This is a genomic window from Flavobacterium sp. 38, from assembly GCF_057799715.1.
Genome location: NZ_JBYNWZ010000004.1, coordinates 115156 through 230498, shown reverse-complemented (window position 1 = coordinate 230498; position 115343 = coordinate 115156). Strand labels below are relative to the sequence as shown.

General features: G+C 31.4%; 107 protein-coding genes and 2 tRNA genes (2 of these 109 only partly in view). 27 read left to right on the top strand and 82 right to left on the bottom strand.

Translation table 11 applies throughout. The annotated features are described in order from the left end of the window. The 3 genes from AC3E9W_RS12355 to argS all read right to left on the bottom strand — a co-directional run. Window positions 1-211, bottom strand: partial view of a RagB/SusD family nutrient uptake outer membrane protein gene (locus AC3E9W_RS12355; RefSeq protein WP_488768568.1) — the beginning only. Its footprint begins 1262 nt before the window's first position; the window shows 211 of its 1473 coding nt (coding positions 1-211); the start codon lies at window positions 209-211; the stop codon falls past the left edge of the window. Window positions 212-215: 4 nt separating this feature from the next. After that, entirely contained in the window at window positions 216-3383 is a 3168-nt protein-coding gene (locus AC3E9W_RS12350) for a SusC/RagA family TonB-linked outer membrane protein (protein WP_488768567.1), read from the bottom strand. Window positions 3384-3812: 429 nt separating this feature from the next. After that, a complete protein-coding gene (argS, locus tag AC3E9W_RS12345) occupies window positions 3813-5591 on the bottom strand; it encodes an arginine--tRNA ligase (RefSeq protein WP_488768566.1) in 1779 nt (592 codons plus the stop codon). A 333-nt stretch (window positions 5592-5924) separates the two neighbouring features. On the opposite strand from argS, the gene AC3E9W_RS12340 reads away from it, so the two are divergent. Continuing rightward, window positions 5925-8345 carry a TonB-dependent receptor gene (locus tag AC3E9W_RS12340; protein WP_488768565.1) on the top strand — a complete coding sequence of 807 codons (2421 nt, stop codon included), beginning with the start codon at window positions 5925-5927 and terminating at the stop codon, window positions 8343-8345. An 89-nt stretch (window positions 8346-8434) separates the two neighbouring features. Here the strand turns inward: AC3E9W_RS12340 and AC3E9W_RS12335 are convergent, their stop codons facing one another. The 3 genes from AC3E9W_RS12335 to AC3E9W_RS12325 form a co-directional block, all read right to left on the bottom strand. After that, window positions 8435-9106, bottom strand: coding sequence for a copper homeostasis protein CutC (locus tag AC3E9W_RS12335; RefSeq protein WP_306159310.1), 672 nt, complete (start codon window positions 9104-9106; stop codon window positions 8435-8437). Window positions 9107-9136: 30 nt separating this feature from the next. Further along, the gene (locus AC3E9W_RS12330; RefSeq protein WP_488768564.1) at window positions 9137-9493 is read right to left on the bottom strand and encodes a GIY-YIG nuclease family protein; all 357 of its coding nucleotides are present in this window, start codon (window positions 9491-9493) and stop codon (window positions 9137-9139) included. Between the two features lie 611 nt (window positions 9494-10104). Then, window positions 10105-11112: a 3-oxoacyl-ACP synthase III family protein gene (locus tag AC3E9W_RS12325; protein WP_111379936.1), complete on the bottom strand. Its 1008-nt coding sequence runs from the start codon at window positions 11110-11112 to the stop codon at window positions 10105-10107. 264 nt (window positions 11113-11376) lie between these two features. Between AC3E9W_RS12325 and AC3E9W_RS12320 the strand changes: the two genes are divergently transcribed. Beyond that, window positions 11377-13788, top strand: a complete 2412-nt coding sequence (locus tag AC3E9W_RS12320; RefSeq protein WP_488768563.1) for an alpha/beta hydrolase family protein — start codon at window positions 11377-11379, stop codon at window positions 13786-13788. A gap of 105 nt (window positions 13789-13893) precedes the next feature. On the opposite strand, the gene AC3E9W_RS12315 is transcribed toward AC3E9W_RS12320, so the two are convergent. Next, window positions 13894-14844, bottom strand: a complete 951-nt coding sequence (locus AC3E9W_RS12315; RefSeq protein ID WP_456895730.1) for an ABC transporter ATP-binding protein — start codon at window positions 14842-14844, stop codon at window positions 13894-13896. A gap of 220 nt (window positions 14845-15064) precedes the next feature. Here AC3E9W_RS12315 and AC3E9W_RS12310 point away from each other — a divergent pair, with 220 nt between their 5' ends. The 4 genes from AC3E9W_RS12310 to AC3E9W_RS12295 all read left to right on the top strand — a co-directional run bounded on the left by AC3E9W_RS12310 (window position 15065) and on the right by AC3E9W_RS12295 (window position 18816). Continuing rightward, the gene (locus AC3E9W_RS12310; RefSeq protein WP_488768562.1) at window positions 15065-16705 is read left to right on the top strand and encodes a hypothetical protein; all 1641 of its coding nucleotides are present in this window, start codon (window positions 15065-15067) and stop codon (window positions 16703-16705) included. Window positions 16706-16716: 11 nt separating this feature from the next. Beyond that, a complete protein-coding gene (locus tag AC3E9W_RS12305; protein ID WP_488768561.1) occupies window positions 16717-17181 on the top strand; it encodes a hypothetical protein in 465 nt (154 codons plus the stop codon). 228 nt (window positions 17182-17409) lie between these two features. Beyond that, window positions 17410-17778, top strand: coding sequence for a hypothetical protein (locus AC3E9W_RS12300; protein ID WP_488768560.1), 369 nt, complete (start codon window positions 17410-17412; stop codon window positions 17776-17778). 198 nt (window positions 17779-17976) lie between these two features. Beyond that, window positions 17977-18816: a thioredoxin family protein gene (locus tag AC3E9W_RS12295; RefSeq protein ID WP_488768559.1), complete on the top strand. Its 840-nt coding sequence runs from the start codon at window positions 17977-17979 to the stop codon at window positions 18814-18816. Window positions 18817-18885: 69 nt separating this feature from the next. Here the strand turns inward: AC3E9W_RS12295 and AC3E9W_RS12290 are convergent, their stop codons facing one another. Both AC3E9W_RS12290 and AC3E9W_RS12285 read right to left on the bottom strand, forming a co-directional pair. Beyond that, window positions 18886-19581, bottom strand: coding sequence for a YiaD family glycine zipper/OmpA-like lipoprotein (locus AC3E9W_RS12290; RefSeq protein WP_306159340.1), 696 nt, complete (start codon window positions 19579-19581; stop codon window positions 18886-18888). A gap of 20 nt (window positions 19582-19601) precedes the next feature. Beyond that, on the bottom strand, window positions 19602-20108 hold the full coding sequence (locus tag AC3E9W_RS12285) for a lipocalin family protein (RefSeq protein ID WP_306159342.1): 507 nt from the start codon (window positions 20106-20108) through the stop codon (window positions 19602-19604). A 202-nt stretch (window positions 20109-20310) separates the two neighbouring features. Here AC3E9W_RS12285 and htpG point away from each other — a divergent pair, with 202 nt between their 5' ends. The 5 genes from htpG (at window position 20311) to AC3E9W_RS12260 (ending at window position 27111) form a co-directional block, all read left to right on the top strand. Then, the gene (htpG, locus tag AC3E9W_RS12280) at window positions 20311-22194 is read left to right on the top strand and encodes a molecular chaperone HtpG (RefSeq protein ID WP_306159344.1); all 1884 of its coding nucleotides are present in this window, start codon (window positions 20311-20313) and stop codon (window positions 22192-22194) included. 163 nt (window positions 22195-22357) lie between these two features. Then, window positions 22358-23623: a patatin-like phospholipase family protein gene (locus tag AC3E9W_RS12275; protein ID WP_306159346.1), complete on the top strand. Its 1266-nt coding sequence runs from the start codon at window positions 22358-22360 to the stop codon at window positions 23621-23623. A 148-nt stretch (window positions 23624-23771) separates the two neighbouring features. Continuing rightward, a complete protein-coding gene (locus AC3E9W_RS12270; RefSeq protein WP_488768558.1) occupies window positions 23772-24611 on the top strand; it encodes a hypothetical protein in 840 nt (279 codons plus the stop codon). A gap of 133 nt (window positions 24612-24744) precedes the next feature. Next, on the top strand, window positions 24745-25515 hold the full coding sequence (locus tag AC3E9W_RS12265) for a DUF4369 domain-containing protein (protein WP_488768557.1): 771 nt from the start codon (window positions 24745-24747) through the stop codon (window positions 25513-25515). Between the two features lie 339 nt (window positions 25516-25854). Continuing rightward, a complete protein-coding gene (locus tag AC3E9W_RS12260; RefSeq protein WP_488768556.1) occupies window positions 25855-27111 on the top strand; it encodes a hydroxymethylglutaryl-CoA reductase in 1257 nt (418 codons plus the stop codon). A gap of 291 nt (window positions 27112-27402) precedes the next feature. On the opposite strand, the gene AC3E9W_RS12255 is transcribed toward AC3E9W_RS12260, so the two are convergent. From AC3E9W_RS12255 to idi, 7 genes are all read right to left on the bottom strand, one after another. Further along, window positions 27403-27476, bottom strand: a tRNA-Thr gene (locus tag AC3E9W_RS12255). Between the two features lie 111 nt (window positions 27477-27587). Next, a tRNA-Thr gene (locus tag AC3E9W_RS12250) sits at window positions 27588-27661 on the bottom strand. 76 nt (window positions 27662-27737) lie between these two features. Then, window positions 27738-28004, bottom strand: a complete 267-nt coding sequence (locus AC3E9W_RS12245; RefSeq protein WP_125722399.1) for a hypothetical protein — start codon at window positions 28002-28004, stop codon at window positions 27738-27740. 57 nt (window positions 28005-28061) lie between these two features. Beyond that, window positions 28062-29030, bottom strand: coding sequence for a type I phosphomannose isomerase catalytic subunit (locus AC3E9W_RS12240; RefSeq protein WP_488768555.1), 969 nt, complete (start codon window positions 29028-29030; stop codon window positions 28062-28064). Between the two features lie 56 nt (window positions 29031-29086). Next, a complete protein-coding gene (locus AC3E9W_RS12235; RefSeq protein WP_488768554.1) occupies window positions 29087-29545 on the bottom strand; it encodes a peroxiredoxin in 459 nt (152 codons plus the stop codon). Window positions 29546-29548: 3 nt separating this feature from the next. Beyond that, window positions 29549-29959, bottom strand: coding sequence for a 6-carboxytetrahydropterin synthase (locus AC3E9W_RS12230; protein ID WP_488768553.1), 411 nt, complete (start codon window positions 29957-29959; stop codon window positions 29549-29551). A 20-nt stretch (window positions 29960-29979) separates the two neighbouring features. Continuing rightward, window positions 29980-30507, bottom strand: a complete 528-nt coding sequence (idi, locus tag AC3E9W_RS12225) for an isopentenyl-diphosphate Delta-isomerase (RefSeq protein ID WP_177212124.1) — start codon at window positions 30505-30507, stop codon at window positions 29980-29982. 296 nt (window positions 30508-30803) lie between these two features. Here idi and msrB point away from each other — a divergent pair, with 296 nt between their 5' ends. The 5 genes from msrB (at window position 30804) to AC3E9W_RS12200 (ending at window position 34509) form a co-directional block, all read left to right on the top strand. Beyond that, the gene (gene msrB / locus AC3E9W_RS12220; protein WP_488768552.1) at window positions 30804-31358 is read left to right on the top strand and encodes a peptide-methionine (R)-S-oxide reductase MsrB; all 555 of its coding nucleotides are present in this window, start codon (window positions 30804-30806) and stop codon (window positions 31356-31358) included. Window positions 31359-31551: 193 nt separating this feature from the next. Further along, on the top strand, window positions 31552-32157 hold the full coding sequence (gene msrA / locus AC3E9W_RS12215) for a peptide-methionine (S)-S-oxide reductase MsrA (RefSeq protein WP_488768551.1): 606 nt from the start codon (window positions 31552-31554) through the stop codon (window positions 32155-32157). A gap of 173 nt (window positions 32158-32330) precedes the next feature. Then, a complete protein-coding gene (locus tag AC3E9W_RS12210; protein ID WP_456895711.1) occupies window positions 32331-32783 on the top strand; it encodes a carboxymuconolactone decarboxylase family protein in 453 nt (150 codons plus the stop codon). A gap of 83 nt (window positions 32784-32866) precedes the next feature. Continuing rightward, a complete protein-coding gene (locus AC3E9W_RS12205) occupies window positions 32867-33202 on the top strand; it encodes a YciI family protein (RefSeq protein ID WP_125722392.1) in 336 nt (111 codons plus the stop codon). A gap of 62 nt (window positions 33203-33264) precedes the next feature. Continuing rightward, window positions 33265-34509: an RNA polymerase sigma factor gene (locus tag AC3E9W_RS12200; RefSeq protein WP_488768768.1), complete on the top strand. Its 1245-nt coding sequence runs from the start codon at window positions 33265-33267 to the stop codon at window positions 34507-34509. A 54-nt stretch (window positions 34510-34563) separates the two neighbouring features. Here AC3E9W_RS12200 and AC3E9W_RS12195 read toward each other — a convergent pair whose 3' ends face one another. Next, window positions 34564-35001, bottom strand: coding sequence for an META domain-containing protein (locus AC3E9W_RS12195; protein ID WP_306157948.1), 438 nt, complete (start codon window positions 34999-35001; stop codon window positions 34564-34566). Between the two features lie 259 nt (window positions 35002-35260). Between AC3E9W_RS12195 and AC3E9W_RS12190 the strand changes: the two genes are divergently transcribed. From AC3E9W_RS12190 to AC3E9W_RS12180, 3 genes are all read left to right on the top strand, one after another. Continuing rightward, the gene (locus AC3E9W_RS12190; RefSeq protein ID WP_488768550.1) at window positions 35261-36673 is read left to right on the top strand and encodes an aminopeptidase P N-terminal domain-containing protein; all 1413 of its coding nucleotides are present in this window, start codon (window positions 35261-35263) and stop codon (window positions 36671-36673) included. A gap of 10 nt (window positions 36674-36683) precedes the next feature. Beyond that, window positions 36684-37559, top strand: a complete 876-nt coding sequence (locus AC3E9W_RS12185) for a hypothetical protein (protein WP_488768549.1) — start codon at window positions 36684-36686, stop codon at window positions 37557-37559. 84 nt (window positions 37560-37643) lie between these two features. Then, window positions 37644-38603, top strand: coding sequence for a quinone oxidoreductase family protein (locus AC3E9W_RS12180; protein ID WP_488768548.1), 960 nt, complete (start codon window positions 37644-37646; stop codon window positions 38601-38603). Window positions 38604-38695: 92 nt separating this feature from the next. Here the strand turns inward: AC3E9W_RS12180 and AC3E9W_RS12175 are convergent, their stop codons facing one another. The 3 genes from AC3E9W_RS12175 to AC3E9W_RS12165 all read right to left on the bottom strand — a co-directional run bounded on the left by AC3E9W_RS12175 (window position 38696) and on the right by AC3E9W_RS12165 (window position 42138). Beyond that, window positions 38696-39781: a DUF6630 family protein gene (locus AC3E9W_RS12175; RefSeq protein ID WP_488768547.1), complete on the bottom strand. Its 1086-nt coding sequence runs from the start codon at window positions 39779-39781 to the stop codon at window positions 38696-38698. A gap of 21 nt (window positions 39782-39802) precedes the next feature. Next, window positions 39803-40504, bottom strand: a complete 702-nt coding sequence (locus AC3E9W_RS12170) for an SMI1/KNR4 family protein (protein WP_488768546.1) — start codon at window positions 40502-40504, stop codon at window positions 39803-39805. A gap of 74 nt (window positions 40505-40578) precedes the next feature. Then, on the bottom strand, window positions 40579-42138 hold the full coding sequence (locus AC3E9W_RS12165; protein WP_488768545.1) for an NAD(P)/FAD-dependent oxidoreductase: 1560 nt from the start codon (window positions 42136-42138) through the stop codon (window positions 40579-40581). 505 nt (window positions 42139-42643) lie between these two features. Here AC3E9W_RS12165 and AC3E9W_RS12160 point away from each other — a divergent pair. Further along, the gene (locus AC3E9W_RS12160) at window positions 42644-42883 is read left to right on the top strand and encodes a hypothetical protein (protein ID WP_488768544.1); all 240 of its coding nucleotides are present in this window, start codon (window positions 42644-42646) and stop codon (window positions 42881-42883) included. Between the two features lie 215 nt (window positions 42884-43098). Here the strand turns inward: AC3E9W_RS12160 and AC3E9W_RS12155 are convergent, their stop codons facing one another. From AC3E9W_RS12155 to recQ, 3 genes are read right to left on the bottom strand one after another with little or no spacing between them, the layout of a single operon-like run. Further along, window positions 43099-43521, bottom strand: coding sequence for a hypothetical protein (locus AC3E9W_RS12155; protein ID WP_488768543.1), 423 nt, complete (start codon window positions 43519-43521; stop codon window positions 43099-43101). Between the two features lie 5 nt (window positions 43522-43526). Further along, a complete protein-coding gene (locus AC3E9W_RS12150; protein WP_488768542.1) occupies window positions 43527-44288 on the bottom strand; it encodes a hypothetical protein in 762 nt (253 codons plus the stop codon). A gap of 9 nt (window positions 44289-44297) precedes the next feature. After that, window positions 44298-46493, bottom strand: a complete 2196-nt coding sequence (gene recQ, locus AC3E9W_RS12145; protein ID WP_306157966.1) for a DNA helicase RecQ — start codon at window positions 46491-46493, stop codon at window positions 44298-44300. An 86-nt stretch (window positions 46494-46579) separates the two neighbouring features. On the opposite strand from recQ, the gene AC3E9W_RS12140 reads away from it, so the two are divergent. The 5 genes from AC3E9W_RS12140 (at window position 46580) to AC3E9W_RS12120 (ending at window position 49877) form a co-directional block, all read left to right on the top strand. Further along, a complete protein-coding gene (locus AC3E9W_RS12140; protein WP_456895693.1) occupies window positions 46580-47545 on the top strand; it encodes a KpsF/GutQ family sugar-phosphate isomerase in 966 nt (321 codons plus the stop codon). Then, entirely contained in the window at window positions 47545-48360 is an 816-nt protein-coding gene (gene tatC / locus AC3E9W_RS12135) for a twin-arginine translocase subunit TatC (protein ID WP_306157970.1), read from the top strand. The genes AC3E9W_RS12140 and tatC overlap by 1 nt, the downstream gene beginning before the upstream one ends. Next, on the top strand, window positions 48353-48706 hold the full coding sequence (locus AC3E9W_RS12130) for a carboxymuconolactone decarboxylase family protein (protein WP_306157973.1): 354 nt from the start codon (window positions 48353-48355) through the stop codon (window positions 48704-48706). Before tatC ends, AC3E9W_RS12130 begins: the two co-directional genes overlap by 8 nt. A gap of 138 nt (window positions 48707-48844) precedes the next feature. Beyond that, on the top strand, window positions 48845-49585 hold the full coding sequence (gene lptB, locus AC3E9W_RS12125; RefSeq protein ID WP_031455966.1) for an LPS export ABC transporter ATP-binding protein: 741 nt from the start codon (window positions 48845-48847) through the stop codon (window positions 49583-49585). A gap of 67 nt (window positions 49586-49652) precedes the next feature. After that, window positions 49653-49877 carry a DUF5808 domain-containing protein gene (locus AC3E9W_RS12120; RefSeq protein ID WP_488768541.1) on the top strand — a complete coding sequence of 75 codons (225 nt, stop codon included), beginning with the start codon at window positions 49653-49655 and terminating at the stop codon, window positions 49875-49877. A gap of 51 nt (window positions 49878-49928) precedes the next feature. Here the strand turns inward: AC3E9W_RS12120 and AC3E9W_RS12115 are convergent, their stop codons facing one another. Both AC3E9W_RS12115 and AC3E9W_RS12110 read right to left on the bottom strand, forming a co-directional pair. Then, the gene (locus AC3E9W_RS12115) at window positions 49929-50783 is read right to left on the bottom strand and encodes a glycoside hydrolase family 25 protein (RefSeq protein ID WP_488768540.1); all 855 of its coding nucleotides are present in this window, start codon (window positions 50781-50783) and stop codon (window positions 49929-49931) included. Window positions 50784-50792: 9 nt separating this feature from the next. Beyond that, window positions 50793-51503, bottom strand: coding sequence for a CDP-alcohol phosphatidyltransferase family protein (locus AC3E9W_RS12110; RefSeq protein WP_488768539.1), 711 nt, complete (start codon window positions 51501-51503; stop codon window positions 50793-50795). A gap of 192 nt (window positions 51504-51695) precedes the next feature. Between AC3E9W_RS12110 and AC3E9W_RS12105 the strand changes: the two genes are divergently transcribed. Further along, window positions 51696-52763, top strand: a complete 1068-nt coding sequence (locus tag AC3E9W_RS12105; protein ID WP_488768538.1) for a putative type IX sorting system protein PorV2 — start codon at window positions 51696-51698, stop codon at window positions 52761-52763. 36 nt (window positions 52764-52799) lie between these two features. Next, complete coding sequence (locus tag AC3E9W_RS12100) at window positions 52800-53936, top strand: lipoprotein N-acyltransferase Lnb domain-containing protein (RefSeq protein ID WP_488768537.1); 1137 nt, start codon at window positions 52800-52802, stop codon at window positions 53934-53936. 2 nt (window positions 53937-53938) lie between these two features. Here AC3E9W_RS12100 and AC3E9W_RS12095 read toward each other — a convergent pair whose 3' ends face one another. From AC3E9W_RS12095 to AC3E9W_RS11815, 57 genes are all read right to left on the bottom strand, one after another. Further along, the gene (locus AC3E9W_RS12095; RefSeq protein WP_488768536.1) at window positions 53939-55333 is read right to left on the bottom strand and encodes a sugar transferase; all 1395 of its coding nucleotides are present in this window, start codon (window positions 55331-55333) and stop codon (window positions 53939-53941) included. Between the two features lie 65 nt (window positions 55334-55398). After that, the gene (locus AC3E9W_RS12090; RefSeq protein WP_488768535.1) at window positions 55399-56739 is read right to left on the bottom strand and encodes an O-antigen ligase family protein; all 1341 of its coding nucleotides are present in this window, start codon (window positions 56737-56739) and stop codon (window positions 55399-55401) included. Between the two features lie 2 nt (window positions 56740-56741). Further along, window positions 56742-57836, bottom strand: a complete 1095-nt coding sequence (locus tag AC3E9W_RS12085; protein WP_488768534.1) for a glycosyltransferase — start codon at window positions 57834-57836, stop codon at window positions 56742-56744. Next, window positions 57814-58947, bottom strand: a complete 1134-nt coding sequence (locus AC3E9W_RS12080; protein WP_488768533.1) for a glycosyltransferase family 4 protein — start codon at window positions 58945-58947, stop codon at window positions 57814-57816. Before AC3E9W_RS12080 ends, AC3E9W_RS12085 begins: the two co-directional genes overlap by 23 nt. A gap of 121 nt (window positions 58948-59068) precedes the next feature. Further along, window positions 59069-60070, bottom strand: a complete 1002-nt coding sequence (locus AC3E9W_RS12075; RefSeq protein ID WP_488768532.1) for a glycosyltransferase family 2 protein — start codon at window positions 60068-60070, stop codon at window positions 59069-59071. Between the two features lie 7 nt (window positions 60071-60077). Next, window positions 60078-60818: a class I SAM-dependent methyltransferase gene (locus tag AC3E9W_RS12070; RefSeq protein WP_488768531.1), complete on the bottom strand. Its 741-nt coding sequence runs from the start codon at window positions 60816-60818 to the stop codon at window positions 60078-60080. Further along, window positions 60815-61885, bottom strand: a complete 1071-nt coding sequence (locus AC3E9W_RS12065) for a lipid II:glycine glycyltransferase FemX (protein ID WP_488768530.1) — start codon at window positions 61883-61885, stop codon at window positions 60815-60817. The genes AC3E9W_RS12070 and AC3E9W_RS12065 overlap by 4 nt, the downstream gene beginning before the upstream one ends. Continuing rightward, window positions 61885-63504 (bottom strand): hypothetical protein, encoded by a 1620-nt coding sequence (locus tag AC3E9W_RS12060; RefSeq protein ID WP_488768529.1) that lies wholly within the window; start codon window positions 63502-63504, stop codon window positions 61885-61887. Before AC3E9W_RS12060 ends, AC3E9W_RS12065 begins: the two co-directional genes overlap by 1 nt. Before the next feature lie 16 nt (window positions 63505-63520). Further along, a complete protein-coding gene (locus AC3E9W_RS12055) occupies window positions 63521-65059 on the bottom strand; it encodes a glycosyltransferase family 2 protein (protein WP_488768528.1) in 1539 nt (512 codons plus the stop codon). Continuing rightward, window positions 65059-66216: a glycosyltransferase family 4 protein gene (locus AC3E9W_RS12050; protein WP_488768527.1), complete on the bottom strand. Its 1158-nt coding sequence runs from the start codon at window positions 66214-66216 to the stop codon at window positions 65059-65061. Before AC3E9W_RS12050 ends, AC3E9W_RS12055 begins: the two co-directional genes overlap by 1 nt. Then, entirely contained in the window at window positions 66213-66887 is a 675-nt protein-coding gene (locus AC3E9W_RS12045) for a hypothetical protein (RefSeq protein ID WP_488768526.1), read from the bottom strand. Before AC3E9W_RS12045 ends, AC3E9W_RS12050 begins: the two co-directional genes overlap by 4 nt. Window positions 66888-67126: 239 nt before the next feature. Beyond that, complete coding sequence (locus AC3E9W_RS12040) at window positions 67127-68008, bottom strand: hypothetical protein (RefSeq protein WP_488768525.1); 882 nt, start codon at window positions 68006-68008, stop codon at window positions 67127-67129. Then, window positions 68008-69441: an MBOAT family O-acyltransferase gene (locus tag AC3E9W_RS12035; RefSeq protein ID WP_488768524.1), complete on the bottom strand. Its 1434-nt coding sequence runs from the start codon at window positions 69439-69441 to the stop codon at window positions 68008-68010. The genes AC3E9W_RS12040 and AC3E9W_RS12035 overlap by 1 nt, the downstream gene beginning before the upstream one ends. A 41-nt stretch (window positions 69442-69482) precedes the next feature. Beyond that, window positions 69483-70871 carry a UDP-glycosyltransferase gene (locus tag AC3E9W_RS12030; protein ID WP_488768523.1) on the bottom strand — a complete coding sequence of 463 codons (1389 nt, stop codon included), beginning with the start codon at window positions 70869-70871 and terminating at the stop codon, window positions 69483-69485. A 4-nt stretch (window positions 70872-70875) separates the two neighbouring features. Beyond that, on the bottom strand, window positions 70876-71781 hold the full coding sequence (locus tag AC3E9W_RS12025) for an alpha-1,2-fucosyltransferase (RefSeq protein WP_488768522.1): 906 nt from the start codon (window positions 71779-71781) through the stop codon (window positions 70876-70878). Further along, complete coding sequence (gene neuC / locus AC3E9W_RS12020; RefSeq protein ID WP_488768521.1) at window positions 71778-72908, bottom strand: UDP-N-acetylglucosamine 2-epimerase; 1131 nt, start codon at window positions 72906-72908, stop codon at window positions 71778-71780. Before neuC ends, AC3E9W_RS12025 begins: the two co-directional genes overlap by 4 nt. A 52-nt stretch (window positions 72909-72960) precedes the next feature. After that, window positions 72961-74070: an acyltransferase family protein gene (locus AC3E9W_RS12015; protein WP_488768520.1), complete on the bottom strand. Its 1110-nt coding sequence runs from the start codon at window positions 74068-74070 to the stop codon at window positions 72961-72963. A gap of 15 nt (window positions 74071-74085) precedes the next feature. Continuing rightward, a complete protein-coding gene (gene neuB, locus AC3E9W_RS12010; RefSeq protein WP_488768519.1) occupies window positions 74086-75126 on the bottom strand; it encodes an N-acetylneuraminate synthase in 1041 nt (346 codons plus the stop codon). 4 nt (window positions 75127-75130) lie between these two features. Next, a complete protein-coding gene (locus tag AC3E9W_RS12005) occupies window positions 75131-75805 on the bottom strand; it encodes an acylneuraminate cytidylyltransferase family protein (protein ID WP_488768518.1) in 675 nt (224 codons plus the stop codon). A 12-nt stretch (window positions 75806-75817) separates the two neighbouring features. Then, window positions 75818-76735, bottom strand: coding sequence for a glycosyltransferase family 2 protein (locus AC3E9W_RS12000; RefSeq protein ID WP_488768517.1), 918 nt, complete (start codon window positions 76733-76735; stop codon window positions 75818-75820). Between the two features lie 5 nt (window positions 76736-76740). Further along, window positions 76741-77748 (bottom strand): glycosyltransferase family A protein, encoded by a 1008-nt coding sequence (locus tag AC3E9W_RS11995; RefSeq protein WP_488768516.1) that lies wholly within the window; start codon window positions 77746-77748, stop codon window positions 76741-76743. A gap of 44 nt (window positions 77749-77792) precedes the next feature. Further along, window positions 77793-78644, bottom strand: a complete 852-nt coding sequence (locus tag AC3E9W_RS11990; protein ID WP_488768515.1) for a glycosyltransferase family 2 protein — start codon at window positions 78642-78644, stop codon at window positions 77793-77795. Continuing rightward, the gene (locus AC3E9W_RS11985) at window positions 78641-79600 is read right to left on the bottom strand and encodes a glycosyltransferase family 2 protein (RefSeq protein WP_488768514.1); all 960 of its coding nucleotides are present in this window, start codon (window positions 79598-79600) and stop codon (window positions 78641-78643) included. The genes AC3E9W_RS11990 and AC3E9W_RS11985 overlap by 4 nt, the downstream gene beginning before the upstream one ends. Continuing rightward, window positions 79597-80520 carry a glycosyltransferase family 2 protein gene (locus AC3E9W_RS11980; protein ID WP_488768513.1) on the bottom strand — a complete coding sequence of 308 codons (924 nt, stop codon included), beginning with the start codon at window positions 80518-80520 and terminating at the stop codon, window positions 79597-79599. Before AC3E9W_RS11980 ends, AC3E9W_RS11985 begins: the two co-directional genes overlap by 4 nt. 20 nt (window positions 80521-80540) lie before the next feature. After that, window positions 80541-81377 (bottom strand): glycosyltransferase, encoded by an 837-nt coding sequence (locus AC3E9W_RS11975; RefSeq protein WP_488768512.1) that lies wholly within the window; start codon window positions 81375-81377, stop codon window positions 80541-80543. A gap of 13 nt (window positions 81378-81390) precedes the next feature. Next, window positions 81391-82215: a glycosyltransferase family 2 protein gene (locus AC3E9W_RS11970; RefSeq protein ID WP_488768511.1), complete on the bottom strand. Its 825-nt coding sequence runs from the start codon at window positions 82213-82215 to the stop codon at window positions 81391-81393. A gap of 13 nt (window positions 82216-82228) precedes the next feature. Then, window positions 82229-83047 carry an FkbM family methyltransferase gene (locus tag AC3E9W_RS11965; protein ID WP_488768510.1) on the bottom strand — a complete coding sequence of 273 codons (819 nt, stop codon included), beginning with the start codon at window positions 83045-83047 and terminating at the stop codon, window positions 82229-82231. Window positions 83048-83060: 13 nt separating this feature from the next. Further along, window positions 83061-83780, bottom strand: a complete 720-nt coding sequence (locus tag AC3E9W_RS11960) for a class I SAM-dependent methyltransferase (protein WP_488768509.1) — start codon at window positions 83778-83780, stop codon at window positions 83061-83063. Then, window positions 83765-85024 (bottom strand): ABC transporter ATP-binding protein, encoded by a 1260-nt coding sequence (locus AC3E9W_RS11955; protein WP_488768508.1) that lies wholly within the window; start codon window positions 85022-85024, stop codon window positions 83765-83767. Before AC3E9W_RS11955 ends, AC3E9W_RS11960 begins: the two co-directional genes overlap by 16 nt. Continuing rightward, complete coding sequence (locus AC3E9W_RS11950; RefSeq protein WP_488768507.1) at window positions 85025-85888, bottom strand: ABC transporter permease; 864 nt, start codon at window positions 85886-85888, stop codon at window positions 85025-85027. A gap of 134 nt (window positions 85889-86022) precedes the next feature. Further along, window positions 86023-87990 carry a polysaccharide biosynthesis protein gene (locus tag AC3E9W_RS11945; protein WP_488768506.1) on the bottom strand — a complete coding sequence of 656 codons (1968 nt, stop codon included), beginning with the start codon at window positions 87988-87990 and terminating at the stop codon, window positions 86023-86025. Between the two features lie 84 nt (window positions 87991-88074). Then, entirely contained in the window at window positions 88075-88959 is an 885-nt protein-coding gene (gene rfbA / locus AC3E9W_RS11940; protein WP_488768505.1) for a glucose-1-phosphate thymidylyltransferase RfbA, read from the bottom strand. A 47-nt stretch (window positions 88960-89006) separates the two neighbouring features. Continuing rightward, window positions 89007-89852, bottom strand: a complete 846-nt coding sequence (rfbD, locus tag AC3E9W_RS11935) for a dTDP-4-dehydrorhamnose reductase (protein ID WP_488768504.1) — start codon at window positions 89850-89852, stop codon at window positions 89007-89009. Further along, the gene (gene rfbC, locus AC3E9W_RS11930) at window positions 89852-90400 is read right to left on the bottom strand and encodes a dTDP-4-dehydrorhamnose 3,5-epimerase (protein ID WP_488768503.1); all 549 of its coding nucleotides are present in this window, start codon (window positions 90398-90400) and stop codon (window positions 89852-89854) included. Before rfbC ends, rfbD begins: the two co-directional genes overlap by 1 nt. Window positions 90401-90408: 8 nt before the next feature. Further along, the gene (locus tag AC3E9W_RS11925) at window positions 90409-91557 is read right to left on the bottom strand and encodes a DegT/DnrJ/EryC1/StrS family aminotransferase (protein ID WP_488768502.1); all 1149 of its coding nucleotides are present in this window, start codon (window positions 91555-91557) and stop codon (window positions 90409-90411) included. After that, entirely contained in the window at window positions 91550-92170 is a 621-nt protein-coding gene (locus AC3E9W_RS11920) for an acetyltransferase (RefSeq protein WP_488768501.1), read from the bottom strand. Before AC3E9W_RS11920 ends, AC3E9W_RS11925 begins: the two co-directional genes overlap by 8 nt. Beyond that, window positions 92157-92762, bottom strand: a complete 606-nt coding sequence (locus AC3E9W_RS11915) for a sugar transferase (RefSeq protein ID WP_488768500.1) — start codon at window positions 92760-92762, stop codon at window positions 92157-92159. The genes AC3E9W_RS11920 and AC3E9W_RS11915 overlap by 14 nt, the downstream gene beginning before the upstream one ends. Continuing rightward, the gene (locus AC3E9W_RS11910; RefSeq protein ID WP_488768499.1) at window positions 92755-93957 is read right to left on the bottom strand and encodes a glycosyltransferase family 4 protein; all 1203 of its coding nucleotides are present in this window, start codon (window positions 93955-93957) and stop codon (window positions 92755-92757) included. The genes AC3E9W_RS11915 and AC3E9W_RS11910 overlap by 8 nt, the downstream gene beginning before the upstream one ends. Window positions 93958-93959: 2 nt before the next feature. Further along, entirely contained in the window at window positions 93960-95102 is a 1143-nt protein-coding gene (gene wecB / locus AC3E9W_RS11905; RefSeq protein ID WP_488768498.1) for a non-hydrolyzing UDP-N-acetylglucosamine 2-epimerase, read from the bottom strand. 24 nt (window positions 95103-95126) lie between these two features. Further along, entirely contained in the window at window positions 95127-96245 is a 1119-nt protein-coding gene (locus tag AC3E9W_RS11900) for a polysaccharide biosynthesis C-terminal domain-containing protein (RefSeq protein ID WP_488768497.1), read from the bottom strand. Window positions 96246-96253: 8 nt separating this feature from the next. Further along, a complete protein-coding gene (locus AC3E9W_RS11895) occupies window positions 96254-96670 on the bottom strand; it encodes a WxcM-like domain-containing protein (RefSeq protein WP_488768496.1) in 417 nt (138 codons plus the stop codon). Between the two features lie 7 nt (window positions 96671-96677). After that, complete coding sequence (locus AC3E9W_RS11890; RefSeq protein ID WP_488768495.1) at window positions 96678-97712, bottom strand: polysaccharide biosynthesis protein; 1035 nt, start codon at window positions 97710-97712, stop codon at window positions 96678-96680. Window positions 97713-97722: 10 nt separating this feature from the next. Further along, window positions 97723-98592, bottom strand: a complete 870-nt coding sequence (locus tag AC3E9W_RS11885; protein ID WP_488768494.1) for a glycosyltransferase family 2 protein — start codon at window positions 98590-98592, stop codon at window positions 97723-97725. A gap of 54 nt (window positions 98593-98646) precedes the next feature. Further along, on the bottom strand, window positions 98647-99756 hold the full coding sequence (locus AC3E9W_RS11880; protein ID WP_488768493.1) for a glycosyltransferase: 1110 nt from the start codon (window positions 99754-99756) through the stop codon (window positions 98647-98649). After that, window positions 99753-101693, bottom strand: coding sequence for an asparagine synthase (glutamine-hydrolyzing) (asnB, locus tag AC3E9W_RS11875; protein ID WP_488768492.1), 1941 nt, complete (start codon window positions 101691-101693; stop codon window positions 99753-99755). The genes AC3E9W_RS11880 and asnB overlap by 4 nt, the downstream gene beginning before the upstream one ends. A 76-nt stretch (window positions 101694-101769) precedes the next feature. After that, entirely contained in the window at window positions 101770-102774 is a 1005-nt protein-coding gene (locus tag AC3E9W_RS11870) for a hypothetical protein (protein WP_488768491.1), read from the bottom strand. 248 nt (window positions 102775-103022) lie between these two features. Further along, window positions 103023-103850, bottom strand: coding sequence for a glycosyltransferase family 2 protein (locus AC3E9W_RS11865; protein WP_488768490.1), 828 nt, complete (start codon window positions 103848-103850; stop codon window positions 103023-103025). Window positions 103851-103852: 2 nt separating this feature from the next. Beyond that, a complete protein-coding gene (locus AC3E9W_RS11860; protein ID WP_488768489.1) occupies window positions 103853-104491 on the bottom strand; it encodes an acetyltransferase in 639 nt (212 codons plus the stop codon). Then, window positions 104485-105561, bottom strand: coding sequence for a DegT/DnrJ/EryC1/StrS family aminotransferase (locus AC3E9W_RS11855; RefSeq protein ID WP_488768488.1), 1077 nt, complete (start codon window positions 105559-105561; stop codon window positions 104485-104487). Before AC3E9W_RS11855 ends, AC3E9W_RS11860 begins: the two co-directional genes overlap by 7 nt. Next, window positions 105558-107000, bottom strand: a complete 1443-nt coding sequence (locus AC3E9W_RS11850; protein ID WP_488768487.1) for a lipopolysaccharide biosynthesis protein — start codon at window positions 106998-107000, stop codon at window positions 105558-105560. The genes AC3E9W_RS11855 and AC3E9W_RS11850 overlap by 4 nt, the downstream gene beginning before the upstream one ends. A 10-nt stretch (window positions 107001-107010) precedes the next feature. Beyond that, the gene (locus tag AC3E9W_RS11845) at window positions 107011-108285 is read right to left on the bottom strand and encodes a nucleotide sugar dehydrogenase (protein WP_488768486.1); all 1275 of its coding nucleotides are present in this window, start codon (window positions 108283-108285) and stop codon (window positions 107011-107013) included. Window positions 108286-108321: 36 nt separating this feature from the next. Then, a complete protein-coding gene (locus tag AC3E9W_RS11840; RefSeq protein WP_488768485.1) occupies window positions 108322-109308 on the bottom strand; it encodes an SDR family oxidoreductase in 987 nt (328 codons plus the stop codon). Continuing rightward, the gene (locus AC3E9W_RS11835; RefSeq protein WP_488768484.1) at window positions 109305-110378 is read right to left on the bottom strand and encodes a Wzz/FepE/Etk N-terminal domain-containing protein; all 1074 of its coding nucleotides are present in this window, start codon (window positions 110376-110378) and stop codon (window positions 109305-109307) included. The genes AC3E9W_RS11840 and AC3E9W_RS11835 overlap by 4 nt, the downstream gene beginning before the upstream one ends. Before the next feature lie 8 nt (window positions 110379-110386). Next, complete coding sequence (locus AC3E9W_RS11830) at window positions 110387-112867, bottom strand: SLBB domain-containing protein (protein ID WP_488768483.1); 2481 nt, start codon at window positions 112865-112867, stop codon at window positions 110387-110389. Window positions 112868-112909: 42 nt separating this feature from the next. Continuing rightward, entirely contained in the window at window positions 112910-113956 is a 1047-nt protein-coding gene (gene rfbB, locus AC3E9W_RS11825; protein WP_488768482.1) for a dTDP-glucose 4,6-dehydratase, read from the bottom strand. 12 nt (window positions 113957-113968) lie between these two features. Further along, complete coding sequence (locus AC3E9W_RS11820) at window positions 113969-114976, bottom strand: mannose-1-phosphate guanylyltransferase (RefSeq protein WP_488768481.1); 1008 nt, start codon at window positions 114974-114976, stop codon at window positions 113969-113971. 31 nt (window positions 114977-115007) lie between these two features. Beyond that, on the bottom strand, window positions 115008-115343 hold the 3' portion of the coding sequence (locus tag AC3E9W_RS11815; protein ID WP_488768480.1) for a nucleotide sugar dehydrogenase. It continues 954 nt past the right edge of the window; 336 of the gene's 1290 nt are visible here — the last part of the coding sequence; the start codon falls outside the window, past its right edge; its stop codon occupies window positions 115008-115010.

Sequence of the window (115343 nt, the reverse complement as noted above, 5' to 3'; positions counted from 1 at the left end):
CTCCCAAGCCTCCCTGACTCTGATCTTCATAACTAATATATAAAGATCGATGAATCCCATTCAAAAGAGTCATTAAATCAGTAGTTGTATTTGTTGCTCCCTCATAGTCCACAAATTCGGTTGGCTTTTTATCTAAAAAATCGTCAGAACAAGAGCCTAAAAAAGTTAAGACTATAAATGCGAATAGTAATTTTATATAATTTGATTTCATAATATTAAAAATTTAAATTCAGTCCTAATGAAATTACTCTCGATGGTATATATCTATTTTGAGTCGTTCCATTGAAAGTTTGAGTTGGATCCATTCCTTGACGTTTTGTAAACAGCATTAAATTTTCACCGTTGATATATATTGAAGCATTATCAATTTCGAATTTTGATATAAACTCCGAAGGCATTTTATAAGATAAATTAACTTGTCTTAACGATAAATAATCAGAACCTATTAACCATCTGTCAGAAGCTGCGCTTGATGGAGTATTTCTATTAACATCCAATCGAGGAACATCAGTTATATCGCCAGGATTTTGCCATCTTCTAAAGATATCCGTACTTAAAGCAGATCCATAATTATTTCCCGTATGCATTAAAACTGAATAATTAGTATCGTACATTTTACCTCCTATTTGATACGCGCATACAACATCCAATTGAAGTCCTTTATATTTAAATGTATTTCCAAAACTTCCAAATAAATCTGGAATAGCCGAACCTGCATAATGGTACAGTGCTTTATTTTGATCTGTAGTAACATTTACACCATTTACAACTCTCATTGAAGCATCGCTTGTATTTACAAACTTTGGATCCGCTACAAATAGCGCATATCCGTCTGAAGGATCTACACCATACCAGTCTCTTAACCAATAATCATATATTGAATGACCTACTGACAGTTTTTTAGTCCCATCAATAATTTCTCCTTGAGGAAGTTTTGTAATTTTATTATTAATTGTTGACGCATTAATATTCAGGCTCCAAGAAAAATCATTTGTTTTAACGATGACACCATCTAATGAAATTTCAAATCCTTTATTGACCATAGAACCAATATTTTCCACTCTATTATCTAAACCAGAAGACAATGGATTAGGCACAGAAAAAATCAACCCGTCAGTATTTCTATTATAATACTCGACACTCCCTTTTAATCTGTTTTTGAATAAACCAAACTCTATTGCAAGATCCTTTTGAGTATTTACCTCCCATTTTAAATCGGTTGCAGCCGCAGCATAAGTTATAATACCGCCCTCACTGCCATTATCATTACCTAAACTATAGGTAGGCTGGCTGACATAATAATTTAAGCCATTAATTTTTGAACCAGCATCATTCGTATTGCCAATTATATGAGAGTCATTTCCAACTTGCCCAATTGAGGCTCTTAGTTTTAAATCACTAATCCAAGAATAATCTTTTAAAAAATTTTCTTTAGAAATTACCCACGCTCCACCTAAAGACCAGAAATTACCCCAACGATTATCTTTAGCAAATTTTGAAGATCCATCTCTTCTTAATGATGCTGAAAAAATATACTTACTCATATAATCATAACCTGCTCTTGAAAAGTATGATTCTGTTGCATAATTTCTTGTAAAAGAAGTTAAACCAGTAGTTGTTGCATAATTGACAAACTCTATGATATCTGGAGCCACTTGACCTGTTTTACTACTGCTGGTCCAGTTTGTTTCATAATCGAAACTTTCATGTCCCAATAATATATTGAATGAATGTTCTCCAATTTTCTTCGAATAATTCAATAATTGATTATATGTAATTCCTGTTAGGATTTTATCTTCTTTTGCCATCAAGCCAGTTGGTGCTCCGTCTCCAATTTCAGTATTATAAGAATAGGTTCTATTTCTGTATGTTTTGTCAATAGACGCGTTTGTTGTAAATTTTAAATCCTTAGTAAATGAAATTTCAAAAAAAGTTCTAGCCGAAAGAGCTAATCCTTTTACGACATCGGTATCATTTAAAGTTTCGTAAACAACATTACGTCCGTTTGAAGCTCCTGATCCACGAACAGTAGAATAAACGCGATTACCATTAACATCTAAAACATAATCGCCATTTGATGTATGATCGAAAACAGGATAAATTGGCCCCATTGTTCTTATTGTTCTAAATGGATTCTTAAATGAGCTTGTATTTTCGACTCCATCAGTTCCTAATTTTGAATTGGTTAAAGTTCCCGTTATGTTTACGCCTGTTTTAAACCATTCTTTTAAACTTGTATTTAGGTTTAATCTTCCCGTTGTTCGTTCGAAGCCAGATTTTTGTATGTATCCTTCTTCATCCAAATAGCCTAATGATGCAAAATAGTTGGATCTTTCAGATTTTCCTTGATAAGAAAAATCTACATTTTTACGAACTCCCGCTCTTTCCAATTGTTTAGCCCAATCAAGATCTTGAGGATACAACAACTTTGCATCGGGATTTAATTTTCCGTCTGTTCCAACTATACTCCCGCTTGGAACATTAAATGGGTTTGTAACTAAAACGACTGGAACTCTAGAAGATGCATAAGCATTTGCTGCATCAATTTCTGTTTGATTACCCATCGGACGACTATTTCTAATAGCTTCCCATTCTAATGGATAATAATCTAGGGCATTTACTCTTTTATAATCTTTAATAGATCGGGAGGTCATTCCTGTACTTAAATTAAGTGAGAATTTATCCTTTTGTGATTTCCCTGATTTTGTAGTAATAATAATTACTCCATTTGCTGCTTTTGAGCCATATAAAGATGTAGAAGAAGCATCTTTTAAAACGCTTAAACTTTCAATATCGCTTGAATTTAAATTACTGATGTCGCCAGCATAAGGAACACCATCTACAATGTATAAAGGAGTATTTGATCCATTAATCGAGCTAAAACCTCTAATTCTAATTTCGGGAGCAGCACCTGGTTGTCCCGCAGAACTTTGAATTTGAACTCCTGATGTTGAACCTTCCAAAACAGACAATGCATTTGTCAAAGGTCTATTTTCGAGTTGTTCGGATTTTATTTGAGTAGCTGATCCGACATAAGAAGTCTTTTTTGCCGTCCCATATGCGACAACCACAACCTCATCTAATTCTTTTCCGTCTTCTTGCATTTTAGCATTTAGAACAGACCCAGATCCAACAGTTAAACTAACATCTTTGAATCCCATGTAAGAAAAGGTTAAAACATCACCAGTTTTTGCTGTTATGATATATTTACCATCCAAATCCGATTGAACTCCATTTTTGGTGCCTTTAATCATTACGTTTACACCCGGAATTGGTCCGTTTGCATCTGAAACCACTCCCGTAACTTTTTTCTCCTGAGCAATGCTAGACTGCAAAATCAGAATAAAAAAAAGCATCATAAATCCTTTTAATTTTTGTTTCATTATTTTTTGTTTTTTAATTATGGGGCGAACTTAAAAAATTAAAATAATTTTAACAAGTATTAAATTACTTTTAACTAAATAAAATATACAATTAATATTACAAATAAAATTTAGAAGACTTAAAAGAGAAGGCACTGCGTTTAAAAATGAAACCAGTAAAGGTGAGGCTTAAGAATAAAAACCATCTATAATAGACGGTTTTTCTTTTATTCTGTATCATTTTTCAACTAAGAGATTACTAATTCAAAATAGTTAAAAATGAACAGTAGAACTGACTTAAAAATCTATCACCTATTATCGTAATTCTTACAAAAGCCGGTGCAAAATTACTTTCTAATTATAGTGCAAAAAGGGTCTTCGAGCCAAAAAAATAATAAAAAAAGCCAATAGTCATTAACTATTGGCTTTACTTTCTGTCGTCTTTTATTGTTACATTCTCTCAGGAACTTCAATTCCTAACAATTGCAATGCAGATTTAATTACTTCGGCAACTTTTTGAGAAAGCTGCACTCTGAATATTTTTTTAGTTAAATCAACTTCACCTAAAATGTGTACTGACTGATAAAAAGAGTTGTATTCTTTTACTAAATCATAAGTATAATTGGCAATTAATGCCGGACTATGATTTTGAGCTGCATTTTGAATTATTTCTGGGAAAAGCTCGGTTTGTTTTAGCAATTCTTTTTCTTTTTCGTGCAATTCATCAATTTCAATTTTAGTATCAAAATCAAAATCTGCTTTACGAATTATCGATCGAATTCTAGCGTATGTATACTGAATAAATGGTCCTGTATTTCCTGCAAAATCTACAGATTCTTCTGGATTGAACAAAATACGTTTTTTAGGATCAACTTTTAAAATGTAATATTTCAAAGCCCCTAAACCAATTGTTTTGTACAGTTTTGCTTTTTCTTCATCAGAATAGCTATCCAGTTTTCCTAAATCTTCAGAAATTTGTCTTGCTGTATCAGTCATATCCTGCATCAAATCGTCAGCATCTACAACAGTTCCTTCACGGCTTTTCATTTTTCCAGACGGAAGATCAACCATTCCGTAAGACAAATGATAAAGACTTGAAGCCCAGTCAAAACCTAATTTTTTCAAGATTAAGAATAATACTTTAAAGTGATAATCTTGTTCATTCCCAACCGTGTAAACCATTCCTCCAACATCTGGCATGTCTTTTACACGCTGAATTGCTGTTCCGATATCTTGTGTCATATAAACCGCAGTACCGTCAGAACGCAAAACAATTTTACGGTCAAGACCTTCGTCTGTCAAATCAATCCAAACAGAACCGTCTGGATCTTTTTCAAAAACACCTTTATCTAAACCTACTTGCACCACATCTTTACCTAATAGATAAGTGTTGCTTTCGTAGTAATATTTATCAAAATTAACTCCAAGATTAGTATACGTTGTAGCAAAACCTTCATAAACCCATTCGTTCATTTTTTTCCAAAGGGCAATTACTTTTTCGTCGCCAGCTTCCCATTTCTTAAGCATATCTTGTGCTTCGATAATGATTGGCGCTTGTTTTTTTGCTTCTTCTTCTGTTTTGCCAGTTTCGATTAAACCATTAATTTCACTCTTGTAAGCTTTATCAAACTCTACATAATATTTACCAACCAGTTTATCTCCTTTTAAACCAGAAGTTTCAGGAGTTTCTCCGTTGCCGAATTTCTCCCAAGCCAGCATCGATTTACAAATATGGATTCCTCTATCGTTGATAATTTGAGTTTTGTATACTTTTTTACCAGAAGCTTTTAAAATCTCTGCAACAGAATATCCTAACAAATTGTTACGAACGTGCCCTAAGTGCAAAGGTTTATTGGTGTTTGGAGAAGAATATTCTACCATTACCGCTTTTTCAGCAGGATTTGGCTCAACAAAACCGAATGGTATTTGGTCTTTTATTCCGTTAAAGAAATTCACATAGTAGCTATCTGAAATTACAATATTCAAGAAACCAGAAACTACATTAAAGCGAGCCACTTCAGAAACATTTTCAACGAGATAGTTTCCAATTTTATTTCCCAGTTCGGCCGGATTACTTTTAATCACTTTCAATAAAGGAAAAATTACCATTGTGATATCGCCTTCAAACTCTTTTCTGGTAGTTTGAAACTCGATTTTATCAACAGTAACATCAAATAATGCTTGTATTGCTTTTTGTATAGAAGGTGTAAGAATTTGTTGTAATGACATGTAAACTTATTTTAAAGTGAGCAAAGATACTGCTTATTCATCAATTAGAGAAAATCAAAAACATATTAAATTCAAGAAAAGAGTTTCAATTTGATAAAAAAGCACATTTTTAAATTGTTAAAATTATCAAAAAATCAAAAGCCTAATCTCTTACAAAACAGCCAATGAGAAAAAATTTATTCTTTTTTCTAGAATTTCTTGTAACATATCAAATACAATCGAGTCTTACTTAGTGACTTCAATTTTTATTGAGCTCAAGAAAAAACAAAAAAAAGAAAAACTAACAAAACAAAATCATCATCAATCAAATCAAAAATAATCAGTAAAAAAATCATGAAATTAAAATTCTTTCTGTTTGCGTTATTGGGGATAATCGCAACTGCACAGGCCCAGAATACGGGAAGTATTTCTGGAAAAATTACAGAAAAGTCAAACAATGCGCCGATTTCTTACGCTACGGTTTCGCTTAAAGAAAATGGAAAAGTAATTACCGGAGTAAATACAGACGATAATGGAGACTTTTCATTTAAAAATGTTGCTTTAAAAAGTTATACGATCGAAATTCAATATATTGGATTTAGAAAATATATTGGATCAGTTCTTTTAAGCGAAAATAAAAAAACTGCAACTGTAAATGTTTCTCTAGAAGAAGAAGCAACGCAGTTAAAAGGGGTAAACGTTATTGCAGAACGTTCGACAATTGAACAAAAAATTGATAGAAAGGTAGTGAACGTTGGAAAAGATTTAACAACTGCCGGAGCTTCAGCATCGGATATTATGAATAATATTCCTTCTGTGAATGTGGATCAGGACGGAAAACTTTCGCTTCGCGGAAATGACAATGTTCGTGTACTTATTGACGGTCGTCCTTCTAATATTGATCCTGCTCAATTGTTGAAACAGATTCCGTCAACTTCTATCAAAAAAATTGAGCTGATTACCAATCCAAGTGCGAAGTATAATCCAGAAGGAATGTCTGGAATTATCAACATCATTTTGCATAAAAATGCTAATACTGGTTTTAACGGAACGTATAGCGGCGGTATTACTTTTGGTAAAACAGCAAAATACAATCAGTCTTTAGATTTAAACTATAAAACTGGTAAAGTAAATTTCTTTGGAAACGTAGGACAGAATTTTGGAAAGTACCAAAATGATGGATTTATCCAAAGATTTGATCAAGATATTACTCAGAATATTGATGTTTTGAATGACAACGAATCGTATTTATACAAAATTGGTATGGATTATTTAATTGATGACCATAACACTTTATCTATTTATACGAACCAAAACAGATCTGATGGTGAAGGTTTTGTAGATACAGACATTGACTATAATAATGTAGCAAATTCTGATATTTCTAATATTTTCCAAAAATCAAAATATTGGGGACCAGATCGAGTTGGAACTTATAATTTGGCATACAAACACATTTTCAAAAAAGAAGGACATACTTTAGATTTTGAAGCCAATTATAGCGACAACAAAGAAACACAACATGCTTCTTTTGATACTCAAACGACGAATATTGAAAACACCTCTTCAGATGTTGCATACAATGATTTCTTAGAAGGAACTAGAAAATTAAGCACTATAAACGTAGATTATGTTAATCCGTTAAACGAAAAAACGACTCTTGAAGCTGGAGCAGAAGCCAGAATCACGAGAACAGGCAACGATTACACAACAGGAAACCCATTACTTCCTGTTGCAGACCACACTTCTCATTATACGTACGACACGGATATTTATTCTGCTTATGTAACTTTTGGACAAAAATTTAAAAAGTTCAGCTATCAATTAGGTGCGCGTTTTGAAAGTTATAAAGTTCAAGCCAACTTAAATTATGGTCAGACTAAATTTGATGACGATTATATTACCTTATATCCATCTGCTTACTTAACGTATAATCTGAATGAGAAAAATACTTTACAATTCAGTTACAGCCGTCGTGTAGACCGTCCGAGTTTAGAGCAGACAAAACCTATTCGTGAATTTGCTACTCCGTTGGTGACTTCTTTAGGAAATCCAGAATTAAGACCTCAGTTTACCAATTCTGTTGAAGTAAATTATACTAAAACTCTTGAAAAAGGAAGTTTTACAGCTGGTGTTTTTGTGAGAAGCATCAACGATCAAATCAGCAGAATTTTATATCCTGATCCTGCAGATCCGAACAAAGAAAAACAGATTATGACGTTTACCAACTACGATCATAATACTGCTTACGGATTTGAACTTTCATTCAATTATAAAATCACAAAATGGTGGGATATTCAGCCATCTATTGATTTCTCAAGCATTAATCAGCAAGGTATTGTGTTCTTATACGATCCTGCAACTAATACAAGTAATCCTGTTGATCGTAAAATTACGGTTGCCGCTTTCAACGGACGTATGAATTCTAATTTTAAAGTAAATAAGCGCTTAAGTTTCTTGGCTTTCGGATTCTATAGAGGCGCTACAGATGGACTTCAGAACAATAGCCACGAAATGTATAAAATGGATATTGGTACACGCTATACATTGCTAGACAATAAAATGAATTTAAGTGTTCGTTTTAATGATGTTTTCAATACTATGAAATATGCTTTTGACACGATGTATCCTTATCCGCAAGCGGGTCAGTTTAAGTGGGAAAGCCAAACTGTATATGTTGGTTTAACGTATAACTTTGGAGGTGCAAAAATCAAAAATTTACAGCGTAAACAAAGAGAAGATAACACTAATAAAGGTGGCGGCGGAATGTTTTAATACCGCTTTTATTAGCAGATTTTAATAGTTCTTGTAGAAAAGAAAAATCCTGAAGTATGCCAACTTCAGGATTTTTTATTTTTATGTAATTATAAAAAATTACGCAATTCTTTTATTTCTTCTGGATTTGCCGTTTCTGAATCGTCTGTAATTGCAGACGAATGATAGAAAGTCAAATCTAACTTTTCTTGCAGTAATTTGATATTCGAAGATCGCAGACCTCCTCCAGGCATAATTTCTATTCTGTCGCCAGCCAATTCCTGAATTCTTTCTAAAGCTAAAATTCCTTCTTCAACATTCACTCCTTGGCCAGAAGTTAAAATCGTTTTAAATCCACAGTCAATAATTGATTCGAGCGATTTTTCAGGATTTTTGACTACATCAAAAGCACGATGAAATGTACATGAAAGCGGATGCGCTAAATGCACTAATTCTTTATTTTGCTTTTTATTTATTTTTCCATTTTCCTTCAGAATTCCGAAAACAAAACCATCTACACCTAATTTTTTATATTGTTTGATATCCTGTTTCATTTCTGTAAGTTCTTCATCAGAATAAACAAAATCGCCACCGCGAGGTCTGATGATTACATGCATTTTTATATTAAGGCTTTCGCGAACTTTCACCACCAAAATTGAATTTGGCGTTGTTCCTCCCAATTTCATGTTTTCACAAAGTTCAATTCTGTCCGCGCCATTTGCTTGAGCAATTAATGCCGATTCATAATTAAAACAAGCTATTTCTAATTGATTTTTTTTCATTTAAATTTATTTAAAAAGATCTTTGACTTTCTAATCTTGAGAAAAATCGAAGGCTAAGTTACTACTAACATCCTTTTTATTAAAATTTTTATGATTTGTTTTATTCAAACATTCTGCTAATTTTTTCAAGTCTTCCCATTTGTCTTTAATTATAGCTTCTTTCTTTTTTCTGCTCCAGCCTTTAACTTGTTTTTCAAATAAAATGGCTTGATTTACATCATTAAATTCTGTGCAAAAAACTAATTCTAGAGGTCTTTTATTGTGAGTGTAACTTTCTGTGTTTAATCCATAATTATGTTCATTTAATCTTCTGTTTATATCATTTGTCATTCCGGTGTAATAACTTCCATCTGAACATTTCAAAATGTAGACATAATATAGTTTCATAATTTTTATTTTTCAATAAAAGTAAGAAAATTAACTCAGAAAAATAATTTCGTTTTTTATGTCACCCTGAGCGAAGTCGAAGGGCGCTCCTATCGGCACGTGGGCTTCGACTCCGCTCAGCCTGACAAATCACTAAACAGAATTATCGGACACTCAGACTGACCACAAAATAATACCCGCAATCTTTGTCACTCTGAGCGGAGTCGAAGGGCGCTCCTATTGAAACGTGGGGTTCTCCAGAAGCCTCGGGACGCTCAGCCTGACAAAGCATTAAACAGAAATCTCGGGACACTCAGACTGACCACAAAATAATATCCTCAATTTTGTCACCCTGAGCGGAGTCGAAGGGCGCTCCTATTGGCACGTGGGCTTCGACTCCGCTCAGCCTGACAAAGCACTAAACAGAAATCTTGGGACACTCAGCCTGACCACAAAATAATATCCGCAATCTTTGTCACCCTGAGCAGAGTCGAAGGGCGCTCCTATTGGCACGTGGGCTTCGACTCCGCTCAGCCTGACGAATGGAATTAACCACTAAAAAATCTAGAAACAAAAAACCTGCTCCAAATAAGAAGCAGGTTAAAAAAAATATATAATGTAAGATGATTATTTTACCATTTAATAATAGCACTTGCCCAAGTGAATCCGCTACCGAAAGCTGCTAAAACAACTGTATCTCCAGATTTGATTTTCCCTTGTTCCCAAGCTTCAGTTAAAGCAATCGGAATAGACGCTGCCGTTGTATTTCCGTATTTCTGAATATTATTATGAACTTGATCGTCTGTTAATTTGAATTTATTTTGAATGAATTGCGAAATTCTCAAATTCGCTTGATGCGGAATAAGCATATCAATATCAGAAACCTGAAGACCATTTGCTTCTAATCCTTCATTGATTACTTCAGCAAAACGAACTACTGCATTTTTAAATACAAATTGTCCGTTCATATATGGATAATAACTTTCGTCATTCGGATCATTATCTGCAATAATATCTGTTACCCAACGTGCTCCCATTCCTGGCGCTTGCAAAGCTAATTCTTCAGCATGCTGTCCTTCTGAATGCAAATGTGTAGATAAAATTCCTTTTGTCAAATCTTCTTCACGGCTTAAAACTGCAGCTCCTGCTCCATCTCCGAAAATTACCGAAACTCCACGTCCGCGAGTTGTCATGTCTAATCCTGTAGAATGAACCTCAGAACCAATAACCAAAATGTTTTTATACATTCCAGTTTTAATATATTGGTCTGCAACAGAAATTGCGTAAACAAAACCAGAACATTGGTTTCTAACGTCTAATGCTCCAACTGTTCTTAAACCTAAATCTCTTTGAACCAAAACACCTGGTCCTGGAAAATAATAATCTGGACTTAATGTAGCAAAAACTACAAAATCAATATCTTCTTTGGCAACGCCAGAACGCTCGATTGCAATTTTAGCTGCTTTTACTCCCATTGAAGTAGTAGTGTCTTCTCCACGGATAATGTGTCTTCTTTCCTGAATTCCAGTTCTTTCCTGAATCCATTCATCATTGGTATCCATTATCTTAGACAAATCATCGTTAGTCACCACATTTGAAGGAACATAATATCCTAAACCAGCTATTTTTGAATGATACATAATCTATTATTATTTATTAAAAAATTGGATTGCAAATTTACGCATACTTTAAAATATACGTACACAAAATACTATTTTTTTCGTTATTAGCAATTTAATATACTTTAATTCTACGGTGACTTATCATCATTTACTTCTCGAAAAGGCAATTTTAAGACGCAAACATTGAAAAAAATTAAAATTCAGGCTCAAGATGTAACAAGACAAAACTATCTTAGACAAACATTTTGAATACCAATTTTACAAACCCATAAAATTCAAACTATGAAATTAAAGGTTACACTGTTTTTATTTTTAAATATAAGCTTTTTCTCTTTTGCACAAGAGAATCTAACTTATCAAAAACCTTCAAAATCTATTTTAGATTTGGCAGATTACCAAAGAGCTCCCTCCGTATCTATGGATACAAAAAAAGAAAATATGCTCTTAATGTACCGCAATACTTATAAAACGCTCGACGATTTAAATCAAGACGAGATTCGTTTGGCAGGTTTAAGAATTAATCCCGTTACTAATATTTCGAGTACAGTAACTTATCTAACTAACCTTAAACTGCGAAAAATAAGCGGTAAGGAAGAAATCCAAGTCAAAGGTCTGCCTCATAATCCAAAAATAACAAACATTCTTTGGTCGCCAAATGACAAAAAAATATTATTCTCAAATACTACAAATTCTGGTGTTGAACTTTGGGTTTTAGATGTGGCAACAGCCAGCGCTACAAAACTTACAGAGGCTAGAGTAAATGCCAATCTTGGAAATCCGTTTAGCTGGTTCTTAGACAGTGAAACGATCTTAGTAAAAATGCTTCCTAAAGACAGACAGCCTCTTTTAGATTCTAAAAAAGATCTGCCAACTGGTCCAATTATTTCAAACACTTCGGGAGAAAAATCTCAAAACAGAACGTATCCTGATATGCTGAAAAACAAAAATGATGAAGTCAATTTTGAAAACTGCATCACTTCTGAATTATACAAAGTAAAATTAAACGGTGACGCTTCTTTGTATAAAGCCGCAGCCATGTATTTTGGAGAGAAAATCTCGCCAGACGGCAATTACATTATGCTGACTACAATTCAAAAACCGTTTTCTTATGTAGTGCCTTTATATAGATTTCCGTCTAAAACTATTGTTTACGATTTAAGCGGAAGAGAAATTAAAACGGTAAACGATGCTCCTTTAAACGAAATTATGCCAAAAGGTTTTATGGCTGTTCGAAAAGGAAAAAGAGAAATTGCTTGGAGAAATGACAAACCTGCAACATTGTCTTATGTTGTAGCTTTAGATGAAGGAGATCCTGCAAATAAGGTTGATTTTAGAGATGAGATTTTTCTTTGGGATGCACCTTTTGACAAAGAAGCGACATCTTTAGCAAAAACACCACAGCGTTTTAGTGATATTATTTGGGGGAATGACGATTTAGCTATTCTTTCAGAAGAATGGTACGACACTAGAAACACTAAAACATTTTTGATAAATCCTTCAAACCCGAGTCAGCAGCCGAAACTGATTACAGACAGAAATTCACAAGATGTGTATTCAGATCCTGGAGTTTTCGAAACTAAAAAAAATGCTTACAATAAATATGTTTTAGCAATCGAAAAAAACAATCTTTACAGAATTGGCGAAGGTTATACTAAAACTGGGCAATTCCCTTTTGTGGATGAATTCAATCTGGAAACTTTAAAATCTAAACGCATTTATACGTCTTCTTATAAAGACAAAAAAGAAGATATTTTAGAAATTGAAGATTTTAAAACTGGGAAAATTTTGGTTCAGATTCAATCTAAAACAGAATATCCGAATTACTATTTCAGAAATATCAAAAAACAAAACAGCTTAACACAAGTCACTGATTTCAAAAATCCGTTTGAGAGCATTAAAAATGTAAGCAAAGAAGTTATCAAGTACAAACGTAAAGACGGATTGGAACTTTCAGGAACTTTATACCTTCCTGCTGGTTATGATAAAACGAAAAAAGAAAAATTGCCACTATTGATCTGGGCTTATCCCGCAGAATACAAAGACAGAAACAGTGCTTCGCAATCGACTCAAAATTCTAACGAATTTACATTTCCTTATTATGGATCATTTGTATATTGGGTAACAAAAGGATATGTTGTCTTAGACGATGCCGCATTTCCAATTATTGGAGAGGGAACTACAGAACCAAACGACAACTTTGTTTCGCAATTAGTTGATAATGCCGCGGCGGCGATTGATGCTGTTGACGCTTTAGGCTACATTAATCGCAAAAAAGTGGCTGTTGGCGGACATTCGTATGGAGCATTTATGACGGCTAACTTATTAACGCATTCTAATCTTTTTGCATGCGGAATTGCAAGAAGCGGCGCTTACAACAGAACTCTAACTCCTTTCGGATTTCAATCTGAGCAAAGAAATTACTGGGAAGCTCCAGAAGTCTACAATACCATGTCTCCTTTTATGAATGCAGAAAAAATGAAAACTCCAATGTTATTAGTTCACGGAGAAGCAGATAACAATCCTGGAACTTTTACTTTGCAGACAGAACGTTATTTTCAAGCATTAAAAGGTTTAGGGGCACCGGCAAGAATGGTTATTCTGCCAAAAGAATCGCATAGTTATGTTGCCAAAGAAAACATTCTTCATTTGCTTTGGGAACAAGATCAATTTTTAGAAAAATATCTAAAAAATTAATTTCATTTTATTTTCAAAAGCAAACCCGACAAGTTTCAAAAACCTGTCGGGTTTATTATTTAATGCCAGCAATTATCTTAATTATCTAATTGGCACATTTTCTAATTATAGATAATTCAAAGCCAGAAACACTTCCTGCTCAAGCGGTAAATCTATTTCACTTTCAAAGAAAATTAATTGCCTTTTATAAACAGTTTCAATTAAATAATGGCTTCCTCTAAAATAAGTTCTTCTGATTTTAACCATTAATCGAGACTCTGAAACCATTTTAAACTGATGCGGATATACCAAAGTTTTATGAGTTTCGTCTTGATAATCTAATAATAAATGTGTCGGAATTTCATTTACTTCTCCAAACAATGAAGCCACATATTTTATTTTTGGATCCTCATATATTTTATTCGGATCATCTTTTACTAATACTTCCCCATTTCGCATCACGATTGCCTGATCTGCAAAAGACAAAGCATCTGTACTATCGTGCGTTGCAATAATACAAGTGATTCCTTTTTGTTTTAAATAACGGAACAAATTGCGTCGAAGTGCATTTTTTCTAAAAGCATCAATTTGGCTGAAAGGTTCATCTAATAAAATCACTTCTGGTTCTAAAGCCAAAACTCTTACCAAAGCCACTCTCTGCTGCTGTCCTCCACTCAAGAATTTAGTTTTAACATTAGAAAACTGATCCATTTCTACCATTTCTAATAATTCCTGAACACGCAGCTTTTTCATGTTTGCAAAACCATTTGACAGAAACTTACCTACATTCTCTGCAACGGTTTCATAAGGAGACAAATCAAAATCTTGCGCCAAATATTTCATATAAGGCATTCCGGGAATCAAATTAAACTTTGGTCCCAAAACTGGCTTGTTCTCATAAAAAATCTTTCCTTCGTCCAGATCGTAAAGTCCATATATAAGCTTCAGTAGCGTACTTTTTCCGCAGCCACTCTCACCAATAATCGCAATATTCTGGCCTTTTTCAATAGAAAAAGAGATGTTTTTTATAACTGGGGTTTCGGTGTACGTAAAAGATATATTTTGTATGTCGAGCATGTGTTGTAATATGAAACGTCAAATTTACGATGTTTAATTTCTAAAGTCAAAAAATAAAATTAATTTATCTAATCATATTGAATCAAAAAACTATATAGCATGAAATTTTATAACATCTAATTATTGCAACATTTTAAACACAAAAGAAAAAAAGATTTTTATTTTTTTTATAGTCTTTTTTTTACATATATTAGCTTTTTTTACAAAACTGATCAAAAGAATGAAAAACCTAAAATTTTATTTATTACTCATCCTAGTAATTTTTAATTCCTGCGTAACTAATAATGAGACTGACAATCAAGACAACATTAAAACCGGAACTTCGATTGCAAAAGCAAATATTGAAGAATTACTTTCTAAACTAAAAAACAGAGATAATGAATTAGCCGAATTCATTACTGATAATCCTTTCTCTAATTTCAAGACAAATGCAGGGAAGACAGATTATTATTTAGATCTTGAAAACATTTATGTTGTAAAAAATGATAAAAATGAGGCAGGCTATATTATACCTTTATACATAAAATCTGATATCAGCTCTCCATTTCTATATTCCCTATCTATAGAAATTACCGATACAAACATAGATGTTAAATTAGTTACAAAAGAACCGACAGATAATGACACCTTTAATTATTATGGTTCTTCTTTTAGCGCCCATAAAAAAAACTCACAAACAGCAAAAACTACACAGATTGATTGTTACTGCACCAAAGTTATCACCGACTGTACATGCCATAGTGTTCATGCTGCCTCTGGATGCGACCATCCGAGCGTTACAGTCAGCTGCAATTGTTCTGGAAGTTCTGGTTCTGGTCCTGGTCCTGAGAATGCCACTAAAACTTCATGGACCAGTAGTGGTGGAGCACCTACAACTTACACTGCAACCGGAGATGGGGTATATCTAGCCTTAAGAAAAATTTTTAGACCTGAATATGAATTATCTCCATTGCAAAAATATGCTATTGTAAATAATGTTCAATACAGTTCGATGCTAATAGATTTCTTAAACCAAGAAGGTAAAACTCCTGCAAATAAAGCTTTTGTCAGCCTGATGATTTATGCTATAGAAGATGCTCAATTTAGCACTATAAAACAACTTAGCAATTCACTACAAAATTTTATATACTCTCAAAAATCACCACTAGATGTAGATTTAAGCCACATTTTAAATAATTTAAATTTACCTGAGAATCAAAAATTTAACACTATATATAAAGCTTTAACAGATTCTCCTGAATTTAAAAAATTATTTTTGGACATATTTGTTGATAATAAGAAATTTAATGTCAGGTTTGAAATTAATGATCATGTATATGAAAATAATGATTCTTCAAAAAAAGAGGTTCATGCTACTACAACTCAGGATCCTATAACGAAAGTGATTACAATAAAAGTAAGTAAACAAATATTGATTGCGGGAACCGCAATGAGCCAAACAAATTTAGAAAATGCTAAAACCATTTTACACGAATGTATACATGCCTATCTTTTTGTAAAAGCAAATAATCCTAGTGCTGGCGCAGATTTTGTAAATATTCTAAACACAATGTATCCCACTGTTAATGAACAACATGATTTTATGTATAATAAAATGATTCCTACTATGCAAAAGGTATTATCTGAAATTAGAGATTTGATAACCACTGACGCTGGAAGAACAGGAGTATCTGATATAAAAATATATACAAAAAAAGATCTCTCTGCATTTGAAATTTGGAACTGGAATAACTATTATAGGTTTATTAGTGTAAACGGTTTAGAAGAATCCAATTGCTTTAAAGAAGATTTTCCACAAGATTCTAACGAATTATATTTTCTAAGTAACTATATTATTACAGGTAAAACGTGGCTCAAATAAAATTTAAAATTATGAAAAACCTATTATATATATTAGCAATATTTCTATCTCAAACAATCTATAGTCAAGATTATGATTATTTAAAGGAACTTGATACAATATATATAAAATTCAAAGAAGGTAAAAACGAGAAAAAATTCGATATTGAAACTCGAATTACACCAAATAATTTTGTTGAAAAAGCTTTTCAATTTTATATAAAAAATAATACTATAAACTTAAATTTTGAACATGCAAAATATAAAAACATTGAGAAAAAAAATTCAAATATTATTTCTGAACAAAAGAAAATAAATAAAACATTTTTTCGGGAAAAGAAAAAACAAATAATTTCAATCTCATCATTAAAGCATTATACATATGAACAAATTGCTTGTAATATTTTTTCTCAATTAAAAGTAATTTATATAGTTGATTATACTGAAAAAAAAATTTACGAAGTAAATTCAATGAACTATTGTCCAAATATAGAATGAAGTAAAAAGTCAAAACTTTTATAATTTAAATGACATTAATCCGGCTATTATTTCTCTAACCTCAACTCCTTAGAATTGGGATAAATATTACAAATATCTATCTTTAAATCGTTTAGAAGAAGCTAATTGCCTCAAAGTAGATTTTCCTGTAGGTTCAGATAAATGGAATTTATTAGCAAACTATGTAAAATATGGTCATGACGATTTACAACACTAAATTTGATTATTATGAGATATATAAAAATACTTTTCTTTATATTTTTAACAAATAATATATATTCACAGAACTATGAATATTTAAAAAAGCTAGATACTATATACATCTCTTTTAAAAAAGGAAAGCACAATACGAAAATTGAATATCCTCAAGAAAAAAACGGCTTCAATAATAAAGGATATTTTTTCAATGTTAAGAAAAAAAAACTTCAAACTTTCCGCTTTGAAATTGACAAGAATAGAACATCAGATAATACCGTTGTTAATGAATCATTTTTAAGAAAACATAAAAGAAAAACAATTAAAATAAATGCGCTAGATAAGTTTGATTATCAAGATGTTTCTTGTGAAATTTTTAATCCGCTAAAACAATCTATATAATTGATTATTCAGAAAAGAAAAATAAAAATGTAATGCTTTACAGAGTGATATCTATTAATTTATGTTATACTAAGGAATAGAAAAAAATATGAAGTAAATTCAATGAACTATTGTCCAAATATAGAATGAAGTAAAAGTCAAGACCTTTATAATTTAAATGACATTAATCTGACCATCATCTCGAATTAATAATTTGCCATGAAAAAAATTTCATCATTAATATTATTGTTTTTTATATCAAATACAATTGAAGCCGCTTGGTTTACTTCTATGGAAGAAGCACAAAAGGCAGCTTTAGCCACAAACAAACTGATACTATTAGATTTTACTGCAAAATGGTGTGGGCCTTGCAAGCAAATGGATTTGAATGCTTGGAATGATGTACAGATTCAAACCATTCTTGAGGATTTTGTGACCTTAAAGATCGACGTTGATTTACATTATGATGTTGCGGTTAAATATCAAATTAGTCGACTTCCTAGCATGTTTATTATTGACCCAAACGGAAAAATAATTCATCAATTTGCAGGTTATCAAACTGCTTCTGATTTAAAAGTAGAGTTAGCACAATATCGTTTAACTACTGAATATTTAGCTACTGAATTAATAGGTTATTATCAAGCTCAAAAATATAACACAGCGATTCGAATGGCCCAGAAATACTACAATTATTCTTTATTGGTAAATAACAACATTAAAGGAAGAATGATTCGTGTTGCTGGTGAATATTTAAAAGATGCTAAAAATGCACTAAAAAAGCAAGACGAAGACTATCTTCAACAAAAACAAAAATTAGAACTTTTAAATTTATATGAATTGGCTTATTATTTTGATTTTGAAAAACTACATAAAAAGATTTCAGAAATAAAACCAGAAAAAATAAATGAACCAAATGAATATCAATACTGGTTCCTGAAATATTTAGCGACAAAAGGAAACAACCAAGATTTTACTGAAATAGAATCATTCTTAAAAGATAAAGAACTCTCAAACGTTATTGATAACGGAAATCAACTTTATTCTTTCTACAAAAAATAATAATCTAAAGTCAAAAAAAAGCTGCTTCAATTATGAAACAGCTTTTTTTATATTTTATTTTATCTGAAATTATTTTCCAGCTTCTGCTTTTGCGTCATTTACCATTTTGTCGTTTGCAGTAATTGAGAATTCAACACGACGGTTTTGCGCTCTACCTTCTGGCGTATCATTTGTTGCAATTGGATCTGCAATTCCTAAACCTGAAGTTTTGAAACGGCTAGATTTTAATCCTTTTGAAACTAAATAAGCTTGCACAGAAGCAGCTCTTTGTCCTGAAAGTGTTAAGTTATATTCTGGTTTTCCAGTATTGTCTGTGTAACCAAAAATTTGAATATCTGTATCTCCATACTCATTAAATACAGGAACTAATTTATCTAAATTAGCTTTTGCTTGAGAAGTCAAAGTTGACTTATTAGTATCAAAACGCACTGCATTTTCATTTAATGTCAAGTGAATTCCTTCTCCAACTCTTTCTACAGACGCACCTGGTAAAGCTTGATCAATTTCACGAGCTTGTTTATCCATTTTGTTTCCGATCAAAGCTCCTGTACCACCACCAACTGCAGCTCCAATTGCAGCTCCTAAAGCAGCGTTTCCTCCTCGTCCGATATTGTTTCCTAAAACGGCACCAATAACACCACCTGCAACAGCACCAATTCCGGCTCCTTTTTGCGTATTATTTGCGTTTTTTACTGAATCACAACTAGTAAAAAAACTAGCTATAACCATTAAACTGCTTAAACCTAAAACCGTTATCTTTCTCATTTTTTTATCTCTTTAAAATATTAATTAGCTCTTTGAAATTGGTAAACCACATCTTTTACCTGACCTCCAACATTGATATTATCAATTAATTGAAATGAAGATTCTGTAACACTGCCTACTTTAAGCAAATAACCATCTCTTACTTTCTTAGCTTTTTCTCCAGCATCCAAAATTTTAAGTATAAACATCCCTTGATCGTTTATACTCCATACAATTGGAGAAGAGAAAGAGGTACAGCTTGGCGATGTCAAAGCCATTGTTCCTTTGTTATTGTTTGAAATAAAGCTCCAAGTACTACCAATAAAGCATTTTGAATCAGCTAAATCAAAAGAATTTACTTTGATATAATCAGAACCCGGGTAAGAAACATTAGTAAGAACCCAGTTTCCTTTAAAAGCTACTTGAGTTTTTCTATCAAGCTTATTTGATAGTGTCGTTGCTTCAGAAGACGAAGCTGCTGTTGACGAAGCTGATTTACACGCAAAAAACATAGCGGCAATCAAGCATATAAAAATACTCTTCTTCATTTTGTACAATTTTTTTAGATTAATACTTGCCTTTTTAACAATTATTGTACCACAAATATACGATTCGTCGGGATATTATCCGTTTTAGAATCTATTTATTTTCTTTCAAAATTAACATTTCCGCCATTTTGTCATCCAAAAAACAATTGGTATTCTATTTGAATAAGTGAAAATCATCAAACTAAATCAAAAATTAAAAAATATGGCAACAGGTAAAATTAATGTTTCAGTAGAAAACATTTTTCCCTTAATTAAAAAGTTCTTATACAGCGACCACGAAATTTTCTTGCGCGAGCTTGTTTCTAATGGTACTGATGCTACTTTAAAATTAAAACATCTTATCAGTATTGGCGAGGCTAAAGTAGAATACGGAAACCCAATTATTGAGGTGAAAGTGGACAAAGAAGGCAAAAAAATCCACATCATCGATCAAGGTTTGGGTATGACTGCTGATGAAGTTGAAAAATACATCAACCAAGTAGCATTTTCTGGTGCTGAGGAATTTTTGGACAAATACAAAGATTCTGCAAAAGATTCTGGTATTATCGGACATTTTGGTCTTGGTTTCTACTCTGCTTTTATGGTAGCTGAGAAAGTTGAAATCATCACAAAATCATACAAAGATGAGCCAGCTGCACATTGGACATGCGACGGAAGTCCAGAATTCACTTTGGAGCCTGCTGACAAAACTTCACGCGGAACTGAAATTATTCTTCACATTGCAGAAGATTCTCTTGAGTTCTTAGACGATTCTAAAATCAGCGGTTTATTGAATAAGTATAACAAGTTTATGCCTATTCCGATTAAATTTGGAACAAGAACAGAAACACTTCCAAAACCAGAAGACGCTCCAGAAGATTATGTTAATGAAACTGTTGAAACTGACAACATCATCAACAACCCTAATCCAGCTTGGACTAAACAGCCTTCTGAATTATCTGATGAAGATTACAAAAACTTCTACAGAGAATTGTATCCAATGCAATTTGAAGAGCCGTTATTCAACATTCATTTAAATGTAGATTATCCGTTTAACTTAACTGGTATTTTGTATTTCCCAAAATTGGGTTCAGACATGCAGATCCAGAAAGATAAAATTCAGTTGTACCAAAACCAAGTTTACGTTACTGATAACGTAGAAGGAATTGTACCTGAATTCTTGACAATGTTAAAAGGTGTAATCGATTCTCCAGATATTCCGTTAAACGTTTCTCGTTCTGGTTTACAGGCAGATGGAGCAGTTAAGAAAATCTCAAACTATATTACTCGTAAAGTAGCAGATAAATTAAAAGCTTTATTTAACGAAAACCGTGCTGATTTTGAAGCAAAATGGAACGATATTAAAATCGTTTTAGAGTACGGAATGCTTTCTGAAGATAAATTCTACGAAAAAGCGGGCGCATTTGTTTTATACCCAACTGTAGATGACAAATACTATACTTTAGAAGAATTAAAAGAAAACTTAAAAGAAAACCAAACTGACAAAGACGGTAAATTAGTTGTTCTTTATGCTGGAAACAAAGACGCACAGCACTCTTATATTGAATCAGCAAAAGAGAAAGGTTACGAAGTATTGCTTTTAGATTCTCCGATTATCTCGCATTTAATTCAGAAAATCGAAAATGATAACAGCGACCTAACTTTTGTACGTGTTGACTCTGATCATATTGACAACTTAATCAAAAAAGAAGAAAATGCTATTTCTAAATTATCTGAGGACGAAAAAGCAGCTTTAAAAACTTCTTTGGAAGCTTATATTCCAAAAGCATACTCTGTTCAATTGGAAGCTATGGATTCTCAGGCTGCTCCATTCATTATTACGCAACCAGAATTTATGCGTAGAATGAAAGAAATGAGCCAGACTGGCGGCGGCGGAATGTTCGGAATGGGCAATATGCCAGAAATGTACAACTTGGTTGTTAATACTAATTCTGATTTGGCTTCAAGCATTTTAAATACTGAAGACAAAACACATCAAGAGCATTTGGTAAAACAAGCTTTAGATTTAGCTAAATTATCTCAAAACCTTTTGAAAGGTGAAGCGCTTACCGCTTTCGTAAAAAGAAGTTTTGAAATGATTAAATAAGCATTCTAAAATAATTTTTTAAAATCCTGCAAATTAAGTTTTGCAGGATTTTTTTTGCCCTAAAATTACCCGTTAAAAAAGGGTCATTCTCCCCTTTTCTCAAAAAAATCATTTCTATAATTTTGATTACCAACAAATTAAATAAATCTAAATTCTAGAAATCATGGATAAAAGAAAGTTTACAGAAAATGGAGAAATTCTAGCAATTATAAAGGATTTGAAAACCCAGATTAAAAACAAAAAATTCTCTGATATCATAGACAACAATAATTACCAATATGTTGATCTTGTACAAGAAGGCGGCGGCGTTCTCGGAATTGCGCTTGTTGGCTATGTTTATGTTTTAGAAAAAATGGGAATTCGTTTTTTAAGCCTTGCCGGAACATCAGCAGGAAGTATTAACACCATGCTGATGGCGGCCGCGGGAACTTGCGATATCGAAAAATCGGAATGGATATTAGATTGCCTTTGCAATAAAAATTTATACGATTTTGTGGATGGCGATCACGATGCCCGCGAATTTATTGATGCCTTGCTGAGTGATGCTGGAAATCTGAAATTAATAATGAAAGGCTGTCAGGTAGTTGATAATTTCAAAGACGATTTAGGATTAAATCCTGGAAATAATTTCCATCAATGGATGACCAATCTGCTTTCGCAAAAAGGAATAAAAAATTATGCCGATTTGAAAGCTTTAAGAGAAAAAGGAATTTCAGATAAAAACAAATTATATCGAGTAAATCGCTTAAATCAAGGTGATAAAGAAGAATATACACGAGTAGATCATTGGAGCCAAATGGCCATAATTACCGCAGATATCACTACTGAAAGCAAAATTATTTTCCCACAAATGATTGATTTGTTTTACTCCAATCCAGATGTTCAGAATCCAGCCGATTTTGTTCGCGCTTCGATGTCAATTCCGTTGTTTTTTACACCTTTTAAAATTAAAAATATTCCAACCGGAGTCGATTGTTGGAACAAATGGAATGACGCTACCTGCCTTAGAACATCTGTTCCGTCAGAAGTGATGTTTATGGACGGCGGCATTATCTCCAATTTTCCGATAGACATTTTTCACGAAAACATGAATGTTCCCGCTTCTCCAACTTTCGGAATTAAACTAGGCTACGATAAAAACGAAATCAATAAAAATGAAAAATTTTCCAATTTAATAAGTTCGTTATTTGACACTGCGCGTTATGGCTACGATTCTGAATTTCTCCAAAAAAATCCAGATTTTAAAAATTTAATCGGATACATCGACACTGGAAGCCACAATTGGCTGAACTTTAATCTGACAGACGATGCAAAAATTGATCTCTTTATAAGAGGCGCCCAAAATGCAGCCGATTTCTTAAACAGGTTTAATTGGGAAGAATATAAAAAAATCAGAAAAGCAAAAAGCAATTACTACAAATCAGTTTAAAGTCATTTCTTAACAGTTTTGCACATAATTTTTACTTCAAAAATTCGTTATAATATCCTGTAAATACCACTACAGGATTTTTTAATTGTAATTCGTTTTTTTATTACATTTGACTGCCTTATTAATCTAATCCAAAACAAATACCACTATGAAAAAAACAGCCATTTTACTAACAACTATTTGTGCTTCAGCACTTTTATACGTTTCGTGTTCGAGCGACAACAACGAACCGACAGTTACAACAGACCTAACAACTATTGGAGCTTCAGTTGCGGTTGACACTTCTAACGAAATGGATCTTAACACCAGTCTTTTAATTAGTACAGCTACCTCAACTACTGGAAAAACTACAGAAACAGCACCACTACCTGGGATTTGCGCTACAATTACAATCTCTACTCCAAATGGAAGCGAATATCCGAAAGTATTTTTAGCAGATTTCGGAACAGCGGGATGCAAAGACGCAAACAACCTTACAAGAAAAGGACAATTGAAAGTAACGCTTTCTGGAGCAATTACTGCAACAGGAAGCAAAATGACAATTGAAAGAATTGATTATTCTATCAACGGAATCAAACTAGAAGGAACTATCGAATACACCAATACGACAACTATACCTACTGTACCGCAATGGACTAGAAAAGTGACCAACGGTAAATTAACCGATTTACAAGGAGGCGTTTATACTAATTCTGGAACGTATACTACTAAACAAACTGCAGGTGTAGATACTCCTTTTATTTTATCTGATAATGTTTATGAAATAACAGAAGGCACGCATACGGTAACAGCAACAGCTGGCGGAACACTTACTTTGACAGTAAAAGAGCCGTTAATTAAAAAATATTCTTGCCTATTTATTTCTAAAGGACAATTAAAAGTTCAAGGCGGTATTTTAAACGGCGTAATAGATTATGGAAATAATGACTGCGATGCACTTTACACTTATACGCACGAAAATGGCACTTCATTCAATTTGACAATGTAAGACCTTTTCCTGCAATGCTTTCAAATCCCAATTTAGAAATAGATTGGGATTTATTTTTTTTATAAAAATAAAAACATCCACCTCTTTACATTTAAACTATTTTCTTTATTTTGCACCAAAATCTCAAAAACCAATGAAAAAAACATTAATTGCTTTTGTTACTCTTGCATTCTTAGCATCTTGCAGCAAAAAAGAAACTGCTGCTGATAATTTACACATTACAGGAAACATTAAAGGTTTAAAAACCGGAACATTATATATCCAACGTTTTGTTGACACTTCTCTTGTTGCAATCGACAGTATTAAAATTGACGGAAATGCAGCTTTTGAAAGAGACATCAAATTAGAATCTCCAGAAATGCTTTACTTATTTCTAGACCGAGGCGTAAGTAATTCTTTAGACAATAACATTTTGTTTTTTGCTGAACCAGGAAACATCAATATCGAAACCAACTTAGACAACTTCATTTCAAGCGCAAAAATTACAGGCTCAAAAAATCAGGAATTATACGAGCAGTATCAAAAAGTAAATTCTCGCTTTATTGACGAAAACCTGTCAATGGTTGAAGCAAGATTTAAAGCTTTAAAAAGACAAGACCAAAAAGCGATTGACAGCATTGAAGCCAAACAGCAATCAAACATCAAAAGAAAATATTTATACGCTACAAACTTTGCTATAAACAATAAAGATCATGAAGTAGCACCTTATATTGCTTTAGCGGAGATTTACGATATCAATATCAAATTTCTAGATACAATTCAAAAATCGATGACTCCAAAAGTAGCAAAATCACTTTACGGAAAGAAACTAACAAAATATGTTGCAGAAATTAAGAAAGAAGAACAAAAGGCTCCTGTAGCTAAAACTGAAACTGAAGCCGCAACAACTGAAACAGAAAAATAATTTACTTTATTACAGCAAAAAATGCCCTGAATGTTTTCAGGGCATTTTTTTATCGAAGAAACTAACAAAATATACTACCTAAATTAGCAAAGAAAAGCGACAAAATAAACATAAAACAATAAAAATCAACAAGTTAAATTTTAAAATTTACACTTTTTGACCTTTTGATCAATCCTGTTTTTTAAAAGAACAGGATTTTTTTTATGTCTTTTTTTCAGCATTGTTTTTAATTATCATAAATAACTGACAATTAAATAATTAACTGTTAAATTGTCAGAATTTACATAAATACAATTTCAATTTGTAATACCTTAGCTTCAAATTTCAAAAACTATATTTATGGAAAATTTAACCAGCAACATCAGTCGACCTAAGTATGATTACATAGATTCGTCAGTTTTTCACAAATTAGAATCTTATAATCCAAAACATTCTCAAGCAGAAAAAATTCCCGACCAAGATCCCTACACTCAAAGTGGACAAAAATTACGTCTGAATTTTATTCGCAGCCAACTAAATTTAGACCTCGATTTTCTCTCTGGAGAAAAAGTTTTTACTAATAACGAAAGCTTAAAAGGCAATATCGAAAATTACATCGGCATGAGCCAGATTCCTACTGGAATTATTGGCCCACTTGTAATAAACGGAAGCGTTGCCCAAGGCCCTTTTTACGTTCCTCTAGCCACAACCGAAGGTGCATTGCTTGCATCTTATAACAGGGGCGCAAAAGCCTGCAGGGAATCTGGAGCAATAACAGTTGTTACGCTTCAAGAAGGCGTGCAAAGAACTCCTACTTTCAAATTTAAAACTGTAATTGAATTGGGCAAATTTGTTTCTTGGGTATTAGACCACACCGAAACATTTTCAGCATTAACCAGAGAAACTAGCAATTATGCCATTTTAAATGACGTAGGCATCAATATCGAAGGAAATATTCTGATTTTAAAATTTGAGTTTACTTCTGGTGATGCTTCTGGCCAAAATATGGTAACGATCTGCTCAGATAGAATATGCAAGTATATTCTCGAACACTGTCCAATAAAACCTGTATTCTGGACTATTGAAGGCAATTTTTCTGGAGATAAAAAAATCAGTCCGTTAAACACTCGAGTTCGCGGAAGAAAAGTTACTGCCGAAATAGTAATAAAAAATGAGGTCGTTAAATCGGTTTTAAAGACCACTCCGGCCTTATTATACGAACAATGGAAAATATGCGTTTCTGGAGCCAAAAAAGCGGGCGTAGTCGGTGGCGGCATGCATCCTTCTAACGGACTTGCAGCTTTATTTATTGCCTGCGGTCAAGATGTTGCTTGTACAGGTGAAGCTTCTGTTGCAGTTACCAAAATGGAAATCACCGAAAACAATGATATTTATTTTGCTATTACGATGTCTAATATGATTGTTGGAACAGTTGGCGGCGGAACATCGTTTCCTACTCAAAGAGAGTGCCTCGAACTTTTAGGGTGTTACGGCGCTGGAAAAAGCGGCAAACTCGCCGAAATTGCAATTGCATTATGTTTAACTGGTGAACTTTCTATTTTTGCCGCAATGTCTTCGGGACAATTTACTGCAGCACATCAGAAATTGGGGAGATAAATATTTAAAATTCCAATTTTTAAATTGCTTCGCCTGTTCGCTGTCGCTCGAGTCCAAATTCCAATCTTAAATACACAAATTTAAAATCCCAAATTCCAAATTCAAATCTTAAATACATTAAATTCCAAAGCTCAAAAATTCCAAATTCCAATTTACGACATGAATTGGGGTTTGGAATTTTTATTTTTTTATCCCACTTGACCTTCCCAAAAGTTTATGGCTTTGACAAAGATTGGAATTTGGGATTTCCCATAAATAAAAAAACCATTCAGAAACTGAATGGTTTTTTTGAGCCGATAGAGGGACTCGAACCCACGACCTGCTGATTACAAATCAGCTGCTCTAGCCAGCTGAGCTACATCGGCCTATTTTGCGAGTGCAAAGATAGAAATGTTTTTTAATATTCCAAAAAAAAATTCGCACCACTCTCTATTTAAACAAAAAAACCATTCGCCGATGCGAATGGTTTCCGTTTGAGCCGATAGAGGGACTCGAACCCACGACCTGCTGATTACAAATCAGCTGCTCTAGCCAGCTGAGCTACATCGGCCTCATTACGGGTGCAAATATAAAGCGGATTTTCAATTCTCCAAAATAAAATTGCACTTTTTTACACTTTTTTTCGCTTATAGTGCGTTGATTTTTTCAATCAATTGATTAGCAGTTTGTTCTAATTCAACATTGATTTGTTTGAAGTGTGCTTTTTTATTTTCAACGTTTTTAGCGTTCACTTTTGTAATCAAAGTATCGAATGCAGCAATAGCTTCATCGACTAAAGCATTCGTTTCTGGAGTTGGATTTCCTGTTGTTGACATCTCAAACAAATAAACTGCTTCAATAATATCTCCTAATACGAAGTTGATGTCTTTCTTTAAATTCTTAACGTTTGCCATTTTTCTTATTATTTTAATTTGCGTCTGCAAAAGTACATATTATCTTTAAATTTAATGCTAAGAAATGTAAATTTCTAAAATTGAAGCGTTTCCGATCAAATTAAATGCATTTATTGCAGCTGGAACCAAAATGGTATCTCCTTTTTTGTAAGCTTGCTTGAATCCGTCGTATTCAATTTCGAAATTGCCTTCAATACACATATATACTGTAAACGTTTCTCCTGTTTTAGCCACTTCTAATTTATTTTCTAACGGAAGGAAATTAGTTGTAAAATAAGGACAGTCTACAACTGTATTTGAAGTATTAGTCTTAGTCTCGTATTTTTTCTGCGTATCTACTTTATTGTAGTTAATCGCATCCAATGCAAGATCTACGTGCAATTCTCTTTTATTTCCTTGCGCGTCTACACGGTCAAAATCGTATAATCTATACGTAATATCAGAAGTCTGCTGAATTTCGGCAACCACCAAACCTGCACCAATAGCATGAACTGTTCCTGTTTCTAAAAAGAAAACATCTCCCGGTTTTGCTTTTACATCGTCTAAAATTGAAACTAAAGTATTGTCATGTAAATGCTTTAAATATTCTTCTTTATTTGAATCTTCTTTAAAACCCACAATAATTCTAGCGTCTGCATCGGCTTGGGTTACGTACCACATTTCGGTTTTTCCGAATGAATTATGACGTTCTTTTGCTAATTTATCATTTGGATGAACTTGAATAGAAAGATCTTCTCTTGCATCCAAATATTTAAAAAGAAGCGGAAACTGTTTTCCAAATCTTTCATAAACCTTAGTTCCTAAAATAGCGTCTGGTGTTTCCTCAATCAAATCCATTAAAGATTTTCCTTTAAGAACTCCATTTGCCACCACACTTACATCTCCTTGTACAGTAGATAATTCCCAGCTTTCGCCAGTAATATTAGAAACGATTGGTTTGTTCAAAATTGTTTTTAGTTTTTCTCCTCCCCAGATTCTTTCTTTCAAAATCGGTTCAAATTGCAAAGGGTATAAATTTTGGCTCATGTTTTTAGGCTAATATATTTGTTTAATTAATTCTTTTCTAATACTATTTTGGTACTCTATGATACTAATTCTTGAACAATTTCTAAGGCTCTCGGAATATGTTTTGCCGCGTTTGCACTGTCAAAAATCGAAATCACCAAACCATTTTTATCAATTATATAAGTAACGCGTCCAGGCAAAAGTCCTAAAAGGCTATTGCGGACACCAAAAAGTTTTCTCAATCTTTTATCTTGATCAGAAAGCAAAATAAAAGGTAATTTATGCTTAGCAGCAAATTTATGATGTGACTTTACACTATCGCTGCTAATACCAATTACCTCAGCTCCCAAATCTTTAAAATCTTCGTATTGGTCCCGAAAACTGCATGCTTCAGTAGTACAGCCAGGCGTATTATCTTTTGGATAAAAATAAATCACCAAGGGCTTTCTTCCTAAAACGCTTTGGCTTTCAAAAAGTTCTCCGTTGTTGTCTTTCGCAGTAAAATTCGGAACTATATCTCCTATTTTTAATGACATTTTTTATTCTCCTTTATAAGTTACAAAATTTCTGTCCGTTTCGTTCAGCACAACTTCCAGATCAAAGTCAGTGTGAATGCGTTGTCTAATTTTATTCCATATCACAACGGCAATATTTTCTGCAGTTGGATTTAAATCTATAAATTCTGGAACATCCAGATTCAGATTTTTGTGATCAAACGGAATTTCTACTTCTTCACGTATAATATCCGCTAATACTTTCACATCTAAAACAAAACCAGTTTCGGGGTCAATCTTTCCTGTAACACTTACTGTTAAACCATAATTATGACCATGAAAGTTAGGATTGTTGCATTTTCCAAAAACGGCATCGTTTTTCTCAAATGACCAATCCTTTCGATGTAGTCGATGTGCAGCATTAAAATGTGCTTTTCTTGATATGGTTACTCTCATTTATGCTTCTGGTTAGTTGGCTATAATTTATGGTCTTCGAGATAATGATCAAATTCATCAAAAATTATCTTAAACCAAACGGTATAAATTTCGGGCTGTTTTTCAATATCTGCTTTAACATCTTCAATACTCATCCATTTCCAGTCTTCTACTTCGTCTGGATTTATGTTTGGCTCGTCATTATAATAACCAATCATCACATGATCCAATTCATGCTCTGTTAAGCCGTTATCAAAAGGCGCTTTATAAATAAAATGAAACAGCTCTTTCAATTCTGCTTTAAAACCCATTTCTTCAAACAAACGTCGGCTTCCAGCTTCAATATTGGTTTCACCTTCACGCTGATGACTGCAGCAAGTGTTTGTCCAAAGCAGCGGAGAATGGTATTTATGATGAGCACGCTGCTGCAGCATAATTTCGTTTTTACTATTTAAAATAAAAACCGAAAAGGCACGGTGCAAAAGCGCTTTTTCATGTGCTTCTAATTTTGGCATCAAGCCAATCTGTTCATCGTTTTGATTAACTAGTATTACGTTTTCTTCTGTCATAAGGCTTCTTAAGCAAACAAAAATACGAAAAAAGAAATGGCTTAAAAACGCTAATTACGATTGTCAAAAGCCAAGCTCAAGACCCAATTTCTATTTTACTGATTTACAACATTCTAATTTTATGCTAAAAATTAAAAGCTGTTAAAATTAAGACATAAAAACTACATTGTACTCTTTTACGTAACTAATAAAAAGTTAAAACACACTTAAAAAAATCTCAATAATAACTCAGACTGTAATTTGAAGGTAAATCTCGACGTATCTTTGAAATTCAGACTAATAGCACCAAAAAATTTATGAAATCTAAAAATCTAATTTTCAGCCTTTGTTTTTTGATTCCGCTTTTTATTTTTCAAGCTTGCGGACAAAATACCAAAAAGCAATCTGCAAAAACTGTCGTTATGGAAAACAAAATAAGCAAACCCGGAAATCCTTATTACTCTAATACCGATACCACAAAATTGAATGTCAGCAATGCTGAATGGAAAAAGGTTTTACCCGCAGACGTTTATGCCGTAATGCGTGAGGCCGACACAGAAAGACCTTTTACAGGAAAATTTTGGAATACCGACGAAAAAGGAACGTATTACTGCGCTTCATGCGGAAACTTACTTTTTAGATCGACAGCTAAATTTTCGAGCAGCTGCGGATGGCCGAGTTTTTTTGAACAGGAAAACAAAAAAAGCATTGTTTTTAAGGAAGACAATTCTATTGGAATGGAACGAATTGAAACCCTTTGCGGTCGTTGCGGCGGACATCTAGGACATATTTTTGACGATGGCCCAGAACCAACGGGAAAACGTTACTGCATGAACTCAATTGCTCTAGATTTTATTCCTGATTCTAAATAAAAATACTTACCGCTAAACTTTGTCAAAGTTTAAAATTTTAAACACATAGAAACATAGAATTATAAAATTTCTAAGGAGATCAAAAGAAACTCGTTTCTCACACATAGTAATCTATGTGAATTTAGTCAAGTGAAACGCCTTTATCAAGATTCCAAAAAGCTATGTCTCTATGTGTTTAAACAAAATTCTCATTATGAAAAATATACTTTTAATATTCTTTTTTGCGCTTTCGTTGAATGGATTTTCGCAAAGCAAAAAATCAAATCTTGAAACGATTACGCTTGGCGGAGGCTGCTACTGGTGCGTTGAAGCTGTTTACGAACAACTAGACGGAGTAAAATCTGTAGTTTCGGGATTTTCTGGAGGTAAAGTTGCTAATCCGACTTACGAAGAGGTTTGCACCGGCACAACAGGTCATGCCGAAGTAGTTCAGATTACTTATGACAAAAACGTAACAGATATTAACGAAATCTTCAAAGTCTTTTTTACCGTTCACGATCCGACAACTTTAAATCGTCAGGGTGCAGATGTTGGAACACAATATCGTTCGGTAATTTTCTACAAAAACGAAGAACAGAAAAAAGCCGCACAAAGCATTATTGCCGAACTCAATAAGGCCAAAGTTTACAACAGTCCAATTGTGACAAAAGTGGAACCTTTTAAAGTTTTTTATAAAGCCGAAGATTATCATCAGAATTATTATTCGAACAATAAAAATCAGCCTTATTGTAAAATGGTGATTCAGCCGAAACTCGAAAAATTCGAAAAGGTTTTTAAAGACAAGCTGAAAAAGAAATAACAAATACTAAAGCATTATTGTAAACCGTCCACAAAAAATGGACGGTTTTTTTTATTTGCTAAAGGCTTATAAACATTGAGATTTTAAAAATATTTTATTTTTTTTTCAGATTTTTTGTCCAATACTGAAAGTTCGATTGTTATTAGGGTATAAACAATTAAAAATTATACATCATGGAAGCTAGATTAAATTTATTCGAACAAGGTCAAAAAGCAGTTAGTACATTATTTGGAATCTCTGGTTATTTGAAAAAAGCAACAATCGAAAAATCTTTAATGGAATTAGTAGATTTTAGAATCTCACAAATTAACAACTGTGCATACTGCCTAGACATGCATTCAAAAGAAGCTTTAGCAGCTGGAGAAACTACACAACGTTTATTAGGGTTAAGCGCTTGGAGAGAAACGCCTTATTTTACGCAAAGAGAAAGAGTGGCTCTTGCGTACACAGAAGCGGTTAATGCTTGTGACGTTCCAGACGAAATCTACAATATCGCAAAAGCTGAATTTACAGAACAAGAATTAATAGATCTTACTCTTGCAGTTGCGGCAATCAATGCTTGGAATCGTCTTAATATTGCTTTTGCTAACACTCCAGGAACTTACAGAGTGGGTCAGTTTGGATAATGATAATTGGTTTTTATTTTCTAAAAACAATTAACTTTATACAACTTAAAAAGAAAATTAATCCTTTATAAAAACATATCGAAATGAATGAATTTTTATTGATTTTCAGAAGAGATTTTATAACAAAAGAAGAACAGCCCTCTCCAGAAGAATTGCAACAGCATTTGCAGCAATGGCAAAACTGGTTCGGAAGTCTCGCGGCTCAGGATAAATTGGCAAGACCTTTACAACGCTGGGACGGACAGGGAAAACTGGTAAATTCTAAAGGAGTTACAAACGGACCTTTTGTTGAAATTAAAGAATCTATCGGAGGCTTAATCATTATTAAAGCAAAAGATTATGACGAAGCTGCCGAAATTGCGCAAGGATGTCCAGTTCTGAATTTTGGCGGAAATGTCGAAATCAGAATGGCCGTTTAACTTTGAAGAATTAAATATCAAAAATGCCTTTGTATCTTTACTTAGGCATTTTGCTTTATAATATGGAGAACAAAGAACTTATCCCTAATTTATTTAGAACAGAATATCAAAAAATAGTTTCGGTACTCTGCAGCTTATTTGGCATTCAGTATATCGAAATTGCCGAAGATATTGTTAGCGATACTTTTCTTTCCGCTGCTGAAACTTGGTCGATAAAAGGAACTCCCGAAAATCCGACCGCTTGGTTGTATACAGTTGCCAAAAACAAAACTAAAAATTACCTAAAAAGAAATACGGTTTTTGAAACCAAAATAGCTGGCGAAATCAAGCATAATACTCCACTTCAAAATCCAGAAGTTGACATCGATTTATCAGATCAAAATATTGCCGACAGTCAGCTCGCGATGATTTTTACGGTTTGTAATCCAAGTAATTCTGAAGAAGCTCAAATTGCATTGGCTCTAAATTTATTGTGCGGTTTTGGAATAAGCGAAATCGCCGATGCTTTTTTATCAAATAAAGAAGTAATCTACAAAAGAATCAATCGCGCCAAAGAAAAACTGAAAGAAGAAAATATCAAGATTCAAAACCCGAATCTTTCTGAAATACAAGATCGAATGCCTGCGGTTTTAAAAACGATTTATCTGCTGTTTTCTGAAGGCTATTATTCTATTTCTCAAAATACAACTTTACGAAAAGATTTCTGTACGGAAGCCATGCGTCTTACCTATTTGCTGATTCAAAATCAAAATACAAATCTCCCGCAAACCAATGCTTTAATGGCCTTAATGTGTTTTCATTCTTCAAGATTTGAGGCGAGAATCGGCTTAAACGGAGAAATTATTTTGTACGAAGACCAAAACGAATCCCTTTGGAATCAGGAATTGATAGACAAAGGAACTTATTTTTTAAGCAAATCATCAACTGGAAATACGCTTTCAAAATATCATTTGGAAGCTGGAATTGCTTACTGGCACACGAACAAAAATGATACTGCTGAAAAATGGCAAAATATTCTCGAATTGTACAATAATCTTATCATTTTGGAATATTCTCCAATTGTGGCTTTAAACAGAACCTATGCTTTATCTAAAGTAGAAGGCAATGAAGAAGCCATTCGCGAAGCCGAAAAATTAAACCTTACCGATAATCATTTTTACTATTCTTTACTCGGAAATCTTTATTTTTCAATTGACTCCAAAAAAGCATTAAAACATTTTGAAAGCGCTTTGAGTCTTGCCAAAACCGTTTCTGATAAAAATATCATTAGCAAAAATATTCAAAAATTAAATAATCTTACCGCATAAAAAAAGCAGATGATTGATTTCATCTGCCTTTATTTTTATAGTGATTTTAGAAAACTATTGTTTAGCTACTTTTTTAAATCTCATCATTGGCACATCGCCTTGAATCAAATTAAGTTTTCCGTCTTTATCAATAGAATAACTTGTAATTTTTGCCATTTGTTTTACAAACTGCTGTTCTCCTCCACCTTCACAAAACATCATTGTAGTTGGACCTGGTTCTCCAAAAGTTAGAGATTTACCGCTCAAAGTGTATGGCGCACTGTAACCGTTGCATCCGTTATTGCCATAAACTTTTGTTTCTTTCTGATCAAAAGTAATCTGTGGTTTTTTATTTGGGTATAATCCTTCAAAAGCGATTCTCGGTCCAGAAATGTATTCTAACTCCCAAGTTGTGTCAAATAAATTGCCTGCATTTCCAGCAGTTTTTGACGATTTACATGAAGCAAAAAATATTGCTAAAATTGAAAGAACTGCAAGTGTGTACTTTTTCATAAAAATATATTTTTAAAGATTTATAATTTGTTTTTTGAAGATTAAAATAATTTTATAAAAATTCTTTACTCAATATTCATGCCTAGTTAGAGATTTTTAACAATTTAAATTCTACATAAAACCGTTATTTCTGTCTCTAAATTACTATATTTTATTTAAACTTTTATAAATCAAAGATTTAATTTCAATTAGATGATTTCTTTTTTTTTGTAATTTGCATCAATCAAAAAACCAAAATCATCAATAAAAAACCCAAAAAATGAAACAATTCCTATTTTTGCTTTTATTTGCATTGACCGCGCCGTTTGTTCATTCGCAAGAAAACCTTCCAACAGATTATCTCACAAAAGAATTTCATCAAGGACGCCGTGAAGCATTTAGAGCTTTAATGCCTGCTAATTCTGTTGCCGTTGTTTTTTCGTATCCAGAAAGAGTGTTTTCTAGAGACATGGATTACATTTATCACGCAAATCCAGATATGTATTATTTATCAGGATACAAAGAACCAGATGCGGTATTAGTGATTTTTAAAGAGGCACAGGGAATTGAAAAATACAATGAAGTTCTTTTTGTAAGAGAAAGAAATGCTAACCGCGAAATGTGGACAGGAAGACGTTTGGGAATTGAAGGCGCAAAAGCTAAACTTGGCTTTACAACGGTTTACAACGGAAAAGATTTTAATGCGTTTGGCATTGACTTCTCAAAATTCAATACAATTATTTATGACGGAATTCCAACAGACGTTGCGGAAAATAATAGTCCAGACAATTTATTTGCACTGCTAAAATCATTTAAATCTAAAGCTGGAATTACTCAAGCAAACGAAGCTTCAACAGATTTATTTGACAAAATAACCAGTTCGCTTCGTGAAATAAAAACTCCCGAAGAACTTGTTTTGATGCGCAAAACGGTAAAGCTTTCTTGCGTGGCTCACAACGAAGTGATGAAAGCGGTTGGCCCAGACATGAGTGAAAATGAAGCTGACGGAATTCACACTTACATTCACAAACATTATGGAGCAGAAGCCGAAGGTTACGCTCCAATTGTAGGCGTTGGTGCAAATGGATGCATTTTGCACTATTGGGAAAACAACGCCACAAAAATGGACAATCAATTATTATTAATGGATGTTGGATCTGAGTATCACGGCTATTCTGCAGACGTGACGAGAACTATTCCGGCAAACGGAAAATTTACCGAGGAGCAAAAAGCGATTTATCAAATTGTTTACGATGCACAGGAAGCTGTTTTTAAAATCTGTAAAGCAGGAACTCCTCTTGTCGCTCTAAATGAAGCCGCTAAAGATGTTATAGCAAAAGGTCTGATTAAGTTAGGAATTATCACAGATCCAAAAGATGTAAAATTATATTATCCGCACAGCTGCTCCCATTTTCTTGGACTGGATGTTCATGACAAAGGAATTTACAATGGTCCCAACACTCTTATTAAAGAAAACATGATTCTTACAGTGGAGCCAGGAATTTACATTCCGGCAAACAGTAAATGCGATAAAAAATGGTGGAATATCGGGGTTCGTATTGAAGATGACATTTTAATGCTTAAAGATTCTTATGAAAATCTATCTATAGATTCTCCAAGAAAATGGCAGGATATTGAAGCTTTAGCCAAACAAAAAAGCACTTTTAATGATATGAAGTTTCCTAAAATATAAAGGGAGATTTATGACTAAAAAAACAAAGCTATTTATAATCTTATTTATAATATCTAAAGCAGGCATTTTTGCGAGTCCTCAAATGCCTGACTTTATTATTTACGGGAAAGATACCATCCCGACTTACAATCTCATTCTTGAAAATTATTTGCAAAAGCAAGATACTGCAAAGACCAACAGTTTATTTGGATTAAACTTCCGTAATAATGCTTCACCAAACTGCTGGCGAGGTTATCAGGCAATTTATAAAATTGTAAACGATAGTTTATTTCTCGTTCATATAATTGATTGCGGACAATTGAGAAATAGAAAAATTGATACAATTCAATCACAGAATAAAATCAAAAACATATTCAATGAAAATTTTAAAGATGGCAAAGTTTATATTGACTGGTTTGACGGGACTATAAACTTTCCACTAACCAATAAAACATTAAGATGGGATGGTGTTTTTTATAAAATATTTGAAAAAGAAAAAGTAATTACCGTGACTAATGGTTTAATTACCAAAACAGAAGATGTTGACAACTATTTTGATGATCCAAAAAGAATAGACCGAAGGGATAAAAAATTGATTTCTAATATATTGTTCAAAAAGCTAAAAAACAGCTTGAAAAACACAAAAGGTTTTGATTGTGGCACAGAATATTTGATAACTATAGACGAGAATGGGAACGTATCTAAAATTAAAATGCTTTATACTGAAAAAGAAATTGAAAAATATTTTGACAAAGGCGAATATTCATTCTGTATCGATAAAATGTATAAAAGCCTAAAACCTCTAAGATTTGACATTCTCAAAAACAAAGGAATACCAATATCAGAAGAAATTTATCTGTCCATTTTTATAGATGTTGATGGTAAAATTGAAAATAGAACAAATTAAAAGCTATATATTCTCCTAACTTCCGTAAATATGATTCGCTCCTCTCTATTTTTCACTTACTTTGTATTCTTAAATTAATACAAAATGAAAGCACTTACTTTTTCCACTTTTGGAAATTCTGATGTTTTAGAATATATAGAAATACCAAATCCCGTTTTAAAAAGCGACGAAATTTTAGTCGAGATGAAAGCCATCGGACTGAATTTTGCTGATGTCTACAGACGAAAAGGGAATTATCATTTAAAAGGAAATCCGCCTTTTATTGCGGGTTACGAAGGCGCCGGAATTATCGTTGACGCCAATAATCATTCTGAGTTTAAAGTTGGTGATCGTATCGCTTTCGCGGATGCTCCTTTTGCCAATGCAGAATTGGTTGCTGTAAATGTAAATCATGTTTTGCCTTTGCCAGACGAAATTTCTTTTGAAACTGCTGCTTCTGTTTTACTTCAGGGTTTAACAGCACATTATTTAGCAACCGACAGTCATAAAACACAAATAGGAGAAACCGTTTTAATTCACGCAGTTGCCGGCGGTGTTGGGCAGTTTTTGACTCAGATTAGTAAAATGCTGGGGGCAAAAGTGATTGGATTAACTTCTTCTGCAGAAAAAGCCAAGGTGGCTATTGAACAAGGCGCCGACCATGTTTTGTTGTATAATGAAGATTGGAAATCTCAAATTTTTAAAATAAATTCAAAAGGTGTTGATGTTGTTTACGACAGCATAGGAAGCACTTTAGGAGAAAGTTTTAAGGTTACTAAAGAATGCGGACAAGTGGTTTTCTTTGGAATGGCGGGCGGTGATCCTGAACCTGTAGATCCAAGAATGTTAATGGACGGTTCTAAAACCTTAACAGGCGGAGATTTGTGGAGTTATTTGAATTCTAAAGAAGAAAGAATTAAAAGAGCAACGCAATTATTCAGTTGGATTACCGAAGGAAAAATCAAACTTTCAGAACCGACTTCTTTCAAATTATCAGAAGGAAAACTGGCGCATGACTTTTTAGAAAGCAGAAAAAGCACGGGAAAGATTATATTCATTCCGTAAAATATTTTCGCCACGAATTGCACGAATTCTCACGAATTATATTTTATAATTAAAAAAAAATTAGTGCAATTCGTGTAATTCGTGGCTAACTCTCACAATTGATTAATTTCAATTTTCGTCAATTCTGATAATTCTAAAATTCTTTCTACTTCATCTTTGTTGGCGACAAAAAACAAATAATTATCGCCGTACGTGTCGTATGTCATTAATTCAAGATCGTGTTTTTCTAATGCCGATTGAATGTACGGAAACAAATCATGACTATACGTCTCTTCGGGATAATCGAAAGTGAAATCTTCGCCAATTAATTCAGAAATAAAGTATGCTGCATCTTCAGGATCAAATTTCCAATCACTGTTCCAGGCATCAATACTTTCGAAAAAAGCAAAATGACCTTCAACAATATTGTGATACTCTTTGGCTTCTTTCTGGTAGTTTTTAAAAAGCTTTTTAGCTTCTTTTTTCAGTTCTTTATCTTCAACATTTCCTCTTGAAACCAGTTTTATAAATTCCTGAAAAGTTTCTTCTGTCGCTTCTTCGTTCCCTAATAAATCTTCATTTGAAGGAAGTTCGACTGTTTTTGGAATTTCAATATTTAAATACTGGCAAATTCCCTGCAAAACCAATTTGAAATCTCGAATTCCGATTGCTTCGCTTTCATTCATCGGATTATTTATATCTATAACTTCGCTCTCCAGCAATCCTTTCGTATAATCGAAGAAATGTCTACCAGAATACAGCATTTTAAAATCGTTTATTTCTAAACTATTCGTACAGCAAAAAAAGATTACAAAGTTTTTTATAGAACGTTTAAAGAACTTTTTTTCTTCTGGAGTTGGCTCAGAATAAAACTGAATATGTATAAAATCATATTCCAAACCTTCTTGAATCATTTCATCAGAAAGAGTCGCAATATTCATTTTCTTATAAAGTTCATTTAAAATTTCATAAGCATTATTAAAACCTACTTTTTTAATTTCTGCATTTCCTTCTTCATGATCCAACGAACCAGGAAAGTAATATAAATTCACCATGACATCTTCTTGAATTCCTTTCATTTTAAATTCAAGACTCGACTGCTCATTATATAAATAAGAGTAAATAGGATCAATAACATCAAAAGAAATGATCGATTTCGGATCGTTGTTTCTATTAAATAAATTGGAGAAAAAGCTCATGAGAAATATTTTATATTAAAACTAATCAATAGAATATTTAAAACTTTGATTCATTTTATCAAAGGGAATTACCTCATTGACGATTGATTCCAATTCATGATCTGTAAGCAAACCTCTAGCCGATTCTACTATTTTTGGAGAAACGTTGATTTCATAATCCATAATATCTCGTTTTAAAATAGCCGATAAAATTTCGTTTTGCCGATCAGTAAGATATTTTTTGTGTGATTTAAATACCGATTCGATATCACTTCTAAACTCTTCATCTGTCAGTTGATTGTACACGTCTTGTTTAGACATATCGATCAACAAAACTTTGAAGATAAAATCCTGAAGATTTTTAGCCAGATAATTAACTTCATTCATATCGTGCCAAACAAACACAATCGGCACGTCACCATTATTTTCTTCGTTTAAGAAAAAACAATAATGATCGCCACCACCGCTTTTAGCAAACGGAATAAATTTAAATTCTGGATTAATATTTCGATAATCTTCGGGATCTTGAAGTTCTTCGATTTCTTCTGCAACAGATTTTAAATTCAGCGATTCAAAATCATACGAATGCAAAAGCAAAGGCGGATTGTCTTTTAAAGTAGGATAGACATCTGTATACCAATTTGGGCCATATTCTCCAACATCTAGCATGCCATCGGCATCTAATTGCTTGTATAGAAAAGGGTATTCAAATTTGTATTTTTTTTCGATTTCTTGTATGGTCATCTTTGGGGGAATATTCTATTAAAATCAGAATACTAAGATAACAATCTTTACCAGACCAAAAAAACCGAAGCCAATTATTTCAAGGATTCCGCGATCATTAAGGCACATTTTTCACCATCGATTGCAGCAGAAATAATTCCGCCCGCATAACCTGCACCTTCTCCGCAAGGATATAAACCTTTGATTTGCAAATGCTCTAAAGTCATCGGATCTCTCGGAATTCTTACTGGCGATGAAGTCCTGCTTTCTGGCGCATGCAGAATCGCTTCATTTGTTAAATAACCACGCATAGATTTTCCAAAATCCTGAAATCCCTGACGCATAATCTGAGTTAAAAACCCTGGAAAAACCTGTCCTAATTCAACTGAAGTTGTTCCAGGAACATAAGAAGTTTTTGGAATATCTGCTGAAACTTTGCTTTTTGTAAAATCGATCATTCGCTGAGCTGGAACTTTTTGAGTCTCGCCCGCCAAATGCCACGCTTTTTGTTCGATGCTTTTTTGAAATTCCATTCCAGCCAAAGCGCCGAATTTAGCAAAAGGTTTAAAATCTTCCAGTTTCAATTCGACCACAATTCCAGAATTTGCTGTTGACTGATCTCGCTTTGAAGGCGACCAACCATTAGTAACCACTTCGCCCGGACTTGTAGCACAAGGCGCAATTACACCTCCCGGACACATGCAGAATGAGTACATTCCGCGGCCGTTGACTTGTTTCACAATTGAATAAGGCGCCGGAGGCAAATGCTCTCCACGGAAATCACAGCTATATTGAATGCTGTCAATTAATTCCTGAGCATGTTCCGCACGAACTCCCAAAGCAAAAGGTTTTGCTTCTATTAAAATTTTCTTTTTATCTAATAATTCAAAAATATCACGCGCCGAATGTCCCGTTGCCAAAATCAATTTATTGGCGTGAATTTTATCTCCATTTTGAGTTACGATTCCCTCAACTTCGTTATTCTTAACTAGAATATCGCTTACTCGAGTTTCGAATAAAACTTGACCGCCAAACTCTCTAATCTTATTTCTGATGTCTTCAATAATTTTAGGAAGTTTGTTTGTCCCGATATGCGGATGCGCTTCTACCAAAATATCTTCGGAAGCTCCAAAAGCCACTAAAAGCTCTAAAATTCTCGTAACATCTCCACGTTTTTTAGAACGCGTATATAATTTACCATCAGAATACGTTCCTGCTCCTCCTTCGCCAAAACAATAATTTGAATCTTCGTTCACGATATGCTCGCGATTGATAGCTTTTAAATCACGACGACGTCCGCGAACGTCTTTTCCTCGTTCAAGTACAATTGGTTTTAAGCCTAATTCAATTAATTGCAAAGCGGCAAAAAGTCCGGCTGGACCTGCTCCAACTACAATTACTTCTTGTGCATTGGAAACATCCTTATATATAGGTAGATCAATTTTAGTTTCTTGGAAAGGTTCGCCCTTTAAATAAATCAGAACTTTCAAATTGATTTTAATCGCTTTCTGACGTGCGTCGATAGAGCGTTTTAAAATCGAAACATGCTGAATTTCTTGTACAGAAACTTTGATTTGCTTAGACAAATGGTCTTTTAGCAATAATTCGTTTGCAGCAATTTCTGGTGTAACTTGAAGTAAAAGTTCTTTAGGCATTTTCGTGTTTTTATTCTATTAGCTTTTCTTTCTATGAAAAGAACATGCAAAAGTACTATTTTGAAATGAGATTTTATATTTAGTGTAAAATTTGCACGTTGATTCTATCATTTTAAAATCTTTGCTGTTTATTTTTTAGCCACAGATTATTTGGATTAAAAAGATTTCTTTTACACAAAGCATATCGTAGAGATGCACTGCAGTGCGTCTACGCAACGAATATCGGGATGATAATAAAATTTAAATTGGCGAAAGACTTTGCGCCTTTGCGAGCAAATTGTTTTTTTTCTCTCGCAGATTTTGGAGATTTTGGAGATTTCTCACAAAGCATATCGTAGAGACGCACCGCAGTGCGTCTACGCAACGAATATTCACAATACATTAGACGTACTGCGATACGCCTCTACAAAAAAAGCCTTAGAATCTCAGCATCTCAGAACCTTAGAACCTTTAAAAAAAATACTTTGTACCTTTGTCTCTTTGAACCTTTGCACCTTTAAAAAAAATGTCTAGAAAAATAAAACTAATTTGGGATTTCCGTGGACCTGCTTCTGCTAAAACTGCCGAACACCACGAAATTCATTTGAAAGAATATATAGTTATTGAAAAACTTCCTTTAAACATAACGGGTTTTAACATCATAAACGATATGCACGCAACAGCCTTTATGGTTGTGGAAGAACAAAATATGATTCAGGTAAGAGATGCTTTGAAACCGCATCGAGGGGAAGTTTATGCGGAGTAAAATTCCAAATTCCAAAACTTTGACTAAATCCTTATTCCAATCTTGTCATTCAAACAAAATTGTATTTTTACTTTGTGCGCATATGTATAGGTAGTTTTACGTTTGTCAGGCTGAGCGAAGTCGAAGCCCACGTAAGTAATGAAAAAAAAATCCAAATTCCAAGCTGTCAAAACAATTGGAATTTGGATTTTAAAATTTTGTAGTTTTATTGAAAGCTATTTCAAATCAAGTTTATAATCACTGAATATATAAGTGTCATTATTTTTTCCTGATAGTTTGATGCTTTTAAACTGAACCTCTTCTTCGTTTTTAACGTCATAATTATAAACGTCTACATCTTTTGTACTTGAAGCAGCTTCGTAAAACTTACCATCTTCTGTCCACCATTTCCCTTTTTCGGTAAAAGTTTCTATTTCACAATTTTCTTTAGCTGTAAACATTATCATATAAGTTCCGTCTGCAAATCTTTGTTGTATCCAATGTTTTTCGACTCCTTCTATTTGAACATCTTTTTCAAAACCTTTCCAAATACCAACTAATTTGGGATCGTTTCCTTTTTTATCGAATGAAAAACTTAAAATTAAAATTGAGATTACTGCTAAAACTGCTAATTTAAATAATGGAGATAATTTTTTCATAAATATTAGTTTGTTGGGATTTCTATTGTTTTCATATAGTCGGATAAAAAAGCAAACATAAAAGAATCCATTTGCTTATCGGCTTTAAACTCTGCTTCTTTTTTCTTTAACGATTTATTCTCTCTTCCTGTACCAGGATTCCCAACTAAAAAACTAGTATTAGACATTCCCATCCCCATTTCTCCTTGTGACTCTTTTAGTTCTTTAACTTGCTGCTTATACTCATCTGTTCGTTTATAATATCTAAAATAATCTATTTTAAATTTTTGAAACTCCGCTCCAGTAAGCTTTTTTGATTTAATATTAATACCGTTCTTTATTTCTATAAGGTCATAATTCTCATAAACTGAACTATACCCCATATGAACATACTCTAACATTTTTCCTGATGGACAAATTAATAAACCAGAATAAAAATCACATTCAAAATTAGATTTTGTTCCAAATACATCCTTATATATAGAAGTCAAAAAAAAGTCTGTTTGTCCTTTTTCATTTTGTTTGTATTCTTCTTTATAAATATTTTCAACAACCAGCTTTCCATCTAAGAATTTAAAATACGCAATATAGCCTCGCCAATTTGCACTGGAAACGCTATTTAATAAATTACGCGGAAATGGATGGGTTTCAAAATATTTATCTAAAGGATTTGATTGTATTTTTAATGTGTCCTTACCAATAATTAAATAATCTGGAACCTGAGCAGTTGCAAAAGATTTAAGCGAAAACAATAAAAAGAAGGCAAAAAACAGCTTACAAATTTTCATAAAATTCTATTAATTAGCTACTTCACTAATAAACTTAATACGCATTAAACGCAATTCGTCAATATCGTAATCGCCATCAAATTCTTTAAGGGCATCTTCTATTTTATCCGATTCTGATTCCATGAAGTAATCGTGAATTTCTTCTTGCTGATCGTCATCTAAAATATCGTCTAGCCAATATTTGATGTTTAATTTTGTTCCAGAATATACGATCTGTTCCATTTCTTTGATCAAGGCATCCATAGAAAGTCCTTTCGCGGAAGCGATATCACTTAACGGCAGTTTTCTATCAATATTCTGAATAATGTATAATTTGTTGGCAGAATTTACTCCCGTAGATTTTACTACTAAATCGTCTGGGCGAATAATATCGTTGTCCTCAACATAACGGCTGATTAAAGCCACAAATTCACTTCCGTATTTTTTAGCTTTTCCTTCACCAACACCATGAATGTTATATAATTCTTGTATGGTTATCGGATATTTTAAAGCCATATCTTCAATAGAAGGATCTTGGAAAACTACGAATGGCGGAACTCCCAATTTTTTAGCCACTTTTTTACGAAGTTCACGAAGCATTCCTGTTAAGACTTCATCTGCAGTTCCAGAAGATTTTCCTCCAGTTACAATTGTTTCGTCGTCTGCTTCAGTGTATTCATGATCTTCAGACATCATAAACGACACTGGATTTTTGATAAAATCTAAACCTTCCTGCGTAATTTTAATAACGCCATATGTCTCAATATCTTTTGACAATAGTCCAGTTACCAAAACCTGTCTTAACAATGCCATCCAATATTTTTCGTCATGATCAGATCCTGAACCAAAATAAGGTTGCGTATCGGTTTTATGTGCTTTAATAACCGCATTGATACGGCCAATTAAAGTAAAGACAATTTCTTTTGATTTGTAAATATGTTTGGTATCGCGAACAATTTCAAGCAGTTTAACGACTTGTTCTTTCGCTTCCACTTTATGTTTCGGATTACGAACGTTGTCATCCATATCGGCACCTTCGCCATTTTCGCTGTCAAATTCTTCACCAAAATAATGCAGCAAGAATTTTCTACGCGACATCGAGGTTTCGGCGTAAGCTACAACTTCCTGTAAAAGCGCAAAACCAATTTCTTGTTCGGCAACTGGTTTTCCTGACATAAATTTCTCCAGCTTTTCTACATCCTTATAAGAGTAGTAAGCCAAACAATGTCCTTCTCCTCCATCACGTCCCGCACGACCCGTTTCTTGGTAATAACTTTCTAGCGATTTTGGAATATCATGGTGAATTACAAATCGAACGTCTGGTTTATCAATTCCCATTCCGAATGCGATGGTTGCCACCACCACATCTACGTCTTCCATCAAGAACATATCCTGATGTTTGGCACGAGTTTTAGCATCCAAACCTGCATGATACGGAACAGCGCTGATTCCGTTTACTTGTAAAACTTCGGCAATCGACTCTACTTTTTTCCGGCTTAAGCAGTAAATAATTCCAGATTTGCCTTTATGCTGTTTGATAAATCGAATAATATCCGACTCAATGTTTTTTGTTTTTGTTCGAACTTCATAATACAAGTTCGGTCTGTTGAATGATGCCTTAAAAGTATTGGCATCAGCCATGTCAAGATTTTTCAGGATGTCTTCCTGAACTTTTGGGGTTGCTGTCGCGGTAAGACCAATAATTGGCACTTTCCCTAGCTGCTTAATTATGTTTCTCAGATTTCTGTACTCTGGCCTAAAGTCATGTCCCCATTCTGAGATACAGTGTGCTTCATCAATGGCAACAAAAGAAATTGGAACACTTTGTAAAAAAGCCACATATTCTTCTTTTGTCAATGATTCTGGGGCGACATACAAAAGTTTGGTCAATCCAGAAGTGATATCTTTCTTGACCTGAGCAATTTCCGTTTTAGTTAGAGAGGAATTTAATACATGTGCAATTCCATTTTCAGACGAAAGGCTTCGAATTGCGTCAACCTGATTTTTCATCAAAGCAATTAAAGGAGAAACAACTATTGCTGTTCCTTCTTGAATTAAAGCCGGTAATTGGTAACAAAGAGACTTTCCACCACCGGTCGGCATAATTACGAATGTATTGGTTTTACCTAAAATACTCGTAATGACTTGCTCCTGCAAGCCTTTAAATTGGCTAAAGCCGAAATACTTCTTTAATTCTTTATGTATTTCAATTTCATTTGAATTCATTCTCTATATTAACTGTATTTTGTATAAATTTGCAACACATAAAGATACAACTTTCTTTTATACATACAAATTTTAAATATTCTGTTTTGATCACAAAAGAAAATATATTGGCGATTGCCAAGAAAACAATACTCTCTGAAAGTGAAGCAATTACAAAACTAATTGATTTTTTGGACGAAAATTTTTACGAAGCTGTCCAACACATATACAAAACTAAAGGCCGTTTAATCGTAACTGGGATAGGAAAAAGCGCCATCATTGCGCAGAAAATGGTTGCCACTTTTAATTCAACTGGAACTCCTTCTATGTTTTTGCATGCGGCTGAAGCAATTCACGGCGATTTAGGAATGATACAAAATGATGATGTCATTATCTGTATTTCTAAAAGCGGAAACAGCCCTGAAATTAAAGTTTTGGTTCCTTTATTAAAAAGATTCGGAAACACTTTAATTGCTATCACTGGAAATGTAACTTCTTTTTTAGCAAAAGGATCAGATTATGTTTTAAACACTACCGTTACAGTAGAAGCATGCCCGATTAATCTAGCGCCAACAAACAGCACTACAGCGCAACTTGTTATGGGAGACGCTCTTGCAGTCTGTTTAATGGAAATGCGTGATTTTAAACCTGAAGATTTTGCAGTTTATCATCCAGGCGGCGCATTAGGAAAAAAACTTTTGCTTCGCGTAAAAGATATGATCGAGCATTCCTTAAAACCAAGCGTTACACCAGAAACTTCAATTAAAAAAGCAATTTTTGAAATTTCAGAAAAAAGATTAGGTGTAACTGCAGTAATTGAAGACAATAAAATTGTTGGAATTATTACGGATGGAGACATCAGAAGAATGCTTAACGACAGAGATTCTATCGCTGACTTAACAGCAAGAGATATTATGTCTAAAAACCCAAAAGTAGTTTCGTCTGAAACTATGGCGGTTGACGCATTAAATATTTTAGAAGATTTTTCCATCACACAACTTATCGTTGCAGACAATGGAGAATATAAAGGAGTTTTACATTTACATGACATTTTAAAAGAAGGAATAGTATAATGGCAAAGAAAAATCTTGGCGAGATGTCATTTTTGGATCATCTTGAAGAATTAAGATGGTTATTGGTTAGAAGCACAATTGCAATTATCATAATGGGAATTGTGACGTATTTTTTTAGTGATTATTTATTTGACGAAATAATACTGGCACCGACAAAACCTTCATTTTTTACTTATGTATGGTTTTGCGATTTATCTCATCAATTGGGATTTGCTGACAGCATTTGTATTACCGAATTGAATTTTATAATTCAGAACACAGAAATGGAAGGTCAGGTCAATATCTTTGTTTGGATGTGTCTTTTGGTCGGTTTTATTACAAGTTTCCCTTATATTCTTTATGAAGTATGGAAATTTATAAGTCCAGCGTTGTATGAGAAAGAGCGTAAAAATGCAAAGCTTTTTATTTTCTCTTCTTCAATGCTTTTCTTTTTAGGAGTAATATTCGGTTACTTTGTCGTGATTCCGATGTCGGTGAACTTCGTCGCTACTTTCTCTGTAAGTAAAATGGTAGTAAATCAGTTTACCATTGAGTCTTACATGGGAATGGTTAAAACGAGCGTTCTAGCAAGTGGATTATTCTTTGAGCTTCCGATCATCATTTATTTCTTAACTAAATTAGGACTTGTAACTCCTGAATTTTTAAGAAAATATTGGAAATATGCCGTTGTAATTATTTTAATTGTTGCAGCTATCGTAACACCTCCAGATGTTGTAAGTCAAACTATTGTTGCAATTCCAATGCTTATTATTTACGAAGTAAGTATTCTGATTTCGAAAATTGTTTATAGAAATAAATTAAAAGAAAATGTCTGATATAGTTCAAGAATTTAACGACTATCGTTCTAAAATGAACGAAAAACTGCTTGCTGACAATAACAAAATTGTAAAGCGAATTTTTAATCTTGACACCAATGCTTATGCTGAAGGCGCTCTTGATGTAAAAACAAAAGAACTTTTAGGTCTTGTTGCTTCTACCGTTTTAAGATGTGACGACTGTGTAAAATACCATTTAGAAACCAGCTATAAAGAAGGTGTTTCTAAAGAAGAAATGATGGAAGCAATGGGAATCGCAACTCTTGTTGGCGGAACAATTGTAATTCCTCATTTAAGAAGAGCTTACGAATTCTGGGAAGCTCTTGAAGAACAAGCTGGGAATTAGATAATTTGATAATTAGTCAATTAGATAATTCAACATGTTATGTTAATTGATTTAATGGATTAATTTATTTTATCTTATTTTGCCAAAGAGATAAGCAATTATCTCATTATCAAATTGACACATTATCTAATTAAACAAATGAAGCTAAGAGCCGATAATTTAATAAAAACATACAAAGGACGAAGTGTTGTAAAAGGAATTTCTGTTGAAGTAAATCAAGGAGAAATCGTGGGACTTTTGGGGCCAAATGGAGCTGGAAAAACAACGTCTTTTTACATGATTGTAGGATTGGTAAAACCAAATCAAGGAAACATTTACCTTGATGATTTGAATATTACCGATTACCCAATGTACAAACGTGCACAGCAAGGAATTGGTTATTTGGCACAAGAAGCTTCTGTTTTCAGAAAATTAAGTATCGAAGATAACATTCTAAGCGTTTTACAATTGACTAAACTTTCTAAAGAAGCGCAAATTGCTAAAATGGAAAGCTTAATTGAAGAATTCAGCTTAGAGCACATTCGCACCAACCGAGGCGATTTACTTTCGGGAGGTGAGCGTCGTCGTACAGAGATCGCGCGCGCATTGGCAACCGATCCAAAGTTTATTTTATTGGATGAGCCTTTTGCTGGAGTTGACCCTGTTGCGGTTGAGGATATTCAAAGAATTGTAGCACAATTAAAAAATAAAAATATCGGAATCTTAATTACCGACCACAACGTTCAGGAAACATTGGCGATTACCGATAAAACATACTTAATGTTTGAAGGAGGAATTCTAAAAGCAGGAATTCCAGAAGAATTGGTAGAAGACGAAATGGTTCGTCGCGTTTACCTTGGACAAAACTTTGAGCTTCGTAAGAAGAAATTGGAGTTTTAAAAAGTAAAATGTGAATGGTAAAAAGTGAAATGCTTTTTACCATTTTTTTTAAATCTAGAAGTTTCGAATGAAATCAGAAAAACCAACTCAGGAAGATTACGACAATTGGCACAAAGACCCAAAGAATTGGTATTTTTTCAACTCCATTTATTACAATCCAAAAGACGACAGATTACTTCCTCCAAAAAAGATAAAATGGATGGGATGGACAGTCAATTTTGCAAATCCTTACTCGGTTTTAATCCTTATTGCAATTCTCGCATTAATTCCGCTATCTCAACTTTTAAAATAATATTCTTAGTATCAGTTTAAAACTGAACACTAAAAATCTGAGCACTGCACACTATTCTACTGTGATAAAATGCAATTGCTCTAAATCGCCGTTATAAATATTAACATCAACACGATGTTCAATTCCTGGTAAAGAAGCTTTTTCTGTAAACTGCCAAAACAGCCAGTCGTCTTCAATTTTTTCTCTGTAGAAATTATAATTGGCGATCCAGAAAAGATAATCGCTAAATTCTTCTTTTAGAAAATCGGTATAATATCTTTCTCCCGAATAAATAATTGGGCGAACTTGATAATGTTTTTCTACTTTATTCAGCCATCGTTTCAATCCAACTTTTAAACTATCTAAAGACTGATTTTTAGGCAATTTTTCGATATCTAAAACTGGCGGCAGATCGCCTTTTTGCAACTTCACTGTTTTGATAAAAAGATCGGCTTGTTCGATAGAGTTTTCGTTTGGTCGATAATAGTGGTAAGCGCCACGCATGATTTTATTTTCTTTTGCGCCTTCCCAATTTCTCTTGAATTGCCTGTCAACACGGTCATTTCCAGCAGTAGCACGAATAAAAACAAATTGGACAGGATATTTTTCGTCCAAAATTTCAACTTCTTCCCAATCGACTTTTCCTTGAAATTCAGACACGTCGATTCCGATTACCTTTCCTTTATGATTATCGAGAACACGAATATTTCGCACATCCGAAAGGTGTTTATCAACCTCATCCTCTTCTAGAACCTTTTCTGTTTTAAAACCTAAATAATACGCAAGTCCTTTGCGATAATGATAAATTATCCCAATGAATAGAAGTCCGAAAAAAATCAATAAAAGGGAACGAAAAACTTTGCTCAAGAAAGATCTTCCAGCTGGTTTTCTTGAATATGTTTTACGATAAGTCGTTTTTCTTGCCATTCAACAAAATTACTTTTTGAGAAACAGATTATTGATAATAGACAATAGCACATAAAAAGCAATAATCAACGGAATTGCAGTGTACTGAAGCAAAATAACCATTAGTACCGAAATAATCAGAAACACAATTTGAAGTGCGTTTTCTTTAAAACTGAATTTTTTAATTTTCAAAGAAAACAGCGGAATCTCCGCATTTAAAATATAAGCACTACATAATGTTATTGCCAGTAAAACCCATTGATTGGTTAAAATCTCCAAAATCATTAAAGAATCTGAGAATGAAATAACCAAAGGAAGACTTAAAATAAACAGTGCGTTTGCTGGTGTTGGCAGTCCAATAAAAGAATCTGTCTGACGTGTATCTATATTAAAATTAGCCAAGCGATAGCAAGATCCTAAAGTGATGATAAACCCTAAAAACGGAATTGCCGGATGGGTTCCGAATTCGTGCGCGCTATTGGTAAACATGCTGTACATAACATATCCAGGAGTTACTCCGCTTGTTACCATATCTGCCAAAGAATCTAACTGCAACCCAAGCGGACTTGAAACCTTAAATAATCTGGCAAAAAAGCCATCAAAGAAATCAAAAAAGATTCCCAAGCAAACCATATAAAAAGCCATTAGATAATTATTTTCGGAAACATAAACTATTGCAACGCAACCGCAAAAAAGATTTATTAACGTAATTAGATTTGGAATGTGCTTTTTAATATTCATAGCTTTATTTTTTGATAATGGCAGAGAACAAATTTAGCATAATAACTGGATGCAAAACGAGTTTTTTGGAGAGTTTTTTATTTCTAAATAAGACTTTGGGAATATTTAACTAAAGGGACTTATTAGATGAGTAAAATATTATATTTTTGATAAAAAATTAAAAACAGGCCTCGATCTGCAAAAACATATACGTTGAAGAAATATTTAGTGTTTTTATTCTTTTGGAGTTGTACTTTTCAGTATGCACAAACCGTTCGAAAATATTCGAATGAATTTATGAATATTGGAGTCGATGCCGCTGCTCTCGGAATGGCAAGTGCCGTAACTGCTTCTACCACTGATGTAAATTCTGTTTACTGGAATCCGGCAGGTTTAACTCATCTGGAAGATCATCAGATTGCTTTAATGCACGCCAGTTATTTTGCCAATATTGCCCAATACGATTACATAGGTTACGCAAGTCCGATTGACGATAGAAGTGCTTGGGGAATTTCGATGATTCGTTTTGGAGTAGACGATATTATGGACACCACGCAATTAATCGATAGTCAAGGAAACATTGATTATAATAGAATCAGGCTGTTTTCTACTGCAGATTATGGCTTTACATTTTCTTATGCTAGAGAACTTCCAATTGAAGGATTTCAATATGGCGTTAATGCAAAAGTAATTCGAAGAGTAATTGGAAAATTTGCCAATTCTTGGGGATTTGGTTTTGATGTCGGACTTCAGTTTGAAAGAAACAACTGGAAATTCGGTTTAATGCTTCGCGATATTACCACAACTTACAACGTTTGGAATATTGATGAAGAAGAATATGCTAAAATTGCCAATGCGATTCCGGGAGAAAATAATGAGTTGCCAGAAAGTACAGAAATAACATTGCCAAAAGCACAATTGGGAGTTTCAAAAAGATTTGATTTTCATAATGAATGCAGTCTTGTAACTTCCGCAAATTTAAATATGCGTTTTGAGCAGACAAACGATATCATCTCATCAAAAGTAGTAAGTATAGACCCAGCTCTAGGGTTTGAATTTGGTTATACTGATTTGGTCTTTGTACGCGCAGGTGCAGGAAATTTCCAAAATGTAACACAATTGGACAATACTGAAAAAGTAAATTTTCAGCCTAATATTGGTTTAGGCTTTAGGCATAAAGGCATACAAATTGATTATGCTTTAACCGATTTAGGAAATCAAAGCACAGCATTGTATTCTAATATTTTTTCCCTGAAAGTAGATTTAGGTATCTTTAGATAATAATTTAAAACCATAAAACATTTAAAATTTTAAATCATGAAAACTGTCATGTTCAAAAAAGCACTTTTTACTTTATTATTCTTATCCAGTTTTATTGGTTTTAGCCAAAGTCTAGCTTTATCTAAAGATGCTAAAGTAAGTATTTTGACCTGCGGATTGGGAAATGAAACTTATTCTTATTTTGGACATACTGGAATTAGAGTTTTAGATCCTGGAAACAATTTTGATGTTGTTTACAATTATGGAACTTTTGATTTTAGAACGCCTAATTTCGTAATGAAATTTGCGAAAGGAGACTTACAATATTTTGCAACTGTGCATTCGTATACCGATTTTTTCAACGAATATACCTATGAGAAGAGAAGCATTTATGAGCAGGAATTACTGATTTCTCAAGATTTAAAGCAAAAACTTTTTGATCAATTAAACGCTGTTTTAGATTCTGAAGAGCGTTACTATACTTATAAATTCATTGATAAAAACTGCACCTCTATGGTCGTTGATGTTGTGAATAAAACTTTAGGCGGAAATGTGATTGTAAAAAAAGACGATACAGACAAAACTTATCGTTCTATTCTCTTCCCTTACTTTGACGGTCATTTCTATGATCAGTTGGGAACCAGTATTATTTTTGGAACAAAAGTCGATCAAATGGGAACAAGAATTTTTCTTCCATTTGAATTGAAAAACAGTTTAGACAAAACTACTTTTCAAAATAAACCATTGGCAGCAAAAAGCAAAACACTATTAGAGTTCACAAAAGAAACGCCAAAATCTTGGTGGAACAACATTTACACGTATCTCTTCATCTTGCTTTTTGTAATCTTTGCAAGAAACAAAACAGTTGATAAAATCTATTTTTCTATTCTATCATTAATTGGAATCTTCTTCGTTGTTATGGGGTTTTACTCTTTTCACCAAGAACTGGCGATGAATTATAATGTTCTATTATTTAGTCCGCTTTTATTGGTTTTAGTTTTGTTCTCCATTTTCAAAAACAAACTTTGGACTTATAGATTTTCGCTAATCAACTTTGTACTTTTAGTAATTTACTTTTTGTTTTTGATTAACAAAGCGCATTTCTTTATCACGTTGCCATTAATCATTACAAGCGGAGTAGTTTTGGTACGAACAGCAATCCGTAACAAAAGACCAATCCCGATAATAATCTAAAATTACTGACCTCTGTAAAACAGAACTGTCGTAATAGTTTTGAAAGTGATGCTTAAATCAAGAAAAACACTTCTGTGCTTGATATAGTACAAATCATATTGAAGTTTAATCAAACTTTCGTCGATTGATTCTCCGTATGAATAATTGACCTGTGCCCAACCTGTAAGCCCCGGTTTAATCACATGACGCGTTTCATAAAAAGGCATTACAGCAGCGATTTCTTCAACAAAAAAAGGACGTTCAGGTCTTGGCCCAATTACAGCCATATCTCCTTTTAAAATATTGATGAATTGTGGAAGTTCGTCAATTCTTGTTTTACGCATAAATTTCCCGAAGGGAGTAACTCTTTTATCATTATGAACAGCAAAAACAGCTCCATTGGTTTCTGAATTCTCTGTCATAGTTCTAAACTTATAAATTTCAAAAACCACTCCGTTTTTACCTACTCTTTCCTGCGTATAAAAAAGGCTTCCTTTATTGGCGAAGATGTTACAAATAAAAATTATCGGGGCGAAAACTAGAGAAACTAAAAGACCTAAAACAGAAAAGACGATTTCAATCAGTCGAGTAAAAAACAAATAGAGTTTGTTATTATTGCTTCTACTAAAAGGGAAAAACCTATAAAAGTCTCTTTCTATATAATGAACAGGAATTCGCTGCGTTTTGCTCTCGTAAACCTGAGTATATTCTCTAATAATATTTCCTTTTTCTAGCAAATGAAGCAACTGTTGGTACAAATCTGAAGTAATACCATCTGTTTTTTGCGATGCAATAATAATCTCCGAGACATTGTGTGTAGAAACAAAATGCTCTAGATCTTCCTTCTTTATTTCTTTCACATAATGAAAATCTAAATTTTCTTCTGCAATAGAGTCGAAGTTTACAAAACCAATAATTTTATAATGCGGATCTACATTTTCAAGTCCCAAAACTAATCGTTCGACTTCACTTTGACCACAAATCAAAACCACATTTTGCGAAAACCGATGAGAAGCTAGAAAATAACAGTAAAATAATCGCCATGCTAAAAGTGTAATTAATATTGTAAAGTAGAATATTAATATAATTAACCTTTGTTTTGGAAGGACAGGGGAAAGTATTGGCGTGAATAAATAAGCTAAAACAGTGGCTGTAGCAGTAAAAACAACATTCTGCAGAATCTGAAGATGATTGCTTGCAACTTGCAAATTATAAATTTCAAATATTACTCCAAAAATATAAAGATAGCTTATAAGCAAAAGAATGCTTAACGAGCTGTGCACATCAAAATCAAAATAATGATAGTCGAATATGGAGCTTAATAAGTATAAAGCAGATAAAATAAAAACAGCATCGAAAGAAAGAAGCAATATTTTCCTCTCCGAAATTTCGAAATGCATTTTCTTTTTTGATGACATCACTGTAGGTTTAAATTTGATTATTGGGCAGAGCAAATGTATCGCAAAAAAATATAACTAATCTGTTAATTTTCTGTTTCTTCGGGAATTTTTATTTGGACAGAAAGGAGGCACAATGCGTATACAAAGGCTGGGGCTGCCGTTCGCATTGCAGCATGATTTATTGTCAAGAGCCAGAAAGCGAAAAAAGATAAAAAATACAAATGCTGTTTATTATTGATGTACAAAATAAATGGAGTAATAAATAAAATTAAGAAAGCTATAATACCAAATAATCCATGTTCACTAAGCATTCTTGTAACTTCATTATGAGATGCCGCATCTTCTCCATTAAATTCCATTCTTCTTGATTTTCCCATACCTGCCCCAACACCTAACACTGGTTCATTTAAAAAAAGCTTAACTTCAGATTCCATAATTTCGTCCCTACCTCCTAAACGATCTTTTTTAGCTCTTCCTCCTGCATCTTCATTTGCATATCTTTTACTAATGAGTCCTCTAGTCTGGAGTGAACTATAGGTCCATATTCCAAAACTCATTAGTGCTGTTAAAATAAAAATTAACATCAGTCTTTCTTTTCCTTTAGCGTTAGAAAAATAATATATAAGAAAAAGAAAACAAATTATCATTCCAATAGCTGTAATAACCCCTCCTCTTGAAAAAGTAACAATTGCTCTATAGCTGATAAAAATAAACAAACCTGCATTTATTAATTGTTCCATTTTTGATTTAGAGAACAAAACTAATTGGGTAAAGAAAACAAACATTCCTAATCCCAATATGGTCGATACTTGATTAGGCCCAAATCCTCCTGAAGCCTCAAAACTTGATTGGGTTCCTGTTATTACATCTTTTATATTAGGGGCATATACAAATAAATATACTGTTGTTGTAACAATTGGAAATCCCATAGCCAATAATATCTTTCGAAGATCGTCAAATAATACTTTTCTTTTGTACATATAAATAGAACAAATAGCTAAACATAATGGCCCAGATAAATTGAAAACTAAAACCTTTTTTAAGTCTATCGAAATATCAGCTTCACTTACTGTAACCAAAACTCCTGGAAGCAACAACATTAGAAAAAGTATATAAATTATAGCATTTAAAGCAAAATTACTATAAAGCATTCCCAACAGCATAAAAATAATAACTGTAAATTTCACGTATTCATTATTAAAATTTCCACCTGTCATTCTAAAAAAAACCTCCGCACCAACCAAATATGCAGCTACTAGGAGCGCCTCATTATTTGCATTTTTATTTTTATAAACTATCGCAAAACCAATCAAAGGGACTAATATGGCGTAGATTTTAGATAAAAACGGGACAACATAAATAGCAAATGCAACTACAGCGTGAATTAGTAAAAGATAATAATATGATAATTTGGTTGTCTTCATTTTTATTTATTTCTTGAAAATACAAGATGAGAATTTATCCATAATATGTAGTCATCCACCACAGATTTTTCACTATATTTTAATTCTACGATTTTGTTTAGGTTTTTCCCCATCTCCAATCTTAAGCTCTCTCCACTTATTAATTTTTCAAGAGCTTTAACAAATTGGACTAAATTTCCAGATTCTACAATTATTCCATCATTTTTAGAAGTGATAACTTTTTCAATATCTCCAACTTTTGTTGCTATAACAGGTAAATTACATGATCCATATTCAAGAATAGCCAGAGGAAGACCTTCTGACAATGATGGCAAAACGGCAATATCACATTCTCTTATTACTTCTTGAATATTATTCACGCTTCCATAGAAAAAAACAGTTTCATTGAGCTTTAACCTATCAATCTCTCGAAATAATTGCCGAGAATAGGAATCTTCAAAGTCTTTTCCAAATAAGTGAAAACTCCAATCTGGAAAATTCTCTTTAAGTGTATGTGCAGCTTCAATTAACAATTTGTGATTTTTTTGAAAACGTAAATTAGCCACGCATATAATCCGTTTTCCTTTGCTACCTTTTAATTCTATTTTCTTTTCTGAGTTATTTTCATAACAAATAAAATTTGGTAAATATTTTATTTTGGAACAATACAAATAAGAGGATGCCCATTCTTCTAATGCTTTATTTACCGAAATAACGCCATTAAACATCAGTGAACTTATTTTTAAACTTATACTTTTTCTTAGATTTAAATCCTGACTTATCCCATAATGATCATGCCAGACTATTTTGATTCTTAATAAAGTTAATTTTATTAAAACTGCTGTAAAGAAAGAAGAACTATGAGCATGAATTAAATCAACATCATTTTTTTTTAAATAGTTACGCAACCTAAATAAAGCTAAAAGATCAAGTCTGCCTTTTTTTTCTAAAAATAAATAAGAAACTTTTCTATTAATTTGAGCTGAAAGCTGTCCTTGTTTTCTTGTAGTTATAAGGCCTGAAAATGATAATCTTTCTGCAAGAGCATTAGCGTAATTTACCGCCATTTTCTCTGCTCCACCCGCGTCTAAAGAGTCAATAATTTGAACAATTCTCATTTAATAAGTTTTTAATTTCATCTTCAAAAACATTGATTGTGTATTTTTGAGACCAATTTGTTGCTAGCATACTTTTATCTAGAAATTGTTCTCGGTCCGATAAAATATTTAGAATCTGATCTAAATCTTTATCTTCATTCATTTCTAATAAAATACCCCGATTTCCATCGTCAAGCATAAAAGGCAGGCATGATACTTTTGTTGCCAGTGGGACACATCCCCAAAACATACCTTCTGCAATTGCTTTTGGCCAGCCTTCACTACTAGAAGGTAAAATTACAAAATGACTTTTTTTATAAGCTGTTTTAAGAATTTCTTTACTTTGATTTCCATGTAAAAAGACATTATTCTGTAAGTTATTTGAAACAATATAACTTTCTAAATTATCTCTTTCTATTCCTTCGCCATAAAGGTTTAAAACCACATATTTATATTTTTCAACTATTTCTTTAATTAGCATCAATGCATACATAGGATTTTTTCCTTTGACTAAACTCCCTGTAAAAATAAAATTCAAAGAGGAACTTATACTTGCCTTTGAAGTATTTTCTATCTCAGAATTAGAATACGTGGCAGTAAAAAATGGTTTAATATTTTTGGACTGATTCTGCCATTTTCCATAAACCAAAACGTTCATATTTCGTGTTAAAATATGGTTGCTCAAAATATGTTTTTGTAAGCGATAAGACCAAGGTTGCTTACTTTTTGGATCCCAATTGCCTGCATATTTTGCTGTTTTAGATTTTCCTGGAAAAAGGATTTGAACAAAACAGCCAATCAGCCCCATATTTCCAGGACATCTTAAATGAATATGATCTGCTTTCTTCATTGCCCAGAATATCTTCCAAAAAATAATAGGCAATTTAAAAAATGAAATTAAAATGTTTTTAAGGCCAATAATATTAAAATCAGGTACTGTTTTAAAATTAATTTTATCATGTTGGTACGCAATATCTATTGGAGTACTTTCTCTTTTTCCCAATGGAGCCACAATGATAACCTCATCAGTATATTTAAGCCAAATGTTCATTTCTTGGACATACGGAGCATAGGCCAAATATTCATCGGACTTTACAATATGATTTACGTGAGTAATTATTGCAAATTTCATTTTATAGCTTTCAATAATCCTTCAAGGGTTATTATTTTAAAAATAAATTTAGTTCTCATAAACTAAATTTTACTCAAATACTTTTAATAATGACTAGGAAAAAGCATTTCCATATATACTTTTATACTTTAATTGTTGGCTTATTAAATAACAAACTAGCGTACCCAACAATTCTCCCTAAAGATTCTGTTAAAGCTTTTTTTTTGTGTTTTTCAGTAAAAACATTGCTAAAACGAATAAAGGTCAATAAGATTGTAATTGCATTCCACTTCAGTCGATCGATAATTTTTGGATTAGGATTTTTAACCCTCCAAACATACCAGCCGTTTCTGACTACCATTTTTCCATATTTGTATTGATTTGGTCTTCCCACAGGATCATGGTAGTGACATAATTTTGCAGTTGTATTTAAATATAATTTGCCATGCTTTGAAACCCGCAATGTAAAATCTGCGTCTTCATACAAGCCATAACCTTCAAAATAAGTAGAAAATGAAAATTTTTCAAAAACTGATTTCCTAAAAGAAGACACTCCCCCCATTAGCTGCTCTGTTTCGTAAATTTTTCCGCTAGGAGGCAGAAAACCTACACTTCTGCCATGAGAAAAATTTGGAGAAAAACCCGGTGGACAATCACTATCTAAATTCATTTTTTTTCGAAGCACAAAACGACTTCCATCTTTTCGTTTCCATCCATCTAAATAAAATTCGTTTATATTACTCTTATAATTTTCTGGTATTCTTTCCCAAATAATTTCATTAGTAATGTATCCTCCAACACCTAACGCTTCTGGATATAAAACATATGTTTGCAACAGATTTTCAAAATAATCTGATTCCAATACTGTATCATCATCTAAAAAGCACACAATTTCTGTTTCTTTATCAATCTTAGAAATTCCAAAATTACGCTGTTTAGTTAATCCTCGAATCTCTTCTTCAACAAAGTAGTATTTTAGATTCTTGAAAACATTCTCATTCAAAACTATTTTTGTCTTATCATCTAACGATCCATCAACAATTAAGATTTCATTTGGGTATTTACTTTGACTTTTTATTGAATTAAGCAATTTGAGCAATGCTCCGGAACGCATATAAGTACAAATAATTAAAGAAAATTTCATCAAAAATTTATTTTGTCGCTATAAATATTAAATTATTATAACCTTTCTTTCTATTATATTTTTTACCATTTAAAACATAATAATCTTCAATTGAGTAAACCTCTACGTCCCTAAAACCTGTTTGTTGCAGATCTTTCAGCAATCCTTTTTTTGTATAATAGTAGCCCGCAACCTTAAATCCTTTGAAACCTGTGTCTCTATTTCCGACTTTTTCTCCTAAAAAAAGAGAAAAGAGATTTCTCAGTTTAAAATAGAATGTTTTGGCAGGAACGCCTACTTGATTATGTACAGTTCCAATCACAACTCCATTTTCAACAAGAATTTGATGAGCATTTTCAAAAATCTTTAAACGGTCTTTTCTCAAGGGAACATAAGTGAGCATGCTGTTCAATATAGTTACTAATTGAAATCTATCATAAACTTTATTAAATTTTACAGCATCGCTAGTGAAAGTAGTAGTGATTTTATCAATGTTCCAAACTTTTAAATTTTCATTACATTTTTCAATCATACTTTCAGATATATCAGAAGCAGTGATAAGATCGGGATTAAAATATTCAGCTATACCTTTAAGTTCTCGGCCAGTCCCGCAACCAAATACCTTTATTTCTGCAATTTTTCCAAACTTTGAATAACGTTTCAAACTATTCTCAAACATAAATTGTTCAAAATTAGAAATCAAAGGTGATGTATCCTGAGTAACTATAATCTCTTGTTTTTCCCAAAAACTTTTATTTTCAATTTTCATTTAAATCTTTTTATAATTACTGAAATTCTTTCTTTATTTTTTTTAAGATATCCATTTAAAAACAAATATAGTTGGAAAATGGTTGGCCTTAGAACAAAATGATAATGAGGCTCATCAAATAAAATTGATTGAGCCATAAATTTTGCCTTAAACTTTTGTACGCCGTAAGAGCCTCCCATAGAAATATTATATCCTGCATACCCCATTTCAAAGGATTTTTTTATCGCTTCCCAATGAATGCAGTAGCCAACATTTAAATCCGGCTTTTCTTTTGATGTACCTCCAGAAATATATGTCAAGTAGTCCCCACTATCAATGAATAGCCCTACTCCTTTTAATTCATTTTTATGACTAACCGTTAATAGAAAAGCTCGTTTAAGAGCTATTAAACTTAAAATTGTATCTTTTATATCCGCAAATTTTCTTACAGTATAATTACCTTCCTTGGCGTTCTTTTCAATTAATTGATATGCTTCTTGACAATCATCCTCTGTTACTGCAAATGAAATATCAAAATTGTTTCTATAGGCCAGATTAATGTTTCGCCGAGGCTGTAATGGAAATATCTTCAATAATTCTTCGGAAGTTTCTGAACTATTAAAGTCTAGCCAATTTAAACCGTAAGAGCTATAAACGTATTTAAATAAACTACCTTCTTTTCCTTTATTCTTTATATTATCTTTTTCGCTTGATGAATAGCAATAAGGCTTAATTGTCTTGTTGAGTGTAAATGGAATACTATATTGCGCATAACAGCATTTCATTTTTTTAGCACGTGCTTGCAAATTATGAATTAAAAGCCCGATTATATCTGTATTCGCTATTGAAGAAATAGGCCCATGCGGAACAATATAAAATTTAAAAAATGACATTTTAGCAATTACAGCACCATATCCACCTACTATTTTTTGATCGATGAGACATATCCCTATTTCAAAATCAAAACCGTAAGACTGATATGATTTTAGCCAATCTGAAAAAACCAAATGATTACCGAGCGGATTTTGGTAAACAAATTGGTCCCATTTATCTAACCATTCTTTTTCTTTTGTAAAAAATATGTCCATTAAATAACCTTTCTAAAGATTAAACCGAAATTATTTTTCCATGTTAATGAACCTTCAGAATCAATATTTAAAGTAGTTTGCTCAAAACCTTTCCAAAACTCAATTAACTCCGTAAGTGTAGGATTCCAAATTTCATTATTCTGTACTTTTAAACTTAATAATTTAAAATTTTGAGAAACATCTGGATCAATTTTATCGAAAGTAGCAAAGAGTTTACCCTTATGATATTTCATTGGAACCGAAAAGTAGGTATGAGCAACACAAACACCTTTTTCATTAATTAAAGAATCTATATTATATTGACACAAGGAATTTTTAAAATCTAACATCTCTACTGTTTGAAAAATATAGAACTCTTTTTGGTCGATAATGTGTTTAAAAACAAGCGGTGTATATTTAGCTAATTTATAAGGTTTGTTTTTTACAAACTTCCACAACAAAATTATTGAAAAGATAGACACTCCAAGATGAAAAGTGTTTATTAGAAAAGGAAAAATAAATTTTATTTTTTTTTGAAAGATAATTTTTTTGAAATCTCCCGCTGTCTTTTGATATTTTAAGATCATATTTTCATCATTAAAATAATGAAAAATGATGTTTTTAATCATTAGCTGAATTCTTTTTATTGCATCTAAATCTTTATTTCCATCTAGAAAACTCTTTAAAGTGAAGTGTTGGTTGTTTAACTGGTTTATAACTCCTTTAGCAGAAGTACCAGAATCTATATAATTCCATAAAACATGAATATTTTTATCTCTTAAATTTTCCTCAAACTCTTTATCAGTCAAATTGTTTTTTTTAAAGAGGGAAAAATTATAGGGCTGATATCCGTGATCGATCCAGACTTTTATGTCATTTAATGGCGGAATAAACTGTTTGAAATCAGCAAAACTTTCAATATCTCCTTTTATTGATTGTGAAAGAGAATGGTAACACAATTCATGTCCATCCTTTTGCCAACTTAATAATTCTTCCTTGTCATTTGCAAATGATGCATTATCTTTACGTTTTGAGAAATGATTAAGAAAAAAACCTTTTGTAATCTTTATTTGATTTTCTTTAAAGAATTTTCGTTGTAGAGCTAAATTTTTATCAGTATCAAAATCACAATGATCTGTAAAACAAATTATTGCTGTAAAGGGGTGTTTCGATCTACTGAATTCGATTGCATAATCTTTGGGAAATAAAAGCGTGGGGATTTCAGGAAAAAAAAAGTTTTTTCTCGCAGATGTGATGCTCTTACTATTGTTTTTCCCTGTATAATTGGTGATGGGAGAGGAAAAATCAGGGTTAAATCGCCAAAGTAAAACGTTAGTCTTTTTTTTATTAACTTCCCATATCCCAGTATTAATATTCGATTGAACCAATTGCCCATTTTTCAGTTTTAGAATTTTGGGACAAAATTCGTTAGCAATCCTATTTTCTTTACAATTTACCCAAGTATAATTATGATTTCTGAATTCTTGGATTTCTTTTTCAAATACAATTTCTATATCGAAAGAATTACAATCGAATAAATCTATTTTTGTAACATCAACAGCCAATTTATATTTCTGAGTACTATCAAAAACATAATTATGCTTTATGGAACCTATATTAACTGAAATTGACTTTATCATATTTTTGGTTAAAAAATTATTGTTTAAGTTTTTCAGCCCAATACACACTTGATTGCCATTGACTTATGAAATTATTCACATATTTTATGGGATTTTTAATTTGCTGCATTTTATAAAACTTAAAAAAAAGCACCGTTTTATAGCCTAAAATTTGCTTTAGAGTAAAATTATTCAACTTTAAAAACATTATAGTTGGTGAAGGTTTAGGCTGAATCAGCTCATCTTTCCATGCTAAAACAGGTTTAGTTCGAAATCCTCCCATTGGCGCTCTGAGGTGATTAATTACCAAATTTGGAAAATAAATTACATCATACCCTATTTTTCTTAATTGCAAACCAAACTCAGCATCTTCTCCATAACCAAACTCCAGGCTCATGTTAAATTTTACTTTATTTAATGCGGACGTTTTTATAAAACTATTTCCCGATCCAAAAATCGATGCTTGCGAAATTTTTCTATCAATTAATATTTGATCTGTAACAGGATAAAATGTCAGTGCAGCCAAACACCCGAATTGTTCTATATTTTTAAATGTTTTTTCAATCAGATCAGATTCAAATCTATTGTCGTCGTCATTTAAGAAAACCCATTCGCTAGTTACTTCAGCCAAAGCTAAATTTCTGGCATTACAAGCACCTGCCTGATGTGTAAAAATATGTTTTATAATGAACGGCCAATTCTCATTTTTTAAATAATCAAGTTCTGAAATACTATTAAAATCTGGATTTTGTTCTACAATAATTACATTTATAGGCAGATGTGACTGTTTTGACAAATCTTTTAAGACATCGTATAGATAATCTTTTCTGCCAATTGTCGGAATAATTACATCTATTGTCTTTTTATCAATTACCTTTCTTCTGGATTGAACTTTTATGCCATCCAATACATCTTCACCTAAAGTTCTTTTTCTAAAACCTAAACATCTTAGTAAAGGAATAAGTGAAAATCTTTTTTCATACATTAACAAATTTAAAAACAACAAGAAAACCCAACGTGTTCTATAATGTTGCTTTACAAATTTAAATGTCAGAAAATTATTTTTTTCACCTCTTACTTTCGCTTTAGGCAACAAATCTTTAACTAATAAAGGCTCAGAGTAACATAAAAGTCCACCCAACATCGCCAATTTAGCAACTGAATGTAAAAAATAGCCAAAATTTGAATCTGACTTTATTTTGTCTTTTAGAAGATTTAAAACCGAAGCATGAATTCCTCCAACATCGCTACTCATTAACCACGTAGGATAACTTATATCTCTCTTCACATTTAAAAATAGAGATTCATCAACATAACCAATTGTATCTGGTAAAAACTCACAATCTGATACATTGTAAGATGCCATAATTTTATTATGATGAAAAATATTCTGAAATTCTGATTGATTTAAATTTGATTTCAAATCTACTCTGCACCAGATTATAAGTTCATCTGAAAATAATTCAGCTATTTGAAACAAACTGGCCGCTAGTCTCTTAGGAGAAAAATCAACGCTTTTTCCTTCAAAGTCAACCTCAATAACCTTATTATTTTGATGATAAATTATAACTGGCATTAAATCGAATTTGAATATATTAGTTTTGAGTAAAATGTTATATTGTCTTTTGCAAGTTTGTTAATATCAAACTTATCTTCAACTCTTTGTCGAGCATTTTTTCCAATTTCAACGGCTAAATCGTTTGCTTTCAAAATGCTTACAATTCTTTCAGCATACAAATCATGATTTGAAGGGTGTACTAGATAGCCACTCTCTCCATCTATTAGAAGTTCTTGAGACCAGCCAATATTACTATTTACAATTGCTTTCTGCATAGCCATTGCTTCTATGGTTACCATTCCTAGAGTTTCTGCAAAAGTCGGAAATACGCAGACATTTGCTTTTTTTATATAGTCCTGAATCTCATTATAAGGAATTTTACCTAGATAATCAACCTGTTTTAAATCATCTTTTGTAAACAAACCTTTCATTAATTCCCAAGTTGATTTAGAATTTGTCTTGATATCGAAAGAGTCACCTCCAATTAAGACCAGTTTAGCTTCTGGGAGAACATTCCTGACTTTATTGAAAATAGCAGGCAATTCTAAAACACCTTTTTTTCTAATCAAAGTACCTAGGTATAAAATGAGGTTCTTTTCAAACTTTTCGGGAGAATTATTTTCAAACTTTTCTAAATCAATACCATTATGAATAATTTTTATTTCCTTTTCTTTTATTTTAAAAAGTTTTTCTGAAACCTCTCCTGCAAAATTCGTCGGTGCAATAAATGCTTTTGCATGCTTTAGTGCTAATTTTTCGAACCAAAAATTTTTCTTTTTTTGCTTACGATTTTCTAAATGACAAAAGTAAGTATCACTACCATGAAATCGAATTACCAATGGAATTTTGAATTTCATAAACGCTGTAATACCTGTCCAATCTGGAACTTCAATAATTTCAATTTTTTCTTTTCTTATAATTGATTTGCAATATTTTTCAATATGTTTTCTATGAAAATACCATCCTAAAAACTTGTATTTTTTATTCTTAAGAAGATGAATTTTTATTCCATCTTCATTAATAATCTCTTGAACATTTTGTCCATAAACAAAAATTGCTATTTCATTTCCGGACTCATTTAAAGCTTCTGCCAAATTTTTAATACTTGTTCCAATTCCAGCTTGATTTTCAACTTTAGGATGGGAATATTCTGCTGTAAGAAATGCTATTTTCATCTATTAAAAAAATCTTTAATAATTTGTGCGGTCAAAATTTTTGCTCCTTCATCATTCATATGACCACATGATGAAAAGTATTTATCTTCATCAAGAATGCTCTCATAATTATAAATTTCAGGATATAGTTTTTTAACTTTTTTAAAATAATCATTATCCACAACATTTTTGCACATCGGAGTCATTACTGGAATAAGCCTAATATTATTTAATTTACAAATACTTTTAATTTCTTCGTAATATTTATTTTTATGTGGACGAAAATTTAAAACTTCACCTTCTACTCTTCCTTTATTGATTTGTAAAGGACTATATCCTCCAAGATCCTGTTCTTTGCTTGCTTTATTGCACGCGTAAAACAAAAATTCCCGAAATCCAATTTTTGTGTCATACTTTAAGTATCTGTAAAACGGAATATAACTTAAACTATTAAAATCATCAACGTTTGCAAAGTGTTCTTTCACTGTTTCTGATTCGTTTAAAAATGGTAAAAAATTCAAAAACATCCCATCAGATTTTTTTTCAGATTTTAATGTTACATCGGCATCTATAATTACATTTTTTATTTTGTAATTCTTCTCCAGCAATAATTTTAAGACCAAATCAGATTCGAACATTTTAGCACCTTGCATTCCAAAATTAAATGTTTTTAGCCCTTTATCTGTAAACATTTGTGTCACGAAATGATTATTTGCTCTCGAAGATCCTAATATTACAACATCGTATTCTATCGGTTTAGAATTATAAACAAATCCTATTTTATCTCTTTTGTTACTTTGAAGAAAGACATACGAATAGATATTGTCCAATACAATTGCAAGAGTGATAATAATAACAAAAATCTTTACTATGTAGAACAAAAACTTCTTCATTTATCCATCTGTAATAGAATACCTAGCTTTATGCTAAACTATTTATTAAAAAAATCTTTAATAATTCGTGCTGTAAAAATTTTTGCTCCCTGATGTGTCATATGCCCACATGAAGAAAAATATTGATCGTCAATAACTACATTTTCATAATTATGAATTTCAGGATATGCTTTTTTAACTTTATCAAAATAATTCATTCCAATAACATTTTCGCACATTGGAGTCATAACAGCAATAAATTTTATATTATTCTTTTTGCATATTGTTTTTATTTCTTCATAATATTTATTGTGAGGTAGCGGATTTAAATTGACAATATTGTTTTTCATATTGCCTTTTTTATGTTTTTCTAATGGATAAAACCCTAAATTATCTAATGAATTTGTTTTTTCATTTTTAGCAATTTTATAAATTTCGCGAAAACCAATTTTAGAATCGAATTTTATGTATCTATAAAAAGGAATATAATATAACTCTTTAAAATTTGGTTCTGTAGAAAATTGATCTCTAATAACTTCTGAACAATGAAGATACGGTAAAAACTTTGCTGCCACACCTTCGGATTCCTGATCATTAGAAAGATTTAAATCTGCCTCAAGAATTACATTTTTGATTTCGTATTTTCTTTCAATCATTAATTTCAACATTAATGAAGCCTCAAATAAATGTCCGCCACTCATTCCGTAATTAAACGTTTTTAATCCTTTTTCTTCAAACATTTGCGAAACAAAATGATTATTTGCTCTAGAAGAGCCTAAAATAACAATATCATATTTTTGATCCTTAGAATTAAAAACTGTTTCAATTTTGCCCCTATTTTTAGACCTCATAAAAATTGATGTATACAAGCCATCTAAAGCAATTGCAACAACAATAACAACAATAATAATTTTGACTGTGTAAATTATAAACCTTTTCATTAGAACTGGAAATATATAAATTCTTTATAATCCGAATAAGTTCCAAAAGCAAGAATTGCAAGAATAGCCAAAGATAATTTCACTAAATTTCCTTTGCCAGAAAGTGGTTCTTTTTTAGTTTTATTATTCCATTCAACTAAAACGAATATGCCAATCATGAGAAGTAATTCGAAATTGTATCGGTCATTTTCTAAATACTGAAAATTGAAATCTTTATTCGTGATTATTCTCTTCAAATATAAAACAGCATCTGATATTGTACGCGATCTAAAAAACACCCACGCAATACAAGTCATAAAAAAAGTAATTAGAATACTAAAAAGTGTTTTTATAGAATCTAAATTCCATTTTAAAGTAATACAATCCATATTGTTCCTATTACTATTAGACAATAACAAAGGAAGAAAATAAACTGCATTTATAAGTCCCCAAACAATATAAGTCCAATTGGCTCCATGCCAAAATCCGCTAACAATAAAAATAATAAATGTATTTCTGATCTTAATCCACAATCCTCCTTTACTGCCTCCTAACGGAATGTATAAATAATCACGAAACCACGAAGAAAGTGAAATATGCCAACGACGCCAAAACTCCGCAATATCCCTAGAAAAATAAGGATAATTAAAGTTAGTTAATAATTCTAAACCAAATAATTTGGAAACTCCAAGCGCAATGTCCGAATATCCTGAAAAATCTCCATAAATCTGAAATGCAAAATAAATTGCTCCCAGAATCAATGAAAAGGAATTCATTGAAGGATAATGATCAAAAATAGCATTGGCGTATACTGCGCAAGTGTCTGCAATGACCACTTTTTTAACTAAGCCCCAAACAATTTGACAAACACCTTCTTTTGCTTTTTCAAAATCAAATTCACGTTTTTCCTTTAGTTCTGGTAATAAATGTGTTGCTCTTTCTATTGGTCCTGCAACTAAAAGAGGAAAATAGCTTACGAACAAGGAATAATCGATAAAATTATATTCTGCTTTTATTCTTTTGTAATATATGTCAATTACATAAGATAAACCATGAAAAGTGTAAAATGAAATTCCAACAGGCAAAATAACATCCAATAAAAACGGACTTACTTTAAAACCAAAAGAAGAAAACATTTGAGCAAACGAAGTTGCAAAGAAATTGTAATATTTAAAAACTCCTAAAAAACCCAAGTTGATAATAATACTTAGCCAAAACCAGAATTTTCTATTACTTTCTGACTTTCCTTTTTCAATTTGAATTCCAGTGTAATAATCCAAAAAAGTAGAAAAAACTAGTAAAAAAAGGAATCTCCAGTCCCAACAGGAATAAAAATAATAACTAGCAACAATTAATAATGCATTTTGTGTATTTTTTGTTTTATTGAATACAAACCAATACAGAAAAAAAACAATTGGTAAAAAAACAGCAAATGCTAAGGAGTTAAAAAACATATTACATTAAAAAATTTGATAAAAATTTAAACCAGAAAAAATTAGCTCATTATTTCTTTTATGGCGTTCCATATTCTAGCTGAAGCTTTTTCTGGTGGATGCAGATTGATAATTTCAAACCATTTTTGGGCATTTGAAATTGTATCAACGGGTTGCTCTAAACCTTCTTTTATTTTTTCTTTTATTTCATTCACAGAATTAAGCCACAAAACAGAATTTTTATTTGGCATTGAACGAAAATGCACATAGTTGTATATTTTGGAAACTGACCAATTCTTGTTTATTTTATTAGAAACATCATAATTGATAAAAGCACATGGCTTTTTATGCGCTACATAATCAAAAACCATAGATGATCCCAAATTTACAACCATTTCTGTATAATGAATTGTATTTACTTGCAAATCAACATCTTCAGTTGTTGGTAAAATAGTATTCCAGTCTTCTCCAATTTTTTTCCATATAGGCGCAATTGGCATAATTATATCCTTATTTTTTTCAAGAACAGAATCATATCTATCTGAAAAATCTACTGGACAACGTCTGAAAATAATTCCTAACTGATTTCCTTCATTGTTTAATTTGCGGACTGCATCAGCCACATCAGCAAGATACTGGGGATCGTCAGGACAAGTTGTAAAATCGTCCCCAGAATAGCAAATATATTTTTTATTTAGGTCAAGACTATATTTGCCAAAAAAATCTATTTTTGTAAGTAATTTAGATTTATCAAAGTGACTTTCAAACTGCGGAGTACCCGTTACAAAAATCTGACTTGCCAAAATTTCTGGGTAATACTTTAAAAGCTCACTTTTCATATGTTCACTCCAAACAAAGTAAAAATCTGTTTCTACCACCATGGTGGCCTTTGGCAAATTATCCCATGAAAAAATAAATGTTGCCGTTGGAATTCCTATTTTTTTTGCAGCTAGCAAGGGCGCAATTGCTAAAACAGGGCGCTGATTGGTACAAAAAACTAAATCTGGTTTTTCTACTCTCAAAGTCTCTAAACATTGTTTATAGTAGCTCGTGCTTTGCTCTATTTTTTTTATTTTTTCGCGAATTTTATACACGCCTCTTTGTGAAGAATGTGTAAAAATCAAAAAATTTGTAAGTAAATTTTTGAGGGCAGGTTTTATTTTTTTATATGAAAAAGGAAAACGATACGAATCATATACTTTATCATTTTCTGACTTAATATTTAGATTAAGCTCAATATGTTTTCGGGCATTTTTATAACTATCTGCTAATGGATTTGATTTTGCATTTTTAATTTTAATTTCATTAAAACCAAGGGATGACAAATCAAAAGGAGTATTATTCCAATAAACAATATTAAAATCTTTTCCTAATTGATAAAAATCAGAAAAAGCAAAGTTTCTAAGTCCTACTCCATCTGGCAATAAAATAAATATTTTTTTTCGAGGCATTTAGTTAATTCTTATTGACGAATACATTTTTTATTCTTTTTTTTAGTCTACTTTTTTTTTGTCCGAACATTATTTTCGTTCCAATTAAAAACTCATAAACAAAACCTCTAATTTGGAAAACTAAATATTTTTTTTCAAGGCTTTCATTTCTGTCGTCAAAGCTAATCCATCTTTCGGGAAAGTAATCAACATCTATGTTTTTTTTAGCAAAAGCACCTCTAAAATTTTTTAGAGGTCTTACAACTTTTGAGTTCTCTTTTTCGCCTAACCAAGCTGTCCACCAAGAAAAAGTTGAATTACTAATGACAAAATCATCACATTTTGATCCCAAAACCAATTGTTCTATCGCAGATAAGTTTTCTGCAAAAAAAATATTTTTCAAAAATGAAAAATGATACTTGCAATAATTTATATCATCACTGGTAAAAATTATTTGGCGATCTCTCCAGTCTGGAAAATTTTTTATAATTGCCTTTAAATAATATAAGTGCGACAACTGATAATAATAGGGATGTTTTACAAAATCTCCTCTTCTGACAGATACTAAAATTGTTTTTTTTGCAAAAAGATAATCGAATTTTAAGTACAATTCATTTGCAAAATCTTCAAACCTAAAAACTTCTTTTGTTTTTTTTATATCGAAGTATTTTTCAGATTGAAGCCATCCATCAAGATCGTAATTTCCTTGGTCTAAATTCCATTCGTAATGATTATATGTTTTCTCTTTTATGTGTTCAAAAGAATTATCTATTTGTAAAAAAGGAATTGGATTCTTAAAATACTGAGAAAAGCCCCAATTTGGAAAACCGTATTTGTGCCCGTACTTTTCTCCAATACCAATAGTTGAAGCGACTTGAAATAATTGATTTCCAAGATTTCCTTTATTTCCAAGCTTAGAAAATGTTATCATTTTTGGGTTATATCTCTAAATTGCTTTTGATGATTTAGCTGCCAAATATCTGACTTTTGCAAACAATCTAAAAATAACTGATTGCTATTTCCTTCTCCAAAATCATCTTCCACACTTTGAATTTTATGCGAATCTATTATTTCAAGGGCTTCCTTTATACTTGTTTCACTATAATCAGTATTAATTATATCTGCATGAATAGACCTGTTTTGTTGTCTTGTACCAATATTAATAATTGGGATTCCATAATATGGAGCTTCTCGAATTCCAGCACTACTGTTACCAATTATAAATTGACTATTTTTTAGAAGAGTCAGAAAGTACTCAAAACGAAGTGAGGGAAACACTCTAAATCTTGAATTTTTATCCAGTTTTTTATAAGCTTTAAGAATAAATTGGCTACCAAGATCATTATTAGGAAAAATTACAATGTAATTATGATTATCATCTAAAAGAGATTTTACAAAAATTTCTGCATACTTTTCCATCTTACTAATTTCAGTCGTTACTGGATGAAACATCAAAATAGCATAATTTTCAAAATCGATATTATAATATTTTTTAGCAGTTTCTAAATCGGGCAATTGATCTGAAAACATAATGTCAATATCTGGGGATCCAATAGTAAAAATAGACTCCTTAACTTCTCCCATCTGAATAAGCCTCATAGCTGCCTGTTTATTAGAAACAAAGTGTATATGGCTTAATTTACTAACGCTATGACGAATTAACTCATCAACAGTACCCGAGACTTCTCCTCCTTCAATATGTGCTACTAAAATGTTATTAAGTGAACCAACAATTGCTCCTGCAAGTGTTTCGACCCGATCACCATGCACAACAATCATATCTGGCTGAATGGTCTTACAATAACATGACAATCCTTCAATAGTTTTTGCTAATGTCAAATCCATAGTGGTTTCATGGGTATGGTTTTGAAATGTAAACACATTTTTAAAATTGCATCGCTCAATTTCGATTAATGTATAACCATATACCTCCTGCAGGTGCATACCCGTAACAAAAACAAAAACTTCAAAATTGTTTTGCTCCTCTAAAGTTGAAATCAAGGATTTTATTTTTCCGAAATCAGCTCGAGTACCAGTAAGAAAAAGGACTTTTTTCATCTAAAAATGTAAATTAACCTAAAAGAAATTAAACAAATATTTACTCATACATTCATTTAACTCTATTAGGATAGTATTTTTCTCTGTAATTTAAAAAATATTGCTCTATATAAAGTGTCATGATTATTCCCGTTATAACACTCACTATTGTTGTAATAATAAAAATTGCAGTTTGATTTAAATAATAGTTTAAAATAAAACTATTTATCAAAGCAAATATAAAATTCACAAAACCATGAATGATGTAAATGCTGTAGGAGGAAAAACCAATTTTGCTAATAATATTTACTATTCCGTTTGAAAAAATTGAATTTAATTTAGCATTTATATTTTCATCTGTTATAAAGTATATTAATATAATTCCAAATGAAATATACAATGATGTAAAGCCAATTGTACTTACAAATATAGAATCTTCAAAATCTTTAAAAGGGGTGAATAAAAGAATTGCAAATGCAAAAAAAATTAAAACTTTTTTATATGAATTAAAAAACAACACTAATTTTTCTTTTTTAAAATAATATAGATATGAAACAAAACAACCAGCCAATAAGGAATCTACTCGTAAATGTGTCATTGTAAAATTTTTGTCTCCATTCCCTTCAAAGAATATATTGCTAATTATCCTGCCAACCAAGCAGAGAACTAAAACTAGCAAGAGTAAAAATTCTATCTTATTTATTTTGCCTTTAGTATTTAATTTCAAATTTATATAATTGTACTTAATACCTAGCCATAACAATAAAGCAAAACTTATATAAAAGTGCTCTTCTACTGCTAATGACCAGCTAGGTATATAAGCATAGCCCCATCCATAAAGATAATTCTGTAAAAAAAAGAGGTCTGCAAAAAGTCCTTTATATTCAAATTGATGTTTTATTAATTTGGGAGTGAGATATAAAATATATGTTAGATAATATATTGGATAGATTTTAAACCCTCTTCTTATTAAAAACAAACCAACCTTTATATTGCCAAATTTTAAATATTCTCTAAATAATAATCCTGAAACAAGAAATCCACTTAACACAAAAAAGAGATCAACACCGATCCATCCCATTTTTGTTGTAAAAGCAAATAAGGGTTGATGGCGAAGTAAAACAAGAATAATAGCGATTCCCCTCAAAAAATCAAGCTCTCGTAGTCGAATATTTTGTTTCAAAATGATTAATTAAATTTATTCAAAATCAGAAAAATCTAATTGCTCATCGTGATCAATATCTCTTGTGGCTGATTTTCCAAGTAAATCATTGAAGTGTTCTGCTAATATTCTTCCTGTCCCTGGGCGTTTAACCCAAATGTTTTCTTTAGATAATTTTTCTCCCTTTTTAATTGGAGCTATAGCACATACTGTTGCAAAAGCAAAATCAATTGTTACTTGTTCTTCATTTGCTGGTTTCTTTGTTCCTCCTCTCATTAGAGCAATCTCTGCAGCAGAGACAATTAATTCTTGACATGCATTTTCATCCATACTGCACACAATATCTGGTCCTGTACGCTGCATATGATCTGTAAAGTGTCTCTCTAAAATGCTCGCTCCTAAAGCAACGGCTCCTAAACAAGCATTATTATTCAAAGTATGATCACTTAGCCCGTAAATTTTATCAGGAAATGCTTCGTGTAATTCCATCATTGCTCCAAAACGAACTAAATGAATTGGAGTCGGATAAAGGTTTGTTGTGTGTAAAAGCGCTACTGGAACGTTATGTTTATCGAAAATAGCGACAGCTTTTTGAACGCTTTCAATAGTATTCATTCCAGTACTTAAAATAACAGGTTTTCCAAATGAAGCAATGTGTTCTAATAAAGGATAATTATTGCATTCTCCTGAACCAATTTTATATGCCGGAATGTCGAATCTCTGCAAACGATCAGCTGCTGCACGAGAAAAAGGTGTCGAAATAAATATCATTCCTTTGCTTACTACATAATTTTTCAGCTCTAATTCGTCTGCTTCGTTTAAAGAACATCGTTCCATTATTTCATAAATAGAAACATCAGCATTACCTGGAATTACTTTTTTTGCAGCTCCGCTCATTTCATCTTCAACAATATGGGTTTGATGTTTTACAACCTCAACTCCAGCTCGCTGGGCAGCATCCACCATTTCTTTTGCAACTTGCAGAGAACCTTCATGGTTGATTCCTATCTCTGCTATTACTAATGGCGGAAAATCTTGACCTATTTTTCTTCCTGCTATTTCTATAAATGGTTTCATGTAATTATCTATAAGGTTTTATATATTTTAGATATAAATATGTTGTATAATCAAAATCTTCTTGTGTATCAATATCCGCGTTAGCAAAAATATGATCTATTATTAAAGGGAATGCATCTTCTGAAATAATTATATTTTCGTGAACTAAGCTGGCTTTTGTAATATAAAGTAATCCGTTTTCAAAATAAAGAGGAGATAAATCTTGACTTCTTTCTCCAATTTTGTAATTGTATGGAACATATCTTTCGTCAATAATTTTTCCAAATTTTTGATGATTTCTTGAGACTGTAAATAAACTGCTATACTTTTCTTTTTTATAAACTTCAAAAGCTTCTTTCAATAAATTTTCAGGTCGCAAAGGATTTGTTGGTTGTAATAAAATTACATTTTCAACATTTGAATCAATATGCTCCAAAACATGCCTTAATGAAGAAATAGTTGGTTCATTATCGCCAGAAATATCCGTGGGTCTATTTATAACTTTGGCTCCGTACTTTAAAGCCACATTTTTAATATTCTCATCATCAGTAGAAACATAAATTTCGTCTATAATTTCACTGTTTGCTTGTGCATATAAAATACTAAATGCCAATAATGGAATTTCATCAATTAACTTTACATTTTTTTCAGGCAATCTTTTCGAACCTCCTCTAGCGGGAATAATAGCAATGTTTTTCATAAAAATTAATTTTTATGTTTCTTTTGGCAACCAGTAAATCTTTGTGTTGTCTAGTTTTTGATACTCTGAAAATTCACACTCTGAAAGTCTATTTTTATTTTTTATAATTTTTGGGATAAAAATAATTAAATCAAATCCAGCTAGAATTAAAGCTTTTAATGCACTCAAATCTCCCTTAAAAACTTTCAATTTAAATTGCATCCAGATTGAATAAGCCATTTTCCTTGGAATTAAATTTAATGGTATAAATAAAAAATACAAAGACCAACCAGCTCTTAGTGATCTTTGCAATCTAATTGAATAATCTGCATCTCTTTTTCGCCGTTTAATATCAACTCTATGATTTAGTAAAACTTCTGGAAGATAATGTATTTCCCATTTTTTTTTAAATAATTGATACGATGCAAAATCTTCTTCTCCATAAAACATAAGCCATTCCGGATAATTTGGAATGTCTTTCCATGCAGACATACGCCAAACGTGTCCACAACCAACAAAACTTTTCATTTGATGTGAGACTTCAAAATTACCAATGTTTTTTGGCTCATTTAAACCCCAAAAAATTCTAAATCCTAATAATCCTATTTTAGAATTACTCTTAAATGTTTCTTCAATATATTTCAGCGGATCTTCACTAATGAAATGAGCATCATCATCTATTGAAATAGCATATTCACAATTAACCAACGAAAGAAGTCTATTCCTACTGTATATAAGTCCTTTGCTCTCCTTATTTTGAATAACTTGAATTTCGGGATATTTAGATTTAAGAAATGAAGCTGTATCATCGATAGAACCATCATCGCAAATTAAACAAGTTACATCTTCTCTTTCTATAATTTTTTTTATCTTAGTTAATGTAAAAATCAAGTCATTACATCTATTTTTCGTTGTAATTAATATAGAGAATTTTGTCTTTTTTAAATTCATAAATTCTAAGAATCTAAATTACTATTATAAAAAAGAGAAAATATTTGTTTTATGATTTTCTTTCGTAAATTATAAAGTTTGTTTTTAATTGGTGAATCAAATAAATCAACATCTTGTGTAAAATCTTTATCAGCTTCAAAATCGCGTTTTACTTCTTTGAGATTATTCTTTTGAATATCAACCATCCATGTTTCGACATTATTACCCATGTGAAACGCAAAATTATTAAATGTAGATAATCTTAACTTGCCCAACTTGTCAATAGGCTGATCAACATAATTAAATTCAGACTCATTGCCTACTAATGTTAAACTTGGGTTTGAAGGTGCTTTTGTAAACAAAATATCTCGAGTAATTGTTAGTATCTGATGTCCGCTTCCAATTACAGCATTCATCCCATTTTTTTCAATTACTGGCCATTTATTGTTTTCATTAGATTCCAGATCCCAATTTATACTCTCTAAATAACGATTATAATCTATATAGTTTTCAGGAATTGAAATACGCTTAAATTTTACTCTTTGGAGGATAATTTTCTTTAAGACCGAACTTGTCCCATAAAACAGAGCATGTCTAACAGGAATAGGAGAAACAGACCCTACATTTTTGAAATTTTGGAAAACTGCCTCAACATTTTGTTGCCAATTTTGAACAAAAAGTATATCAGAATCTGTAAGTGTAATATATTTTTCTCGACTACCCCTTGCAGCTCCAATCATAGCATCAATTTTTCCAATGTTTTCATTATGATGGATTAGAGTATCTATTTTTCTTTCTTCTAAATAGGACTGTAAAAAGTTCGAAACTTCTTTACAAGATCCATTATTTACAACTGTTATAAGACAATTTTCATCTATAGTTGCCACAAGAGAATCTATGCATAATTTAAAAACTTCGGCCGAGTTACTATAAAAACCTTTCGAATCTGGAATGTATACAACAACAACAACTCTATGATTAGCCTTTAGTATAATTTTTTTATCACTCTTTTGCGGATTTACTCCTATTCTCATTGTATATTATTATAAAAATTTAATTTATTTCCAAATGTAACTGCCTACAAGATTGGCATTTTTAATGCCATTCTATAAGCTTTGATTAAGACCCATATATTTAATAATCTTCCTTGTAAAAAAAGAAGTTTAATAGCCAGAAAAAACTTTAGATAAAATTGTTGCTTAACTACAGTATTTGAAAAATGTTTTTTTAGAAAATAAAAATATAATCGCTGCTTTTCTAATTCCATATTTGTGGTCTTCCATTTATCTCTTTGTCCTCCTACTGAAACCCATAGATGCTCGACTAAAATTTTAGGTTCAAAGTATATATTTGCACCCGCTTGTAGCAAGCGCATTCCATAATCCCAGTCATCTCCCCAAATTGTGAAATGTTCATCAAATAAAAAACCTGCCTCCTTAAAAACGTCTCTTTTTACAATATTTAGTCCTGAACAAACCTGAAGCCTAAAACGAGGCTTTGAAAAATTAGCTGGTTTAGCGATAGTATCCAAAATAGTATGATACTTAAATTCTGTTGTTTCCATACCTTCAAATTGAATTCCTGGTATTAGAACATCAATGATATTCGGTTCTAGCACTTCAATTATCTGCTTAAATGCTACACTTGGAATTCTTAAATCGTCATCGAGAAAAAATAACCATTCTTCATTTTCATAAAATTGTAAAGCTTGATTTCGAGAATGATTTACTGAATTTTCTCTTTCATTTTTTACAAAAGTAAAGCGATAATTCAACTGTAGTTTATTTATATCTGCTTCTATATCTTGTTGACTTTGGTCAACAATGATAACTTGCGAAATATATTTTTCAAATGAATTTAAATCCAGAAGTAAATTAGACAAATATTCTAATCTGTCTCTTGTTGGAATGACTAAAAAAAAATTCTTCATTTATTCAGTAATTTGGCATATACAATATAAACAGCATTAAAAATATGGAGCTTTTGCAAGGTTAAAATTATATGATATTTTATTAAACGCAACTGAAAATCTATCGTAGACCAAAAACCAATTTGATTAAAATAATGTTTTGTTATTTCTTGATATGTATTAAAAGATGGAATATTAAAAAAGGCAGTCTCCAACTTTTTTAAAATTACTTTCTTTTGAAATTTTGTAAATAGTAAATTATGTTCTTTAAACAAAATTTCGCAAAATTTAAAAGTTGCCCAGTTTTTTTGGTTATTTGAAGCAGAGTCGCCAGATATACTTAAACTTGAAACTCGAATAAATAACTGAGCTTCATTAATTGAATAAATAAAATTTGGAATTGAGAATTCTAAAACTGCCAAATCATCTGAGTGCCAAGCTAAAGGTAGTTCTTTAAATTTTGTGTTTTCTATACTATTTCTTTTAAAAATATATTCACTTAACGAACTTCTTGTTTTTTTTGAAAATTTTCTAACCAAAAAATCCTGTCCAGTTTCTAAAACTGGGTGTTCATGTTTTCTAGATATTATTTGACTCTCATCTATAATTGTAGTTGCAAAACGAACAACATTAATTTGCTTTTTATTTATCTCTTCAAAATTTTCATAAAAAGACTCGACTACATTTTCATCCAGAACATCATCGTCTCCAAGTATCATGATCCATTGTTCATCTTCTACTAGATTTAAACATCTCTCCCATTGTTTCACTAGTGAAATCCCTCCTAAATTCTGTGTGAAAAGATGGTATTTAAAGTCAAAGTCATTTTTATATTTTTCTAATAGTAAGAGCGGATTTTCTGGACTTAAATCATTCCCTATGTAAACTTTAAATCTCTTATCTGTCTGTTTTCTTAAAGATTCTAAAGTCTTTTCAAAAAACTCAAGTTTATAATACGGAATTACTATAGCAATCACTTTTTAATTTTTTTAAGCATCCAATTTGCAAATGAAAGCAGATGTAAATTGACTAGAATATTTCTAATTTTATTTCCTAATTTAAATGCCCCAGAGTTTTTATATTTCTTAACTTCCAGTCCTTTTTCTCTTGATTGCTGATAATACTTTTCAATTAAAAAGATTAAAAAATTTTGATAATCATCTTCTGAAATTACTGTTTTTAAAATAGGCAATGAATTAAAGAAATTACTTTTCATGTGAACAAAATCTTTTGTCATATTTTTTTCATGGTACCTATAATATGCCAAAGGGCGGTCTAAAAAAATAGTTTCTGGATTATTTTTAAAAATTCTCAACCACATAATCCAATCTTCTTTTGCTCCTAATTCTTTTGAAAATGTAAAATCTTTAAAAATGCTTTTATGGAAAAATCCACAATGAATCGGTATATTAAACTCAAAATCCCAATCGTATAAAACTTTTTTAAAAGTAAATTCTTCTGCAGAAAGTTTACAAAATGGAAGTTCTACATTTTTCAAATCTCCTCGAAACATCAAAAAATTGGAAATAACGATTTTATTATTTTTTTCTTTATCCGCTAATATTTTCAATGATTCTTTAAGTTTGTCTTCATTCAATAAATCATCCGAATCTAAAAATTGAATAAACTCTCCAGAGATTTTACTTAAAGCATGATTACGGGCAAAACTGACACCTTTGTGTTCTAAACAATATAATTTAAATCGAGAATCTTTTTCTACAAATTCTTTAACAACATCAGTTGTCTGATCTGAAGAACCATCATCTACAATTATACATTCCCAATTCGAATACGTTTGCATTTCGATTGAATGCAATGTTTCTTTTATTAATGCTTCTCTATTATAAGTTGGTATTATAATAGAAATATAAGGTAAAAAATTATCGTATGTATTCATGATAGATATTGAGATCCATTTTATTTTAAAAGTTTCAAAAAAAACTGAAAATGAGACCTACTGATCGGTTTTAGCCAAATCAATTTAAACCAAAAATAAATGGCTTGTTTTTTTAATCCAAATTCAAGCAATTTATCTAAAAAAAACATACCGTTTTTAAGTTCGTAATACTCTACATTATTACTTTCTGGCACCGATATTGGGAGCATATCCTTGTAGAAATTATAAAAGTTAACTGCTGATTTACACCAATCCTTATTAATAGTACCTATTGAATAATGCTCTAATAAAATATTCTTTGTCACAACTACTCTATAACCTTTTTTCAAGTACTCAAATGAAAAATTTAAATCATAATTATGAAAACCTTTTAGCTTGGTATTAAATGAAATTGAAAAATCTTTTTTAGCTGCCATAAAGACTCCGTCTATGGCAACAACATCTTGTAAATTACCATTTTTAAATCCTACACACCAATATTTTTCCTCATTTTGAAAATATTGACGAATATTGACGCACCTATCTTTTTCTGGGCAACTCCACCAAGCAGATGGCATTTTTGTTTTACTCTTGGCTCCAGCAACGCCTACTAATCCTACAGTAGCGTTTTCATTAAAAATTTCTAATAAAGTTTTTCCCCAATTTTCAGTAACAAAATGAATGTCATCATGCAAAAAACAAATTATATTTTCTTTACTTTTATCTATTCCTATATTATACGCTTCGAAAATAGAATATTTATTATCAGAATTATCAACTACAATCAATTCATGCTCTACACCTATAGTCTGATTTATATTATTGAATAAATTATCTGATATTGATTTTGTTCTCGAACAAATAATAATAGAAATCATGAAATAAGTCTCATTATTTTTTTTTAAAAACTGTAAATCCAAAGAAGGTGTTACAAAACAAATCTACTACAAACTTCTTGCTCGTCAATTTCTTCTTTTCTTCTACTTTTTCTTTTTCTCTTTGACGAAAAGCTTTTGCATATTCCTCATGAAACAATTTACTATGTTTTTTCACTACATAATCTTGATTTGAAAAAACCATATTATTTGTAAATGAATGAATCATTGATGTATTAGAAACAAAATATTTAAAAGTAATCTCATGCAGATTAAAAAATACAGCTTTTTGACTGCTTAAAGAAATCCAAAATTCCCAATCTTCATGACCTTGGTATGGCATATTCTCGTCATACCCCCCGACCTTCTGCCACAACTCTTTTTTAAAAATCGCACAAGCATCAATATAATTGTTAACAAGAATTTTTTGTAAATTGAAATCTTCAATTTTCCATAGTCCTTTTTTTTCTCCAAAATATTCTGCATATCCATGTACAATGCCAATATTAGAATCTTTTTCAAAAGTAGAAATTGCCTTTCTGCTAAAATTTTCGTCAACAAGATTATCAGAATCAAGAGGGAGTATATAAATTCCTTGTGCTTCTGCAATTCCAAAATTTCTTGTCTTACCTAAGCCTTCATTTTTTTTTGCAAAATATTTAAAGCGCTGGTCTTTCAAAGCCCATTTCTGAGCGATTCCCTCTGTATTATCGTTTGAACCATCGTTAACAATTATAGCTTCCCAGTCTTCAAAATTCTGATTTAATATAGAATTTAAGGTTAATTCTAGAGTAGCTTCTGAATTATAACAGGGAATAATTACGCTTAATTTTGGTGACATTTAGATTTTTTATTTAATTGAGGTATTTTTTATTTATACCAATTGTTGTTTCACCAGATTCTATTAATAGAAATTGCTTCTCGCGTAATATGCTATAAATATTCTCTCTTATATTAAATTCATCATGAACTTCGATAACAATCACTTTTGTGATATTTAAAAATGATAAATCCGAAGCACTGTCGAAGATAAATCTTTCAGCACCTTCAATATCTATTTTTAATAAGGTTATTTCTTTTAAGTCATTTTCCTTTATTATTTCATTGAGTGTAATTCCTTGTATCTCGCCAGAATCGCTTTTCTTTGTAGTAATCGACCAATCTTTTCCATCTCTAAATTCGTTTTCAAGAGTAAAACAAACATTTTCAGAGCCAGACAGAGCTTTATCCATTAAGAATAATCTGCTATCTGAATTTAAAGATATTGTGTTTTTTTTCAAAATTTCAAAATTATCTTTAGACGGTTCAATACAAAATATTTGATTAAAAGATATTAGTTGATTTAAATAAATCGTTGCTAATCCGATATTTGCTCCTGCATCAATCAAAACACTTTCTTTTGAATTGAGTTGTACATTAAGTTTTAACATTGAAGAAACTGTTTTATATTCTTCTAAAACAAACATTTGATTAAAAACAGCGTAATCACTATGATTAAAATCTCTAAGATAAATTTGTTTATCATTACATAAGTTTAGCAAGAATAAAGAATTTATTCTTTTAAAATCCTTTATTAAATTGTTTGATTTCAACTTATTAATAAAGTTTTCTTCCTCTGAAAATTTTAAAGGGAATAAAATACGGTAAATTTTTCGTAGTTTTTTTAATTTCATAAACATTATACTTTTACTTTTGCGCAACAATAACGTAATTGATTGTATTCACTGTATTATAATCAACTTGGTCTAAATAGCTAAAAAATCTATTTATTAAATTTATTCCTTTACAAAATTTTAAAATTTTAAAGAAAAATCTAACCCCCTTTTTTCTTTCAGGATGATCATTGGTAATACCCATAAGAATATATTGCCCAACAACCGACCACATGCCGCCATTTTCTTTTAAATCTATAACCTTAAAACCCGAATTTTCCAAGATTAATTTGAAACCATGTTTTGAAAACCTAAAGAAATCGTATGGCTCTTCATGCAGTTGCCAATTAAACGGTCCAGATAAAATAAAATATCCGCCAGGTTTTAGAATTCTAAAAGCTTCGTCAACTAAACCTTGGTGATTTCCAACATGTTCAATCGTTTGTGTAGAAATAACAGTGTCAAATGAAGCCCCTTCTAATGGTATAGCATCCGCCGAAGATATAATGTCAACTTTGTTTAAACTGGATTGAACAATATCACAGCCGACATATTTATTTACCACTGCTAAAATTTTTTGCTCATATGGCTTGTTTCCACATCCAATATCTAGAAGATTACCCTTTGCATACTTATTAATCGCATCAAATAAATCCCGATGATATGATTTATAATGTAGATAGTATTGATTATCTCTATCAATATCAATAGAACTTAATCTTCCAACATTGACCCTCCTTAAGCTTGTATCCATTTCCCTTTTTGTATAAATTGACAAACATTTTTTTGCCATCCCCATTCTGGTTCTTTGAAACCAATCATTTCAATTTCAAAAAAACAGCAATCAAATTCTTGAAACTTCTGTTTCGTTTGGCTTTCTGCTAAATGCACCTTGATACTATAATTGCCTTTGTAAAGCAGTAATTCATCATATACGAAGGAAATGTAATTTTTACCTTTCTTTCTGCAAATTTCATTTTCCAAATCAAATCTATATTCAAACAATACTGGAACTTGAAAATTATTTAATATCTGAAAAGAAAGTGCCATATTAGGCATGTCTTCATGAGGCATATTAACTTCAAAATTAACTCTAAACTTCCTTCTGTTACCTTGCAAAGTTCCACCTTCAGATGTAATAACTTCTACTTTAGTAACTGATGGGATATTAACTAGAGGTTCCTGTAAAAAAATTTCTTGATTTTTTTCAATTGAGGTATATAAAGAAATAGCTTTATTCGTTTCTTCAATAGCGAATATTTTTCCTTTATCTAAGACCACCGTTCTTGATGCTAATGTACTGATAGCGCTTAAATCATGACTAACAAATAAAACTGTCCTGCCCTCGCCCTTAGAAATATCCTGCATTTTCCCGATTGCCTTTTTTTGAAACTCAGCATCTCCTACAGCTAAAACCTCATCGACTACTAAAATTTCAGGTTCTAAAAAAGCTGCAACTGCAAATGCTAAACGCACTGTCATTCCAGAGCTATATCTTTTTACAGGAGTATCGATATAACGCTCGCAACCTGAGAACTCTATAATTTCATCAAGTTTTGAGGTAATTTCTTTTTTAGTCATTCCTAAAATAGCTCCATTTAGAAATATATTCTCTCTGCCTGTCATTTCACCATTAAACCCCGTACCAACTTCTAATAATGAAGCGATACGCCCTCTGGATTTTATGCTACCCGTTGTCGGAGCTGTTACTTTTGAAAGTATTTTTAAAAGTGTGGATTTTCCTGCTCCATTCTTTCCAATGATTCCTAACACTTCTCCTCTTTCAACCTCAAAATTAATATCTTGCAAAGCCCATACATAATCTGAAGTCGCTTTTTTAGAACGATCATTGGTGTCTCCAATTTTTAAATATGGATTTTCTTTTCCTCGAATTTTATGCCACCATCGGTTTAAATCATGACTCAAAGTTCCAGTTCCAACTTGACCTAAGCGGTACTGCTTAGAAATATTTTCGGCTTTTAATATGATATCTTTCATTTATACAGTATCTATAAAGCTTTTTTCTGTTCTATTAAAAACTAATAGGCCGATAAAGAAAACTACAATTGTAACTGCCATTGTATATACCAGTCCTAAAATTGATATACTTCCAATATTTAAAAGCATATAGCGAGAAGTCTCAATCACATAAGCTAATGGATTGTATTCTACAATCCAGCCAAATTTTGGAAGTTTTTCTTTTATTAATTCCATCGGATACATTACAGCAGATATATACATTAATAGTTGTACACCAAAACCAACTAAATTATTTAAATCTCTATATTTTGTTACCATTGAAGAAATCATCATACCTAAACCCAATCCCAAAATACCCATAAATGAAATTAAAATTGGAAAAAAAAGTATTGATCCATTGAGACTTAAATCTGCCCCTTGAAAATAATAGAAAAGATAAAAGAAAATAAATATTCCGAACTGAATACCAAATTTGATCAGATTAGAAATAACAATAGATAATGGAGTGATGATTCTCGGAAAATACACTTTTCCGAATATACTTGCATTCGATTTAAAAGTATCTGATGTCCCATTTAAACAAGCAGTAAAATAATTCCAAACCATTATCCCTGCCAGATTAAATAAGAATGGCGGAATAGATCCTGTCTTGATCCCCGCAACGTTATTAAAAATAATTGTAAAGGTGATAGAAGTAAATAAGGGCTGTATTAAATACCATAGAGGCCCTAAAACAGTTTGCTTATAAACTGTAATGATATCTCTCTTAACAAAAAGCATTAATAAATCTCTATACTGCCAAATTTCTTTAAGATTAAGCGAGAAAAATTTATTCTTGGGTGTTATCTCAAACAACCAATCATTTGTATTTTTAGAATCCATTTAAAAAAGCACTTAAAAATCTTGTCGTAAAAAAATTAACAAGATTTTTAACATTTTAGATTTGGGTTAAAAATGTCAAAAGGCGTTTTGAAAAAACACCTCTTGATTATATTTGATTTTATATTTTTTTAATTTTATTTGTCTAAAACTTCAAAAGTAGAATTCATACTCTTAAATTCTGGAACGATTTTTTTCATTTTAGCTACGATATCATCATTTTCATAAAAATCGGCTATCCCAATTAATTCATCAACTTCATTATGAAGATTTTCATACTCATCTTGAATTTCTTGTGCAATCATAATTTTATTATGATAAGTTGGAAGAGTTTTAGAAGTATCATTTAATAATTCTTCATAAAGTTTTTCTCCAGGTCTTAAACCAACAATTTTTATTTTTATTTCTTTATCTGGTATAAAACCAGCAAGCTTAATCATTTTTCGTGCTAAATCAATAATTCTAACTGGTTTACCCATATCAAAAATATAGATTTCACCACCATTACCCATCGCTCCTGCTTCTAATACCAACTGACAAGCTTCTGGAATCGTCATAAAATAGCGAATAATATCCTGATGTGTAATTGTTACTGGTCCGCCTTCAGCAATTTGTTTAGTAAATAGAGGAACAACAGATCCATTCGAACCTAAAACATTTCCGAAACGGGTCGTAATAAACTTCGTGCCTCCTTCTACATTTTCTCTTTGATTTTTTAAGAACAAAGACTGCACATATTTTTCTGCAATACGCTTACTAGCTCCCATTACATTACTCGGATTCACAGCCTTATCTGTAGAAACCATAACAAATTTCTTTACATGATATTTGCAAGCTAAATCTGCAAGGTTTTTAGTTCCTTTAATATTGGTTTGAATTGCCTGAGAGGGATTTTCTTCCATCAAAGGCACATGTTTATAAGCTGCTGCATGAAAAACAACGTGTGGATTGTAATTTTTAAAAACCTTTTCCAGCGCTTTTTTGCTTCTTACATCTGCAATTACAGCTACAATTTTAGTATCGACATTCATTCCTTGCGTCTCTAGACATAAATTATGCAAAGGCGTTTCAGCATGATCCACAACAATGACTCTTTTTGGACCAAAATTTAAAACCTGTCTTACTATTTCGCTTCCAATTGACCCAGCGGCTCCACTAATAAGGATTGTTTTATCTTTTAGCTGTTTGGATATTGATTTACTATCTAGCACTATTGGCTTTCTTTCTAGTAAATCCTCAATCTGAATATTTTTTACTTTTTGAGAAATTTCCTTTTGATTTTCCCAGTCAGAAATCAATGGAACAGTATATACTCTATAATTAAATTCTAAGCATTGATCAACAATAATAAGCTGTTCATCTTTACTTAAACTTTTGTCAGCAATAATTACTCCCTCAGCTGCAACAGACCTCATTAATGCCGGAAGTTTTTTTCTCAAAATTAAAATAGGAAGATCTAGCATACGCTTAGATGCATTCTGATTGTTTTTATCAACAAAACCTACAATTTTAAATCTAGAAGGAGTCTCAAACTTTAAAGCATTTGCTACTGAAATTGCATTTGCATCCGTACCATAAATAACGGTTCTTACAAGCTTAGTAGTCGCCTTTTCTGAAAAATACATTTCAAATGTTTGCTTTACAATAACGCGATACAAGAATAAACCGCAAAATGATAAAACTAAATTGATAAAAAGAGCTGTATTTAAAAAAGCTTTATGTCCTGTATACAGTTCAAATATTAAATTTATGAACAGAAAAAAAACCAAAACCGACATTTGGGAGAAAAGCAGTTTTATAGCATCAATATATGATGAGTGCCTAATGATTCCTGAATATGTCCTAAAAAGCCAAAAGAAAAATATATTGACTGTTATTAAGCTCGCTACAAAATAAAAATCATGGGATGTTATGATATACCCGATAGCCGTTCCGTCAAAAAGCAAATAAGTAAAAGAAAAAGAAAAAAACAGAACCATTACATCAATAGCAATGATAATCCATCTTGGGAGATAACTCAAATTATTAATATTTGCCCGAAGGTTTCTTGGGGAAAAAGTTTTATATAATAAAGAGCTTATATTATTTGGTTTTTCTGTATTCAATTTAGCATTTTTTAAGTCAGTAAAATTTGAACTTTATACAAAAGTACAAATTAAAGATTTTAAATAATTAGTTAGTATCGCAAATTAAATTTTAACACCTTTTTTCTTTTGCTTTAAAAATTCCAAGAGATAAGTTCCATAACCTGATTTAAGTAATGGCTGAGCTAATATTTCAAGTCTAGCATCATCGATAAAGCCTTGTCGCCAGGCAATTTCTTCAATACAACCTACTTTTAACCCCTGTCTTTCTTCTAAAACCTGCACAAATTGCCCTGCCTGCATTAAACTATTAAAAGTTCCTGTGTCCAACCAAGCTGTCCCCCTACTTAAAATGCCTACTTTTAATTTTCCTTTTTCAAGATAAACTTTATTAACATCCGTAATTTCATATTCTCCACGTGCACTGGGCTTAATGTTCTTAGCTATTTCAACTACAGAATTATCGTAAAAATATAAACCAGGAACCGCATAATTTGATTTTGGCTCTAAAGGTTTTTCTTCTATAGAAATTGCATTTTTATTTTCATCAAACTCAACTACACCATATCTCTCAGGATCTGAAACATGATAAGCAAAAACAACACCACCATCAGGGTCAGAGTTATCTTTCAAAAGTTGTGGCATATTTGTTCCAAAGAAAATATTATCTCCAAGCACTAAAGCTACCTTATCTTTACCTATAAATTCCTCACCTATTACAAATGCTTGAGCTAATCCATTTGGATTTGGCTGCTCTGCATAACTAAACTTGCATCCAATTGTACTACCATCTCCCAAAAGCTTCTTAAAGTGAGGTAAATCATGCGGAGTAGATATAATTAAAATCTCGTTGATTCCAGCCATCATCAAAGTTGATAATGGATAGTAAATCATCGGTTTATCGTAAACTGGCATTAATTGCTTACTTACTGCTAAGGTCAGCGGATGCAATCTTGTACCAGAACCTCCTGCTAATATAATTCCTTTCATAATAATAATTTTAGACTTCTAATTTCAAAAAACCCGATCTTAAATCTTTAAATAAACATTTTTTTTAAGCTTTTCTTATAATTCGGGATATCTAATTTATAGACTGCACTTATTTTTTTCTTGTTCAATAATGAAAAACTGGGACGTTTTGCTGGAGTTGGATAATTAGACGAAGAAATTCCCTTTACTTTGCAATTATAATTTCCAAGTTCTTTAATGCTTAATGCAAATTCATACCAGCTAATTTCACCTTCATTCGAATAATTATAAATTCCTGGGATCCATTTTGAAGATTCAATAATATCAATCATTGCCTGAGCTAAATCAGCAGCATAAGTTGGAGAGCCAATCTGGTCATTTACAACATTAATTTCGTCCTTTTCCTGCATTAATCGCTGCATTGTTTTTACAAAATTATTTCCAAACTTACTGTAAACCCATGAAGTTCTAATAATAATTGATTCCGGATTTTCTTTCATACAAGTAATTTCTCCTGCTAGCTTGCTTTCACCATAAATATTTACTGGATTTGTTTCCGCCTTTTCATCTAAAGCAACCGCTGAAGTTCCATCAAACACATAATCTGTAGAAATATGAATTAATTTAGTATTATTTTCGTTTGAGTATTTTGCTATTATACCTACTGCTAAATGATTTATTCTAAAAGCTAAATCTTTTTCAGATTCTGCTTTATCTACAGCTGTATAAGCCCCACAATTTAGTATTATTTCAGGTTGAATTATATCTAATTGTAATTGAAGCAATTTTAAATTATCAAATGTAACTTGAGTACGATCAGCAAATATCCATTCATATTTCGGATAAGAAGAAGACAAAACCCTAAGTTCTGATCCCAATTGCCCCGTTGAACCTGTTACTAAAATTTTTTTCATTAAAATAAACTATTACAATTATCAATAAAAGGTAAGGTTTGATCTTTTTCTGAAACTATTGCTTCATTTAAACTAATGCCCCAGTCAATATTCAAAAAAGGATCATTATAATTAATTCCACCTTCAGAAGCTTTATTATAAAATTGATCACATTTATAAAGTACTGTAGCCACTTCACTGATAACTGAAAAACCATGAGCAAATCCCTGAGGAACCAGCAATTGCTTTTTATTTTCTGCTGACAACAAAATACTGAATGATTTTCCGTATGTTCTCGAATCTTTTCTTAAATCAACAGCAACATCAATAATTTCCCCCTCTAACACACGAATTAATTTTGTCTGAGCGAAAGGTGGATTTTGGTAATGTAACCCTCTTAAAGTCCCTTTTTTAGAAAAAGATTGATTGTCTTGCACAAAATTGATATTAATCCCTAGATCATCAAATTTTATCTTGCTATATGACTCAAAAAAATAGCCCCTCTCGTCTTCAAAAACAGTTGGCTTTATTACCAATAAATCTTTGATGGATAACTCTTCAATTTTCATATAAAATTCTAATTGTTTTTTGCAAAAAAAGAATCCAAAACATTTTTAATTCTTTCCTTTTCTTCTATTGTTGTATTAGATCCTGAAGGCAAACACAAACCATTTTCAAATAAAGTTTCAGCAATTTTATCACCATAATAAGGATACTTTTCGAAAATAGGCTGTAAATGCATAGGTTTCCATAATGGCCTGCTTTCTATATTTTCAGCTTCAAATGCTAAGCGCAAATCTTCCCTTGTTTTACCTTTAGTCTTTACCGGATCTATTATAATCGCTGACAACCAATGATTTGAAAAATAATCACTGCTTGGCTCTGTCAAAATAGTTACACCATCAATACATTCAAAATAATTATTGTAAAATTCGTGCATTTTTCTTCTCAACTGTACATGATCATCCAAGACTTCCATCTGCCCTCTTCCAATTCCTGCACATATATTACTCATTCTATAATTATATCCTACATGGCTGTGCTGATAGTGCGGTGCATTATCTCTAGCTTGTGTAGAAAGGAATACTGCTTTATCTTTTGCTTCTTTATTTTTTGTTACAATTGCACCTCCTCCAGAAGTTGTTATTATTTTATTTCCATTAAAAGAAAGCACGCCTATTTCTCCAAATGTTCCACACCTCTGATTTTTGTAGCTACTTCCTAAAGCTTCAGCACTATCTTCAAGGACTGGAATCTCATATTTATGAGCGATTTTATTAATCTCCATAATATTATATGGCATCCCATAAAGATGAACCCCGATTATCGCTTTAGGCTTTTTACCTTTTGCAATTCTCTCAGTTATTGCTTCTTCTAATGCAATTGGACACATATTCCATGTTTCAATCTCACTATCGATAAAAATAGGAATTGCTCCTAAATACATTATTGGATTTGCAGATGCTGAAAAAGTCATGCTCTGACAAATAACTTCATCACCAGCTTGAACTCCTAGCAAAATTAATCCCAAATGAATAGCTGCAGTTCCTGAACTAAGTGCTCCTACTTGAACCTCTCCATATAAATATTTTTCTAAATCTCTTTCAAAACCATTAACATTTGGCCCTAATGGCGCCACCCAATTTGTATCAAAAGCTTCCTGTACATACTTTTGCTCTGTTCCTCCCATATGTGGCGAGGATAACCATATTTTTGAATTACTCATTTCTAGTATTATATTTTATAATTTTTCCCGGATTACCCACAACTGTTGCAAAATCAGGAACATCTCTTATTATAACTGCTCCCGCACCAATCGTTGTCCATTTTCCAATTTTTATTCCTTGCATAATGCACGCACCAATACCAATATGAGCACCTTCCCCAACATTCACATTTCCTGCTAGAGAAGCATTTGGTGAAATATGGCAATAATCATCAATTTTACAATCATGATCTATCACTGCTCCAGTATTAATAATACAATGTTTTCCTATTTGAACATCAGTATTAATAATCCCTCCAGCCATAATAACTGATCCTTGACCAATTTTAGAATTTTCCGAAATGATTGCTGTATTATGTACTGCTGTAAAAAATAATGCATTAATTTTACTTGCGATCTTTTTTCGAATATTATTATTTCCTATTGAAATAATAATTTCATCATTTAACGAAATATTCATTCTTGATGCTTGTAAAACTGGAATACCATTTAAATAATCTTGCAAAGGCTTATCATCAAATATAGCGGAAATCTCTATTTGATCTCTTTTTAATATATCTATTATCACTTTACAATGACCACTCGCACCGTATAAATATCTACTTATTTCCATTAAAACGTTCAATAGTTACATTGTTTACTGCACTAATCCCTTCTCTTTTTAACACTTTATTGATAGTCATCCAAACTATTTTCACATCTAAAATAAATGAGATTCTATCTACATAATATACATCCAGATTAAATTTGTCTTCCCAACTAATAGTATTTCTTCCATTTATTTGTGCCCATCCTGTAATACCTGGCCTCACATAATGACGCTTTTTTTGAAATTCATTATACAATGGTAAGTACTCTGGCAGTAATGGTCTAGGCCCGATCAGGCTCATATCTCCCTTTAAAACATTTATTAATTGCGGAAGTTCATCCAGAGATGTTTTTCTCACAAATAACCCTATTTTAGTTAATCGATCAGCATCAGGCAATAAATTCCCATGAATGTCCTTTTTTTCATTCATAGTTCTAAATTTTAAAATTTTAAAAATTTTTTCATCTTTACCTGGTCGTTTTTGAATAAAAAATGGCTTACCTTGATTAGCAAAAACTAAAAAAATAATTAATATAAGTAAAACTGGTAAAAAAAATAGTAATATAATGAATGACAAAGAGATATCAATAATACGTTTAAAAAAACATCTATACATTTATTTTTATTGCTATTAAGTTATATGTTTTATCTACAGTAAATTCGTTTTGAAGCAAGTTCCATGCATTTTCTTGCATAACAGTTCGTCCAATTTCATTCAGCATCTTTTCTATAGCTTCATTCATATCTAATATTTCTCCTGAAATAACGGAAAATCCACATTTATTACTTTCTATTATTTCACCAATATCCGTATTTTGATCTGTCGCAGCTATTATTGGTTTTTTCATCTCCAAATAAGACAATATTCTTGAAGGAAAATTAGGTATTGTAAAATCTCTATGAAGAAAAATCATACCTACATCGCAAGCGTTTAACAATAAATCATAATCAGCTTTAGGCAAGCCATTCAATAATAAAGCATTTATAGGTTTTTTTAACTTAAACCATTCTTTGACTTTTTTATATTCAGTTCCAGAACCTACTATTAAAAAAAAGACTTGCTCATTTAAATTTGACTGGATTGTTTCTAATAAAAAATCAATTCCTTGTGGCTTTCCTAAATTGCCACCATAGACAAATATTTTTTTATCGAGAGGTAAATTATATTTCTCTCTGATAACATTTTTCTCAAAACTGCTTTGAACTAAAATAATTGGTTCAATTGTGTTTGGATTTATCTCCACCTTTTCAGGATCAATTTCAGGATTATGCTTTAAAACGTAATTCATATTAGCCTCAGACATACATCCAATCATATCAGATAAAGCATAAAGCCTTTTTTCTTTCTTTAAAAAAAAGTTATGCATAATTCCATTTTCCTTAAGCAATCCCATATCAATCGCATTTTGCGGAAAAATATCTTTAAGTAAAAGATAGGAATAAGCTTTATCTCTCTTTTTTATATAATCTATAACTTTTGAAAAAGTAATTGGTGGTGTAGAGTAAATAATCACATCAAACTTTATATCTCTTAAATGTTTTTTAATCGCAGAAAGAAATTGATATTCTATGGCTAAAATACCAATTCCTTTTTCGATCACATTAGTTTGTTGAAGATTAAAAGTCTGTACATTTAAAATTGTTCCTTCCTTTTCTTTCCTGAGGTGTGTTTTCTTTTTTTCTTTTCTTTCGATTGGGCAAACAGCAAAGACTTCATGCCTTTCATTATAAAATTTACGAAGAAGGTCATTATAAATTCCTCTATCATTAAAAGAATTTATTTTAACCATTGTCAAAAAAAGTACTTTCATTCTTAATTTAGTTCTCTCCAAACCACACGTTTCACATAATCCGTATAACTTAAAATAATACGAACCATTTTCTCAGAAACATTCGGTATTGAATAATCTGCAACTGGTCTAAAATTTCTTTCCTTCCCTATTTTTTGGTATTGAAGCTGCACTAATCCTTGTAAAATTCTTTCAGGATTTAAACCTACCATCATTACTGAAGTCTCTTCCATTGCCTCAGGTCTTTCATGTGCATCTCTAATATTAAGAGCTCTAAAATTTAATACCGAAGATTCTTCTGAAATTGTTCCTGAATCTGATAATACCGCAAAGGATTTCATTTGCAGAGCATTATAATCATTAAAACCAAGAGGTTTTAAAAATTGCACATTCTTATTCATTTGAATGTTTTTCTTCTCAATCATATTACGTGTACGAGGATGTGTACTAACAATGATTGGGAAATTATACTTTTCAGCAATAAGATTTAAGCTATCCATTAAACCTTTAAAGTTTGCTTCGCTATTAATATTTTCCTCTCTATGCGATGATACAACAAAAAATTTCCCTTCTTTTAATCCTAATCTTTGTAATACATCAGAAGATTCAATAGATGGTAAGTAATGGTTTAAAACTTCAAACATTGGAGAGCCCGTTTTAATGATTCTATCTGCAGGCAGACCTTCTCTTAACAAATATTCTCTTGCAATATCACTATAAGTTAGGTTAACATCAGAAGTATGATCTACAATTTTTCTATTTGTTTCTTCGGGAACACGTTGATCAAAACAACGATTTCCTGCCTCCATATGGAAAATCGGAATGTGTCTTTTTTTTGCTGGTATTGCACACAAACAACTATTTGTATCTCCTAAGACTAAAAAAGCATCTGGTTTTTCTGATTCTAATAAAGGATCTATTTTAATTAAAATTTGACCTACCGTTTCTGTTGCTGTTGTTCCAGCAGCATTTAAGAAAAAATCAGGCTTACGAATTCCTAAATCATCAAAGAAAATTTGATTTAACTCATAATCATAATTTTGTCCAGTATGTACAATTACATGTTCAATTGCTTCTGAATTATCTAGCGCTTCCATAACTCTTGAGAGACGAATAATTTCTGGCCTCGTCCCAACGACAGTCATTACTTTTAATTGTGATTTCATTATATATAAAGAAATTGATTATTTTTAAACGTTTTCAAAATAGGTATCGGGATCATTTGGGTCATAAAATTCATTTATCCAAAAATTAGTATACAATACTTCCTCGCCGATATTTTTTATATTATGGGTATACCAAATTGGCATATCGACATATGCTGGCTCATTTCCGTCAAGAATAAAATCCAGAACCTCATCAGTACCGATACGACGAAGTTGAATTAAAGCTTTTCCTTTAATAACTGCAAAACGCTCAATTTTTCTTGTATGATAGTGATTTCCCCTTGTTATACCTGGAACAGTAGTCGAAAAAGAAACTTGCCCTCCAACTCCTAATCGAATTATTTCTACAAAAGAACCACGTGGGTCAGTATGTTCGATAAATTTTACAGGAAAATAATTTTTTATATCCATGTAACAACGAAATGTATTAAACAAATTCAGTTCAAAAGTGTTACTTATGTGTGGTATTATGCCTTTATCTTGATATTCTGTTTTGTAAATTTCTAACAAACGTAAAATTTGTGAAACTTTAGATTCTGAAGTATGTGGTATCAAAACTTCAGATTTTCCTTTTTTACTTCTAATTTCTGACAGAATACAATCTATTAATTCTCCTACATAAATTAATTTTAAATCGCCATCAACATCAATTGTAGGTATTTCATTATGTGCTAACTTATGACAAAAAGTAGCAATTACAGAATTATAATTTGGATGACCAAAAGGACCAAATACATTAGGTATTATCATTCCTGTAAATTTCCCTCCTGAATTATTTGACCAATCGATCATTAATTCTCTACCAGTTCTTTTTGATTTCCCGTACAAATTATCTCTTTCTTCTTGAGTCGAAGAAGAAAAAAGCACATGTGCTTTACTATTAGTTATCCTAAGAGAATTTATCAATTTTTGAACTAAACCCACATTTACATCATAAATAACCTGAGGATCATTATGACGATTCATTGCTGCTAAATGTACAATTACATCACATTGTGATACAAAATCATTTAACGCTTCTTCATTTTCAAAGTATTCTTTTCGAAAATCAATTCTCTCAAATTCGTCTGTAAATAAGCTGATCGTATTATATAAATGTTTTCCAACAAAACCTGCTTGACCTGTAATACCTACTCTTAACATTAGCTCATTTAAATTTTAAAATATTCAATATTGTATCTATATTCATCCTTAGTCTTTCCTAATAAATAATCAGCCATAACTAGTAATTTAGAATTTAATTCTAAAGACTGAATACTACTTACATATCCCTTAGGCACATGTAATATATTCAATTTTTCAGAATCAATAAAATACGTGTAAGCTTCTGAATTAACTGATGGTTTTTCCCAATCATCAATTTTAATCAATTGAATTTTAAACTTTCCGCTAACGGCAGAAAACCACCTTTGTTCTATTTGATGACCTTGCCAGCCACGCTTAAATTCAAGATCAGCATTTTCTATAACATAAATTCTTTTAATTGCTGAAGCGTCAAAATCATTATTATATAATAAAATTCCTCGTTGATCAGAATGACAATTTCCTGTAATTAATTTCGGATCCATAAATTAATTAGCCTGGCATTTGAGCTACATCTTCCCCAAAAACTTCTTTTCGAATAAGCGGAAGTGTTGACAAAAGCTTTTTCATTCCTTCTATTCCTTGTTGCTCTGTATTGTGAGAATGATAATCTTCAATTAATGAAATATCTTCCTCTCCTTCTGAAAAATATTGCGCATAATTCAAATCACGGTTATCCGCTGGAATACGATAAAATTCTCCCATATCCTCTGCTTTCACCATCTCTTCTCTAGTGCATAATGTTTCATATAATTTCTCGCCGTGACGAGTTCCTATAATTTTAATTTCATTATTTGCATTACACATTTCTTTTAAGGCTTGTGCTAAATCTCCAATAGTTCCTGCTGGGGCTTTGTTTACAAACAAGTCACCAGGATTACCGTTCTCAAACGCAAATAAAACTAATTCGACAGCTTCATCCAATGACATTAAGAATCTTGTCATATTAGGATCTGTTATGGTGATTGGATTGTTTTCCTTAATTTGCTTTAAAAACAAAGGAATAACAGAGCCTCTAGATGCCATAACGTTACCATATCTTGTAAGACAAACTGTTGTATCTGTTAAATTTCTAGAAGCGGCTACAGCTACCTTTTCCATTAAAGCTTTTGATATTCCCATTGCATTTATTGGATATGCTGCTTTATCTGTACTCAAACAAATAACTTTTTTTACCTTATTAACACTTGCGGCATCAATAACATTTTGCGTTCCAAAAACATTAGTCTTTGTCGCTTCTAAAGGAAAAAACTCACATGATGGAACTTGTTTTAATGCTGCTGCATGAAATACATAATCAACACCTCTCATTGCACGTTCAACACTATTATAATCTCTTACGTCGCCTATGTAAAACTTAAGTTTGTCATTTTTTAACTGATTACGCATATCATCTTGTTTTTTCTCATCACGAGAAAAAATCCTGATTTCTTTAAAATGATCCGTATGTAAAAAACGATTTAAAACGGCATGTCCAAAAGAACCAGTTCCTCCAGTTATTAGAAGAATTTTATTTTGTATTTTCATTTCAATATAATTAATTATAAAACTTCGAAACAATTTTAAAGTAAACATAAGGACCTAAATAAACTGCCTTTGAAAGTAACTCTCTTGTTTTTTCTTTAAGATCAAAAAAACTCACAAAATCAAAACCAATCTTACATAATAAATAACCTGCAACAATGAAATTATAATTAACTGATTTGTTTTCTAATCTCATTTTTTTTATAAAAATCCAACTATCTGCTCTTGCTTTTAATTGCAAATAAGCTTGAAATGCGGCATTTGCACCCCGCATTCGAACTTTACTTAATGTAACATCAATAAAACCTAAAGGATATTTTTCTGCTAACTTAAACCAAAAATAAGAATCTTCTCCAACTCTTTTTTCTTCAGAGAATCGAAGTGAAGTATCATTTATTAGGATTGATCTCTTTATTACAATACAGGGAGTGGCAATAGGACAAGTTATAAACATTTTAGGTATTATATTTCCTTGCATAGAACCACAATATATTATTTCTGATTTAGAACTATTACTCCAAAAACGTTCATAATTGGAGTGAGACCAATAAACGTCCTGACTCTTCATAAATTCTAGTTGAAGTTCTAATTTATTGGTATTCCATAAATCATCTGCATCTAAAAAAGCAATAAATTCTCCCTTTGCTTCCTTGATAGCTTCATTTCTTGCTTTTCCAGGTCCCGAATTTTGAATAGTAATAATATTAACTAATGGATATTTTATACTAACCAAAGAAATGTCTTCAGGAGATCCATCATTTACAATAATTACTTCAAAATTTTTATAAGTCTGATTGTAAACACTTTCAACAGCATCTAATAGCCAATCAACTTCTTTATAAAATGGAATAATTATGCTCGCACCTATCGAATCTTTCAACATATGTTATTTTAATTACTTAATTAACTTAATTCTATTACAACACCATGAAGTCAATTAAGAAATTTTCTTGTTAGTATTATTTATAACAGAATTCAACTCGGCAGCATGAGATGGCCTGTTTTTATCAACTATACTTTTTACAGTCTCAGTTGCATTTTTTGCCAATCTTCCTATTTCTTCATAGTTAAGTAAGATTTTCTCAATTGCTTTTTTGATACTCTCGACAGATTTAGGCTTGATCTCAATACAATTATTATTATCAATCATTATACTAGGAATACCTCCAACGAAGGTTGTAATAATTGGAACTCCAAAAATCATTGATTCATATAGAGTTCTTGGAAAACCTTCATGGTATGTTGGTAAAACAAACAAATCTGCTTTTAAATAAAATTTTTTAAGCTGATCTAAATCTGTAATGCCATCATGAAAAATAACAGATTCACCAAGATTCAAAGTCGTATAAAAATTTTTAATTTCATCCTCATCGGGTCCATCTCCCACTATATCAAAAATAAAATTATTGACACCACTTTCTCTTAGTTGTTTTATTGCTTCTAAAAGCTCAATTAAACCTTTTTGCTTATCTAATCTTCCAAGATATAACAATTTATAGATATTCTTTTTACTGTAATTTCGATTATACACAATATCATCAGAATCAAATGATATTCCTGGTTTTTGAGTAATTCCTTTCCCGCCTGTATCATTTACAATTTTTGTAAATTCAGGAGAAACAGTAAAAACTGTATAGGAATGTTTATACAAAAATTTAGAAAGTTTACTGGTAATACCCATTTGACCACGTACATTTAGCCCATATTTTTTTCTAAATAGGATGGAAAATAAGGCTAGAAAATGATAATTGGTCGGATAATATATATATATAAAATCACTTCGTAGTACTTTATAAATACCTATAAAGTAAACATACAAATACGTTATGACTTTACTCGAAAATCTTTTATAAGCAGAAACTTTTATAAATGTACCGGTAAGATTGAAATCATGGAACTTGTCATTGTTTACAATTTTAGTCTGAAACATTTCAACTTTATTGCCATTTTCTATTAACTCATTAGCAAATTCACCAATAGCCCGAAAAGTATACAACCCATCATTCTTTTGATAAAATACATTATTAACTATCAGTAGTATTTTCACGATTTAATATCAGTTTTATTGTAATGCAATAATTTTTTTCTTCTAAAAAAAGATTCTAAAACAATTATGTTCCAAATCTTTTCCGGATGATCTCTATAACCTGTCTGATGTTCAAACCAAATTTTATTTACGATTTTTTTATCCCAAAATTCTGACTGTTCAGGAATTAATTCAATAATTTTTTCAGCCCAAGATTTAAGATCATTTCTCAGCCAATATGACATAGGCACAGAAAAACCTTGTTTAGGTCTTTCAATAATTTCTTTTGGCACGTATTTATACAAAATATCTCTAGCAATACGCTTGGTAGTATGATTTTCATATAAAAATTTTTGAGGTAATGTGATCAAGAACTCCAATACTCTATGATCTAAAAAGGGAGCTCTGGTCTCTAAACTAACAGCCATCGCCGCCCTATCTACTTTTACGAGAATATCATTTGGCAAATAACTTAAGGCATCAAAATGACCGACATTTTCAAATGAATATGCGTTTTTTTCTTTAAGAATATTTGAGTCTTTTAATATTTCATTGTTTAGAGGCAAACTACTATTCCAAAACTTATTGTGCCAATTTAAATGCACATCTCCAAGATTTTTAAACTTTCTAAATAATCCTGAAATATAAGATAATGTCTCAACTTTTCTAAAAACATTTGATGCTCCAAGCCCTAAAAAACTAAGAATATTTAAAGATATTTTATCTATTTTTAGATATGAGATAATTGCAGTTTTTTTGTATTTCTGGTAGATTTGGTGATCAATATATCCATACAAAAATTCGTCAGCTCCATCACCGCTCAACGCAACTGTTACTTGTTTTTTTGCTAATTCTGAAACAAAAAAAGTAGGGATTTGAGAACTATCTGCGAAAGGTTCATCCCAAAAATCTATAATTTCATCAATTCGGCTAATAATTTCATTCGTATCCAATTCTTTTGATAAATGAATCGTTTTGAGACAATCTGCGACTTTTTTTGCATGTACCGATTCATTTTGTCCTGGCTCAGGCATTGCAATTGTATATGTATGCAAATCACTTTTTACATATTCCTTTAATATTGAACAAACTAAAGATGAATCAACGCCACCTGATAAAAATGCTCCTAAAGGCACATCAGATATCGATTGATCTTTTACTGCTTGTATTAATAAATTTTCTAATAAAACTTTTGCCTCTTCGTAAGTACCTTTATATTTATTACCTTCAGACTCTACAATTTTATCTACAAGTGACCAATATATGATAGGCTCTGGTAAGTTTTTGTTGATAATATTCAAAAGATCAAACTCTAAAATTGTACCAGGAACAACTTTATAAATATTATTATATATTGAAAAATTTTTAGGGACATAACTTCTAATCAAAAAACCTATTGCAGCATCTACATTTAGTTTTTTTTCAAAATTTGAATGCACTTCAAATGCCTTTAGTTCAGAAGCAAAAATAAATTGTTCTCCTTGAAAACCATAATACAAAGGCTTTTCTCCTATTCGGTCTCGAATTAAAAAAAGCTTTTGAAGCTTATTATCCCATAAAGCAATAGCAAACATTCCTACTAATTTCTCAACACATTTTTGCAAGCCAAAAACTTCAAATCCAGCCAAAAGAACTTCTGTATCTGAAGTTCCCTTCCAAATTATGTCTGGAACAAGGCTTTCAATTTCTCTCTTAATTTCTAAAAAATTATATATCTCACCATTATATATTATAGTGTAACGTCTACTTTGACTATGCATTGGTTGATCTCCGGCACTTGAAACATCGATTATTGATAATCTTACATGACCAAAATTTAGAGAATATTGAGAATTAATATCCGAAGAATAAAAATCAAAATGATCAGGCCCTCTATGATTTAATACATTTTTCATGACTATTAAATCTTCCTTACTATTATTATATTTTTTCCCTACAAACCCGAAAATTCCACACATAAATTTATTAAGTATTTTAAAAAATGATTTTCAATTCTAATTCTTTAATCCTTTTATTTATCTCTTAGTCCTAAAGTTAATTTACAAAAGCAACTTTTGGTTTTATTAATTTTAAATTATTATCTAAATATCCTTTATTAATATTCAAAATACAACTCAAAACGAAGAAAGGAAAGCTATAATGAAATATAAAAGGTTCTTTTATTTCGATAATAAAAACAATAATAACTAATAAATACAAAATTTTTTGTTTTCTAGAATCATAATACTTTTGAAATTTATTACGGTAAATTAAATATATAGTAAAGATTAAGAAAGAAATATAGAACAAAATTGATAGTAGCAAACCTAAAGAATAATAAGTTTGCACATAACCCGAATCATGACCTGATGCATTTTCACGACCAGTTATGTCTCTAACCCTTCCCGTTCCGATAATAGTTTCAAAAGAGAGAGGGGGAACAGGCATTTCGTTTAAAGCATCTGTCGTTTCGTTATCTTTCACTTTAAAGGAACTCTCAATCCAATCAATAAATATGTCGGATCTGAACCCTTCAACTCCGGATGTTAAATTTTCAATCAGACTAGTGTAATTAATTTGGAATGCTAAAAATATAAGCATCAAAATAACTACAACATTCCTTAATTTCACCTTTAACGAAAGGACATAAACCAAAATTGCAATAAAAGAAATAAGCATACCTGTTCTACCTATAAAAAATATTGAGATTAATATAATTAATATAGAAATCCAAATTAAAAACCTTTTAATAAAATTCAATTTATTAAACTTAAGCAAACTCACCAATGAAATGACTCCTGTACTTTGAATCACAGAAAAACTTGCTCCTCCAACAGAAGCAAATCCCATAGCTCGAAGAACATTAGTCTCATCAAAGTTAGATGACGAAAGAATAAGATTATTAAAGACACTTTTTACGGCTGGCATGAGAAAAGAAAATATTGTCAATATAGCTTGTATCAAAACAGCCGCACCAATCAAACAAAAAAACTCATTATAGCTTTTTATATAATCTTTAAATAAAAATGAGGCGATAACCGCATATAAGGTAAACCACATAATTCTTGATGATTGTGTGAAATCTCCTGAATAAAAAAATTGCAAAAGAGAAAAGAGAAAAATACTGAAAAGAATCAATAAATAATAAATGCAATAAATTGACAGCTTGTCTTTTCTAAAAAAAGAAAGAATAACAATACAAAAGAAAGCTATTCTCGAAGTTGTTAAACTAGGAAGAAATTTAAAATTTATATCAAACAATATTGCAAATACAAACAATAATTTCAAAAAAACATAAAACCTTTTTTTCATGCTCTAATTAAAAAAGATTGTGCATTTTTTAAATATTTTTTTAAATAACCTAATTTAAGACGCAAAACTAAATAATTAAGGTATAAAGAATGAGGAAGCATAATTTCTTCCGCTAGTCTAGAATACATATATATATAACCTGAACGCATTTTTGCAATTTGTTCTGCTGATTGAGTTATACCTCCTTCATTTCTTCGATAGCAAGCCATTTTTTCATCCAAATATTTAGTTTTGCCATGAGATGCTAACAAAATCTCTAATGGCAAATCCCCAGATATTGAATTTGATAACCACTCTGGAAGACCATCCTTAAAATAACCATTACGAAATAATAAACTACAAGTGGCGATGTAATGTTTTTTTATAATGTCACCAAGCAGTAAAACATTACTACTTGGTACGTCATAACAATAATAATCGCCTTCTCTTGCCATGGTAATTTCAACAGAATGGAAACACATTGAGAAATTCAAATTTGCTTCCATAAAATCTACCTGTTTCTGTAATTTTAAAGCGTCCGTCCAATAGTCATCTCCTTCACACAATGCAGTATATTTACCTTTTGCCATATTCAACGCAAAGATAAAATTAGGCATCATCCCAATATTATTATTATGCCTTACATACTTTATTATATTTCCTTTGGGATGATTTTTAATTATATTTTTAACTAATTCATCCGTTTTATCAGGTGAACAGTCATTTGCAAGTATTAGTTCTATTGGAAAATTACATTCTTGAATTAAAACGCCGTTTATTGCTTCTTCGATATATTTTTCATGACCATATGTAATCATTACTACAGAAACTACAACCTGTTCCATTTTTAAAATTTTATATTACTTCTTAAGATTTTTGCAGGAACTCCAGCTACAACACAATTATCTGGAACATTTTTATTTACAACTGCGCCTGCACCCACTATTACATTTTTACCAATTCTTATATCTGGCAATATAATAGCACCAGAACCAATATGTGAAAAATCACCAACCTCTACTCTTCCTAGTAAAATGGCACTAGGAGAGATTTCAACAAAATTGCCCACCTTACAATCATGTGTTATTATTACATTATAGTATAAAATACAGCCAATTCCAATTTTAACTGAATTAGAGATAATAACATTAGCCAATATATTTGTTCCTTCTCCTATATTTATATCATAACTTCCTATCTTAGCATCAGAGCTTATCGTACTAGTATATTCTCCTCCTAATGCTATAAATTTTTGAAGTAATTTATGTCGTAACAAAGGATTCCCAATACCTATTGTGAATTTTTTAGATTTGCTTTCAAAAAAACACCTTGCATCATTTTCATTCTTTATTATTAAAAATTTATCAAATAAAAAACCTTTCACCTCATCATTTATGTCGTCATAAAATGCTGTGTTTTTTAAATCATTTTCATGAATTACCTCCAAAACTTCTTTAGCAAAGCCTTTTGCTCCAATTATTAACATAAATTAGCATTAATGATTGTGCAAATTTTATTCAAATCATTTTCTTTCATTCCGTATGCCAAAGGCAAGCATAATACTCTTGATGCTATGCTTTCTGATTCAGGCATACTAGACCCTTTTGTATATTCTATAGTGTTTAAAGAAGGATAAAAATATCTTCTTGGAAATATTTCTTGTTCATTTAGAGCTTTTTGAACTTTGATCAAAATTTCTTCTGATTCAAAAATTACAGGGAAATAGCTATAATTCCAAGTTATATTTTCTCTCAATTTCATTCCTCGTAACTTAGAAAAATCTAAATTATGATTGTAAAACTCCACTATCTTTCTTCTACTTTCAATAATCCCATCCATATATGGCAGAACCGATAATCCCATAGCTGCTTGTAATTCTGATATTTTTCCATTTATTCCTAAGCCATGAAAATCTAATGCCCCATTGTGACCAAAATTGTGGCTATAAAACATTTTTTTTCTCAAATTTTCATCTTTACAAAACAAAGCTCCCCCTTCACCAGTGTGAAATAACTTCGTTGCATGGAAGCTACAAGAACTAATATCTCCAAACTCAAATAATGTTTGTCCGTTATAGGTAACCCCAAAGCAATGTGCAGCATCATAAATTACTTTAAGGTCATACTTTTCAGCAATGCCTTTTATACGTTCTACATTACATGGATTGCCAAACACGTGAGTTGCTAAAATTGCAGTTGTTTTTGATGTTATAGATGCCTCAATTTTATCTTCATCTATAGTTAAATATTCTGGATTAATATCTACAAATACTGGAGTACAGTTTTCCCAGACAATAGCCGCAGAAGTGGCTACGTAACTAAAAGGAGTTGTAATTATTTCTCCTTTTCTACCAAGAATCTTCAAAGCTATTTGTAACGGTATTGTACCGTTATTCATAATAATTATATTAGAAACGCCGAGATATTCCTTAACCTTTTCTTCTAGCTCTTGTAATAATTCTCCCCTGTTTGTTAACCATTCATTCTTCCAAATTCTTTTCAATTGATTATGATACTCTTCCTGAGGAGGAAAAAAGGTTTTTGTTACGTTTATCATTTGTTTAATTGTACTAAGATAAGTTGTTTAATATAGATATAGGGCGCCAATTTAATCTTCTCACTTAAAAAAATAAAAACTGCAAAGCTCACTATAAATGAAAGTAAAATCTTTAAAATTAAATTTTGTGGACTAGCTAATATTTGAAAGATATAAATTGTACTCATTGACAATACAACAATTCCCATTGTTGGCAGAAGATCAAGCAACTGTTTATCGGTAGAATAATTTAAAAATTTCCCGCTATAATGCGCATTTATAAGTAATGCCAAAATAGAATTAATTGCACTACTCCAAACTAACCCCATAACTCCAAAATTAAAGCAAATCCCCACTATAAAGAGAAGCATTACCTTTTTTATGAGTTCCAATTTTAAAAACAAATCGCTTCTTCCAAAAACATTAAGAACATTTATATTTAACGAATGAATAGGATAAAAAACAAAGCAAAGGCTTAAAACTTGAAACAACGGTACAATAGGTAGCCATTTTTCACCAAGGACTAAACTTATAAATTCGTGTGCCATAATTGCTCCAAAAGCTAAAGCAAATGCTGATATTAAAAATGCAACTTGCATTATAATCTTATATGCACTTTGTAGCCTTACTTTATCATCTTTTATTAAAGTTAAAGAAGGTAGAGAAACTTTTAAAATGATACCAGATAAAATAGAAATAGGATAATTATTGAATGTATAGGCCCGTTCATAAAAACCTAAGGTTTGTACATTATAAAATTTTCCAATAATTATATTATAAATATTCTCAAATATCGTATTTAATTGTGCAGAAAGAACTAATTTATATCCAAATTTGAAATGACTTTTATAGTTAGAATAATCAAATTCAAATATAGGTTTCCATTTTATAAAAATCCAAAAGGTAATAGTTGAAATAAGTTGATTAATTAAAAATAAGGCTACTAAACTCCAAATGCCATATCCTGCATATCCCATCCAAACAGCTATTAGTACACTTGTAATGTTACCTGGTAGACCAAGAAGAGTCAATTTCTTAAAATTCATCTCTTTCATCAATTTCACATTATGTATACTTCTGAAACTATTAATTATAAATCCTAAACAATACCATCGTATAATATCACTTAAAATATCTTGTGAATAAAAAGTAGCTATAAATGGAGCAGCAAAAAATAAAATAAAGTACACCAATAAACTCATCAAGATATTAGTAATAAAAACTGTTGAGTAATCAATATCAGAAACATTATTTGAACGCAACAATGAAGTGGACATCCCACTATCAATAAGAGTATTTCCTATAGCTACAAATAGCATTATCATTCCTAGTAAACCAAATTCTTTAGGACCAAGAATACCTGCAAGAATAATAGTAGCTATAAAATAGGCTCCTCTGTTAATTAAGATATCTATGAAAGTCCATGCTACACCGTTGATCGATTGTTTTTTTAAATCCAAGTTTTAATATTTACAATTTTCCATCAACATTCATCTTAACAATTCCTTTTACATCATATAAAATACTTTTTTCATTCTGCAATAAAGAAAGATCCATTTCCAAAAACGATTTATGTGCTACACCTAAAACTATTGCCGAAAATTTTTGATTTGGAATATTTCGAGTTGTATGAATTTTATATTCATGCATTACTTCATCTGGATTGGCTAATGGATCATAAATAGTAATTTGAATTCCATACTCACTCAATGATCTAACAACGTCAACAATCTTTGTATTTCGAACATCGGGGCAATTTTCTTTAAAAGTTACCCCTAGCATTAATAAACTAGCTCCATTAACGGTTATCCCTTTCTTTATCATCAACTTAACTACCTGAGAAGCTACATATTCCCCCATACTATCATTTAACCTTCTCCCGGCTAAAATAATTTCCGGATGGTATCCAAACTCTTGAGCTCTTTGAGCCAAATAGTAAGGATCAACCCCAATGCAATGACCTCCAACCAAACCAGGCTTAAATGGTAAGAAATTCCATTTGGTACCAGCAGCTTCAAGTACTGCTTGTGTATCAATATCCATTAAATTAAATATCTTAGCCAACTCGTTAACAAAAGCTATATTAATATCTCGTTGCGAATTTTCGATCACCTTTGCTGCTTCTGCGACTTTTATAGTTGGTGCTAAATGAGTTCCTGCGGTAATAACACTTTTGTACAAATCATTAACCGCAATACCTATTTCCGGCGTAGATCCGGCAGTAACTTTTAGTATCTTATCGACAGTATGCTCTTTATCACCTGGATTAATCCTTTCAGGAGAATATCCCACAAAAAAATCAGTATTAAATTTTAAACCAGACACTCTTTCAAGAACAGGAACACATTCTTCTTCAGTCACACCGGGATACACAGTAGATTCATAGACAACAATATCATTGTTCTTCAATACTGCCCCAACAGTTTCACTAGCTCTATAAAGTGGCGTCAAATCAGGTCTATTATTTTTATCAACTGGTGTTGGAACTGTAATAATAAATATGTTGCATTCCTTCAGATTAGATAAATTATCTGTACAATAAAGACCAATTTTGTCGGAATAACTGCTCTTTAAAACACTCTTCAAAACTTCTTCATCTACTTCTAGTGTACTATCATAGCCTTCATTTAGTTCTAAAATTCTATTTTTATTAATATCAAATCCAACAGTGCAATACTTTGTGGCAAATAATCTAGCTAAAGGAAGTCCTACATAACCTAGGCCAATAATCGCGATTTTATTCATTTTCAACTATCTAATTATAAAATTTTATTCCTTTTTTTACTGATTGGTTTGCTCCTTCAACTTCAAATTATTATAATACCAATCTACAGCTTCTTTTAACCCATCTTGAATAGAAAATTGGGGATTATAATTTAATAATCTTTTAGCTTTATCAATACTTGCTAATGAATGAGGTATATCTCCGGCTCTATTCGGTCCATAAACTACTTTTACATCAGCAATTTTAGAATCATAAACACTTAAATATTTTTTAAGTAAATCAACTAATTGCTTTAAAGTAGTTCTATCTCCAAATGCTGTATTATAAACTGTATTAATAGCTTCCGCATTCGTTGTCAGCATAGCTAATTCATTCATTTGAATCACATTATCTATATATGTAAAATCTCTAGAATAATTTCCATCTCCATTGATGACAGGGCTTTCATATTCCATAAATTGCATAACAAATTTTGGAATCACAGCTGCATATGCCCCACTAGGATCCTGTTTTCTCCCAAAAACATTAAAATATCTTAATCCGATTGTTTCTAATCCATATGTTTTACTAAAGATATCCGCATACAATTCATTTACATACTTTGTAATTGCATAAGGGGACAAGGGTTTTCCAATTTTATCTTCTACTTTTGGAAGAGCTTCTGAATCTCCATAAGTTGATGAACTTGCTGCGTAAACAAAGCGCTTAACTTTTGCATCACGAGAAGCAATAAGCATATTTAAAAAACCACTTATATTCACATCGTTACTAGTTATAGGATCCTTAATTGATCTAGGAACAGATCCTAATGCAGCTTGATGTAAAACGAAATCAACATTTTGCACTGCTTTTTTACAATCATCAAAATTTCTTATATCACCTTCAATCAAAGTATAATTTGAGTTTCCTAAAAAGGATACAATATTATGTCTATGGCCAGTTGCAAAGTTATCTAAACAAACCACTTCATAACTTTTATTCAAAAAATATTCGGACAAATTAGATCCTATGAATCCAGCGCCCCCCGTAATTAGTATTTTCATTTTAGTATATTTTTTATTATTCTTATAGCCACTAAATAGATAATAATCAAAAATCCAAAAAGAATACTTCCGATAATAATTGCTTTAATTTTTCCAACTTTTTCCTTATGCAAAGGTAAAATAGGCTTATCAATAACTTGAATTAAAGGTGTCTCTTTACGTAAAGTAACTTTTGCAAGTTCTGCTTGTTTAACTAATTCTGTTAATATCGCTGTATTTGCTTGAACATCTACTTGTCTTCTTGCCGAAGGAGCGCGTCGCACATTTAATGCAGGATTAAGATTAAAAGTATTGTCATTTGCTAATGCAACACCCGTTATAGCACCATTAAGTTCACTTCTAATAGAATCTACCTGATGTTCCAGAATTTCCATATTTATTCTGGCCTTTTTACTTTTAGTATTTACATAAAATTTGCCAACTTGTTTTGCAAGAGCTTCACAAAAATAAAAAGAGAACAATTCATTTTTTGACACTACATCCATAGTTATGATTGAAATTTTTTTATCTTTTTGTGCAACAGATAAAGATGTTTTTGATAAACTTTGATATATATTACCTAAAATACTATCATGAACACGCGTAAAATTTTTGTGATCTGTATTAGGTAAAAACTGCAAATCTTTAAGTTTTGGATTATTTTTCCATTTATCTCTCCATTCATTATTTTGAATGTACATTTCAGCTAAAGAGATTACTTTCCCATCTATTGTTACTGGGGTCATAAGAGTCTTCTCTATCATTGTACGAGATTTAAATAATTCAGCCAAATTGGAACCTGAAAATATTCCTCCTCCTCCTCCTCCAATATCTAGACCAAACGAACTAGCTAATCCAAGTGCTCCTCCAAGACCTCCTCCAGATTTTTCATCTTCGATGGCAAATGTTAAAGTTGCTGTATAAGTAGGTTTCTTTAGAAACGCATAGGCAAAGCCTAAAACAGCACCAATTATTCCTGCTAATAAAATAATTTTCCATTTTATCAATAAGTATCCATACCATTCTTTTGCTTTCTGAAATAGTTCCTTTACAGACATTTCATCCATTTCAACTGACATTTTATTCTCCATTTAGTATTTTATTTAAAAGCTGTAACAATCAATAATGCTAAACTAGAAACTACACTTCCAATACCAACCCATTCACCAGCAGTCATTTTCTTTCTTTCTGGCTTCTCGGGAACTACTATCTGAGAATCTGGTTCAACTTTTGGATAAGATTTAAAAAATAAAAATGAAGTTGTTACCGCAGCTTTCCCATTTGGATAGATTATATATGCTTTTTTCTTCCAACCTTTACTATCTATACCTCCTACAGAATTAATATAATATTTAAATCCTTTTCCGCTTCTATAAGGAATTTCAGATGTTAATAAAACATTTCCTGTTACTTTCACCCCTTCATTATATACTGCAACTTCGATTTCATCACCAGGAAATAATGTAACGTTAGAGTAGTGATTTTTATCTTTTACTATTTTTTCCCAATTAACTGGAATAGTAGTATATTTTAATTCATCTCTAAGTTTTTTAGACAATTTAGATTTAAGTGTATCATTTTCCTTCAAATTAGATCCTTCTTCTGAAGTAGTTTTCTTGTCCAGATTAAGATTGATACTTTCTAATTGCTCTATTTGCTCTTCTTTAATTGGCCTTTTTATCTTCATACCATCCAAATTAGCAATAGATGTTAGTCCACCAGCTCTCATTACAACATTATAAACCCTTTCCTTTTTATTAGCTAATACATATTTTCCTGGATAAGTTACTGCACCACTTACTTTAACCATTTCTGGTTTTTCATAAACTGCCATACGGCGAATATTAATGACATCAAAAGGTTTTAGAACAAAATTCTTGACTTGTTCATTATTATCTGCGGTTATTTCCAGCTCTACTACTTCTACACGTTTAGGATCAGCATCATCAATGGCATCAGATTTAATCATTCTTGCAATTTCAACTCGTTTTGAAGCAGAACCTGTTAATCCACCTACTTGAACAACTAAGTCATTTAATGTGAGATTCTCAAAGTATTCATATTCACCCGGATTTTTTACTTCGCCGTCAATTGTAACCTTATATTCTTCTCTAAACTCTAAAATAGAATATACTGTAACTATATCTTCTCTTTTTAATTCAATATCTGCATTTAAATCACCTGACAAAGCAGCGCCTAAGTCTACGTTTACAATTTCTGTAGTCAAATCTGTTTTTAACCGGATAATTCTTGCTCGCTTACTATATGCATCTTCTTTTAATCCTTCTGCTCTCGTAACAAGATCGGAAACTCTCATTCCTTCTGAAAAAGAATAATAATCTGGTCTAAAAACAGCCCCCTCAATCTTAATACGATTTTCAAATCGATTTAGAATCTTAGTAACTCTAAAAACATCTCCTGATTGTGGCTGATAAGTATTATATTCACTTTCATTTATATCGTGTACCTTAAATTCTTTTCCTGTTTTTTGCAATACATTTACTGATGCCGTATAAGCAAACTCATTAAAACCAGATGCAAATTTTAATAAATCAGCAAATTTTTCTCCCTTTTTCATCTCAAAAATTCCTGGTCTCTTCACTTCGCCCTCCACAGTTACTCTTTGGCTATAAGCTGGAATTCTAATTACATCATTTTCTTTTAAGGCAACATTATCAGATTGATCTCCCTTAACTAAAAATCTATAAATATCAATATTTTTATAAACCTTATTATTTCTTATCAATTCAATATTTCTATAACTGCCATTCTTTCCAGGGCCACCAGCTAAATGCAACGCATTATAAACGGTTGCTAAAGACGAAATTGAATAGTTCCCTGGCTGTTTGCCTCCAACAATTGTTACTTTTATAGTACGTATTTTTCCTAAACTGATACTGACCTGAGATTGTCCAGAACGAACAGTGCTATAAACTCTAGCAACAGCAGCTTTTATTTTTTGCGTAGCTGCTTCGATAGACATTCCTGAAACCGAAATTTGTCCAACGTAGTCAATACTTATTTTTCCTTCAACACTTACTGGCACATTGGCATTATATTCTTGAATACCATAAACACTTACTTGTAGTTCATCACCAGGACCAAGAACATAATTCATAGGAGTAGCCAAATTCAAATCTGGCTCAAAATTTAAAGTAGGATTATCAAATAGCTCAGATCCAAAAATTAATGCATTTAAAGAATCTTTTACTTTCTCATTTTTTATCTCACTTTGTTTCCTTCCAAACTCTGAAGTTTTCTCACCTGTTTTTGATTTACTATCATTGTTTTTATCTTTAGCGCCATCCTTAGTTTTCTTCTTTTCATACTCATTAAGTTTAACTCGAAGTTTATTAAACTCTGTTTGACTCATACCTTTTGATAATGCCATCGATTCAACTTGATCAATCGTTGCATTATTGCTTTTTAGCTGCGCACTTATTTTTGCTAAATCATCATCAGATAGATAATCAACTTGAATAGTGCTTAAATCTTTTGATCTCATTATGTCTTGTGCATGCACATTTATGGAGTTCATCAGAACAAAAAACAAAGTAAGAACGTATGCTAATTTTTTCATATTAGTTTAAAAAATTAAAATTTTAAAATACAATATTGAGATTTATGAATATTGCTTTTGATAATATTCTTTATAAGCCCCTGAAGTAACATTCTGAAGCCATTCTTGATTATTCAAGTACCACTTTATAGTCTTCTCTAATCCTTCTTCAAAAGTTACTGAGGGTTTCCAACCTAATTCTTTATTAATTTTTGAAGCATCAATTGCATATCTCAAATCGTGACCTGGTCTATCTTTCACATAAGTAATTAGTTTTTCAGAAGTACCAGCTTCTCTTTCTAATTTACTATCCATTATTTTGCACAATAACTTAACCAGATCAATATTCTTCCATTCATTAAATCCTCCTATATTGTAAGTCTCATGATTTTTTCCTTCATGAAAAACTAAATCTATAGCGATTGCATGATCTTCTACAAATAACCAATCTCTTGTATAATTTCCATCACCATAAACAGGTAGCGATTTATTATTTATTATATTATTAATAAAAAGTGGAATAAGCTTTTCTGGAAAGTGATATGAACCATAATTATTTGAACAATTTGTTAAAACATATGGTAACCCATAAGTTTCTCCATAAGCTCTTACAAAATGATCTGAACTTGCTTTTGAAGCTGAATATGGAGAATTTGGATCATAAGAAGTTGTTTCTGTAAATAATCCTTCAGCTCCTAATGAACCATACACTTCATCTGTACTAATGTGATAAAACCTTTTTCCTTCGAAATTATTTTTCCATTGTTTTTTTGCTGCATTCAACAAATTCATTGTTCCAATTACATTTGTTTTTACAAACGCTAATGGATCTTCTATTGAACGATCGACATGAGACTCTGCTGCTAAATGCAAAATACCATCAAAATTGTGGAGTGAAAAAAGTTCATTAATAAAAACTTCATCAACTATATCTCCTTTTATAAAGGTATAATTTGATTGATTTTCTATATCCTTTATGTTTTCTAGATTTCCTGCATAAGTTAATGCATCTAAATTAAAGATTTGATACTCTGGATATTTATTAACAAATCTTCTTACTACATGTGAACCAATAAAACCAGCTCCACCAGTTATAAGTATTTTTTTCATTTTAAAATTTACCTAATTTAATAAATCCGAATTTTGTTTCTCTAATTCGTTATATATATCTTTTACGTCTTGCGAATTTTCTTTTTGCAAAATTAAATTAGCAGTTTCAGTATGTACAAAAATAGTATTTCGTAGTCCTAAAAAAGTTGTATGGCTATTACAGCCTATTACCATGTTTCCGTTTGAATCTATAGGATGGCCATTTGAAACAAGATATTCATATACAGATTCGAAAGAGCCTAAATCAGACCAAGAAAATGAAGCTGGGACTACTTTAATTTTTTTGCTTCTTTCCATCACTGCATAATCAATACTAATTGATGGAATTTCCATTGATAAATTTAAATTTAGAAATCCTTCTTTACTTGATTCCCAAACTGCTTTTGATTTTTCATAAACATCTGGCTGAAACTGTTTCAATTCATCTAAAAGCACACTTGCTTTAAAACAAAACATTCCACTATTCCACAAGAAATTTCCTCTTGCTATGAATTCTTTTGCAGTAGTCTCATTTGGTTTTTCTCGAAATGATATTACTTTATCTCCTTTAGATTCAATATAACCGTAACCTGTTTCTGGTTTTATTGGAATAATTCCGAAAGTAACTATAAAGCCATCTTTTGCTTTAGAAATCGCTTCTTGAATTGCATTGTTATAATCCTCCATCTTATCAATAATATGATCAGATGGTGTAACAATTAATATATCATCTGGATTTGAAGCAAAAGCTGCAAAGGCAATAGCTGCTGCTGTATTCCTTGGTGTCGCTTCTACAATATTAGTATAAGAAGTTTTGGTTTTATCCATCACCTTTCCACTTAAATGATGATTATCAACATTTCCTACTACCATAACTTTACCTGCTAAATGACTGTTGCGTTCAACTGTCATTTCAAATAAAGATTTACCCTCAAAAATTTCTAAATATTGTTTTGGCTGGCTTTTACGTGAAAGAGGCCATAATCTGCTTCCTACTCCGCCTGTTAAGACTACATGTATTATTGAATTTTTTGTTTCCATTATCTCTTAAAATAAAAAAAGGATTTTAGTTCTATAATCTATTATCAGCTATAGCACCTAAAACTCCTTTTACGTCATATAATAAACTATTTGATTTTTGCAATTTGACAAAATCTAATTCTAAAAATTCTGCATGAGAGACTCCTAGAACTATTGCATCAAATTTATTATCTGGAATAGAGTCTAATGTTACTAAATTATATTCTTTTTTTACATCATGTGCATTTGCAAGAGGGTCAAAAATTGTTACTACAATACCATATTCCTTTAAAGCTCTTACAACATCAACAATTTTGGTATTTCTAACATCTGGGCAATTTTCCTTGAAAGTAATTCCAAGCATTAGTAATTCAGCGCCATTAACAGA

Bases quoted from the DNA above. Each gene is read 5' to 3' on its own strand.
- AC3E9W_RS12160 (WP_488768544.1), top strand. From the start codon at position 42,644: ATGTCTAGAAAAATAAAACTAATTTGGGATTTCCGTGGACCTGCTTCT.
- wecB (WP_488768498.1), bottom strand. From the start codon at position 95,102: ATGAAATCACAATTAAAAGTAATGACTGTCGTTGGGACGAGGCCAGAA.
- rfbB (WP_488768482.1), bottom strand. From the start codon at position 113,956: ATGAAAAAAATACTTATAACTGGTGGAGCTGGTTTTATTGGTTCACAT.
- AC3E9W_RS12295 (WP_488768559.1), top strand. From the start codon at position 17,977: ATGAAAAAAATTTCATCATTAATATTATTGTTTTTTATATCAAATACA.
- AC3E9W_RS11840 (WP_488768485.1), bottom strand. From the start codon at position 109,308: ATGAAAATACTAATTACGGGGGGCGCTGGATTCATAGGATCTAATTTG.
- AC3E9W_RS12150 (WP_488768542.1), bottom strand. From the start codon at position 44,288: ATGAAAATTTGTAAGCTGTTTTTTGCCTTCTTTTTATTGTTTTCGCTT.
- AC3E9W_RS11910 (WP_488768499.1), bottom strand. From the start codon at position 93,957: ATGAAAGTACTTTTTTTGACAATGGTTAAAATAAATTCTTTTAATGAT.
- AC3E9W_RS12155 (WP_488768543.1), bottom strand. From the start codon at position 43,521: ATGAAAAAATTATCTCCATTATTTAAATTAGCAGTTTTAGCAGTAATC.
- AC3E9W_RS11895 (WP_488768496.1), bottom strand. From the start codon at position 96,670: ATGGATCCGAAATTAATTACAGGAAATTGTCATTCTGATCAACGAGGA.
- AC3E9W_RS12265 (WP_488768557.1), top strand. From the start codon at position 24,745: ATGAAAAAAACATTAATTGCTTTTGTTACTCTTGCATTCTTAGCATCT.
- AC3E9W_RS12035 (WP_488768524.1), bottom strand. From the start codon at position 69,441: ATGTTTTTTAACTCCTTAGCATTTGCTGTTTTTTTACCAATTGTTTTT.
- AC3E9W_RS12075 (WP_488768532.1), bottom strand. From the start codon at position 60,070: ATGAAATTTTCTTTAATTATTTGTACTTATATGCGTTCCGGAGCATTG.
- AC3E9W_RS12080 (WP_488768533.1), bottom strand. From the start codon at position 58,947: ATGAAATTTGCAATAATTACTCACGTAAATCATATTGTAAAGTCCGAT.
- AC3E9W_RS12165 (WP_488768545.1), bottom strand. From the start codon at position 42,138: ATGCCTAAAGAACTTTTACTTCAAGTTACACCAGAAATTGCTGCAAAC.
- AC3E9W_RS12245 (WP_125722399.1), bottom strand. From the start codon at position 28,004: ATGGCAAACGTTAAGAATTTAAAGAAAGACATCAACTTCGTATTAGGA.
- AC3E9W_RS11970 (WP_488768511.1), bottom strand. From the start codon at position 82,215: ATGTCACCAAAATTAAGCGTAATTATTCCCTGTTATAATTCAGAAGCT.
- AC3E9W_RS11885 (WP_488768494.1), bottom strand. From the start codon at position 98,592: ATGTTGAAAGATTCGATAGGTGCGAGCATAATTATTCCATTTTATAAA.
- neuB (WP_488768519.1), bottom strand. From the start codon at position 75,126: ATGAAACCATTTATAGAAATAGCAGGAAGAAAAATAGGTCAAGATTTT.
- AC3E9W_RS12055 (WP_488768528.1), bottom strand. From the start codon at position 65,059: ATGCCAGTTATAATTTATCATCAAAATAATAAGGTTATTGAGGTTGAC.
- AC3E9W_RS12205 (WP_125722392.1), top strand. From the start codon at position 32,867: ATGAATGAATTTTTATTGATTTTCAGAAGAGATTTTATAACAAAAGAA.
- AC3E9W_RS12110 (WP_488768539.1), bottom strand. From the start codon at position 51,503: ATGAATATTAAAAAGCACATTCCAAATCTAATTACGTTAATAAATCTT.
- rfbD (WP_488768504.1), bottom strand. From the start codon at position 89,852: ATGAAAAAAATTTTAGTAACAGGTTCAACGGGGCAATTGGGATCAGAA.
- AC3E9W_RS12070 (WP_488768531.1), bottom strand. From the start codon at position 60,818: ATGAAAATTGAAAATAAAAGTTTTTGGGAAAAACAAGAGATTATAGTT.
- AC3E9W_RS12130 (WP_306157973.1), top strand. From the start codon at position 48,353: ATGTCTGATATAGTTCAAGAATTTAACGACTATCGTTCTAAAATGAAC.
- AC3E9W_RS12290 (WP_306159340.1), bottom strand. From the start codon at position 19,581: ATGAGAAAGATAACGGTTTTAGGTTTAAGCAGTTTAATGGTTATAGCT.
- AC3E9W_RS12060 (WP_488768529.1), bottom strand. From the start codon at position 63,504: ATGATAAAGTCAATTTCAGTTAATATAGGTTCCATAAAGCATAATTAT.
- AC3E9W_RS12095 (WP_488768536.1), bottom strand. From the start codon at position 55,333: ATGTCATCAAAAAAGAAAATGCATTTCGAAATTTCGGAGAGGAAAATA.
- htpG (WP_306159344.1), top strand. From the start codon at position 20,311: ATGGCAACAGGTAAAATTAATGTTTCAGTAGAAAACATTTTTCCCTTA.
- rfbC (WP_488768503.1), bottom strand. From the start codon at position 90,400: ATGAAAATTGAAGAGTTATCCATCAAAGATTTATTGGTAATAAAGCCA.
- neuC (WP_488768521.1), bottom strand. From the start codon at position 72,908: ATGAAAAAAGTCCTTTTTCTTACTGGTACTCGAGCTGATTTCGGAAAA.
- AC3E9W_RS11975 (WP_488768512.1), bottom strand. From the start codon at position 81,377: ATGATTTCTATTATTATTTGTTCGAGAACAAAATCAATATCAGATAAT.
- AC3E9W_RS11845 (WP_488768486.1), bottom strand. From the start codon at position 108,285: ATGAATAAAATCGCGATTATTGGCCTAGGTTATGTAGGACTTCCTTTA.
- AC3E9W_RS12275 (WP_306159346.1), top strand. From the start codon at position 22,358: ATGGATAAAAGAAAGTTTACAGAAAATGGAGAAATTCTAGCAATTATA.
- AC3E9W_RS12305 (WP_488768561.1), top strand. From the start codon at position 16,717: ATGAAAAACCTATTATATATATTAGCAATATTTCTATCTCAAACAATC.
- idi (WP_177212124.1), bottom strand. From the start codon at position 30,507: ATGACAGAAGAAAACGTAATACTAGTTAATCAAAACGATGAACAGATT.
- AC3E9W_RS12005 (WP_488768518.1), bottom strand. From the start codon at position 75,805: ATGAAAAACATTGCTATTATTCCCGCTAGAGGAGGTTCGAAAAGATTG.
- AC3E9W_RS12090 (WP_488768535.1), bottom strand. From the start codon at position 56,739: ATGAAGACAACCAAATTATCATATTATTATCTTTTACTAATTCACGCT.
- msrA (WP_488768551.1), top strand. From the start codon at position 31,552: ATGAAAAATATACTTTTAATATTCTTTTTTGCGCTTTCGTTGAATGGA.
- AC3E9W_RS12200 (WP_488768768.1), top strand. From the start codon at position 33,265: ATGGAGAACAAAGAACTTATCCCTAATTTATTTAGAACAGAATATCAA.
- AC3E9W_RS12230 (WP_488768553.1), bottom strand. From the start codon at position 29,959: ATGAGAGTAACCATATCAAGAAAAGCACATTTTAATGCTGCACATCGA.
- AC3E9W_RS11965 (WP_488768510.1), bottom strand. From the start codon at position 83,047: ATGAAATTAAAAAAACTACGAAAAATTTACCGTATTTTATTCCCTTTA.
- AC3E9W_RS12120 (WP_488768541.1), top strand. From the start codon at position 49,653: ATGAAATCAGAAAAACCAACTCAGGAAGATTACGACAATTGGCACAAA.
- AC3E9W_RS11890 (WP_488768495.1), bottom strand. From the start codon at position 97,712: ATGAAAATACAAAATAAAATTCTTCTAATAACTGGAGGAACTGGTTCT.
- AC3E9W_RS12320 (WP_488768563.1), top strand. From the start codon at position 11,377: ATGAAATTAAAGGTTACACTGTTTTTATTTTTAAATATAAGCTTTTTC.
- AC3E9W_RS11990 (WP_488768515.1), bottom strand. From the start codon at position 78,644: ATGAAGAATTTTTTTTTAGTCATTCCAACAAGAGACAGATTAGAATAT.
- AC3E9W_RS12085 (WP_488768534.1), bottom strand. From the start codon at position 57,836: ATGAGAATTGTTCAAATTATTGACTCTTTAGACGCGGGTGGAGCAGAG.
- AC3E9W_RS12340 (WP_488768565.1), top strand. From the start codon at position 5,925: ATGAAATTAAAATTCTTTCTGTTTGCGTTATTGGGGATAATCGCAACT.
- AC3E9W_RS11955 (WP_488768508.1), bottom strand. From the start codon at position 85,024: ATGAAAGATATCATATTAAAAGCCGAAAATATTTCTAAGCAGTACCGC.
- asnB (WP_488768492.1), bottom strand. From the start codon at position 101,693: ATGTGTGGAATTTTCGGGTTTGTAGGGAAAAAATATAATAATAGTAAG.
- AC3E9W_RS11830 (WP_488768483.1), bottom strand. From the start codon at position 112,867: ATGAAAAAATTAGCATACGTTCTTACTTTGTTTTTTGTTCTGATGAAC.
- AC3E9W_RS11980 (WP_488768513.1), bottom strand. From the start codon at position 80,520: ATGAATACATACGATAATTTTTTACCTTATATTTCTATTATAATACCA.
- AC3E9W_RS11835 (WP_488768484.1), bottom strand. From the start codon at position 110,378: ATGGAGAATAAAATGTCAGTTGAAATGGATGAAATGTCTGTAAAGGAA.
- rfbA (WP_488768505.1), bottom strand. From the start codon at position 88,959: ATGAAAGGAATTATATTAGCAGGAGGTTCTGGTACAAGATTGCATCCG.
- AC3E9W_RS12210 (WP_456895711.1), top strand. From the start codon at position 32,331: ATGGAAGCTAGATTAAATTTATTCGAACAAGGTCAAAAAGCAGTTAGT.
- AC3E9W_RS12350 (WP_488768567.1), bottom strand. From the start codon at position 3,383: ATGAAACAAAAATTAAAAGGATTTATGATGCTTTTTTTTATTCTGATT.
- AC3E9W_RS12240 (WP_488768555.1), bottom strand. From the start codon at position 29,030: ATGAGCCAAAATTTATACCCTTTGCAATTTGAACCGATTTTGAAAGAA.
- AC3E9W_RS12335 (WP_306159310.1), bottom strand. From the start codon at position 9,106: ATGAAAAAAAATCAATTAGAAATAGCTTGTTTTAATTATGAATCGGCA.
- AC3E9W_RS12000 (WP_488768517.1), bottom strand. From the start codon at position 76,735: ATGAATTTAAAAAAGACAAAATTCTCTATATTAATTACAACGAAAAAT.
- AC3E9W_RS12030 (WP_488768523.1), bottom strand. From the start codon at position 70,871: ATGCCTCGAAAAAAAATATTTATTTTATTGCCAGATGGAGTAGGACTT.
- argS (WP_488768566.1), bottom strand. From the start codon at position 5,591: ATGTCATTACAACAAATTCTTACACCTTCTATACAAAAAGCAATACAA.
- AC3E9W_RS12270 (WP_488768558.1), top strand. From the start codon at position 23,772: ATGAAAAAAACAGCCATTTTACTAACAACTATTTGTGCTTCAGCACTT.
- AC3E9W_RS11920 (WP_488768501.1), bottom strand. From the start codon at position 92,170: ATGGAAATAAGTAGATATTTATACGGTGCGAGTGGTCATTGTAAAGTG.
- AC3E9W_RS11860 (WP_488768489.1), bottom strand. From the start codon at position 104,491: ATGTTAATAATTGGAGCAAAAGGCTTTGCTAAAGAAGTTTTGGAGGTA.
- AC3E9W_RS12315 (WP_456895730.1), bottom strand. From the start codon at position 14,844: ATGCTCGACATACAAAATATATCTTTTACGTACACCGAAACCCCAGTT.
- tatC (WP_306157970.1), top strand. From the start codon at position 47,545: ATGGCAAAGAAAAATCTTGGCGAGATGTCATTTTTGGATCATCTTGAA.
- AC3E9W_RS12310 (WP_488768562.1), top strand. From the start codon at position 15,065: ATGAAAAACCTAAAATTTTATTTATTACTCATCCTAGTAATTTTTAAT.
- AC3E9W_RS12025 (WP_488768522.1), bottom strand. From the start codon at position 71,781: ATGATAACATTTTCTAAGCTTGGAAATAAAGGAAATCTTGGAAATCAA.
- AC3E9W_RS12050 (WP_488768527.1), bottom strand. From the start codon at position 66,216: ATGAAAATAGCATTTCTTACAGCAGAATATTCCCATCCTAAAGTTGAA.
- AC3E9W_RS11950 (WP_488768507.1), bottom strand. From the start codon at position 85,888: ATGGATTCTAAAAATACAAATGATTGGTTGTTTGAGATAACACCCAAG.
- AC3E9W_RS12330 (WP_488768564.1), bottom strand. From the start codon at position 9,493: ATGAAACTATATTATGTCTACATTTTGAAATGTTCAGATGGAAGTTAT.
- AC3E9W_RS12040 (WP_488768525.1), bottom strand. From the start codon at position 68,008: ATGAAAAGGTTTATAATTTACACAGTCAAAATTATTATTGTTGTTATT.
- lptB (WP_031455966.1), top strand. From the start codon at position 48,845: ATGAAGCTAAGAGCCGATAATTTAATAAAAACATACAAAGGACGAAGT.
- AC3E9W_RS12065 (WP_488768530.1), bottom strand. From the start codon at position 61,885: ATGGACATATTTTTTACAAAAGAAAAAGAATGGTTAGATAAATGGGAC.
- AC3E9W_RS12190 (WP_488768550.1), top strand. From the start codon at position 35,261: ATGAAACAATTCCTATTTTTGCTTTTATTTGCATTGACCGCGCCGTTT.
- AC3E9W_RS12115 (WP_488768540.1), bottom strand. From the start codon at position 50,783: ATGGCAAGAAAAACGACTTATCGTAAAACATATTCAAGAAAACCAGCT.
- AC3E9W_RS12180 (WP_488768548.1), top strand. From the start codon at position 37,644: ATGAAAGCACTTACTTTTTCCACTTTTGGAAATTCTGATGTTTTAGAA.
- AC3E9W_RS12285 (WP_306159342.1), bottom strand. From the start codon at position 20,108: ATGAAGAAGAGTATTTTTATATGCTTGATTGCCGCTATGTTTTTTGCG.
- AC3E9W_RS11995 (WP_488768516.1), bottom strand. From the start codon at position 77,748: ATGAGAATAGGAGTAAATCCGCAAAAGAGTGATAAAAAAATTATACTA.
- AC3E9W_RS11820 (WP_488768481.1), bottom strand. From the start codon at position 114,976: ATGGAAACAAAAAATTCAATAATACATGTAGTCTTAACAGGCGGAGTA.
- AC3E9W_RS12100 (WP_488768537.1), top strand. From the start codon at position 52,800: ATGAAAACTGTCATGTTCAAAAAAGCACTTTTTACTTTATTATTCTTA.
- AC3E9W_RS12175 (WP_488768547.1), bottom strand. From the start codon at position 39,781: ATGAGCTTTTTCTCCAATTTATTTAATAGAAACAACGATCCGAAATCG.
- AC3E9W_RS12300 (WP_488768560.1), top strand. From the start codon at position 17,410: ATGAGATATATAAAAATACTTTTCTTTATATTTTTAACAAATAATATA.
- AC3E9W_RS11900 (WP_488768497.1), bottom strand. From the start codon at position 96,245: ATGTTAAGAGTAGGTATTACAGGTCAAGCAGGTTTTGTTGGAAAACAT.
- AC3E9W_RS11915 (WP_488768500.1), bottom strand. From the start codon at position 92,762: ATGTATAGATGTTTTTTTAAACGTATTATTGATATCTCTTTGTCATTC.
- AC3E9W_RS12325 (WP_111379936.1), bottom strand. From the start codon at position 11,112: ATGTATCATTCAAAAATAGCTGGTTTAGGATATTATGTTCCTTCAAAT.
- AC3E9W_RS11865 (WP_488768490.1), bottom strand. From the start codon at position 103,850: ATGGAACAGGTTGTAGTTTCTGTAGTAATGATTACATATGGTCATGAA.
- AC3E9W_RS11870 (WP_488768491.1), bottom strand. From the start codon at position 102,774: ATGTGGTTTACCTTATATGCGGTTATCGCCTCATTTTTATTTAAAGAT.
- AC3E9W_RS12185 (WP_488768549.1), top strand. From the start codon at position 36,684: ATGACTAAAAAAACAAAGCTATTTATAATCTTATTTATAATATCTAAA.
- AC3E9W_RS11960 (WP_488768509.1), bottom strand. From the start codon at position 83,780: ATGGATACAAGCTTAAGGAGGGTCAATGTTGGAAGATTAAGTTCTATT.
- AC3E9W_RS12170 (WP_488768546.1), bottom strand. From the start codon at position 40,504: ATGACCATACAAGAAATCGAAAAAAAATACAAATTTGAATACCCTTTT.
- AC3E9W_RS12195 (WP_306157948.1), bottom strand. From the start codon at position 35,001: ATGAAAAAGTACACACTTGCAGTTCTTTCAATTTTAGCAATATTTTTT.
- AC3E9W_RS12045 (WP_488768526.1), bottom strand. From the start codon at position 66,887: ATGTTTACAGATAAAGGGCTAAAAACATTTAATTTTGGAATGCAAGGT.
- AC3E9W_RS11925 (WP_488768502.1), bottom strand. From the start codon at position 91,557: ATGAGTAATTCAAAAATATGGTTATCCTCGCCACATATGGGAGGAACA.
- AC3E9W_RS11855 (WP_488768488.1), bottom strand. From the start codon at position 105,561: ATGATAAACGTAACAAAAACCTTTTTTCCTCCTCAGGAAGAGTATCAT.
- AC3E9W_RS12260 (WP_488768556.1), top strand. From the start codon at position 25,855: ATGGAAAATTTAACCAGCAACATCAGTCGACCTAAGTATGATTACATA.
- msrB (WP_488768552.1), top strand. From the start codon at position 30,804: ATGAAATCTAAAAATCTAATTTTCAGCCTTTGTTTTTTGATTCCGCTT.
- AC3E9W_RS12235 (WP_488768554.1), bottom strand. From the start codon at position 29,545: ATGTCATTAAAAATAGGAGATATAGTTCCGAATTTTACTGCGAAAGAC.
- recQ (WP_306157966.1), bottom strand. From the start codon at position 46,493: ATGAATTCAAATGAAATTGAAATACATAAAGAATTAAAGAAGTATTTC.